This window comes from Corynebacterium sp. Marseille-Q2823, assembly GCF_903645345.1.
Classification (GTDB): domain Bacteria; phylum Actinomycetota; class Actinomycetes; order Mycobacteriales; family Mycobacteriaceae; genus Corynebacterium; species Corynebacterium hiratae.
In genome coordinates this window covers 1-115343 of record NZ_CAHJXS010000011.1, presented here as the reverse complement: position 1 = coordinate 115343, position 115343 = coordinate 1, and the positions used below count along the sequence as shown (strand labels likewise).

Here is a 115343-nt window from a genome sequence, read left to right as displayed (position 1 = left end):
AAATAAGGAACGTAATGAAGCGTCTTAGCTCTCTCCTCGCCGCCGGCGCGCTCTGCGCTGCCGCGCTTATCAGCCCCGTTGCGGGTGCGGCCACCATCACCCCGCAGCAGGTTGCGGGTGACACGCCGCTGTCCACCATCTCGGACTTGAACGTCACCCCGGAGGTGCAGAGCCAGAAGTGGTACGAGCACTTCAAAGATGACGCCCGCGTTCTCAAGCTGGAGGCTACGTCACCGGCCATGAACGGCCGCGCGATTCCGCTGGCTGTTATCCCTGCTAAGAACCCGGACCGCCCGACCTTGTACCTGCTCAACGGCGCCGGTTCCGCGGAGCAGGACTCCGATTGGCTGTACATGTCCGATGCCGTGGACTTCTACGCGGACAAGGACGTCAACGTTGTCGTTCCGCAGGCAGGTGCTTTCTCCTACTACACCGACTGGCTGGAGGAGCCCAACGGCAAGTACCTCAAGGGCCCACAGAAGTGGGAGACCTTCCTGACCAAGGAGCTGCCTGGCCCGCTGGAGTCTCGCCTGAACGCAAGCAACAAGCGCGCCATTGCCGGCATGTCCATGTCCGCAACGTCTTCCCTGCTGCTGGCGCAGCACAACCAGGGCTTCTATGACGCGGTTGGCTCCTTCGCCGGCTGCGCCGCAACCGCCTACCCCACGGAGTACCAGTTCCTGCGCCTCACCGTGAACCGCGGCGGCGGAGAACCGGAACAGATGTGGGGCCCGATGGGCGGTGACTACAACCGCTACAACGATGCCCTGATGAACTCCGAGAAACTGCGCGGCACCAAGCTGTACATTTCCTCCGCATCGGGCTTCGCGGGTGAGCAGGATACCCCGTCCTACTACATGAACAAGGGCTACAGCCCGCTGGCCGCCTACGCGGGTTCGGCACAGCTGCAGGTTGAGGGCGGCATCATCGAGGCCGCGGTCAACCACTGCACCCATATGCTCAAGGCCAAGCTGGATAAGCAGAACATTCCAGCCACCTACAACTTCCGCAACGTGGGCACGCACTCCTGGCCGGGCTGGCGCGAGGACCTGGTGAAGTCCTGGCCCACCTTTGAGGAAGCTTTCAACTCCTAAAAAGTGAGCGGAGCGTGTCGCCCCACGGTCTGGCGCGGCGTGCTCGCTCCCCTGGCTTCGGATAACCCAGACAGGGCGGTAGGATAGCGGCATTATGAAGCTGCTTTCTACCGCCCTTTCGCATATCTCCGCCGCTCGCGACCGCGCTGCACTTACTCGGGATAGCTACACGAGGGTGGATTTCAACCTCGGCTTCGAGGTCACCCACTATGACTTGGACCTGACCTACCGCGTGGAACCCAACATGCTGCAGGGCGAAGCCATCCTCCACATTCGCGCGCTGGAGGACTTTGACAAACTCACGCTTGACCTCGGCGGCGCCATGGTGGCTCGCCGCATCACGGCGAAACACGCACCCCGCGTGGCCAAGTTTCGCCTGTCCGCCGGCAAACTGCGGCTGACCTTTGCCGACACCATCGTGGAGAACCAAGAGTTTGAGCTGCACATTCGCTATGGCGGCTCGCCGCGGCCACTGCGCACTCCGTGGGGTGAAATCGGCTGGGAGGAAACAGATTCCGGCTCCCTGGTGGCCAGCCAACCCAACGGTGCACCCAGCTGGTTCCCCTGCGATGACACCCCGTCGGAAAAGGCCACCTACGATATTCGCATCACCGCTGACGATCCTTTCGTGGTGATTTCCAACGGCAAGCTGGTCTCCCGCCGCAGCGCAGGCGGTTCCATGACGCGCTGGCACTACCGCGTCAAGCACCCTATGGCCACGTACCTCGCCACGGTGCAGATCGGCGAATACTCAGAGATTGACCTGGGCCGAGACGTCCGCGCTTGGGCGCCGGCTCGCCTGAAGCAGGTAGTCCTCGAAGAGTTCGCCCAACAGCAGGAAATGCTGGACTTCTATTCCTCGCTCTTCGGCCACTACCCTTTCCCCGACTACCAAGTGGTCATCACCGATGATGAGCTGGAGATCCCGCTGGAGGCCCAAGGCCTGTCCATTTTCGGATCCAACCACGTCAAGGGCGACCACCTCTTTGAGCGACTCATCGCCCACGAGCTGTCCCACCAGTGGTTCGGCAACTCCGTGGGCCTTAGTGAGTGGAAGGATATCTGGCTCAACGAAGGTTTTGCCTGCTACTGCGAGTGGCTGTGGTTCGAGCACGCGCATGGCCGTCCGGTGCATGAATCGGCGCGTTCGCACTATCAAGTGCTCGCACGCAAGAAGCAGGACATCGTGCTCGGTGATCCGGGCACGCGCGACATGTTCGATGACCGCGTCTACAAGCGCGGCGCGCTGACTGTTCACGCACTTCGCCGCCTCGTGGGCGATGAGGTCTTCTTCCGCACGGTCCGGGATTACCTCACCGCATCCCAGCACTCCGTGGTCACCCCGGAGGATCTCATCAGCCGTGTGAAGAAGGAAGCGGCAGATCCTGCTGCGGTCGATGCTTTGTTGGACGAGTGGCTCAACCACACCGCGCTGCCCAAGTTCCCGGTCTAGACTTGTTCACCATGCGCAGGATGCTTGTTACCGGCGGTGCCGGCTTTATTGGTGCAAACTTCGTGAGGCTCGTAGCCCAGCAACGGCCCGACGTAGACATCACCGTCTTGGACAAGCTCACCTACGCGGGCAACCGCGCCAACCTTGACGGCGTGGACGCCACCCTGGTGGTGGGGGACGTGGCGGATGAGAGGGTCGTCGACAAGCTCGTGGCCCAGACGGATGCCGTGGTGCACTTCGCCGCGGAATCCCACAATGATAATTCGCTGCGGGATCCTTCGCCCTTCCTCCACACCAACGTCATGGGAACCTTCGTGCTGTTGGAGGCCTGCCGCCGCCACGATGTGCGCTTCCATCACGTTTCCACCGATGAGGTTTTTGGTGACTTGGAGATTGGCGCCGATACCTACTTCACGGAGGAGACTCCCTATAACCCCTCTTCGCCCTATTCGGCCACGAAGGCCGGTTCGGATCACCTGGTGCGCGCGTGGGTGCGCAGTTTTGGGCTGCGGGCAACCATTTCGAATTGCTCCAATAATTACGGACCTTACCAGCACATTGAGAAGTTCATTCCGCGGCAAATCACCAACCTGCTTCTGGGCCAGCCCGCCAAGCTTTATGGCACGGGCGAGCAGGTGCGGGATTGGATTCACGTGGATGATCACAACGAGGCGGTGCTTGCCATCCTGGACCGCGGGCGCATCGGTGAGACCTATAACATCGGTGCCGACCAGGAGGATACGAATAACCGCCAGGTCATCGAGATGATCTGTGAGCTGTTGGGTGCTACTGACGACGGCCGCGCGAACTACATCCACGTGGCGGACCGCCCGGGCCATGATCAGCGCTACGCCATGGATGCCAGCAAACTGCGCCGCGAGCTGGGCTGGAGCCCGCGCTACACGGATCTGCGCGAGGGCTTGGCTGCCACCATTGAGTGGTACCGCGCCCACGAGGACTGGTGGCGCCCAGGCAAGGAAGAAGTCGAAGCCAACTACGCGAAGCAAGGACAGTAAATTTCCATGAAGGTGCAGTCAACGGCCATTGAGGGCCTGCTCATTGTGGAGCTCGACGTCCACGGGGATAACCGCGGCTGGTTCAAGGAGAACTGGCAGCGTGAGAAGATGGTGGCGGCAGGTTTGCCGGACTTCCAACCGGTGCAGAATAATGTCTCCTTCAATGCGGAGAAGGGGGTTACGCGCGGGCTGCACGCGGAGCCCTGGGACAAGCTCGTCTCCGTGGCTTCCGGCCGGGCCTTCGGTGCGTGGTGCGATCTGCGCGAGGGCTCTGCCACCTTCGGGCAGCTGGTGACCCACGAGCTGCGCGAAGACGTGGCGGTCTTCGTGCCGCGCGGCGTGGCCAACGGTTTCCAGGCGCTGGAGGCCTGCGCCTACTCCTACCTGGTCAATGACCACTGGTCCCCGGATGCGGACTACACCTGCGTCAACCTCAACATGGTGGACTGGCCGCTGGAGCCGACGGAGATCTCCGACAAAGACAAGGCACACCCCGCGCTTGCCGACGTCTCCCCCATGCCCCCGCGCCGCATCCTGGTCACCGGCGCCAACGGGCAGCTGGGCCGCGCTTTAAAGAAATTCCTGCCCACCGCTGGTCTGGGCGCGGTGGAGTTCTGTGGGCACGAGGATTTCGATATCACCAACCCGCCTGCCCGCCCGTGGAAGCAGTATTCCGCCATCATCAACTGCGCGGCTTATAACGATGTCAACGGTGCGGAGGACGATCGCGCCGCGGCCTGGGCTGTCAACGCTTCCGCCCCGGCGAAGCTCGCGCGCATTGCGGCGGAGAATAACCTGACCTTGGTGCACGTCTCCAGTGATTACATCTTCGATGGCTCTAACGAGGTCCACTCCGAGGATGAAATGCCTTCCCCGCTGTCGGCCTATGGGGCATCGAAAGCCGCGGGCGATACCGCCGCCCAGACCGCCCCGCGCCACTATGTCATCCGTACCTCGTGGGTCTTCGGCGATGGAGCCAACTTCATGGCCACGATGCGCTCGCTGGCGGCTAAGGGGTTCAAGCCCTCCGTCATCCATGATCAGCGCGGGCGCCCCACTTTCGCCGAGGACCTGGCCAAGGGCATCATCCACTTGCTCAAGACCGAAGCCGAGTACGGCGTGTACAACATCTCCAACTCCGGTGATGCGGTGGGACGCGATGAAATCGCCATGGCCGTCTTCACCGGCGTGGGCCAAGATCCCGCCAGTGTCACGCCGGTCAGCACCGAGCAGTACCGCGAGATCGCCGGGCCTGAAGCTCCCCGCCCGAAGGAGTCCACCTTCGACCTGTCCAAGATTGAAGCCACCGGCTTTAAGCCGATGAATTGGCGGGCCGCTTTAGCGCTTTACCTGGGCCTTTACCCGGCATAACACTTAACATAACACTTAGCTTCCCAGGTGTTATGTTGAGTGGGAAGTTAAGTGTTATGTTCGCCAGCCCGCGCCGCCACACCCCGGCGCGGGACCCCTCCGTTAAGCTTGAAGCCCATGAAGGGCATCATCCTCGCTGGCGGTTCAGGGACCCGCCTCTACCCCATCACCAAGGGCATCTCGAAGCAGCTCATGCCCATCTATGACAAGCCGATGGTCTACTACCCTCTGACCACCCTGATCCAGGCCGGCATACGCGAGATCCTCATCATCACCACCCCAGAAGACCAGGCCGCCTTCCAACGCCTGCTTGGCGACGGCTCCCAACTAGGCCTCATGCTGCACTACGCGGTCCAACCCCGGCCCGAAGGTTTGGCCCAGGCCTTCCTCATTGCGGAGGACTTCATCGCCGAGGATGACGTGGCCCTCGTTTTGGGTGACAACATCTTTGACGGCCACGGCTTCTCCACGGCGCTGAATGAGTGCAGCCACCCGGGCGGCGGCATCATCTTTGCCTACGAGGTCTCCGATCCGCAGCGCTATGGTGTTGTCGAGTTTGATGAGTCTGGCCAAGCCCTGTCCATCGAGGAAAAGCCCGCCGCGCCCAAATCCAACCACGCCGTGGTGGGCTTGTATTTCTATGACAATTCCGTGGTGGAGATTGCCAAGTCCATTACGCCCAGCGCACGCGGGGAGTTAGAAATCACCACCGTCAACGAGGAATACCTGCGCCGCGGGCAGCTGCGCGTCAAACGCATGCAGCGCGGTGATGTCTGGCTGGACACCGGCACAGTGGACTCCATGAGCGAGGCCTCGGCCTACGTGGAGGTAATGCAGAAGCGCACCGGCACCGTCATCGGCTCGCCGGAGGTTGCCGCCTTCGAGGAGGGCTTCATCGATGCCGCCGCACTCACCGAGCTGGCCGAGCCCCTCCTGAAGTCCGGCTATGGCCGCTATCTCCTGGCCGCTGCCCAAGAGAGTTGAGGCCGAGGTGCATTTCGATCAAATAAGGACCGAAAACCCACGGGATCTGGGACCTAATTTGATCGATCCGTACTTGCCAAAGCGTCCCCACGCAGTATCAGAAGCCAGCATCACCCAAACGGGCCTAGACGCGTTAAGGTAATCGCATGCCTACTTCATCCTCTCGCCCCACCAGCGATCCCAAGAAATCAGCGCTATCCACCATCAGCCCCGTGGCGTGGGGCCTGTTGGTGCTCGTTGTCATTCTGGCCGTCATCATCGGCTTCCTTCTGGCAGAGCGCAATTCTTCCGGCGATGCCGGGACTCAAGCGGCGCAGGAGACTTCGACGAGCGCGGCGCCCACCGAAGACTTGGCAAAGGATGCCGACAAGGCCACGCCCGGCACGAAGTTCTCCGACGGGAAGGGGGACCCGATGGTATTCGGCCCCGGCGGTGACACCAAGAGCGGCGATATCACGGTGGTGCACCGCAAGAAGGAGGATGATCCTTTCGCCGTGGGAGCGGTGGATGCACCCGTGGTGATTTCGGAGTTCTCCGATTTCGAGTGCCCGTTCTGCTCCCGCCATGCCAATGTCACTGAGCCAGACCTCCTCAAGAAGTACGTGGAGAAGGGCCTGGTGCGCATCGAGTGGAATGACTTCCCCGTCAACGGCCCTGCCGCCGTCGAGGCTGCTAAGGCCGGGCGCGCGGCCGCGGCACAGGGCAAGTTCCAGGAGTTCAAGCACGAGCTCTACTCCGCTAGCAAGGACATCAGCGGCCACCCGGAATTCGGCATCGAGGACTTCATGAAGTTCGCCGAGAAGGCCGGCGTTGCGGACTTGGATAAGTTCCGCCAGCAGGCCACGGATGATACCTACACCGAGGTCATCGAGAAGGCCACCAGCTACGCCTCCCAGATTGGTATTACGGGCACCCCGGCCTTCGTGGTGGGGGATCAGTTCATTGGTGGAGCGCAGCCACCGGAAGTCTTTGAGCAGACCATCCGGGAACAGCTAGGGAAGGCGGCCAATGGATAAGCCGCCACTCATCGTGTGGATCTTCATCGCGCTCGTGGTTCTGACCGCGTTCTTAGGCGGCTATGCAGTGGGGGTGAGCGTATGAGTATCGGAGTTTTTGGCGCCGTCATCGCCGGTGTGCTGACTCTGATCAGCCCCTGCTCAGCGCTGTTGGTGCCAGCCTTCTTTGCCTATGCCTTTGAGTCGCAGCGCCAGCTGCTGCTGAAAACCCTGGTCTTTTTCTTAGGCCTGTGCACCACGCTCGTTCCCATCGGCATGGGTCTGGCTGCAATCCTCGCACAATACCGCGGCCAGGTCATCACGGTGGCGGGCTGGATCATCATCGCGCTGGGGATCTTTACCGCCTTGGGCGGCGGTTTCCGCATCCCCGGTATGGATGCCCTGTCCGGTAAAGCACGGGGCAAGGTGTTTCTGCTCGGCGCGGTGTATGGCTTCGCGGGCTTTTGCGCGGGCCCACTCTTAGGTGCTGTGCTCACCACTGCAGCCGCATCAGGCAGCGCACTCTACGGCGGGATCATCATGGTGGCGTATGCCGCGGGCATGGCCGCACCGCTCTTTGTTCTGGCGGCGCTGTGGGAGCGCCTCAATGTGGGCTCGTGGTCCTGGCTGCGCGGGCGCGAGGTGGTCCTCGGCCCCGTGCGCACGAACACCTTGTCCATTGTGTCGGGCGCGTTCTTCGTGCTCATCGGCGCGCTATTCATTGCCAGCTATGGCACCGCGACCTTGCCCGCGGTCTTGAGTACGGATGCGCAGTTCGCGGTGCAAGAAAAAGCCCGCGCTGTGAGCGCGGGCGTCGCTGACGCGTGGGTATGGTTCGGGCTCTCACTTGCCGCCACGGTGGTGGCAGGCATCAAGGCTGCCCGCACCCCGGCCTAGTAGCCGCGTGCGATGTATTCGTCGATACGCGCAGCCTCAGCACCAATGGTGGTCTCGTCGCCGTGCCCCGGCAGGACGCGGGTCTCCGGCGGAAGGTTCAGCACTCGGTTGCGCAGGGACTCGATGATGACGTCGAAGTCGGAGTACTTGCGGCCGGTGCCACCGGGCCCGCCATTGAAAAGGGTATCTCCCGACAGAAGCGTGGCTTCGTCCGCGATGTAGAGCACCACGCACCCTGGCGAGTGACCAGGCGTGTGGAAGACCACGAAGTCACTATCGCCCACGGTGAATAGCTGGTTATCCTCCAGCGGAACGAAGGTCGCACCCTCGTGCGTTTCCTCCCACAGCGGGCGGTCATCCGGGTGGAGGTACACGGACACGCCGAAGTGCTCAGCCACCTGGGGCGCGAGCTCGCAGTGGTCGTTGTGCGCGTGGGTGAGGATAACGCCCTTAACGGTGCGCTTTCCTACCTCGTCGATGACGCGCTCGGCGTCGTGGGAAGGATCGACGATGTAGCACTCGGCGTCGCTTGACGCGCCGCCTGCGGCCAGGATGTAGACGTTATTGTCCACGTCCCACTCACCGCCATCCAGGCGGAACTTTCCTGAGGTTACAAACTGTTCGATAATCATTTACAGCTCCACTACGGATCGAAGTACCTTGCCAGCCTTCATGGTAGCGAAGGCCTCCTCCACGTCGTCGAGGCCAATGCGCTCGGACACGAAGTCCTGCAGCGGGAAGCGGCCCTGCAGGGAGAGGTCAACGTACATGGGGAAGTCGCGCTCCGGCAGGCAGTCGCCATACCAGGAGGACTTGAGGGAACCGCCGCGGCCGAAGAAGTCGATGGCTGGGACGTCGAAGCGGCTGGTGAGGTTCGGGACGCCCACCATGACCATGCGGCCGGCCAGGTCGCGGGAGTAGAAGGCCTGGCGGGTGGTGGCTGGGATGCCCACGGCATCGATAGCCACGTCGGTACCGAAACCATCGGTGAGCTCGCGGACCGCCTCGATGACCTCGTCCTCGGACTTGTCCTTCGCCGCGATGGTATGGGTCGCACCGAACTGCTTGGCCAGCTCCAGCTTGTCCGGATCCAGGTCCACGGCGATGACCTTCGAGGCACCCGCCAGCACCGCGCCGGCGATGGCTGCCATGCCGACACCACCGCAGCCGAAGACCGCGACGGACTCGCCGCGCTGGACATCCGCGGTGTTGACCGCAGCGCCCAGGCCGGCCATCACGCCACAGCCCAACAGGCCCGCGGCGGCCGGGTCTGCCTCCGGATTGACCTTGGTGCACTGGCCTTCATGAACCAGGGTCTTCTCGGCAAAGGAGCCGATGCCGAGTGCCGGGGTGAGCTCGGTGCCGGCATCCTTATCCCCGTCGGCAAGCGTCATCTTCGCGGAGGCGTTGTGGGTGTTGAAGCAGTACTTCGGCTCACCCTTCTTACAAGCGCGGCACTCGCCGCACACCGCGCGCCAGTTCAGGACCACGAAGTCCCCGACCTCAACGTGAGTGACAGCATCGCCCACACGCTCCACGACGCCCGCCGCCTCATGCCCAAGCAAGAACGGGAAGGCATCCTCGATATCTCCATCGCGGTAAGCCAGGTCGGTGTGGCACACGCCGCAGGCCTGAATCTTGACCACGACGTCGTGCTCACCCGGAGCGGGCACAACAATGTTCACGGTCTCGACGGGCTCGCCCTTCGCGCGCGCAATCACGCCGCGGACAACCTCCGAGCCTTGCTGGGAGTTATTTTCATTTAGGTTTTCATTAACAGTCATGTCCGCGAGGGTACGCGAAAGGCCCAGGCAACGTTGCCCGGGCCTTAAAGTCATAAGAACGCGTTTCTAGAAGCTCGCGAGATGGTTGGCCACAAACTCGTGACCACGAGCATTGATATGCAGCGGTAGGTTGCCCGGGCCGGCAGAGAAGTCCACCAGACCTGCCCACAGCCGCTTATCGGCATCGGCACACATACCGCGATCCCAGGTCATCGGCTTCATATCCACGAACTCGGTGCCGGTCGCGTGCGCTAGGTCCACCTGCATCCACTGCGTGACGTTTTCATAGCGCTGCACCATCGGCAGGGCCGTAGCATCGGCTGGCTTCGGACCAAAGTGGAGGAGGCAGTAGCGGTCACCGGAGCCGATGGTCGGATAACCCACGATCTGAATGCGGGCATTGGGGGCCGCCGCACGAATCTTGTTGATAATCGGCGCATTTGCGCCAACAAAGCGGGCGCGCATGTCGGCGTCGGAAAGCTGGGCATTGTTATACGTATCGTTAAAGCCGCCCGCATAGAGCACGCGCTGGGTGTCCGGGCTGAGCGCACCGCGGCGGATGGCATCATCGACCTGCGCGTTCATCTGCGGACCCTGAGACATCGAGACCGCACCGGAGCAGGAGAAATCCGCCACCGGCATGCCCAGCTTGGACGCGACGCGCTTGGCGTAGTTATTGCCGGAGGGACAGTCGAGACTCGGGTTGCGGTTAGAGGAGCCAAAGCGCGAGGAGAGGTAAACATCCAGCTGCGGATCCGCCAAAACGGAATCACCAAAGGCGACGAGGTTTCGCTCGCCGGCGGCGGCCTGCGGAGCCTGGGACAGGCCTACTGCCACGAGGAGGGAGGCGCAGAGGGCAGTGATGCGCTGAGTAAACTTCACGTGACTGATGTCCTTTCAAGAAAAGGGTATGTTCTTAACCGAAACCATATTAAACTAAGCTAGCAGTTAATCTTGTGTAACAATAGCAACAACTGTAACAATTTGCCGTTTTAAAAACAGGCGCGTTAGCCGCCTCCCCCGTAACCTTCTACCTCTTCCCTACGATGAGAACTCTATGAAGCTTTCTGATCTCACCTTCCATGCCGCCGCTCTCGCGCGTTTTGTCCCCGCCCTCTTTCGCGCCGGCCTTATTAGCCCCGCTGGCGGCCCACGGGCAGTACTCTCCACCGCGCCGGTTCTCGCCCGCTACCGCTTCACCACCGCCCGCGAGGTGGAGCAGGCATACCTGACCTGCCCAGAACGCCTAGCGCTTATCGACGACGACGGGGCCCTCACCTACCGCCAGCTGCGCGAACAATCCCAGACCTTCGCGCGCTGGTTGCTCTCCCTGGGCCTCGACGAGATCCGTCTCGGCGTCATGGCCCGCAACGGCCGCGGCATTATCACCCCGCTGGCCGCCAAAGGTTATGCCGGAGCGCATATCTTCCTGCTCAACGTTGGCTCCTCCCCTGAGCAGCTCGCCGGATGCATTGAGGAAAACCGCATCAACGTGCTCGTTATCGACGATGAATTCGTTGACCGCCTTGCCCCCGCAGACAGCGCTAGCCCCAGCCCCGTTGCTGGCTTGCAGGTCGTGATTGGTCATGAGTCCGGCGAGGAGATCCCAGCTGAGCTGGCCGAGACCCCGACCCTGCGCCAGATCGTGGTGAACCCGCGGGACGTCGAGAAGCAGAAGCTTCCCACCTGGCCCAAGCACGGGCATATCGTGCTCATGTCCTCCGGCACCACCGGCATCCCCAAGGGCATTATGCGCCCAGAGCCCACGCTGCCTGTGGTGGTTGCCTCCATCGTGGATGCGGTGCCGTGGCGTGGGGACCAAAAGGTGCAAATGACCGCCTCCATCTTCCACACGTGGGGCTGGGCCTGCCTCAACATCGCGCTGGGCCTGCGCAACACCATTGTCACCCGCCGCGTCTTTGACCCGGCGGCCGCGCTCGATGACATCCAGCGCTACCAACTTGATGGCCTGCTCTCCTCCCCCGTTTTCTTCCGCCAGATGGTGCAGGCCGACCCAGATTCGGCCTATGACACCTCCAGCCTGAAGTTCATTGCTTCCGCAGGACATGCGCTGACCCCGGAGATCGTCAAAGAAACCCACGAGCGCTTCGGCCCGATTCTCTGCAACGTCTATGGCTCCACGGAGCTGGCGCTGGCATCGACGGCCACCATGGAAGAGGTGGCTAAGGACCCGACTATCGGCGGCAAGATTGCCTCTGGCACGAAGCTGCGCATCCTCGATGAGGATGGCAAAGAAGTCCCGCGCGGCGAGGTCGGCGAAATCTATCTGACCAACTCCACCGCACTCATTGGCTATACCAACCCGAAGATTCCGCTCAACAAGGTTGATGGCCTCATCTCCATCGGGGACTTGGGTTATATCGACCCCGAGGGCTACCTGCACGTGGTGGGCCGCGCCGATGACATGATCATCGTCGGCGGCGAGAACGTGCACCCGCAGTCGGTGACGGAGGTGCTTGAAACCATGCCGGGCATCGCGGAAGTGCATGCCGGCGGTGTGGAGGATGAAACCACCTTCCAGCGCATCGCCGTGTGGGCCGTGACCACGCGCGATTCCTTGGGCAACACCGTGACTGCCGACGCCATCCGCACCTGGGTCCGCGAGAACCTCGCCGACCATTCCGTGCCGCGCGATGTCCACTTCCTGGACAAGCTGCCGCGCAATGCCACGGGCAAGGTGGTGCCGCGCCTGCTGAGCAATACCGACTAGCCGGCTTCTTCACTCCAGATTTCCCGGCTGAAATAGGGCCCTCCGAGCCACAACTGCCCGAGTTGCCAAAACCTTCGCTCCTCACCGCAGGGAGCAACGTTGTTTTTGGCAACTCGGGCAGTTTTTATATCTGGGATTTGGCCCCGCCGGCCCATCCCTTGAGATGGGCCGAATCAGGTTAGTTGCTGCGCTTGACGGTGGCCGCAACCTCGCCCGGTTGGACATGCCCCTCGCGAGCGATGTCGACTCCGGCGACTTGCTTGGCCGTCGGGCACACCACCGGGGTGATGAGGTTGACGCCGCGCTCGCGCAGCTTCTGCGCCTCCACCGCGATGATCGGCGTGCCGGCGGTGACCGTATCGCCCTTCTTGGCCAGGGCCGTGAAACCTTCGCCCTTGAGCTCCACAGTGTCGATGCCGATGTGGATAAGCAGGTCTAGGCCATCCGCGGTCTGCATGCCGAAGGCATGGCCCGTCTTGAAGACCATGGTGATGGTGCCATCTACCGGAGCGCAGACGTCGAAGGCATCGACGGCGTCTGGCATGACTGCGAAACCTTCGCCCACCATGCCCTGTGCAAAGGACGCATCCGGGACCTGGGAGAGCTCGACGACGTCTCCGGCGAACGGGGCACGCACGTCGACGTCGGCGGCATCACCGCCAGCGGTATCACCGCTGACGCTCTGAGCGGAAGCGGCGCTGGCCGGCGCGCTGGCTCCAGCCGCGCTCGCAGCACCCGCCGTGGCCAACGCCGGAGAACCGTGACGCAGCTGGTGACTGACCTCGTCATACATGAATTGTACGGCCGGGCCCACGATGACCTGGACGCTCTTCTCCGAGGGGTGGATGACGCCGGAGACGGCGGCGCGCTTGATTACGGAGTCGTCGACAAGCGCGCGATCCTTGACGCCCACGCGCAGGCGCGTGGTGCAGTAGTCCAGGGAGTCAATGTTGTCCTTGCCGCCGAGGCCTTCGATGATGCGCGCGGCATCGGCTGCGGTCTTGTCATCACCGCTGACGGAATCCGCCGCGTCGTCGGTCTCATCCTCGCCGCGGCCCGGCGTCTTCAGGTTCAGCCAGCCGATGAGGAAGTAGAAGATGACGAAGTAGAGGAAGAAGAAGCCTACGCCCATGACCAGCAGCATGTACCACTTGTTGGCCAGCGGGTTCTGGGAGGAGAGCAGCATATCCACGAAACCGGCGGAGAAACCGAAGCCGGCGGTCCACTCCATGGCGGAGGCGATGAAGACGGACAGGCCCATCAGCAGCGCGTGCACCACGTAGAGCAGCGGGGCGACGAACATGAAGGAGAACTCCAACGGCTCGGTCACGCCGGTGAAGAAGGAGGCCAGGGCACCAGCGGCCATGAGGGAGCCGACGACCTTGCGCTTGCTCTTATCCGCGCGCAGGTACATGGCGAGTGCCGCACCCGGCAGACCGAACATCATGACCGGGAAGAAGCCCGCCTGGTAGCGGCCCACGACGCCCTCGACCGTGCACTGGCCGTTGGCCCAAATACCCGGGCAATCAGCGGCAGAGGTCGCGGCCGCGGCGGCGTCGATGGTGGCCTGGCCGGCCTGGAAGTTACCGATGTCGTTGATACCGATGACGTCGAACCAGAAGACGGAATTCAGCGCGTGGTGCAGGCCGGTCGGGATGAGCAGGCGGTTAGCCACGCCGTAGATGCCGGCACCCGCCGCGCCCAGCCCCTGGATGGACGTACCGAAGTTGAACAGCGCGTTGTAGATGAACGGCCACACAAAGTAGAGGATGCCGGAGACAACCATGGCGAAGATCGCGGTAAGGATCGGCACCAATCGGCGGCCAGAGAAGAAGGCGAGGAAGTCCGGCAGCTTGGTGCCGTGGAAACGGTTATATACCCAGGCCGCCATGATGCCGGCGAGGATGCCGAAGAGGACGTTGCCGCCGCCCACAGCATTCCAGCCCTCCGCGGCCCATTCCAGCGCCTCATCGCCGGTCAGCGCGGTGGGATCTTCGATACCACGGTAGCCGGCCACGGCCTCCGGGCCCAGAAGTTTCATGAACGTGGCAAAGGCCAAGAAACCAGACAGTGCCGCGGCACCGTTGGAATCCTTGGCCAGGCCGAAGGAAATGGCGATGGCGAAGATCCAGCCCAGGTTAGCCAGCACCGCATCACCGGAGCTGATGAGCAGCTGCGCGGCGAGGTTATCCGGGCCGGCGGCGCTGGAGATCCAGTAACCAACACCGCAGAGGATCGCCGCGACGGGCAGCACCGCCACGGCGCCCATGAGCGCTTTTCCGAGCCGCTGCAGCGGCCCCATGACATCGACTTTCATGCGAGGAGTCCTTTCACACTAGTAAGGAATTAGATGGAGATTTTAGGAAAAGAGTGGGCGGTGAGGACGATGTTGGTCGGCGAAAATGTAGTACTCGCGGTCCTCCAACTGGGAAGCAGCGGATTCATCCACAATCACCGTGGCGTGCTGGTGCAACTGCAGGATTGAGGCCGGGCAGTGCGCAGACAGCGGGCCTTCCACCATGTTGCGCACAGCATTGGCCTTATTGCTACCGGTAGCCAGCAAGAGCAGGCGACGCGCCTCGCTGATCGTTCCCAGTCCTTGGGTTACGGCAAAGCGCGGCACCTCGTCCACGGTGTCAAAGAAACGGGAGTTATCGTTCACGGTCTGCGGGTGAAGAGTAGTGACGTGGGTGCGCGACGTCAGGGAGCTGGAAGGCTCGTTAAAGCCGACGTGTCCGTTGGCGCCGATGCCCAGCAGTTGGATATCCACGCCGCCAGCATCACGGATGGCCTTGTCATAGGTGGCCGCGGCGGCTGCCGGGTCGTCCGCGTCACCAGCGGGGCTTTTCACCAGGTCGTCGTTGAAATCCACGTGGCTGGTGAATTCGCGGCGAATGGTGGAGTAATAAGACTGCTCGTGGGTGCGCTCCAGCCCGATGTATTCATCGAGCAGGAATGCGCGGCTGCGGGCAAAGCTCACCTCGCCGCGCTCATGGCGCGTAATGAGCTCCTTGTACATCGCTACCGGGGTCGAGCCCGTGGCCAGGCCCAGGGTGGACCCGGCGTTGGCGTAGTGCGCGAAAATGTTCGCGGCTTCCACGGCCACTTCGGCCGGCGTGGAGCGGATGAGGATTTCCATGAGATGCCTTCCTGTGTGTTTAAGAGAGTGGGATGTCCGCGCCGTCGACGATGACGCGCACCGGTTCCAGCTGGGCATTGAGACCCACCAGATTGGCACGAGCGTCAACAGCGATTCGGCCGAGATCTTTGCATCCCAGCACATCCGCTGCCGTGGTGGAGGTAAAACGCACCGCCTCGCCCAGACCATGGCGCGCGGCGAAGCTGGCGAATTGCTGAGACAAAGTAGAGGTGCCGCCCGCGATAGCACCGCTGGGCACGCGCGCGACTCCCCCGCTCACGGTGACAGGCAGCGAACCCAGCTCATAGTCACCATCGGCCATGCCGGCCGCCGCCATGGCATCAGTGATGGCGAAGGCGCGGTGACTGTGAGCCATGTCCACGGCGCCGTCGACAAGATGCACACCATCTGCAATGAGCTCGACGGACACATCCCCCGCCTTCGCCGCGGTGAGCAAGGCCGCTACCGGGCCCGGCGCGCGGTGGTGAATAGAAGGCATGCCATTAAAGAGGTGCGTTCCAGTCACGGTCAGGCCGAGCTCCTTAGCCTTGGCGATAACGCTCAGCGTGGTGTCGTAATCGGCCTCGGTGTGGCCCAGGCTGGCGATGATGCCATGCTCCGCGCAGACTTCGAGCAGCTTGTCGACGTTCTCCGTTTCCGGCGCAAAGGTAATCGAACGCAGGTGGCCGCGAGCCGCGGCAATGACTGCACGGAAGAAGTCCGGGTCGCCCGGCACGATGCGCGAAGGGTCCTGCGCGCCGCACTTGGCCGCCGCGATGAAGGGGCCTTCCATGTGGATGCCGGCGATCTCGCCTTCCTCAGCCAGCTGGGCCAAAAGCCCGGCCCGCGCGCACAGCTCTTCTTGCGTGCCGGAGACCAAGCTGGCCAACAGCGTTGTGGTGCCGTGCGCGCGGTGGAAGCGGGCTGCGGCCAGGCACTGCTCGTAGTCGCCGTTAGGGAATCCCCCGCCGTTGCCTCCGTGGTTGTGCAGGTCCACGAAACCGGGCACCCACAGCAGCGCATCTGGTTCCCCGGCGCGCCAGGCAGCCTCGGCTGCGGGGACGTCGCCAAGCACTATGCCCTCAATGTTCTCCCCGAACGTGACGGCTCCGGCGCGCAGCTCGAAGTTCTCATCAATGTAGAGGCCCTCGACGTGGCCTTTCGCCTTTGTCTGCATAACTCATTCGATTCTGTTTGTACAGGCTGGCGTGGCACCGCCCGGTTGACACTTCATTTGAAATTTATCAGGGCTGCCGATTTTTGTGAACCACGCCTCCTGCAAAGAGGCGTGTGAGCACAGGTAGCTTTTTGCGTGTTCGGTACACCGCATGGGATGGCGAAAGACCCCGCGAACTACCAGCCACGGGTGGCCACTCGGTCCCAGAGCGCGTTGCTCGCCAGCTCACCGGCACCCGCCGGTGAAGCGCCAACGAACACGTCTCGTGCATCAGGATCATCAGCAAGAATGTAGCGGAACCACGCGGTGGCATAGCCGTCCCCGAACTCTAAAACGTCCTTGTGGTCCGCGCCCAGGCGGCGGGCAATGATTGCCGGACCACCGGCTGATTGAAAGCTCTCCTCTAGGTCTGACCACGGGCTGACAAGCCAGCGGTCTGAACGGCCATCGCTCGTCATCAAGAACAACGGTGCCTCGACGTCCGCGGTGGTGTAGTCCCAGTCATTGGACTGTGCCACTTTGTGGGAGGCCGGGCTCGCCGCATACACAGCTGCTACCTCCGTGTGGGCCGCAGCGTTGATGGCGCCCGCGCCACCCTGTGAGTGTCCGAAAATGCCAACCCGTGATCGATCCACGCGAGAATCCAGTTCCGGCAAGCGCTCGATTAGGTGCACGACATTCTCCCCGGTTCCGGTTTGGGGAGTCTCATCGCCGACAACCACGAAGCCCCAACTTGCCAGGTGTTCCGCCACAGGCAGGTAGCTACTCAGCGGCGTGTTCGTGCCATTAGCCATGACCACCGCCGGAAATGGTCCCGCACCCGTCGGTGCCGCAACGGTCACGTCGCCGTCGCGCCGCACGTCGACCTCGTGTGGCCCCTCGCCCGCAAACGACGCTTCCAGCGGGCCACCTGTCTCAGCGCTGTATCCGGGAGCTACGCCGTCATCACCGGTCACGCTGTCTGCATCGACCCACTGCATGAATCCCACAAACCCGACAAACGCCACCACAATCACGGTCACCACGGCAATCATGCCAACCACAAGCTTTTTCATGCTCTATATTGTGTTTCCCACGAGAGCGAAGGTCACTAGCGCTAGCACTACTTTTTCCTATACACCGTGCATGACCTGCCTCCGCTTGAAGTGGAGGCAGGCAGGTCTAAGGGTGTACCAAAGTAATGCCGCAATTCATCGGGCAGATCGCTTCCTGCCCCAACTGCGCCCTTGCGATATGAGACACACATCATTATCTTGCTGAATATAACCGGCATCACATATGGGAGAAAGAATGGTTATCTCCGAATCGCTTTCCGAAGTAGTCACAGTAGGACGTTCAGGTCCGCCCTGCGGTCAGGTCAACAAAACAGTTGCAGCCTAAATGCATCCCCCTAAAAACAGTGGTGGCGAAGGGCTTTTATCTATCTATACCTTGACGGCCACATATTTTTTATTGTCAGTGTGCGGGTCAATGACCAGCCTCTCGATTTCACTCCACTTCGCCGAACTCAACAAGGGCGAACTGTTAGTGGCAAGCATTTTTATCTCTGGTACTTGCGCTCAAGTTTTTGCAGTCCCCTTTCTGGCCCCACTCTTCAACAAATTCAACAGCTATCACATTGCGCTTGCTGCACTTTTCTTAGATCTTCTGGGCTTGTTATCAATGGCGGCCTATCCAGAGCCATTGATCCTCATTCTTGGAAACCTCGTCACTGCATGCTTAAGCGGCCTGTCAATTCCATCCATTTTCACCATCGCTGATTCTCAGGTCGACGAAGGACAGCAGGCGAAAGCCTTCTCCCTCTTAGATACAGCCCGACTTGGCGGCGGATTCCTAGGCCCGCCTCTAGGTGGATTACTACTGGACCAAAGAAACCTGCAGACAGCGCTCTTCGTCGAAGCCTGCGCCGTTGGGGTCTCGCTCCTTGCTTTTTATTTCCTTTATAAATCCTCGCCCCAGAAAACACTGCTTCATCCAGAAACCAAAGACTCTTCACCGAGTTTTCTCCAAAAGGTCCTCGAAGCGCCTTCTCTTTTGCTGAAGAATAGAAGCGCTCGATCCGCGTTAACCAGCATTTGGGGAGCAATTATCTGCACCTCGATTTTCAACGTTTCGCTTGTCTTCTATGCAACAAAGACCCTCCACGTAAGCGGTACGTTATATGCCATCATTGCCCAAGCATTTATCGTGGGCCGCATCTTTGGCGCTCGGCTTTCAGCTCGCCTTCACTCACAGAACGCCGAGAAGATCCTGACCGGGGCAGGATTCGCTATGGGGTGCTTCATAGCTTTACCTGGACTATTTCCCTCACTGTGGCTCTGCATTCCATGTTTCCTCCTTGGCGGAGTCTGCAATGCCGCTCAGGTAGCCGCACTACGCATAGTCGTTGTCGGATCCGTATCTGATGAAGTGAAGCCCAAAGCGCTTTCTACGATGGGTTCAATTAACAGCTCCGCAATGCTTATTGGATACATCATCGGAGCACCTGTTGTAAGTGCCATTGGCCCAGCTGCGGCCCTTGTCGTATCAGGGTTTGGCACCTCTATTCTCACTGTGGGGCCAACACTGAAGACCACCATCTACGGTGCCTCCGGTAGCCAAGACAACGACAGCAAATAGCATTTAATTCTGCAGTAAATCTACTTCGTCAGTTATCTGGAGATTTAGCAAAAATGTAGCCATGACAACCGGCACGCCACGGAGCGCAACTAACCCCTACCCCACAACGGTAGAGTTGACGCCATTTAACCCACCTGCCCCCACAAACTGACACGGAGCTATCCTCATGGCCCACTTTTCTGCACGTCAGCTCAAGCGCTTCATGGGCTTCTGGCCGCCCTTCTTAGGCGCTGGCATCAAGATCCAAGAATTCGCTGATGATGGCACACGCGTCATTGTCAGCCACACGCCAAACATGCTGACCAAGAACGCCATGGGCGTTGCCTTCGGCGGCACGCTCTCCGCCATGACGGATCCCTTCTTCATGCTTGCCTCCATGCACCGTCTGGGCAAGGAGTACCGCATCTGGGATGTCGCTGGTGAGATTAAATACCTGAAACCCGGCCGCGGCACGGTCACCGCCGATATGCGCATCCCCGAGGAGACCTACGCGCTCATCGAAGAAAAGACGGCCAACGGCGAGAAGTACCTGCATTGGTTCGACGTGGACATTCTTGATGAGGAAGGCGATGTCGTCGCCCATGTGCGCCGCCAGGTGTACTACCGGCGCAAGCAGAAGTAAGCGCTACGTCAGTTCACTGAAGGCTTACTCCGGCATACTCAACACGGGTCTTATCCGCAATCCCAGACAAAGTAGACCCGATCGAAATTGCGCGCAGCGAGGTCATCGGGATGAATGTAAAAGTTTCCAACCCCGGCGTCGCCCCATTCGCAAGGGCCATCCTGGTCTATTGTCGCGAGCGTAATTCGGGGATCAGCCGGATCCATAAGGATCGGGTTCCAAAAAACTGCGTATCCACCGAGCGAGGATCCGTTTGCATCCCCACCGCCAATGGGTTCTAGGTACTCATCGGCGTGAGGATCGACAGTAAAACCCTGTTGTTCTGCGCGCGCGACTGCCGCGGCAAATGCGTCTTTCGTCGATCCTTGGCCATCACGGGTGGGTTGCTCGAAAGTCGTCTCCCCTCCGATTACCCAACGCGAAACAAGGCTTCCTTCATACGTGTGAATATCCACGTAATCCTGGCCTCTCCTTAGCAAGGTGTAGGGACCTTTCGGGTCGAAAATAGTTCGGCCGAACTCGTGGGTGGTGTAATTAACTTCCTGGTCGAATCGAACTCCATCGATCGTGACGGGATCGAATGGCTTGGGAGCTGGATGCTGCTCGATTGAATCCAGGATCTCTTCCTCGGGCATCTCGCCCACATGCGGTGCCGAAAGGTCTTCGAAATACCTGGCGAACGGGGTGGGTTCTTGGCGCGAATCCTGCTGGTCCGGCACCGTCAGAAAGACGCCCCAAGAATCAGTATCAGGCACGAATAACTGAAGAAGCCCAGTCGTGGGGAACCCCGGAAGCTGCTCGAGCTCAGAGAAATTGAACTGGGCAATGAAGAACATGGGCCGGCCATCGTAATACGGGTAGGGCGCGTGCTCCGGAAGGTAGGGGGTGCCGCATACCTTCGAAGTGGTGGGTGAATCGGGGCGTGAGCTTTCCTTAAGCGCAAGAGCAGGGCGAGTGGGGATGTTGTCGAAAGAGTACTTCAGGGCATAAGCGGTATCGAAGACGGTCACGCTAGCAACTGTAAGGGAAACCACTAATCCCCTGCTTATATTCAGGAGGCAAAAAGCGCCCTTCCTCTAACGTGAAGGCTAGAGAAAGGGCACTATGTATATCAGTGTATGGAGCCGCCTGCGAGAATCGAACTCGCGACCTTCTCATTACGAGCGAAGTCAAACCCCCAGGTGACAGTTCCGCCCCTCCCTCATTACTGGGAAAGACCAGGTCGCTCAGCGATGATGTTCGCGTTACTTTTCTAGCGCTCACCGTAGTTTGTAGCCAAATTGTAGCCACGCAGCCACAGTATTGACAGCCTGATTTTCTGCGTGTTTTCCTGGAAAGGGCGGGGAACCCACGTCACTTTTGGGTAATAGCATGAAGCCCCAATCCTTGTTACCAGGATTGGGGCTTCACTCATGTTTAGGGCAAGAGGGCTAGCACTCCTCGTGCAAGGCCTCGTAAAGCTCTTGCAGGTTTACCTCCGCAGGGTCGAGGTTGTCCCACTCCTGGGCGTGCTCGGCCACGTAGTCCGCCAGCTCCTCTACCGACAGGCTCATTACGTGTCGGTATCCCCAGTACTCCGAGGACGCCCAGAGGGCAGCAGCCCAGGTGTCCCAGTTCGTGTAGCCGTAGTAGCTCACTGGTCCTCGCCCTCCTCCTCGTCGTAGCGCACGGACTCGGCAACCAGGCAAGCAGAATCTCCCAGAGCTTGGAAGAAGTCAGCCACGCGCTCGCGCCCCTCCGGTGCTATCTCCTCCACGAGGAAGGTCAGGGCTTCAAGGGTGGAGCTGTCGAGTTCGAAACCGTAGCCACCGAGCTGGCGGTTCAGTTCCTGGGTTAGTTCGTTGCCGTTCATTGCGTCTCCTGTCTGTGCTGGTGAAACGATGTTTCTATCCCCAGGAAAACAGGCATAACCCAGTAGGCACAATTGTGGACATACCCGCGAAAACCCCGCTCGGGGGTATAGGCCAAGGGAAACACGGGAAGGTATCTCCGAGCGTCTGAGGCCCTTCTCCGGTACTTTCACCTTCGGAGACGACGAGAGGCCACGGGAGACCCCACGGAAACGGTCGCCTAGGTCACATTCGTCCTTGTAGCGGCCCTAAACATAGCAAGACCCCCTCTAACGACGTTTAAACCGTTAGAGGGGGTCTTAACCTAACAAGGAGGTGTGCAGTGCCAGGGCGACGCAGGTAAACCCTCGCGCTTTTCGCGGTCATGGGGGCCTTACTTCCGCTACTCCAAGGAGATCACTTTGACCAAAAATGAGTAGGCGGTGCGCTTGACGCGGCCCTGGCACTGGTGGACTAAAGCAACGTCACGTCCACGTGGCCGTCTTCGCTGTTGCGGATAGCCTGGGCGACTGGTGCGCCCGTCGAGGCCTGGGCGAAACCGCCAGCTTCGGCAACTTCCAAGAGGTCGCCCGCCATGTGCGGCCCCTTAGCCGGGACACGGAAACAACGACCGGCCCCGCGCTGCACGGTAAGGTCGCCGCCCTTGTCCACGTCATGGCCAGCCAGGCCAAAAGCCACAGCGCCCGGGGTCGCTACCTTGACAGCCAGCTGAGGAGTTTTCGCGGTCGCGTGCAGGCCGTTCGCTGCCACGATTTCGACCAGCTGGCCAAGCTTAATGTCCTCGGTAGCAGTCGCGGTAACTGCCTGTCCTGGGGTGAAAAGCTCGTCTAGAAACGGAGTGAAGTTCAACATCGTTTAGCCTCCTTTAGCCCTGCACGCCCAGACCAACGAGGCGAACCACGTTGCGAGGGCGCTGGATAGTGATTACCGGTTCGATATAGGACTGGCACCAGGTGGCGCGAATTGACGGGTCGCGCCAGGTCTCGACGTGCAAGCCGCCCTTGGTAATGAGCTTGCCGAAGTTGCGGGCGTCGAGCAGGTAGCCAGTGCCTTCAGGCAGCTTGTCGCAACCGTAGATAGTCAGTCCCCACTGCTCCTCCAAGTTGTTCTGGTCATAGAGCAAGGTCAACGCGTCTGCAGAATCCCAGTCCAGCAAGAGAACGTTCGCATTAGCAGCCAGGCCGTGCTTGCGCAGGAGGCCACGGGCGGCAACGATGGACGCCCACGGGCGCTTTTCGGCAGGCGTCGGGTTCGCGCCGTCGAGAACCACGCCGTGGAAGGAGTTCGCACCAATCGACAGGCCGCCGTTCTCCTCGTCGGTCACCTGGGCCAGGGCCTCGACCATCATGGTGTTCAGCGTGTCGTTAATCGAGGTGCCCAGCAGCGCCAGGCCATCCTCAATCAAGGAGGTGTCGCCCGCGTCGATGGCCTCGTCGGAGACGCGGAACTTGCCGCCGATGTCTGACGTGTGTGCCTTCTTCAAATCACCCGGGGTAAAGCGCACCATAGGGTATTCGGAGTGCTCGGAGCGCACGCCAACGCCCTCGACCTTCATGTCCTCGGCGCTGACCTGCGTGTACTGGGCAACACCCGTCGGCACGGAGACTTCTGGGAACACCAAGCCCGGAATAGAGTTAGTCGCGTAGCTCTCCAGCACGTCGGCTAGATGGTCAGTGTCGTCGAAAAGCGCACGCGCCACGGTCTTGTCGGTTTCCCTCGAACCCAAAACCGCAGAGCGCGAACGATGGAAATCAGTCGTAGCCATTAAAGCTCCTTTGCATCTATCAGCCACCTGCCGCCCTCAAATGAGGCAGGCAGACAGCCACGGTTAATACGTCGCCGAACAGCCCCCGGGGTAATCCCCAAACATCGCGCAGCCTGCTCGGTCGTCAATTTCGAGTCCACCAGCTGCTGCTTTTCCAGGACAAGCACGTCACGTGACGAGACAGGACGCCGCGACAACTCCACCAAGTCCGCCACTAAAGCACGCGCCGCCAGGGAGGACGGCTGCGGGCTACGGCGCAGGTGCTCCACTAAGCAGGCCACCGAGTCCGGCGGTAGCACCACCGACCCCGGCTGCAGGGCAAGCGCCCTCACTCTTGGTGTTCCTGGTGGTAGCGCGTTTCAGCCTCCGAGAGGCTACGGTGGCGGTCCCAAACGAACTTCTTGACCTCCTCGGGGTCGAGACCGAAGTGGTCAGCCAAGCTGCGCAACTGGTTCGCGGACTGGACCGCCAGCGTCCTCAAAATCCAGAAGTCCGTCAGCTCCATGCGGGCCAGCAGCTTGATTGTGGCGTCCAGGTCAGATTCGCCGTTGCGGTTCGTCTTCTGGGTAGCGCCGACACCGCCTAGGTCCACTCGGACCTTCTTCGGGTCGTAGCCGTCAACGGCACACACCAGGGCCGTGCGGGCCAGGGGGACCAAATTAGCCATGTTTGGGTGACTCATTTTGTGAATCCTTTCAAAGATAAAAATTTTGTTAGTAGGAGTCTTGGGGTCGTTCCGGCGGCGCGCTAGACCAGTCGATACCCCGCCGGTGCTGAACGGTGCCAATATCGACGCCACACCACACACCGGTGCGCTCGGCGGCGGTGAGCTGCTCGGCGGTGAACTTGCATGAGCGCTTGTGCTGACACTGGGCGCAGATATTCCGGCAGACCTTCATGCGGTATTCGTACTGGCGTTTAGGCTCGCCGTGAAAGCGAGAATCGAACCAGGGGGAATATCCGACACACAACATCGGCGGCTTCTCGTCCCGGGGCACGCGCTTTAAATCTCCAGGGCGTCGGTTAACACGCGCACCAGACGACGGGCTGCAGGGGGATGCAGCCGATAGGAGCAGCCGCCAAACTTGAGGTAGAACGCCTGCTCGCGGGACCCGTTGCGAGTCCGGCTGTTAGCTCGCAGGGTGAAGTCCACCAGGTGCGGAGATTCACCCATCACCTGGGCCTTGCCCACATTGGTGTGGAAACTGGTTGTGGGGCGACTGTCTGGCATTTCGCTTGGTTTCATGAGTGCTCCTTGCACACTGCTGTGGTGGTTTAAGTTCTTGGAAATCAAAACACGCCGCCAATATCCCCAGGAAGGAATTACTACGCCCCGTTAATCACCCGCCTGGGGGATTCAGCCAGGGCAGAGCGCCACGGGCACTTTTCTGGGGGGCACCGGGGGCTTCGGAGAGGCCCGGGAAGGTATCTCGAAGGTATCTCCGAGCGCCTGGAAGGGCGTCGCCGGGCGTCGGTACCGGAGAAGGGGTTCAAACAGCCTCGAAAATGCCTTCCGAGGGTCCGAGTTCTCCACCAGAGTTTCAGGCAACAAATGATTTTCGACCGAAACAGGGAGAGAGAACTCGACTATCAGAGCCGAGGGGGGAGTCGAGGAAATATACCCCCTCAACTTTTCTGGCATCCCCCCACTGCCAGCGACGACGCGAGAGCCAGCGGACCGCCAGCGCCCGAGCCTCGACCTCGCCAGCCGACCGGAGACCCGGACTGAGTGGACCTGGACTGACCCTCCCCCTAAAAGGGGGGTCAGTCCAGTCCACCAGTCCGGTCCGGTCTAGGCGGGTCGGCTCTGGGGTCAGTGGACTGGTGGACTGGTCCATATGGACTGGTAGTCCAGTCCGGTAGTCCGGTCCATTTCGGAGACTAGGCGGACTGGTGGACTGGACCCCCCGGACTACCAGTCCAGTCCGGTAGTCCGGTCCATTTCGGAGACTAGGCGGACTGGTGGACTGGACCCCCCGGACTACCAGTCCAGTCCGGTAGTCCACCCTGTTCTCGCGCTACGCGGGGGACATTCTTTAGCTCTCTCGGCGGTGCACACGGGAATTCATGATTGCCTGTTTCCAGCGCCATCTTCAGCTGTGTCGCCACATCAGCGCCACACCTCGCTACCTTCCTAACCTTGTTGCGAGACCAGGAGAAGCTCTCGTCCTGCTCTCGTTCGTAGGCCAGCAGGTCTTCGATGCGATTGTCCCAAGTCTCCTTGCGCTCGTCGTACTCGGCCCGTTTCTTGCGTTCGACTTCGAGTTGTTCCTGGGCGGCTCGGGCCAGTCGTTCCTGTGTCAGCTCCTCCTCGGACGCGATGGAGTAGCGCCGATTCTCGTACTTCAGCGGCGTCTCAGCCAGCGCGGCATCTCGTCCCGTGACATGCAACAGGCGCACGCTATCCGGCTGGCCAGGCGATACCGGGCGCAGTACCCAGTTAGCGTCCGACCAGCCCATCAGGCGGCTGTCCCCTCGGGCGCGTGTCCCCTCGTGTCCCGTGTGATGAACGACCATTAGAGCACCGATGTTCGCCTTCCGCTTCAGCTCGGTCAATCGGTCCAAGAACGGCCCGGTCTCGGTATTCTCGTCCACGCCCATAGCCGTGAATACCGGCGACAACACATCCAGGAACAACACGTCTACGTCCTTCAGGGCCTCTGCCCAGGCGTCCAGCTTGGCGTCACTCATAAGGTCGAAGCTTCCAGCCTGGCCAACCAACGGGTACAGCTCGACGCGGTCAGGGTTCTGAATCTCCTGGTCGTGTAGCCAGTTCTGCAAGATACGGTAGGACAGCTCGGTATCCACCAGCGCAACGTGCTCCACCTGGGCAACGTCGAACCGGTCGAGGTATTTTCCACCATCAGCCAGGCACCGGATTAGGTTTCCGACCAGCGTAGACTTGCCCGCCTTCGGCGGCGCGGCGAACAGCACCTTTCCGCCTTCGGGCCAGAGCTGGTCCACGACGTATTGTTCTTCGCCCAGGTCACGCTCCAGCAGCTCGGCCAGCGTCAGGCGCGGCACCTCTGCGAAATTCACAGGGTTCTTACGCTCCCGGAATCGGCGGCTAGCCTCTTCGCGCACCTGCAGGCGCTCCATCTCCCGGGCTATCTCGCGCTCCAGGTGATCGGTTCCCATCGGCTCCGCCTGGGCGGCAGAACTCAATGTGGCTTGGACCTCACCGCTGGTTAGCCCAACCTCCTGTCCAACTGCTAGCCATTCTTGCTCCATGTCGAGGCCTTGGCGTCGAGCTTCGCAGATATAATGGAAGAGAGTGTTATTTCGGGTGCCAACCTGCGCCTCGTCCTTAAACCTGTCGAGCAGGCCTGCCCGAAGAGACGCCCGAAAGATACCTTCCGTGGCCTTCCCGCTGTCTTTCGTGGTTTCTCCGGTATTGGTGCCCCGGCAAAGGTCGAGAAGCCAGCCGGGAGCCACGGAGATACCACGGAGCGCAGGCAGCTCGTCCAAGGTGCGGGGGTCCACCGGCTTGCCGTCAACGTCCAGCTTGTAGGGCTTTCCGTTCGGGTGTATCGAACCTGGCAGCACGACGTAGCCCTTCGCGCCGCGCAGGTCCACACCAGGCAGCGCCCCGGTCTGGGTGGTCTTATAGGTTGACCACTCCTCTTCGGAGCCAGGCAGCGTAAACCAGTGGTGCTCACCGCCGTTACCGGTGTAGCACTTGAAGGTTTCCGGCAGGTCGTAGCCTTTCACAGACTCGAAGCCGTCGTCTCCCCCGTGGTCCACTCCGTCCACGTCGAGCACGACCTGGTTCGCCCCAGGGTGACCGCCGATGTTGGCGTTAGGGTGTTGCCCCCACCAGTCCCGAACCTGCGCCTCATCGCAGGTCGCGTTCTTTTGCCAAGCTCCAATAAGTGGAGTTTTATCCTTAGGTTTTAGTGGGAAAACCGCGACTCCCTGGCTGGCGTACCAAAGGGCCAGCTCCAGCATAGAACGAGGTTGTTTCGGGTTGTTCTCACTGGTAGAATCGGGTTTAGGGATTTTTGGCATTTCAAGCTCCTTAATCAAAGGACGCCCCACCTAGGGAACAGGTGGGGCGTTCATTTATATGAATGGTTGATTAACCCATCAACGAGGGGGCGCGGGGAGAAATTGCTTTAAAAGCCTCAACAACTTCCTGTATCTTTCGCCGGTCAGGCAGCCACCGCTCGGACTCCTCTTCAACCAAGCGCACCTGGTCTAAACCGATATAGTTAACATCCTCGAAGAGCAAATACAGGCAGTCGATTAGCTCCTGGGTAAAGATCCACCTCAGACCCGCGTCAGTTATCGCTCGGAACCGGTCGCTGGTGTGGTCATAGCTCACGAATACTCCACACCCCTCTAGTCGGCCCTGCGCCCAACGAGCGGCCTTTACCGGGTGTTCAGGCGAAGGTGCGAACACCATGTCCGTGTTCGAACTTTCGCGCCTCATAGCCTCGGCCACCCGTTCGTAGACACCCCAACAGTCGTCAACGTTAGATTCAGTCATCTTCAGTACGTCCTCCTCTAACGTTCACTCACGCACAGTGCTTTTAGAGCTTCCACGACCTCAGTTACCCGAGAGATGTTCGGATTGAACGGTCGCTTTTCGTCTCCGTCCAGGTAGTAGCTCATACACAGCAGTTTGTAGCAGCAGATGACCAGCTCCTCTTCGTTCAGCCAGTATTGGCCACCTGCATGTAGCTTGACGAGAAATCGGCTGTTCTCCAGGTCGTAGATCAACCAGCCATTCGTCGCAGACTCCAAATTGTCAGCACAGCGCATTGCAACTTCCATCGGGCGTTCGGGCGCCTCAACCTGCAGGTACAGGCCGTCTTCTGGCCAGGGTTCCTTGGAGAATCGCACGACAATTTCGGCGATGAATTCCGCCACCCCTGTAGCTGCTTGTCCAGCAGTGGTACCGCATGTTTTAATGGTCATGGAATATCCTTTCGGTTAGAGCCTCGCCCTTGTGGCGGGGCTTTAGTCGTATTTGGAGACAATCAGTAGAAGAGTCGCCCGCAACTCTTGCTGGTGGCGTCCTCCGCCTGGTAGTCACGTCCAATCGCTGGCACCTAGGCCACCTCGTATTCGCTGGTGCAAGTGTGAGCGTTTTCCTCTTCCCAGGCGACCACGTCCGAGACTCGGTACATGATTCGTCGGCCAAGTTTGAGAAATTTAGGCCCGGTGCCCTTGTAGCGACGGTTTGCCCATGCGCCAGGCGTGGTGCCGGGATAACGAGCAACCAAATCTTGAACGGTAAGCAAATCGTTCATCAGTCCTCCTAGATGATCAGAGAGCGCTTCACTTTTCTAGCGCTCACTCTCAATCAAACCACGCCCGTGAGCGCTTGGCAAATTAAGCGCGCACTATACGAAAAGGCGGTGTACTGGTGAAAAGCAGGAATGTGTGCCATACTTGACGGCATGATTAGTGACCCAACCACATCGTTGGTGCAGGTGGCCGGTCCCCTCTATGGCCCCTCCCGCGTCGTTATTGAAACTAAGGGGGGAGCCTTCCAGGAGGAAAGCCGTCGGGCCTTCACCGCCGCTCTAAAAGCTGGTGAAGAAGCTGAAATGCCCATATCTTATTATGGCCCCGCTTCACCCTACGAGTTCCGCGCCGTCCTCGAACCGCAGGGCGGGCGTTATGTCACCACCGCTTTGGAAGTCCGCCCGTTACCGGGGCGCGGACCGATTCAGCAGGCAGACCTCGTACACATTCCCCTTAGCGCTCTGAGTTCTTGGCTACGGACGTTTATCACCTACAAGGGTGAACCCTTCCCTGAACACGAATTGCCCAAGTGGTACGCCGAGATAAAGAATGACCCAGCGGGCAACTTGGAGCACCTGGGTACGGCTTACCGGTGGCTCCGCATTATCCAGCCCCCCGCTACCACCGCACTAGCAGAAGCTCTCGACCTGTCACCTGCCTCCGTCCGGCGCTGGCTCACGAAAGCGGTTGCAGCGGGCTACCTCACCGACGAAGAGCGAGTGCGCTAATGGCGTCTATCAGTCAATACGAGTTAACCAACGGCTCGAAGAAGTGGCAGGTCCAATACCGCACACCAGACCGTAAACTGACCCGGAAACGTGGCTTCAAGACCAAGCGCGACGCACAACGGTTCGCAGACCAACTTGAAGCTTCTAAGCTCGACGGTACGTTTATCCACCCTGCTGCTGGTCGAACCCCTGTTTCCGAGGTCTACCAGCTCTGGCTGCCAAGCCAGTCTGTACTGGCCCATCGAACTCAAGCTACGAACACATCTGCCTGGAACGTCCACGTTAAACCCCGCTGGGGGTCCTGGCCGGTCTCGCGTATCACCACACCCGAGGTCAGAAAGTGGGTGTCAGAACTCCAGGACCAGGGAAAGAAGCGAGACACTATCCAGCGAGCGCTCCATATTCTGCGCTCGGTGCTCGACACTGCCGTGGAGGGGCGGCTTATCCCCACCAACCCGGTAGTTAATGTGAAGGTTAAGAGGGACGTTGTTTCAGAACGCCAATTTCTCACCCCTGTGCAGGTCTCCCACTTAGCCGAAGCTATGCCTAAGGGGCAATATCAGACCTTGATTTACACGCTGGCTTATTGTGGACTCCGAATTTCCGAACTAGCAGCCCTGGACGTTGCGGACTGGCTCCCACATAACAATCGGCTAAGCGTTACGAAGGCAGTTAAAGGTCCCAGTATTATCGGCCCGACTAAGACCTACGAGACGCGCCAAGTTCCCGTACCCGAGTTCCTAGCCAAACAGCTCGGAGAACTAGTAGCCAGCCGTTCTAACAACGCCCCGTTATTCACGTCTCCAGGAGGAGCGCGACTGCAGACCAACAACTACCGGAAACGAGTGTTTATTCCTGGCCTAGAAAAGGCACAAGCCGAATACGGCTTGCCAGAGATTCGCCCCCACGCTCTACGCCACACTTGCGCCAGCATGGCAATTGCCTCTGGTGCGTCCGTAAAAGCTGTGCAACGCCTCCTGGGCCACGAAAGCGCAGCCGTGACGCTCGATGTTTACTCCGACCTGTTTCCCGATGCGCTCGACGATGTCGCCCAATCGCTTCAAGCTCTCTACGTATGTAGCCAAAATGTAGCCACAGAGAGCGAAGCGGCATAAAACTCAATAATCCCCCGTAACCATTTGCACTAGTCACGGGGGATTTTATGTGGAGCCGCCTGCGAGAATCGAACTCGCGACCTTCTCATTACGAGTGAGATGCTCTACCGACTGAGCTAAGGCGGCACGGTGCCGTGTGTATATGCACCGCGTGAGAGTTTAGCCTAGGCCGGGGCTGAGAAAGAAATCGGGCTGCTTGATGTGGGGTACGTGTAGCACATGCTGCAGGTTAGCGCGCACCGCAGGCCAGGCGCAGGCGGCCCACCATGCCGTCGAAAGCCACCTGCGGGGTGACGTTCTGCGGCAGCTGCTCGCGGCAGGTGCGGATGGCGGACTGGGCGGCCAGCAAGCCATCTTCGCTCACGCGCTGGGCAAGTTCACCGGCTAGGCCCGCGAAGTCCGGGTGGGTCATCTCCACCTCAGCGCCGACTTTCAGCATGAGCGCATCACGGTAAATACCGGCGAGATCCACCAAGGCGATGTCGAGGCCGTCGGCGATGCGTCGTTTAGCGCGCTTCTTGTGGAGCTCCTCCATATCCTTCAGGGCACTGCGGGCGTCGCGCTGCGCCTTCGTCGCGCCCTTGCCCTTGGCGCCAACGCCGAAGGATTGCTCAATCTTGGAGCGCTCCGCCTCCTCCGCCGCCGCGTGGGAATCCTTGGCTTCCTTCTCAATGAACTTCAGCAGCGCGGTAACGGATTGAAAGGCCTGGGAGCCGTGGAAGACATCCTCAGCCAGGTTGATGGCCATGGCGCGGCGCTTCTGCGCGGCGGGCTCGTTGACCAGGTGTCGCGCGCGGCCCACATGACGCAGGGTGGTCACGGCGGCCAGGCGCGCGTCATCTTCACTAGCCCCCTCGGCGACGAGCTGCTTGACCACACCCTCCACACTCGGCGCCGGTATATACAGGTGACGGCAGCGCGAGCGCAGCGTGACCGAGAAGTCCTCCGGATCCTCCGAGGGCGCCACCATGATGATGACGGTGCGCTCCGGGGGCTCCTCCACGGTTTTGAGCAACGCGTTGGCGGCCTCGTTGCGCAGGCGGTCGGCCTTGTTGAAGATGACCACGCGCCACGGCGCCACACTCGGCAGGCTGGCCGCGCGCCCAATGACCTCGCGGGCCTCGCCGACCGTAATGAACTGCTCCTGCGGGTCCACGTAGACCAAGTCGGTGTGCTCCTGCTTAGCCAAGACGCTCTGGCAGGAGGGACAGCGCCCGCATCCGGGGTTGCCGTTCTCGTCGGCAGACGTGCACATGAGCGCCGCGGCGAAACACTGCGCCGCCAGCGAGCGCCCGGCACCGGGAGGACCGGTAAAGAGCCAGGAATGGCTCATCGCCCGCGGGTCACCTTCGCCCCGTGCCGCGCGGGCAGCACTGAGGATGGTGTGGGCGACGGAGGGGGCGTCGGCAAGCCTTTCTGCAACGCTTGATGTATTCACTCGCCCTAGCCTACTGGGATAACTAAAGTGAGTAACCATGAATAGACTGATGCGTGGCGCCCGCTGGTTATGGGGTACTCAATGGCCGATGTACGCCGCGCTCGTCCTTGGCTCCAACATCATCGGTGCCATTGCGATCATGACCTTCGTGGTCTTCTTTCTCCCCATGCCGGAGATCTCCGACTTCATCGCCCACACGCCCCACCTGTGGACCTACGGCACGCTGTTCGTGACCTTTGCGGTCATCATCGGCATAGCGGTAACACTTCGGTTGTTCAGGCCGGTGTTGGACTGGCAGCGCAGCCCCGATGACCATGATCCCAACATGGTGCGCAACCTGGTCCTGCGCATCCCGCTCTACCAGGCCGGTGTGGCCGCGGGCGTGTGGCTGCTGGGTATCATCTTGGCGGTGGTGTTGGCGGGCCAGCACTCGGCGCGGCTGGCCGTCGTAGTCGGTGTTTCTGCTGCATTGGCCGGCGGCCTCATCGTGCTGTTGACGTACTTGCAGGCGGAGCGCCTCGTACGCCCCGTGGCTGCGGAGGCCGTGGCCCGGCGTTTCGAGGATTCCACCTTGGAGCCGCCGATTAAGTACCGGCTGCTTTCCACCTGGATGATGACCTCCGGCATCCCGCTCATCGGCATCATCTTGGTGCACCTGGGCCAGAAGATGGGGATGTTCACCGCCGATACCGCCGATATCATCCCTGCCATCATCGCACTGAGCATCACGGCGCTGGGTACGGGGCTTATCGGCACCATGTTCGCTATGATGAGTGTGGTGGATCCGATCCTGGAGCTGCAGGACGCCATCAACCGCGTGCGCCGCGGCGAGAACGACGTCCAAGTGGACATCTACGACGGCTCCGAGCTCGGTGTTCTCCAGGCCGGTTTCAACGAGATGATGCGCGGCCTGCGTGAGCGCCAGCGCGTGCGCGATATCTTCGGCCGCTATGTCGGCACTGAGGTGGCACAGCGCGCCCTGGAGGAACGCCCGGAGCTGGGCGGTGAGGACCGCAAGGTGGCAGTGCTGTTTATCGACGTCATCGGCTCCACCACCTTCGCCGTCAACCACACCCCGGAGGAGGTCGTGGAGGAGCTCAACAAGTTCTTCGAGCACGTCGTTGAGGTGGTGCACCGCAACAAGGGCATCATCAACAAGTTCCAGGGTGACGCCGCCCTGGCTGTCTTCGGTGCCCCGCTGACGGTCTACGACGCTAATTCCATGGCCCTGCAGGCCGCTCGCGAGCTGCGCCAGGAACTGCGCGGGCTGCGGCTGCAGGCAGGCATCGGCGTGGCCGCGGGCCACGTGGTGGCTGGCCACATTGGTGGTGCGGATCGCTTTGAGTACACCGTCATTGGTGACGCCGTCAATGAGGCCGCACGTCTTACTGAGCTGGCCAAGGACACCCCGGGCCAGGTGCTCACCAACTCTGCCACGCTGCGCGGCGCTAACGAGGCTGAGCAAGCGCGCTGGACGCTGATGAAGTCTATCGAGCTGCGCGGGCGTCGCCGCATGACGCAGCTGGCCCGCCCGATTCGCCCGACCTTGGCGGAGCGTGCCCTCGGATAAATAAGTCTTTGTGATTCTGGTAGCTTCGGGGCCATGCTCCAACAGCCATATCAGCCCCATCCGCCACGTCAGAATTCGAGTCCTCGCCTCCTCGTCCCCGATGTCGCCCGCGGCATGGCCCTGCTGGGCATTGCGCTGGCTAACATCACCACCGCGTGGATCATGAACGACGGCGATGGCCCCGATGCTTATTTCGGCGGCGTGGAAACACTCGCGGACAAAATCTACGTGGTCTTTGCCGCCATGTTCATCCACGTGCGCGGCCTGCCGATGTTCTCCACGCTTCTCGGTTTTGGCGTAGGACTTATCGCGATGAGCTTGTGGCGGCGAGGTTTCCCGCTTCGCCGCGCGCGGGCGGTGATTGCGAAACGCTATGGGTTCTTGGCTCTGTTCGGAGCACTTCACTGCCTTTTCCTGTTTATGGGCGACATCATGATGCTGTATGGAGCCATAGGCATACTCCTCGCGCTGCTGCTCCCTGTGACCGACAAAACCCTCATGCGCGTGGCCTATGCACTCTTCGGACTCCAAGTACTCGCCGGCATTGGCATTGGCGTGGCCGCAGTATTCATCGACACCTCAAATTTCAACATCGGCGGTGTCCCTTCACCAGAAAGCTACTTGGGGCTCGTGGGCGAGCAAGCTCTTGCGCTCCTCGCCCACGCTGTGTCCTTCCCCTTTACCGGTGTCATCGCCCTGCCGCTCATGCTCGTGGGCTTCGTGTGGGCACGCCGCGGCACCCTGGGCGGGGGTCATCGGCGTGAGCTATGGGCATGGACCCTGGTGACCTTAGCGATCATCCTTTTCCTCGGGCTGCCCTGGGGCTTGTCGACGATTGGGGTGCTGGACTCAGCACTGGCGGAACCCCTTAACGCGGCGAATAGCTTCATCGGCATGCTCACCGGACCGGGCATCGTGGCGGCGGCCACGCTCGCTTTGGAGCCGTTCCAGCGCCGTGGCGCGCGGCCGTGGTTCCTGTGGCCACTGATTGCGCTGGGCAAGCGTTCCATGACCGGCTATGTGCTGCAGTCCGTGTTCTTCCTGGCGCTGGTCTACCCCTTCACGCTCAACATTGGACCGGAGTTCAGCGCGGCAGGGCAAGGCGCACTAGCGGCCGGCGTGTGGCTGGCCACGCTTCTCATCGCCTGCGCGCTCGAGGCCGCAGGCAAGCCTGGGCCCTTCGAGTGGGTGCACCGCCGCTTGTCCTACGGAAAGACAATGCGCCCTGAATTAGGTGCGACGTCTAACCCCGTCCCTTCCGCGCCAGCCCATCCACCAGCAGCACCAGGCCTACCGTCTGCGCCGCCGACTGCGCAGCATCCAAGGCCCGGCCACGCAGGCCCGCAACCTGGCGCTGCTCAGCCGGGTTCAGGACCGTCAGCGCCTCAGAGGCCAGAAGCAAGTTAGCGCCGTGGCTCAGCCCCTGTGTGGCTTGGTCGGCACGGAGCTTCTCATCACCGGCTAGCGCGGAGAGCGCGGCCGCCGGAATTCCGGCAACAGCCGTGGCGGGGCGCTCGCTGCGAGTCCGAGCTAGCGCGATGCCAGCTGCCCACGCCCCGGCGCGCAGGCCCCAGCCCAGCGCATCGTTGCGTGCACCGCGCAGCGCCCACGCGAAGGAGGCGTACTGAACGCTGATACACGTCACGCCGAACGTCGTTGGTGCACCGCGCTTGGCGGCTTGGCCAAGCGAAGCAGCGATGAGCCCCACGCGGGTCTCCGGTGCGCAGTCCGGTCGCAGGGCCAACAGTACGGGTACAGCGGCCGTCGTGGCCACACCGAGCGTGCGCCACTTATACAGGCGTGACCAGACTGCAGTCTCCCCCGCGGCAAGCGCGCCGAGGGTGACGTGATCGCGGCCAGTAAAGGTCGGGCCCACCGCGCGCAGGAGGGCCTCGGTGCCCTCCTGGGTGCGGGCCACCATGTCGCGGGCGAAGCTCTCGAACGTGAGCATGACCTATCTACTTCCTGCGCGAGCCGGCCTTGACCACGTTCTTGGTACCCGGCGAAGGTTTCTTCGTGGCCTTCTTGCTCGACTTTTTCGTAGCCTTCTTCGTCGATTTTTTAGTCGACTTCTTAGTGCTCTTCTTCGTCGACTTCTTCGCCCCACCGTTCGCGGCATCCTTAGCACGGCGCTCGGAGAGGAGCTCGTTCGCGCGGGCGTCGGTAAGCTGCTCGGGATCGTCACCGCGGCGCAGCGAGGCATTCGTGGTGCCGTCGGTGACGTACGGGCCAAAGCGGCCGTCCTTGACCGTCATCGGCTTGCCGGAGACGTCGTTGTCACCCAGCTGCTTAATCGGCGGCTGCGCGGCCGCACGGCCGCGGCGCTTCGGCTCCGCGTAGATGCGGCGCGCCTCATCCAGCGTGATGGAGAAGATCTGCTCTTCCTTGGCCAAGGAACGGGAATCCTTGCCCTTCTTTAGGTACGGGCCATAGCGGCCATTCTGCGCGGTGATGACCTCACCGTCCGAGGGGTCCACGCCCACCTCACGCGGCAGGCTCAGCAGCTTGAGCGCCTCCTCCAGCGTGACGCTGGCCGGCTCCATCGAGGCAAAGAGCGAAGCCGTGCCCGGCTTCAGCTTCTCCTCGACATACTCAGCAATGCGCTTTTCCTTCTGCTTCGCCGCGGTCTTGGTCTCCCAGTTCTTGGCGCGCTTGCCCTCGGCGGCGCGCTGGGCGTCCTCCGCGGCGCGCTCCTCCTTGACGATCTCCTCGGCTTCGGCCTCGGCCTTCTCGCGCTCGTCGTCACGCACCTGCTCGGTCACGTACGGCCCGAAGCGGCCCTCCTTGGCCACGATGGTGCGTCCGTTCTCCGGGTTCTGACCCAGCTCGCGGCCACCCTGCGGGGTGGCAAAGAGCTTCTCCGCCAAAGCCTCGTTGAGCTCATCTGGGGTGACAGTTTCGGAGAGGTTAGCGCGCTGGTACTCCACCGTGCCATCCTCGTTGGTACCCACGGCGCGCTCAATATACGGCCCGTAACGGCCCACACGCACGAAGACATCGCGCCCCTCAGCGTCGGTGTAAAGACGCAGCGAGTTAACCTGGCGGGCATCGATAGCCTCCAGGTTGATGTCCACCAAGGACTTCAGGCCGCCGTGGCGGGCAATGGATGCGGCCTTCCGCTCGCCGGCCTCCGTATTGCCGAAATAGAAGTTATTCAGCCAGTCCGTACCGTTCTCCGAACCGGCCGCAATGGCATCGAGTTCGTCCTCCATGGAGGAGGTGAAGTCATAGTCCACCAGCTCGGTGAAGTTATTTTCCAGCAGGCCCACCACCGCGAAGGCAACCCACGAAGGTACCAGCGCGTTGCCGCGGGAGAGCACGTAGCCGCGGTCCTGGATGGTCTTGATGATGGAGGCGTACGTCGACGGGCGCCCGATGCCCAGGTCTTCCATCTTCTTAACCAAGCTGGCCTCGGTGTAGCGCGCCGGCGGGTTGGTGGAGTGGCCGTCGGCAGTAACCGCGGACGTTGTCAGCGTGTCGCCCTCGTTGAGGTGCGGCAGGCGCGACTCTTCCTTCGACCCCTTCGCCGCCACGTCCTCGTAGGCCTTGAGGAAGCCCGGGAAGGTAATCGTGCGGCCGGTGGCGGAGAAGTCGGCGTCGTGGCCGCCGGCGTTGACGGTCGCAGTCACCTTCATCGAGGTTCCCTTGGCATCGGCCATCTGGGAGGCGACGGTGCGCTTCCAAATCAGCTCGTAGAGCTTGTACTCCTCGGCGTCGAGCTGCCCGGCCAGCTGGCCCGGGGTGGCAAAACGCTCACCGGCGGGACGGATGGCCTCGTGGGCCTCCTGGGAGTTCTTCACCTTACGGTCGTAAGTGCGCGGCCCGTCGGCCACAAACTCGGCGCCGAAAATGGACGTCGCCGCCTCACGTGCCGCGTCCAGGCCCTGCTTGGACAGGGAGGTCGAGTCGGTACGCATATAGGTAATGTGACCGTTCTCGTAGAGGCGCTGCGCAATGCGCATCGTGCGCTCCGAGGTGTAGTGCAGGCGCCGACCCGCCTCCTGCTGCAGGGTCGAGGTCATAAACGGCGCGGAAGGCTTGCGCGAATAGGGCTTGTGCTCAACGCTGGCCACGGTCATGGTGGAGCCCTCCAGCGCGCTGGCCAGCTCCTCCGCCTGGGCCTGCTTGACGACGACCACCTCGTCGCTCTTCAGCTGACCCCTATCGTTGAAGTCGCGGCCCGCGGCCACGCGCTTGCCGTCGAGGGCGCTCAGGCGCGCGTCGAAGTCCGGCGTGGACGTCAGCGTTGCCGTGAGATCCCAGTACTCGGCGGGGATGAACGCCATGCGCTCGCGCTCGCGCTCGACGATGACGCGGGTGGCCACGGACTGCACGCGGCCAGCCGATAGCCGCGGCATGACCTTCTTCCACAGCACCGGGGAAACCTCGTAGCCGTAGAGGCGGTCCAGGATGCGGCGGGTTTCCTGGGCGTCGATGAGGTTTTCATCGAGCTCACGGGTGTTTTCCGCGGCCTCCAGGATGGCGGACTTGGTGATCTCGTTGAAGACCATGCGGCGCACCGGCACCTTGGGCTTGAGTACTTCCAGCAGGTGCCAGGCAATGGCCTCGCCCTCGCGGTCGGGGTCTGTTGCGAGGTAGAGCTGATCGCACTGCTTCAGCTTGGCCTTGAGGTCAGCGACCTTCTTCTTCTTGTCCTGGCTGATGACGTAGAGCGGGGTGAAGTTATCCTCCGGGTTCACACCGAGGCGCGCCCAGGATTCCTTCTTATATTTGGCGGGGACGTCGGCAGCGCCGCGGGGAAGGTCCCGGATGTGGCCGACGGAGGCCTCAACAATGTACTTATCGCCGAGGTAAGGCTGAATCTTCTTCGCCTTGGTTGCTGACTCGACGATGACCAGGGTCTTCCCCGGGCCGGTAGCTTCTGCCACTTCGACTTCATCCCTTCCGATGGCTAGTCCTCTGCTGGGCAATTGCCCCTAGAGTACACAGATAGAGGTTCACTCTAGTTATTCAGGCCAGTACACGTCCACACAACAGGGGGTCTATACTGGCCGTCCGAGGATTCGCCTCACAGTACACAACCGGGAGACAGCGTGATTGCGTCTATTACTGCATGGTTCGAGGTCATCATGGCCACACAGTGGATTTATCCGCTGGTGGGCTCGCTGATTTTCCTCGACTGCTTCTTCCCCGTTTTGCCTTCAGAGGTTCCCCTCAACATGGTGGGCGCCTGGTCTGGTTCCCAAGGATTCCCCCACCTCCCCACCATGTTTTTCGTCGCCATGGTTGCCGCCATTTTGGGGGATAACTTGTGCTTCCTCCTAGGAACCCGGCTCATTGCCCTTATTAATAGAGCCCAAAAGGGCACGAAGGCTTATGACGCCTTGACGTGGGTCAAGCGCAACATTCGACGCAGTGGCGGCGCAGCCATCATCATTGCGCGTTTCATCCCCTCGGCCCGGCTCTTCATGACGATTCTGCTGGGTTCCATGCGCTACCCGTGGGTACTGTTTTTCTTCTTCGACACCATCGGCGTCCTGCTGTGGGTGGCACAGGCTCTAGCCATTGGTTATCTCGGCGGCGTGGCCTTCTCCGGCTCGCCGGCAATAGCCATGCTCATTTCCATCATCGCCGCCGTCATCATCGGCTACGGCCTGCAGAAGGGACAGAATAAGCTGCTGGAGTGGTGGGATACCCGACGCGGCTATGCCGAATCCCCCTAAACCACCTCGACGTTGGTGGCCTGCTGGCCTTTAGCGTCTTCCCCAATCTCAAAGGAGACGCGCTGGTTATCTTCGAGGGTGCGGAAGCCGGTTCCTTGGATTTCGGTGTAGTGCACGAAGATGTCGCCGGAGCCGTCCTCCTGCTCAATGAAGCCGTAGCCTTTTTCGGCGTTGAAGAACTTGACGGTACCGTATGCCATGATGAGTTGTCCTTTGCGGAAATAAAGTAGTGCAAACTAGTGCACTAGTGTGCCACGTTTGGACACCTGCAGCAGATTAGTGGAGGCAAGCGTGAGTGAGAACCCTCTGGGTGAGGAGCTCGTCGAGCACCTCGTTGAGCGTTTCCCCGAGTCCGAGCTAACACACTCCACTACCCTGCCCGCCCAGCCAGCGAGCTATGCCGAGTGGCCAGAGTGGGTCCTGCCGGAGTTGCGGGCGGCGTTGGAGGAGCAAGGCGTCGCCAAGCTCTATGCCCACCAGGTCGCCGTGGCACAGGCCGCGTGGGAGGGGCGCGACGTGGTGGTCTCCACCGGCACGAGTTCCGGAAAGTCCCTGGGCTACCGTTTGCCCATCCTGTCCCGCCTGGCGCAGGACCCGACCGCGTGCGCGCTCTACATCACGCCAACGAAGGCGCTGGGTTCGGACCAGCTGCGCACGGTGCTCGAGCTCACGCAGGGCATCGCTGCGCTTCACGACGTCCACCCCGCCCCCTACGACGGTGATACCCCCACCGAAGCGCGCGCCGGCATCCGCGATCAGGCGCGGTTCATCTTTTCCAACCCGGACATGATTCATTCTTCTCTGCTGGGCGCACACCAGCGGTGGGCGCGGGTGCTGCGGCACTTGAAGTTCATCGTGATTGATGAGGCGCACGCCTACCGCGGGGTTTTCGGGGCGAACGTGGCGCTCGTGGTGCGGCGTTTGCTGCGGCTGTGCGCGCACTATGGCTCGCGGCCGGTGGTGATTGCGGCTTCGGCGACCATGCGGGATCCCGCCCGGCATGCTGCACGGCTGACGGGGCGCGAGTTTCTCCCCGTAACCGAGGATGGCGCGCCGACGGGTGCGCGGACGGTAGCACTGTGGGAGCCGGGCTTTATGGAGGGCATCGAAGGGCAGAACGGTGCTCCTGTGCGCCGCGCCGCCACGACGGAGGCTGCCTGGATGATGGCCGCACTGGTGGCGCAGGGCGCGCGGACCTTGACCTTTGTGCGCTCGCGGCGCGCGGCAGAGACCACCGCGCTGCGGGCAGCAGAAGAGCTCTCCGGGAGGCTGGGCCGGCCGGATTTTGCGCGCCGGATTGCCGCCTACCGCGCGGGATATCTGGCCGAGGACCGCCGCGCGCTGGAGCAGGCGCTGGACGATGGCTCCCTGCTCGGCGTGGCCACCACCTCGGCTTTGGAGCTGGGCATCGACGTCGGCGGGTTGGATGCCGTGGTCACTGCTGGGTTCCCGGGTACGGTTGCTAGCTTCTGGCAGCAGGCCGGGCGCGCGGGCCGCCGTGGTCAGGGTTCGCTGGTGGTCCTGGTGGCCCGCGATGAACCGATGGACACCTACCTGGTTCACCACCCGGAAGCGCTTTTAGGCCGGCCGGTGGAGGCCAGCGTGTTCAACCCCGCTAACCCGTATATCCTGGGCGGGCACGTCTACTGCGCAGCGGTAGAGAAGCCGTTGTCTGATGCCGACGTGGCCGCCTTCCACGCCGAAGACGTGGTTCATGACCTAGCCCAGCAAGGCTTGCTGCGCCGACGCCCGCAGGGCTGGTTTGCCGCTCCCCTGCCCGCTGGCTCCAGTGAGCTCACCCCGGAGACCGCGCACACGGCCGTCTCGCTGCGCGGTGGGTCGGGCGAGGAAGTCATGATTGTGGATGCTTCCGACGGCCGGTTCCTGGGCACCATCGATTCCGCACGCGCGGTGAGCCAGGTACATCCCGGCGCGGTGTACCTGCACCGCGGTGAAAGCTTTGTCATCGAGGAACTGCACCTAGGCGACGCCGATGACACAGCACCGCCGAGCCAGGCGTAGCCCTCGCCGTACCGAAGACGCCGGACTACACCACGCAGCCGAAGTCCACGACGGACATCCGGATCCTGAGCGAGGCCGATGACCTGGTGAACGCCCCGGCCTGTGGGCAGCCTGAGGTCGAAGTCACGATAAGGTCACCAGCTACCAAGTGCGGCTTCCGATGGCTCCGTGGGCGAGGATATCCCCCTTGACCTGCCGGAGCAGCGCCTGGTGACCCGGGCGGTGGCCTACACCATCGATCCGCTGGCACTCGCAGCGATGGGAGTCACCGCCGGGCGCACGCCCGGCACCCTCCATGCGGCCGAACACGCCGCCATTGGGCTGCTGCCGCTCATTGCCACCTGCGACCGCTGGGATATTGGCGGCGTGTCCACCGCACAGCACGCCGATACGGGCTTGCCCACGGTCTTCGTCTACGACGGCCACCCCGGCGGCGCCGGCTTCGCCGAGGAAGGCTTCCGGCGTTTCCCCGAGTGGATCGAAGCCACCTTCAACGCCGTGCGCTCCTGCCCTTGCGAGTCCGGGTGTCCGTCGTGCGTGCAGTCCCCCAAGTGCGGCAACGGCAATAACCCTCTGGACAAGGCTGGCGCTGTGGCGCTGCTTGGCGCGCTGGTGACCATGACCTCTTAGACCGGACCGGCACGGGCGATGGCGCTGCGCCCGCGCAGCCGGGCAGTCCCCTCCACGTCGCGTCCCTCGACGACGCAGGAGCCGAGTTCCGCACCATTGAGCGCGGCAATCTCTGTGGCTTTCGTGCAGGCGTCCCTGCCCTTGGCCGCCTCCCACGCCCCCGATACCGCAGCGAGGTCCGCCGCCACCTGCGCTTCGTGCCGCGCCACAACGAGTGAGGCAATGGCCGCGACCGCCAACAACAAAGAAGCTACCGCGGCGATGATCCCGGCGGCAACGACGGTGGCATAGCCCTCCTCCCCCGCCAGGATCCTTCCCCAGCTGCGCTGATGACGACTCATGGCTGCGCCCCCGCGGCCCCACCGGCTGCCATCTCCGCGGGAAACACCGCCTGCGCACGCATGGTTCCCAGAGGTGCGGGCACGGCGGCCTCAGCGGTCATGAGGCCGGAGCCTTCGCTCACGGTGACCGCCACTCCCTCGCGGTGAAAGTCCACGCCGATGGCAGCGGAACGAGCTGCAGCGCCCGCGGCATCAACGGCAGCGAGGTGGGCCGACAACGTGGCGATGCCACCCACGATTCCCGCCGCAACGATGACGAGTGCGGACAGCGACAGAGCCGCCTCGATGGTGACGGAGCCGGCGTCATCCAGCGCGCGCATTAGCCCGGGGTGTTAGACAGCGCGTCGGTGATGATGGACGTAATGGCGCTGGTTACTTCACCGCCATTGACCACGGCATAGAGCACTGCGGCGAGGGCTGCTGCCGCGAGCGAACCCATGGCGTACTCAATCGTGGACATACCATCATCATTAGCTAATAGTGACTGGTAGTTTACCTTTTTCTGCATGATATACCTAGCTTTCTTTTCCTGTGCTTGTGTCGGTTGTGCGTTCTGAAAATGGTTGATTGTTCTGCCTTAGAAGAGTTGCTGGCCCAAGCTGATAAGGACAGGTATCAACCCAAGGACCAGGAAGGCGGGAAGGAAACACACCGCCAGCGGTGCTGCGATGAACACGCCAGCGCGCTCCGCCCGCGCGGTAGCTTGCGCCGCGGCTTCGGCACGCAGCTGCGCCACCAACCGGTGGCACCCAGTTGCCATGGCTGCGCCCGATTCACCAGACAGCTGCGTAAGCCGCACCAGTTCTTCCAAATGCGGCTGGCTGGCCAACGCCGACCACGCAGTGTTCATGGGAACCCCTACCCCAATGAGTGCTGCCGCCTCCGACCACTGCGACGAGGCTTCGGCGACGGCCACCACGGCGCTTCGCGTGGAGAGTCCGGCCTCCAGGCATGCGGCGAAGAGCTCTAGGTCGCTGGCGGCATCGAGCGGACTATAGTCCGCAGAAGGACCATCGCGCGGCGTCTTCGGGCGCGGCGTGCGCGAGCCCGACTGGGCTATCCGCCCAGCTGGTGCGGAAGCGGTAACAGCGAGTGCCGCGGCCATTAATGCAGTGGAGATATAGGTCAAGACCATCACTGCGCCGCCTTCCGCAGAATGAGGCGCGACCAGGCACAGCCGGCGCAGACGAGTGCCACGCCGACGTCGAGACGCACGCCCCCTACGCCACCGCCCAACAAGAACCCAGGGAATCCGCGCCCGTCGCCCCCCCCATGCGGATGCCCGCCTCCGGCAGGCACGCCAGGACCATCGCGGTGGCCTGCGGACCCTGCAAGGAGGCGGCGGTCTCACCGGCATGGCGCCGCGCGGTATCCAGCTGGCTTTGGGCCTGCTCAATGAGGTTCGCCAGCGCCACACCATGGCGCCCAGACAGGGTGAGCAGCGCAGCAAAACGCTTCACCTCCGGTGCCGTGAGGGCCACCGCGGGTGAGCCCCCTTGCACCGCGAGTCCCGCCGCTGTACTCAACGCGTCACGGAGACTCTCCGGGGTGGAGTCAGGAAGGGCATCTGCACCCCGACGCAGCGCGCCCGCCGTTGTCGAGCCCGCCCGCAGCTCAGCGGCAATAGAACCAAAATAGGAGGCGAGTGCCTCCGCGCCATGACGCTCGCGCCGGGCTGCTGCCAGATCATTGGCAAACCACAGCGCACAAGCCACAATGCAGCCCACCGCCACCACAACAGTGGGCCTGCCGAAGAAGACACAGCACCCGACCCCGAGAAACACCGCCGCAGGCGCCAGCGAACGCGACTTCGGCGATTCCAACCGCGCCACCGAAGCAGGCTGCGAGAACAAACACGCCGCTGCAAGGAACAGCCACATCATGGTTCCACCCCCAGCCGCGAGCACAGCTGCGCAAACCCGGGAAGCGGACCCTCTTCGGCCGTCCACACCAGCTGAGGTGTAACCGGGTTTCCCTCCAACACGCCGAGATGCGCGAGACGCCGCCCCTGTGGCGTGCGCTCCATCCCGAGGACCACGTGCACGGCGGCCGCTAGCTGCGAGTGCAGTGCTACACGGTCGAGCCCGCCGAGAGCTGCGAGGGCCTCCATGCGGGCGGGCACTTCGTCAACAGAGTTAGCGTGCACGGTGCCCGCGCCACCATCGTGTCCTGTGTTGAGTGCAGCCAACAACTCCACCACTTCCGCGCCGCGGATCTCACCGACCACGATGCGGTCTGGGCGCATGCGCAGCGCTTGGCGCAGCAGGAGCGACATGGAAATCTCGCCGCGTCCTTCTGCATTGGCCCGGCGCGATACCAAGGTCACCACGTGCGGGTGATTCGGGGAAAGCTCCGGGGTGTCCTCGATGATGAGCAAGCGCTCGGTGACGGGCACGCACCCCAACAAGGCAGCGAGCAACGTCGTCTTGCCGGAGCCCGTCCCTCCCGTAACCAGGAAGGATGCCCGGCGCTCAACCACGGCGCGCAGGACGTGCTCCAGGCTGGAATCAATGCTGCCATTGGCTATTAACTCCTCCAGGCTGGTTTGCGCCTGGCGCAACACACGAAGGCTGATGCAGGTTCCGCTTGCTGAAGGAGGCGCAAGCAACGCGTGAAGTCGGATCCTCGTGCCATCGGGGCGGGTCAAACGTCCATCGGCAAAAGGTTGCGCATCATCCAGCCGCACGCCCGCCACCGCCGCCAGCCGGGTGGCCAGCTGGCGCACCTCGGCGTCGTCGGCAAAGCCGATATCGCGCGGCTGCAGGCCCTGCCCGCAATCGACGAAACAGGAATCGGGACCATTGACAACAACATCGGTCAGCCCCGGCAGCGATAGGACCGGTTCCAATAATCCTAAGCCCACGGAATCGTGGCGCAAGCGTTGCAGAAGGTCGAGTACATCGACATCGCTGATGACTCCGGCTTCCTGCCGAATGCGTCGAGCCAAGGCAGGTGCATCGTGGGCCAGCTGCGGCTCGGCGGCCACGATGGTGCGCATGGTATCGATCAGGTTCATGCCACGGCCTCCCACATCTGGCGCGCGGCACGCGTAAGGGCTCGGGGCAGCTGGCGCGGCAGCCCACTGGTTTCCACCGTGCGGGTCAGACCACGGATCGTCGGCAACTCAGCGATGGGGTCTGCATGAGTCACCGTGGCGATGTCGCTGGTGTCCAGACCCGCCCACTGGCGGTTGCGCACGACGACGGAGCATTCCTGCGGCCGGGCGCGAAGTTCTGCTACCAGCTGCGCGCAGGCGGCGGCCGCACGTACCTCAGCGGCGGTCAGCACCACCACGTGATCCGCCGCATCGGGGATATCCCACGGCGGGCAGTCCACCACCACGGTCCCCGGGTATAAACACGCAGCTTGCATAATGGCCGCGCGCCGGGCACTACTCATTTGAACCACCTCTGCGCTGGCGGACCGCGCAGCTGAGAGCACGGCGATGCCATCTGCGGTGGTGGGCAAAGCACGGACAAGGTCTGCTGCATCAACCGAACCGGTCCCTGCAGCAAGATCCGGCCACCGCGCCCCAGGCTTGTTCTCAATGCCGGTGAGCAAGTCGAGGCCGCCGGAATACGGGCTCGCATCAACGAGGAGATCCGCGCCTGCCTCGCGGGCCAGCGCCACCGCCACGGTCGAGGTACCTAAGCCCCCAGCGGAGCCGGTCACCGCCAGGGTTAAACCTGTGGACACGGTGGTCTCAGGAGTAGCGTCCGCAGCTAATGCGCCCAGGAGCTCTTTTGATTGGGCTGGAACGATGAAGGCGGCAGTCGCGCGGCAGCAGAGTGCGGCTTCATAATCGATCGGCCCCGGATCCAAGGCCAGGAAATACACCCGCGGATGCCCCGCCACGAGCCGGGCCGTCAGTGCATCGGCCAAGACGGCATCCGCCTTGGGCAAGTGCCGGGAGAAGTCCCGCGGGTCCTCCACGGTGCTTATTTCCGCAGTACTGGCGGCGGCTGCGGATGCTGCCTCGGCTCGCAGCGTGGAATCCCCAACAGCGATAACTAGGTGAAACGTGCTCATGCCTGAAGCATGCGCGAGCACCCCAACCGCGCGCTAGGACTTCCTCACCACCTGTGAATAACTTCGCCATTATGGCGTCTTTTGCCCCTGTTTTGCTGACGTTTAAACAAAATTACCGGGGCTCAAGTACCGAAAATTCACAGGGAACCCGTGTTTCCACGACCACTAGAACCCGCCCTTAAGGATCAAAAGCAAATACCCCCGAGCCACGCTCGAGGGTATCGCAATAAGTGCGGTAAAGAATAGCTTGGTTAGCCATAAGACTCGGGTAGTGAATCTGGGACTCGGCCCGAGGGGCGCTTGCTTTTAGCCTGCGGCTATGGCGTTCAGCGCCTCACTTAAGAGTATCGTTGGCGCTTCAATTCTGTCAATGACCTCTCATGGCTTGTCTCAATTTTCAAAAGTGGTGTACGACAGTCACCAAAATGACTCTCCCCTAATGCAGCCGCAATGCCCCTCGAAAGCCGGGCCTTCGGCGAACGATCTTCCAAGAAAGCCTCCAACCCCACGGCTTCGATCTTTTTTCGCGCATGGAAAACCGAACTAGCTAGCAGATCCGCCACCTGTAGGGCCGGACAAGTCCGAGAATCCAGACTAACTGCCGTTGCAAACCGCTTATTTCCAAAACGATTGTTGAGAGAGTTCACTAGAGTGTCTCCGTAGGAAACCCCAACTGGGACATCAATGTGGTCAAGCATCACCACCCCAACTTCACGGCGAGTAACCAGCCCCCGCAACAGCCGATCTGTCGCAAACAAATGCCCCTGCCACTGTTCCCGACTACTCCACGGATCAAAATGCCGCTTGTCCAAAACAAAAGCACCGAACGAGCACCCCGCGCTTATAGCTGTTTGAAAAATATCGAGCAAAATCGGCCCAGAGCGCTTAGTAACTTTCGAAAACTTAACCTCGTCAGCCTTTGTGAAATTGTTTTGTTCACGACATGCCTTAATCTCCCGCGAGAGGAAATCAGGATCCTTCGTGCGCACAGCCGCAACAACGAAATGCTTCCCTAAAGTACCTTTACTTCCAGCTTCATCGACAAAGTAGACGGCACTTTCTACAGTCAGCGGCAAACTCACCTGAGGAGGAACGGAACCTCCTTGGCGAGCGGAAGAACTTGCTTGATAGCTTGTCACAGCTGAGATTATATCGCCGCACATGGACATTAAATACGGCTTAAGTTAAAGGCTACAACGAACCCGGTATGCGAAAAAGGTGATGGCCCGCGCCTCGGGGGGGGTGTGCGCGGGCCATCGGTAACCCGGCATCGGGGGGGTGCGCCGGGGCAGGCCGCACTGTATATCGGGGCCTTGCACATCACATTATGACATGCGAGGGAACAGATGACAACAGCGAGCGACAACATTCCTTGAGATCCCTAACACCGTGCCGACGCACTCCCGGTTCTGCCTGCTAAGAGGCTACGATGAGCAGGGTAACTCGCACAATGACGGCAGGCCTTCCTCGATGACCGGTACCCCTTTTCCCACTGACGGCGCCACCCGCGCGGCCGCGTTCTTCGACTTGGACAAAACGATCATTGCCACATCCTCGGCCTATGCCTTCGGCCGCGAGTTCATGCACAACGGCCTCATCAGCCACGCCGAGGCCCTCCAGCTGTCCTTAGCCAAAGCAAGTTACATGCTGGCTGGACACAGCAGTGAACACATGGACACCACCCGCGATCAGCTCGCCGCCATGGCCGCCGGCTGGTCCGTCAAGGAAGTCCACGACATCGCGGTAGAGACCATGCACACCGTGGTCACCCCCGCCATTTATGCGGAGGCACGCGCGCTTATCGACGCCCACCGCGCCGCCGGCCACGAGGTGGTGATCATCTCGGCGTCGGCAAGCGTGCTGGTCGAGCCCATCGCACAGGAACTGGGCATCGAACACGTTGTGGCCACCGAGCTCGCCGAGGAAGACGGCCGCTTCACCGGGGAGATCCTGTTTTATTGCAAAGGCGCCGCAAAAGCCGAAGCCTTGGCACGCATTGCTCAGGAGCTCAACGTCGACCCCGACGCATCCTTTGCCTACTCCGATTCCGCCACAGACATCCCGATGCTGGAGCAGGTTGGCCACCCCGTTGCCGTGAACCCGGACCGCCTGTTAAAGAAGCACGCCATCGCCCACGACTGGGAAATCCGCACGTTTAAGCATCCCGTTCCGCTCTTCACCGCGCCCAGCGCCCGCGAGTTCGGTATTGGCTCGGCGGTCGTGGTCGGCATCGCTGCCCTCGTGGTCGGTGGTGTTTTCTTTGCGCGGCAGCAGCTGCGAGATTAGGCCGCTTGCGCGATGCCGTCGGCTTCGCGGGCACCGGCCTCCCAGGCGTCGAGAAGCAGCGTAATGAGCACCGCCGGATCCTTGTCGTAGGCATCCAGTGCCGCGCGGTAGTCCGCGCGATGACGGTTGAGGTAGGTCTCGGGCACGGCGAATCCCCGCGGATCGAAGCCGGAATGGATGGCGGCGGTGCGCGCGGCGACGAGCGCCACGGCGGTGCTGCGCGCACCGAACAATGAGCGCGCAGCAATCTCCGCGTGCAGCACCACCGGCAACAAACGGTCGAAATCCACGCCGGCCCCGCGCGTGATGAGCTGTGCCAACGCCTGCGCCACCGCTGGGTCCTGATCGGGATGACCCGCACCGCCCGCCGCGACATCGATACTGGCCAAGACCTGCAGCGGTGCCCGCGCGAAGGTGCGCACCGTCGCCGCCTGCTTCTCCGGAGCGAGCAAAGAATAGGCACTGACCGCGGGCGGGATACCGTCAGCCTCGAGCGGCGCGCCGTCGATCGCCGCGGCCGCCCGCGCACCGCGCAACAGCGACTCGGAAGAAATAACGTCAAACTTGCGCAAGCCCGCGGGACGGCGGTGTACGCGCGCAATCGCTGCGGCAGCGGAACCGGCTTTGTCCTCCACCCCAGAAAGGGCCATCAGCGGGGTCAGCGGGTCAGAATGCGGCATACCCATTACAATAACGCCGTACCCACTTTGCGGGCCGCACCACATGAACTCTGGAAAGTTCATTACTATGGCCGATATAGATTGCGACAAAACAGTAGGAGTTTTTAACCGTGAGCAACGACGGACTATTCACTGACGGGTCCAACAAGTTCGCCCCGAAGGTAGACAGCATTCCCTTGAGCGATGCGGATACCTCCCGCCGTGGCGAAGCATCCATCGGCCAGCTCGTATCCAACGCCACCGAGCAGATGTCCCAGCTGGTTCGCTCTGAGGTTGAGCTAGCCAAGACCGAGCTCGCTGCTTCTGCCAAGAAGGGCGGCATCGGCGCGGGCATGTTCGGTGTGGCCGGCACCGTGGCTCTGTATAGCTCCTTCTTCTTTTTCTTCTTCCTGGCGGAGCTGCTGGCCGTATGGCTCGACCGCTGGGCTGCCTTCCTGATTGTCTTCCTCATTATGGTCGTCTTGGCCGCCGTCGTGGCCTTCATCGGTTTCAAGCAGGTCAAGCAGGTCAAGGCCCCGGAGAAGACCATCCAGTCCACGAAGGAACTCAAGAAGCTGGTTCCGGGTAAGGCTGAGAAGTCCATCGAGCGTGGTCTCTACACCTAAACCTTTAAGGCCCTTTTCAATCTCCCGCCCCGAGCACATGCGTTCGGGGCGGATTTCTTCTGTGCACCCTTCCCACGAAAGGCCCGCCCCTATGAATCCCCTACCGCCCTCCGTAGTGGAGCTTGACGGCCCCTTTGAGCACGAGTTCCTGCACACGCGCGGCATCCGCCTGCACGCCGTCACCGCCGGCAACCCGGATGACCCGCTGGTGCTTTACTCCATGGTTCTTTCGGCGGGTGGTTCGACTTCCGGAATGTCATTGCCCCGCTTGCCGACGCCGGCTTCCACGTCGCCGCCTCGACATGCGCGGCTTTGGCATGTCTGACAAACCGCCGCTCGAACCCGGCCAGGATATCCGCGTGGCGGTTGGCGATGTCAGCGGTGCCATCCGCGCATTAGGCCACGATGATGCCTACCTGGTTGGCGCGGATACCGGTGGTGCGGTGGCCTGGGCGCTGGCTACCGAGCGGCCCGAGCGGGTACGCGGGCTGGTTTCTGTTTCGGCAGCACACCCAACCGATTTGCGCCGCGCCATCGCCGCACGCCCCTGGGATTTCGGGTGGGTTCTCCTACGCGCGGCGTTGTGCCGCCTGGGAAAGATCGGCGCCCCCAGCCTCCTACTGCGGGAAGATACCTATCACCGGGAGATGGATCTCGATGCTCTCGGATCCTTCAGCGGCGCCGAGCGCGCGGAGGCCCTGCGCTTGCGCGTGGCCTCCTCACGTATTGGAAACGTCCGCCGCGGAATCATCTGGAACCACCGACTGCGCACCGCCGTGGTTCCGCTGAGTTGGCTCGAGCTCAGCGTGCAGTGTCCGACGCTGTTCATTCATGCCGATCAGATGTTGTGGCGGCCGGTAGCCCGGCGCGCGGCGCGACGCTGCCGTGGGGGCTTTACCGCCACCACCACCCCCGGCGCCAAGAACCTCCCCTACCTTGAGAACCCTCACGGTTTTACCCAGACCATCACTCAGTGGCTGCGAGATAGGTAACATTCACTCCCCCTTCGTGTCCCACCCCTCTCAGGGGGATGGGACTTTTTTCATTCTCCAACAAAACCGCAGGTCAGGAACAAATACCTACCGATCTATAGCTTTCATTGCAGGACATATTTTTCGATTCCTTGTATATGAGGCGCGCCACGCGGTAGCTTCATAACAAACCAACACCACAGGTTTTCTACATCTTTCGCACCACGGAGGTCTAAGACCCACATGACGCTCAAGAAGACACTTGCTGCTCTCTCTGTCGCTACCCTGCCGCTCACCCTCGCGGCCTGCGGTGGCGATAACTCCGGTTCGGACTCTGCTTCCGGCTCCGCATCCGGTGACGGAATCGTCACCGTCAACGGCTCCGAGCCGCAGAACCCGCTCATCCCGGCCAACACCAACGAAACCGGTGGCGGACGCATCGTCGATTCCATCTACGCCGGCTTGGTCTACTACGACGGCGACGGCGAAGCCCAGAACGAGCTGGCTGAATCCATCGAGCCGAACGATGACAACACCGAGTTCACCGTCAAGCTCAAGGAGTCTAAGTTCTCCGACGGCTCCCCGGTCACCGCGAAGAACTTCGTGGACGCCTGGAACTACGCCGTGGCCAATGACCAGCTCAACGCTTCCTTCTTTGCCAACATCAAGGGCTTCGAGGAAGGCGTGAAGGAGATGGAAGGCCTCAAGGTCGTCGACGACCTCACCTTCACCATCGCACTGAACAGCCCGGAGCAGGACTTCCCGGCACAGCTGGGCTACTCCGCGTTCTACCCGCTGCACGAGTCTGCCCTGGAGGACATGGATGCCTTCGGCCAGAACCCGATTGGTAACGGTCCCTACAAGCTGACCGAGTGGAACCACAACCAGGACGCGACCGTCGTCCCGAATGAGGAGTACAAGGGTGGCCAGACCCCGCAGAACGACGGCATCAAGTTCGTCTTCTACGCTGGCCAGGACGCTGCCTACGCCGACCTGCTGGCAGGCAACCTGGACGTCCTCGACGCCATCCCGGACGCCGCTTTCGACGTCTACGAGACCGACCTCGGTGACCGCGCTGTGAACCAGCCGACCGCCGTGTTCCAGTCCTTCACCTTGGGTGAGAACCTCGAGCACTACTCCGGCGAAGAAGGCGTCCTGCGCCGCCAGGCCATCTCCCACGCCATCAACCGCGAGGAGATCACGGACACCATCTTCAAGGGCACCCGCACCCCGGCCAAGGACTTCACCTCCCCGGTTATGCCGGGCTACTCCGAGGACATCAAGGGCAACGAGGTCCTGAAGTATGACCCGGAGAAGGCCAAGGAACTGTGGGCTGAGGCCGACAAGATCAACAAGTGGGACAACCCGACCCTCGAAATTGCCTACAACTCCGACGGTGGCCACAAGAGCTGGGTGGATGCAACCACCAACTCCATCAAGAACACCCTCGGCATCGAGGCTGTTGGCGCTCCATACCCGGACTTCAAGTCCCTGCGCGATGAGGTGACCAACCGCACCATCAAGACCGCCTTCCGCACCGGCTGGCAGGCAGATTACCCGAGCCAGGCCAACTTCCTTGCTCCGCTGTACAAGACCAATGGTTCGTCCAACGACGGTGACTACACCAACCCAGAGTTTGACAAGCTTCTCGACGAAGCCCTGACCTCCACCTCCGAGGAAGACGCAATCAAGAAGTACACCGCGGCCCAGGAAATCCTGTTCAAGGAACTGCCGGCCATCCCGCTGTGGTACTCCAACGCCACCGGCGGCTACTCCGAGAACGTCGACAACGTCGTCTTCTCCTGGAAGTCCCAGCCGGTGTACTACAACATCACCAAGAAGTAACACCACCTTTGCTACTTCGCACGACCCCCGCAACCTCCGTGAGGCGGGGGTCGCCCCACGTTTTCACCCCCGAAGTGTGATTAGAAACGCGCTATAGATTTCCCGGAGCGTGGGATCACACATTAGAATTCTCGTAAGCTTTGACCTGCGTCCCAAAAATCGGAGAACGCTGGCAAGTACCTGCCCCACAACGAGTAAAGGACCACACTATGCTGCGCTATATCGGGCGCCGAGTGCTCCAGATGATTCCGGTGTTCTTCGGAGCCACCCTGCTCATCTACGCGCTCGTCTTCTTGATGCCCGGCGATCCAGTCGAAGCCCTTGGCGGTGACCGCGGCCTCACCGAGGCTGCCCGCGCCCGCATTGAGGCTGAATACAACCTCGACAAGCCGTTCATCATTCAGTATCTGCTCTATATCAAGGGCATCTTCATGTTGGACTTCGGCACGACCTTCTCCGGCGTGCCCGTGACCCAGGTGATGGCTAATGCCTTCCCGGTTACCGTGAAGCTCACCGTCATGGCGATCATTTTTGAATCCGTCTTCGGCATCCTCTTCGGCGTCTTCGCCGGTATGCGCCGCGGCGGCTTCTTCGATTCCACCGTGTTGGTCATCTCCCTGCTCGTCATCGCCGTGCCCTCCTTCGTTATCGGCTTCGTCTTCCAGTACCTCGTAGGCATTAAGTGGGGCGTCCTGCCGGTTACCGTCGGCGCTAACGCCACGGTGAAGTCCCTTCTCATGCCGGCCATGGTGCTCGGCGCGCTCTCCCTGGCCTACGTCATCCGCCTGACCCGCCAGTCCGTGGCTGAGAACCTGCGCGCCGACTACGTGCGCACCGCCCGCGCCAAGGGCCTGTCCAACGGCGCGGTGACCCGCCGTCACGTGCTGCGCAACTCGCTGATTCCCGTGGCCACCTTCATCGGCGCCGATATCGGCGCACTCATGACCGGCGCCATCGTGACCGAGGGCATCTTCGGCATCAACGGCGTCGGCGGCACCATGTACCAGGCCATTCTGCGCGGTGAGCCGACCACCATCGTCTCCTTCACCACGGTGTTGGTGATCATCTACATCATCGCCAACCTGCTCGTTGACCTCCTGTACGCCGTACTTGATCCGAGGATTCGCTATGCCTAATTTCGAGAAAACCACTCCCTACCCGGGCCAAGAGCACTTCGTCTCGGAAACCGATGAAACGGGTCTCGGCGCGGTCGACGCCGTCAAGGATGAGTCCGCTCCCTCCTCTCAGTGGGGCGAAGCGTGGCGCTACCTGCGCCGCCGCCCACTGTTCTGGGTCGCTGCCGTGATGATTCTCGTGGCAGTCCTCCTGGCTATCGCACCGGGTCTATTTACTAGCACCGACCCGCGCCTGTGCGAACTATCCAGGTCCCTCGCCCCCGCCGAGCCAGGCCACCCCTTCGGCTTCAACCGCCAGGGTTGTGACATCTATGCCCGCGTGATCTACGGTGCGCGTGCTTCGGTCGCCGTCGGCATCCTCACCACGCTGCTCGTCGTGGTGCTTGGTTCAATGATCGGCGCTATCGCCGGCTTCTTCGGCGGCTGGATCGACTCCGTCCTGTCCCGCATCACCGACATCTTCTTCGCCATCCCGCTGGTGCTCGCCGCCATCGTGGTTATGCAGATGTTCAAGGAGCACCGCACCATCATCACGGTGGTCTTGGTTCTTGGCCTCTTCGGCTGGGTCTCTATCGCCCGCATCACGCGCGGCGCGGTAGTCTCCATCAAGAATGAGGAATTCGTACAATCCGCGCGCTCCATCGGTGCGTCGAGCTGGCGCATCCTGTTCAGCCACATCCTGCCGAACGCGGCCGCGCCCATCATCTCCTACGCCACCGTGGCGCTGGGCACCTACATCGTCGCCGAGGCCACCTTGTCCTTCCTGGGCATCGGCTTGCCGCCGACGTTCGTGTCTTGGGGCGGAGACATCTCCGACGCGCAGGCCTCCCTGCGTGTTGCCCCGGCAGTCCTGTTCTACCCGGCGGGCGCTTTGGGCCTGACCGCGTTGAGCTTCATCATGATGGGTGACGTCGTCCGCGATGCACTCGATCCGAAGGCGAGGAAGCGTTAATGACTAACCCACTTCTTGAAATGAAGGACGTTCGTATCTCCTTCACCACGTCGACCGGCGTGGTCGAGGCAGTGCGTGGCGTCAATATGACCATCTACCCGGGCCAGTCCGTGGCCATCGTGGGCGAGTCCGGTTCCGGTAAGTCGACCACGGCGATGTCCATCCTGGGCCTGCTGCCGGGCACCGGCAAGGTCACCGGCGGCCAGATCCTCTTTGAGGGCGAGGACATTACTCACTACAACAACAAGCAATTCGAATCGCTGCGAGGCGACAAGATTGGCTTGGTCCCGCAGGATCCGATGTCCAACCTCAACCCGGTGTGGCGCATCGGCACCCAGGTCGAGGAGTCTCTCAAGGCCAACCACGTGGTGGAGGGCTCCAAGCACCACGAACGCGTGGTGGAGCTTCTGGAGGAAGCCGGGCTTCCCGACGCCGAACGGCGCGCCAAGCAGTACCCCCACGAGTTCTCTGGTGGTATGCGCCAGCGCGCGCTCATCGCAATCGGCCTGGCCGCCCGCCCGAAGCTACTCATCGCCGACGAGCCCACCTCCGCGCTGGATGTAACTGTTCAGAAGACCATCCTGGACCACCTGGAGCATCTCACCGAGGAGCTGGGCAACGCCGTTCTCTTCATTACCCACGACCTTGGTCTGGCGGCCGAGCGCGCCGAACACCTCATCGTGATGCACCGCGGCCGCATCGTTGAGTCGGGCCCGTCGCGCGAGATCCTGCGTTCCCCGCAGCACCCTTACACCCGCCGCCTTGTCAAGGCCGCCCCTTCCCTCGCCTCCTCCCGCATCCGCGCGGCCAAGGAAGCTGGCGTGGAGGCCAAGGAACTCAAGTCGGGCGAGGCTATCGGCACCGCCGTCGAACCTGGCTCCACCGCTGCAGATTCCGCTGAAGGTTCATCTTCCGCGGCTCAGGCCCCGGTCATCTCGGTTCGCAACCTCACCAAGGAATTCGACATCCGCGGACAGCGTGGCGGCAAGAAGCTCCTCAAGGCTGTCGACGATGTCTCCTTCGACATCCGCCGCGGCACCACCCTGGCGCTGGTGGGCGAGTCCGGCTCCGGCAAGTCTACGGTGGCAAACATGGTGTTGGGCCTTTTGGAGCCGACCTCCGGCACCATCGAATTCGAAGGCCGTGATACCTCGAAGCTATCGAAGCAGGAACTCTTCAAGCTCCGCCGCAAAATGCAGGTGGTCTTCCAGAACCCTTATGGCTCACTGGATCCGATGTACTCCATTTACAAGTGCATCGAGGAACCCATGGCGCTGCACAAGGTGGGCTCGCGCAAGGAACGCGAGGCCCGCGTGGCCGAGCTTCTCGACATGGTCTCCATGCCTCGCTCCGCCATGCGCCGCTACCCCAACGAGCTCTCCGGCGGCCAGCGCCAGCGCATCGCCATCGCCCGCGCGCTCGCGCTGCGCCCAGAGGTCATCGTCCTCGATGAGGCCGTTTCCGCCCTGGACGTGCTGGTGCAGAACCAGATCATCCAGCTCCTCGCGGAGCTGCAGTCTGAGCTCAGCCTGTCCTATCTCTTCATTACCCACGACCTCGCAGTGGTCCGCCAGACTGCCGACGACGTAGTTGTGATGAAGAAGGGCCAGGCCGTCGAGCAGGGCACCGCCGACGATATCTTCGACAACGCCCAGCAGGAGTACACCCGCAACCTCATCAACTCGGTTCCGGGTATGCACCTCGATATCGGCACGGATATCTAGCTCAAGCGCGCCGACTACCCGTCAACCTTGCTGTGGTTGGCGGGTTCGGCATTGACGGGCCTTTATACCAGCGATAGCGGGCCGCGAAAGACGATGGTCTTTATATGCAATTACTGGACCCAAGACTGTTGAAAAACAACCAGCAATTCCATAAAGTGTACGGTGAGCCATATCACTTCTATGGACTCTAAAGGATCTCTAACACAAGGAATTCTGATGAAGAAAATCACCCTTTTAGCTTTCAGTTTGCCGCTCACCACATCTGGCGCGGGACCTTCTGCTGCCGCCACCAACGTGCAACCGTTCAAAATCTGCGAATACGAGAATGGATCACAATGCACCGGATGGTATCCAAATCCGGACACATGCCGAGACATCTTCAATAAGCCAGGCGTTACTGATTACCAGCTTCGCGCCTGCCTTGCTTGGAGTGGGCACGGGAGTCGGGGATAGGAACGCATAATGTCCACTTCCATCGTGATAATTCTTTTGGCTGTCCTACTCATCTCCCTCCCCGCAGGAATGATGCACCACCGCATTAACAAACGAACACATAGCCATGATCCCGAAGTTCGTCAGGCTGCTGTGGACTTTCAACGAGACGTCAGCAGAGGGCAAATGGGCTTTTAATTCACTCGCCCGCCCTCGCCGAAGACCTATTCCAGAAACCTATGAGACGCAGGAGCCGGTTGGGGTGGCGTCGACAAGCTGCGTAACGTCACCCACGTGGCCGCGCACCTCGTCCGCGGTGAGTGCATAGCCCGTATCGGAATCCTCCACGGAAGCACCAAACACAACGCCGAGCACCTGGCCCTCCGGGTTGATCATCGGGCCGCCGGAATTGCCCTGCCGGATGCTGCCGCGCACCGTGTAGGCATCGCGCTCCACACGGCCCGTGGAATAGATATCCGGCCCCGCGATGGTGAGGCGATCCCGCACTCGCGCCGGTTCTGCAGTAAAGGGCCCCGACTGCGGGAAGCCCAAGACGATGGCATCATCCCCCGTCACAGCCGCTTGCTCCGCCCACGGCAAAGGCTCCAAGCCCAACCCGGGGCTATGCAGCACCGCAATGTCCACATCCGAGTTGTAGTACACCACGTGCGCCTCCTTGAGCCCGAGCACAGTATCGAGGTGAACCTTATCCGTGCCGGCCACGACGTGGGCGTTCGTGATGACGTAGTCCGGTTCCGTAACAAAGCCCGAGCCCATCAGCCGGCGCGAGCACGCCTCCGCATCACCCAGCACGTGGATTACGGAAGGTCGCACGCGTTCCGCCAGCTCAGGGTCCTCGATGTTCACTGCGGGAGCATCCACCTCCACATCGGCACCGGAGCGCTCCCACGGAGATACCAGCGGCGGCAGCCCAGACTCGTTGAGCAGTGCTGCGATACCGTTCGGCAGCGCCGCTAGGCGCGAGGGTGCCGCTGCATTGAGCGCGCTGAGCACGTGCGACTCACGCAGCGCCTGCCCCGGCCGGCCACCCAGGTTGGATGCCAAAGGCAGGGAAACCAACCAAATCACCACGATGGCCGCCACCGCCTGGAATACCGCACCAATTGAGGAGTCCACGCGCTGCCCCGAGCGGGTGCGCATCCGGTCCCGCAACGCCATGCCAAGCGACGTCCCCACCAGCTGCCCTAAGCCCACCAGCAGAATGAGCACGCCGACAGCCAACAAGAAGCGCACGGCGGCTTGGTCCGCCAAGCCCATCGCCAGCGGGGCAACCACAGTTCCCAGCACCAGCCCCGCAATGATTCCCACGGCGGCGAGGACCGCTGCCAAGGCGCCCTGCCGCCAACCCACGCGAACAGCGAGGAGCACGGCAACCACGATCAGGATGTCAACAGCAAGAGACACAGAGGGAATGCTTTCTTAAGGGCTAAAAGGGGCAGAAACTAACCTATCTTCTCATTATTCAAGGAGCGGTTGAGTGATTCACGCAGATCGTGAACTATTTTCTTATCCCATTCCACGCTCCAGCCCGCATGGTCCATCAGCCCGGACAGCACTCCCGCGGTAAAGCCCCACACCAGGTAGCCCCGCGTCCGAAACGCCGGCCCCTTCCAGCGGCCAAATCCCACCATCATGCGATTCGTGGGATCCGCCAGCTCCCGCAAAGGGACGGTGAAGACATCATCGGTTTCCGCGGGGCTCGCCGGCCACACGTCACCCGGTTTATGCCAATACGCCAGGACCGGGCTCACGGTGTTGCCGGTAGCTGGGATATCCAGCTTGCTCCACTGCTCAAGGGGCGTGACGGTGGAGCGGTCGAGGCCGGTTTCTTCTTCGGCTTCGCGCAGGGCGGCGTCGACAAGCGAGGCGTCCTCCTCGTCCTTGCGCCCACCGGGGAAAGCAATCTGCCCGGAGTGCGAGCGCATCGAGGGCGAGCGGTGCGTGAGCAGCACCTCACCATCCTCAAAACTCTCGCCCTTCAAGAGCACCAACACTGCCGATTCACGCCGACGCTTGGCAGCCGGGACATGCCGAATGAGGCGTTCTTGGACCTTGTCTGTATCAACCCCGAGCGCCGGGCGCAGCCACTCCGGGGCGTGAGCAGGAAACAGGCGGCTCACTGAAGAACCTCCTCGACGGCCGCCTCCAATTCTTCGGCGGAGCTAAACGGTTTGATGAACTTCTCTTCCACCTTGCCATCGCGCACCACGAGGGTGATGGGGATGACGCCCGGCAGCCCGAGCTCACCGGCGAAGGTGCCGTCATCATCCTGATAGCTGGGGATGTCGACCTGCAGGTCACTCAAAAGCGCAGCACCGTTGGCGGCGTTCGCATCCGCATGCACGCCGACGACATTCCACGTCGAGTGTGAGCGCGCGAGATCTTCGAAGAAGGGCAGCTCCGTACGGCACGGCTCGCACCACCATGCCCACAACGTGACGATCTGAACGTTCTTGGCCGCCGCGGTACCGGCCGCTCCTAAGCAGGGAAGGTCCACCCCAGCAATGGGCCCTTCGGGGCACTTGGGACGCTTGGCTACCTCTTGCTCCTGCGCCTCGGGGACGGGGACCTCCGGCTCATCATCCTCAAGGAGATTCACCACGCCGACGAACGCGAGTGCCGCCAGCGCAACAATGGCTGCGATGCTCACCTTCACGTATCCGGGCCACCGAGAATATTGGCTCATTGCTCCACCTTAACCCCGCGACGGGCACCATGGGGCGAGGACGCAGGCCGTGCACTTCGGCTTCCGGGCGGTGCACACGCGCCGCCCATGGAGGATGAGGCGGTGAGAGAATACGGTTTGTTCCTCTTCGGGCACGCGCTTGGCGACGTCCCTCTCAATCGCCCGCGGCGTCTTCGCCTCGGTCAGACCGAGCCGCTGGCTCAGGCGCGTGACATGGGTATCCACGGTGATTCCCGGCAGCCCAAAGGCATTTCCCCGCACCACCAGCGCGGTCTTGCGGCCGACGCCGGGCAGCGAGGTGAGCTCGTCGATGCCGCGTGGTACCTGCCCGTCGAAGTCCGCGACGAGCTTTTCACCGATGCCCAACAGGTGGCCGGCCTTCATGCGCTGAAAGCCGAGCGGGCGGAGAATGCGCTCAAGGTCAGCGCGGTCCGCGGCGGCATAATCTGGCGCGGAGGGGTAAGCAGCGAACAGCTCCGGGGTGACCTGGTTGACACGGGCATCCGTGCACTGCGCGGAGAGAACCGTCGCTACGAGTAGCTCAAGGGGGTTGGTGAAGTCTAGTTCACAGTCGGCATCAGGGTATTCGTCCGCGAGGGCAGTACGGATATGGGCAACACGCGCTTCCTCGGTATCATCGTCATGCTGTGCAAAAAGGTCAGGGGACATAGAGGTAACTCTAGTGACGGCAGTTAGAATGGAAAGCATGATTTCGCTCGTTGTTCTCGTCCCGCTGTGCCTCGCACTCTTTGCCATCCTCATGGAGAAGCTAGAAGCGACGGCCTTCGAGGATTAACCAAGGCGTGTGACTATTTTTCCCGTTGGTGGAAATAGTGACTAATTGCACTGTATGATGTTGTGCAGTGCCTCGTGGCGCACTGGAGACTAGGTGCGTCAAAATAGACCAAACCAGCTTGCGTCCAAGTGTTTTCCTCGCTGCGCAGGCTTTAAGGAGTAACAGTGGAAGGCGTACAGGACATCCTCTCCCGCGCTGGCATTTTCCAGGGCGTCGATCCGGTAGCAGTACAGAACCTCATCGAGCAAATGGAAACCGTCCGTTTCCCGCGCGGCACCACCATTTTCGAGGAAGGAGAGCCGGGCGACCGCCTCTACATCATCACCTCGGGAAAGATTAAGCTTGCCCGCCACGCCCCGGATGGCCGTGAGAACCTGCTGACCGTGATGGGCCCGTCCGATATGTTCGGTGAGCTTTCTATCTTCGATCCGGGCCCGCGCACCTCGTCTGCTGTGTGCGTCACCGAGGTCACCGCCGCCACGATGAACTCCGAAATGCTCAAGCAGTGGGTGGCCGATCATCCGGCGATTGCGCAGCAGCTGCTGCGCGTGCTGGCCCGCCGTCTGCGTCGCACCAACGCCAACCTGGCGGACCTCATCTTTACCGATGTTCCGGGCCGCGTGGCCAAGACCCTGCTGCAGCTGGCTAACCGCTTCGGCTCGCAAGAGGGCGGTGCACTGCGCGTGAACCACGACCTCACTCAGGAAGAGATCGCCCAGCTCGTCGGCGCGTCTCGCGAGACCGTCAACAAGGCGCTGGCCACCTTCGCCCACCGCGGATGGATTCGCTTGGAAGGCAAGTCGGTGCTCATCGTCGATACCGAGCACTTGGCTCGCCGCGCGCGCTAAGCCTTAAAGGCCGAGCCTGCATATGCCGCCTCCGGGCGGCTGTGGCCCAATGCAAAATCCCCCGAGAATTTCTCGGGGGATTTTCCTATGCGGTGATTCAGTTCTGAGCCGCGAGGTACTTCAGCGCAGTGCGCGTGGACTGCTCGGCGGCGTGGCGAAGGACCGGGTCGACGTCGTCGTACATCTCATCGACGAGGGTCTTAACGTCAACATCCTCACCAAGGCGCCCGCGGACCTCTTTAATCTGATCCAAGCGGTGGTGGCGGCGGTCAATGTACTTGCGGGCAACCGCGGAGGTGTCCTCCAAGTCCGGGCCGTGCCCCGGGAAGAGTGCTACATCCTTGCCGCGCTCTTCGAGAAGGTCCAGCGTCTTCAGGTAGGCGCCCAAGTCACCATCGGTCTCAGACAGGAGCACGGTGTGACGGCCAGCGATGGTATCACCGGTCAGAATTCCCTCCAGGGTGGAGTTCTTAGCCTCTTCGGACCATACGAAGAAGCAGGTGGAATCCGCAGTGTGGCCCGGGGTATGAACCACCTCAAGCTGCGGGGTGATGCCGTCGACGGTGATCACTTCGCCGTCGACAAGCGCCTCCGCGCCGTTGCAGTAGTTCGGATCGAACGCGCGAATCGGAGCGCCGGTGAGCTGGCGCAGACGCTGAGCGCCCGAGGCGTGATCATCGTGGCGGTGAGTGAGAAGGATCAGTGCTACCTCGCCCGCCTTCGCGGTCACAACGTTGAGATGCCCCTCATCCTCTGGGCCTGGATCGACCACAATGGCGCGAGAATCTTCTCCGGCGCGGATAATCCACGTATTGGTACCCTCCAAGGCGGTGTAGCTGGGATTATCGCACAGCACGACACCGACGGACTGGCTCACGGGACGCAATTGGCTATATGCAGGATGCTCCATGGTTCTAACCCTATCCGATTACTCAGCGATTTCTACGATAACTTCGATCTCAACGGGGGAATCCTTCGGAAGGACCGCTACCCCCACTGCAGAACGCGCGTGAACACCGGCATCACCAAAGACCTCCCCGAGGAAGTTCGAGGCACCGTTGATAACCGCGGCCTGATCCGTAAAGGATGGAGCCGAGGCGACGAAGCCGACCACCTTCACCACGCGGGTGACACGGTCGAGGCCCACGAGGCCATCGATGGCAGCCAACGCGTTTAGCGCGGCCGTGCGCGCCAGCTCCTGCGCCTTCTCGAGGTCCACTTCTGCGCCAACCTTGCCGGTAGCAGGCAATTCGCCGCCCACAACGGGCAGCTGACCGGAAGTCCATACCTGGTTTCCTACCTGGATGGCCGGGATATAGGACGCGAGAGGGGCCGCGACAGAAGGAAGCTCCACGCCGAGTTCTTCCAGGCGTGCGAGGGCGCCCATTAGGACTCCTCCAGAGGGCGCTTGAAATAGGCGACGACATTCTCCGGGTTCATGCCCGGGGTGATAGTGACGAGCTCCCAGCCGTCCTCACCCCAGGAATCGAGGATTTGTTTCGTCGCGTGTGTAAGAACCGGCGCGGTTGCATATTCCCATTTAGTCATGGGCCCAATGCTACTAAATACCGATGAGTTCGCCACCCTCAGCAAGGTAATGCGCCCAGCTGGTGATGTGCGGATTTTTACGCAGAAGGGCGCGGCGCTGGCGCTCCGTGAGGCCGCCCCACACACCAAACTCCACGCGGTTATCAAGGGCATCCGCGCGACACTCGTTCAGCACCGGGCAGTGGCGGCAAATCACCGCGGCCTTACGCTGCTCTGCCCCTCGCACGAAAAGCGCATCGGGGTCACCGTTGCGGCACTTGGCTTGGGTAACCCACTCACCACGCTCGGAGGTTAACGAGGCATTCTTTACCATTGCGGACCGTCCTGCACCTTTGACACTGACTGCCATGGCTAGGTAACTCCTTCCAAGTTCCCCCCGTCGTAGTGGAAGATCGTGAATAACCCTCAACCCGACGGAATATTATGTACCATTGGTAAGTCTATTCACAGACCGGTATACCTGTCTAACAGGTCACACTTTAGGGGGGTCTCCCGGTTGTCGCCCTAAAGCACTAGTGTGTGGAGGGTGACTGTCATCAAATCCCTGGGAAAGCTCGTCCTGTCCACAGCACTGGTCGGCATCCTCATCGCGCTGGCCATCGCCCCTGTCGCCGGCGTCAGTGGCGTTGCCGTTGCTAGGACGAACGAAACGATGCAATCGGACATCCAGGATCTCACCAGCGGGGATACCCCCGGCGTGAGCACCATCTTGGATGCCAAGGGCAACCCCCTTGCCTACATCTACGAACAGCGCCGCCATCCCGTACAGCCGGATGAGATCTCCGACGCTATGAAGCAGGCAGTTGTGGCCATCGAGGACCGCCGCTTCTATGAGCACGAAGGCGTCGATCTGCAGGGCAACGTCCGCGCTTTGTGGACCAACCTGGCAGCGGGCGGCGTCTCCCAGGGCGCGTCCACGCTGGATCAGCAGTACGTGAAGAACTATCTCCTCCTCGTCAACGCCACCACGGATGAAGAACGCCAAGCCGCAACCGAGCAATCCATAGCCCGCAAGCTGCGCGAGATGCGCATGGCGACGGATATCGACGCCAAGCTTTCCAAGGATGAGATCCTCACCAACTACCTCAACCTCGTACCCTTTGGCAACCACTCCTACGGCATCGAGGCCGCTGCCCGCACCTACTTCGGCTCCGATGCCGCGCACCTCACCGTGCCGCAGGCAGCGATGCTCGCCGGCATGGTGCAGTCCTCGGAGTATCTCAACCCCTATACCAACGAGGAAGGCGTGCTCGAGCGCCGCAATGTGGTGCTCCAAGCTATGGTCGACACCGGCTCTCTATCCCAGGAGGACGCCGATGCCTATGCCCAAGAACCCCTTGGGGTGTTGGATAGCCCCGCCACGCTGCCCAATGGCTGCATCGGCGCGGGAGATCGCGGTTTCTTCTGCGACTACGTGATGGACTACCTCGCCGATAAGGGCATAGACCGCGAGCATCTAGCGCGCGGTGGCCTGACCGTGAAAACCACCCTTGACCCCGACGTCCAGGACCAAGCTCTCAACGCAGTACGCAGCCACACCGCCCCGGATACCGAGGGCGTGGCGGAAGTCATGAACGTGATCAAGCCGGGCACTGATTCCCGCAAGGTCCTCGCCATGGTGTCCTCGCGCACCTACGGGCTCGACCTGGCCAACAACGAAACCCTCCTGCCCCAGCCCAATTCGCTGGTGGGCAACGGCGCCGGCTCGGTGTTCAAGCTCTTTACCGCCGCGGCCGCCTTGGAATCGGGCTATGGCATCAAAGACAAACTGGCAGTGCCCAAGCGCTACGAGGCCGAAGGCCTAGGCTTCGGCGGCGCTGAGAACTGCCCACCCAACAAGTACTGCGTGGAGAACGCCGGCAGCTACGCCTCCACGATGACTATGCAGGACACTCTCGCCTACTCCCCCAACACCCCCTTCATCCAGCTCACTGAGCAGCTTGGCGTCGAGCGCATCGTCGACATCGCCGTGAAGCTCGGCCTGCGCTCCTACGAGGAGCCCGGCAGCTACGACGGCGAATCCTCCATCGCCGACCACATTAAGGACTCCAACCTGGGCTCCTTCACGCTCGGCCCGACGGCGGTGAACGCGCTCGAGCTTTCCAATGTGGGCGCGACGGTGGCGTCGGAAGGCATGTGGTGCGAGCCGAACCCCATCGAGGAGGTCACGGACTCCCACGGTAACGAGGTGTACCTCAAGCACACCCCGTGCGAGCGCGCAGTGGGCAAGGAAGTTGCGAAGGCGCTGGAAAATAACATGACCGCCGATACCGAAAAGGGCACGGCCGCCGACTCGGCACGCGCTGCCGGTTTCAACGGCCAGGCCGCCGCCAAGACCGGTACCACGGAGTCCAACCAGTCCTCGGCATTCCTCGGCTTCAACTCTGAGGTTGCTGCCGCGCCGTATATCTACAATGACGGCACCACCACGAGCCCGCTGTGCACTGGGCCCGTGCGCCAGTGCGCCAACGGCAACCTCTTCGGTGGCAAGGAGCCCGCATCAACGTTCTACACCATGGCCGCGCGCGTTCCCGATGCACTGAAGGGAACGGTGCCGGACTACGACCGCGCTTATGATTCGGGCACGGTATCGCCGCTTATCGACGGACTGAAGGGCAAGTCCGAAAGCCAAGCCCGCTCCGCTCTGGAGAAGGCTGGCTACGTGGTCAAAACCACCGAGGTTCCCGCGCCCGGCGTGGGCTACGGCAAGGTGGTTCGTGTCATCACTGGTGCATCCGGCACTAAGAAGGGTGCGGAGGTAACGCTGCAGCTTTCCGACGGCTCCGCTGGCGACTCAACGAACTCCGCCGCCTCAGACTCCAGCTATTACACCCCATCAGCGCCGAGCGGCAACGGCGGTGGCGCGGACAATGGCCAGCCGGCTACTCAGTCCGACCCGCTGTTCTCCCAAGAGGACGTCGACCGCCTGACGAACGACGTGCGGGACTTCTTCGGGCTTTAGCGCTTAGCGCGCTAAAGCGTAAAAACGGACTAAAGCGTAACAAGGAGCTAAAGCTTAAAACGAGCTACAGCGTGGGTGCTAGCGCTCCTGCGCTAGCACCCTAGTTGAGGGCGGCCTTGACCGCGGTGGACAGGCGCTTACCGTCGGCGCGGCCGGCAGCCTTAGCGGTGGCCACCTTCATGACGTTACCCATCTGTTTGATGGTCACCGGCTCGCCGGAGTCCTTCTCAACCTCGGCGATGGATTCGGTGACGAGGGAGTTCAAGGCGTCGTCGTCAAGCTGCTCTGGCTGATAGGCCTCGAAGAAGGGAACGTCGGCAAGCTCTTCCTCTGCCAACTCTGGGCGGCCATTTTCCGCGTAGACCTCTGCAGACTCGCGGCGCTTCTTAATCTCACGGGCGATGACCTTGAGAATGTCCTCATCGGTGATCTCATGGCGGGAACCAGTAGTTTCCTCCGCCTGGATGGCAGACAGCAGAGAACGGATGGCGCTCGTACGGGCCTTGTCCTTAGCCTTCATCGAGGTCTTGAGGTCAGCACGGATAGTTTCTTTCAACTCACTCATGCCCTTCAATCTACGCCTGCCGGCCAGGTAGTGTGGTGAAGGTGAAGATTTTCCCTGTTCTTGGCGGACTCGCCGCCGCTGGTCTGGGCACTGCCGCGTGGGCGCACTCAGAGCTCACCAAGTTTGAGCTCAAGGAGTACACCCTGCCGCTTCTGGAGCCCGGTACGCTGCGCGAGGAGTCCGAGTTCCGCATCCTGCACGTGTCCGACCTCCACATGATCCCGGGCCAGCGAGCCAAAATCGAGTGGGTCTCAGGCCTCGATGCCCTTGACCCGCACTTGGTGATCAACACCGGTGACAATCTCTCCGACAAGCGCGCTGTCCCCGAGGTTCTCCGCGCCCTGGGCCCGCTGCTGAGCCGCCCGGGGATGTTCTGTTTTGGCACCAACGACTACTGGGCGCCGCGTATCCCGAACCCCTTCAACTACCTGATTGGGAAGAAGAACGAACCCTCCTACGTGAACCTGCCGTGGAAGGGCATGCGCGCGGCCTTCGTGGAGCACGGCTGGCACGACGCCAACCAGGCCCGCGTGGAGTTCAAGGTAGGCGACGTCCGCCTCGCTGCTGCCGGCGTGGACGACCCACACCACGACTTGGATGACTACTCCGAAATCGCCGGCACCCCGAACGAGGATGCCGACCTCTCCTTAGCACTACTGCATTCCCCGGAACCTCGCGTCCTGGAGAAGTTCGCCGCCGACGGCTACCAGCTGTCCCTGTCCGGACATACGCACGGCGGCCAGCTCTGCCTGCCTTTCAAGGTAGCGGGCTCGCGCTCCATCGTGACCAATTGCGGCATCGACCGCGTTCGCGCGGAGGGCCTGCACCGATTCGGAGAGATGTACATGCATGTCTCCAACGGGCTAGGTACCTCCAAGTTCGTTCCTTTCCGCGTCTTCTGCCGCCCGTCCGCCACGTTGCTGCGTATCACAGAGAAGGCCGCCTAGGATTACCCCCTCCACGCTGCCGTTTTGTCCTTTCAGGCTGGGGTGCGTTACAGTATTCCGGTACCGCTTAGAGCGAGACACCGGGATATGGCGCAGCTTGGTAGCGCGCTTCGTTCGGGACGAAGAGGTCGCAGGTTCAAATCCTGTTATCCCGACCATTAAACCCGCAGGAAACTGCGGGTTCTTTTCGTTTTCACCGGGCGGCGGGCAGGGCGTCCGCCCTCCTAGAAGCTGGAGGAGCCACCCGAACCGGAAAAGCCCGAGCTAAACCCACTGTTGACGCCGCCGCTGCTACCGGAAGAGCTATCGCGGGCGGCCGTCGCGTCGCTGTCCCAGGTGCTCACAACGTAGAAGGGCACGTAGCCGTGGTAGCCAGAGCCGGCGAAGAAGTGGGAGTCATAGATATGCGTGCGTACGGGGCGTTCCTCGGCCTCGTTCTCCTTCTGCAGCTGTGCTTGCAGGTGCTCCGAGAGCAGCGCGGTCCGGTCCAAGAGCTCCAAGTAGCGCTCCATGAACTGCGGGTGGTTCGGCTCCTTGGACAGGGCCACGGCGGCGTCTTCCAGCTCCTTGGCGTGGCGCTCAAGCTCCGAGTCGATGTCCGCAGCCAGGTAACCCGCCTGGGCGAGGTCCTTGCCCAGCTCGTAGAGTTCATAGCGGCGTGTGTCGGGATCAGCGTTCTCGATGCGGTGTAGCTTTTCGATGTTGGCCTCGGCGGTCTCTACACGTTCGCAGAGCAAACGCGCACGAGCAATGAGCACGGAGCGTGAGCGGAACTGCTCGTCCGGCGCGTCGGCCGGAATCGACATGAGGGAACCCACCTTGTCATCGATGGCCAGGAAGTCATCGCGCAGGCCCTCCCAGTCCTCGCGCAGGCGCTCATCCACTAGACCCGATTGCAGCGAGTGCGCCCGGATATCGATCTCCCGCAGGCGCTGCGCCACATCGGTATAGGTCTGCGACACATAATCCCAATCCTCGCGCGCCTGCTGCGCGTTCTTCTGACGGCTGCGGCGAGTACCGCCAACGATGCCTGCACCCGCGCCACCAACGCTCAGGCCCGCTACCCCCAGACCAATGGCCGCCCCAACGCGGTTATTTTGAGCACTCTCAAACTGGGTATCCGCAGCACGGTCCACGTCGATCGCTGCCGCCGCACCCGCAAAGAGACCAGCAGGAATGTTGTCATCCCGCACGCCCGGCTTAATGGTTTCGATGGACTGCTCGAGATGACTATCATTCTTGCGCAGCTTCATCTGCTCGGCCACATCCTCACCCGCAAAGACGAAGGCCTGGCGCGGATCGAGGCCGACGCCGACGAAGACTTGGCCATCGGCAAACTTATCCTTGCCGATGAGCTCAGGGTGATTATCGCGCAGGTACTCCTCCACGGAGTCATTGACGTTTTCTTTGTTCTTGGCAAAGACCATGTAGTGCAGCCCCTGGACCACGTCGGGGGCGGCGATCCGGGAGACGTCGCCAAGCATGCGCTCTTCCTCCTCCGGAGTGAGCACATCGTCGGGGTCCATGATGTCGGCCTGGACCTCGCGCTGCGCTGGCTGCATGAGAAAATCGGCACGCTCCGGCGCATCGAAGACCGCCAAGCTCGCGCCCGCACCAATACCTCCGAGCAGCAGACCTCCCGCCACTGCTGCACCGACGATGGCGCCGACCGACGTTATTTTGGGACCACGGCTGGCGGCAAAAGGTTTGATATCGCGAGAGTCGGTCACGGTGATTCTCCAATTCTTCGGCTTAAGGGACATTTCGTGTGGATAAACCGATACGGATTCCTGGGGCAGCCTGGGATAATACGGTGATCTTGATTTTGAATCGGTTCCAACGGCCCGATCTGTGAAATCAACACCGGATAGTCCTAGGTCTGTGATAAGGGGACTGCTGCTGGTGCGGTAAGGCCAATTCCTATGGCTAATAGGAATCGGCCGTCGTGTGACATGTGCGGCCACGGACTGGTTAAAACGGCAAAACCGCGGCAGGAACCCAACGCTGGCTATGTCCTAAATGCAACGTTTCATCGATTAATACCCGCGCACACACCAGCGAGATTCGGCACTTCAAAATCTTTATTGACTGGATTCTTTCCGGCGAATCCGCAGACCATTTAGCCAAACGCCTTGGGGTAACAAGGCGGACTTTAACCCGGTGGTTCAAGCTGCTGTGGTTTATCACCGTGCCCACGACTACTGACCCCTATCGCGTTTATGACCAGGTCTTTATCGACGGCACCTACTTCCACAAAAAATGCCTGCTGGTAGCCTGCACCGAAACACACGTCATCGCCTGGCACTGGTGCCTGCGTGAAAGCTCCTACGAGTACCTGAAACTGCTCGACAAAATCGCGCAACCACTCATCGTCACCACCGACGGGGCAGGCGGAGCACTCAAGGCACTGCGCATTAAATGGCCAGCTGTTGCCATCCCGCGCTGCCTAGTCCACGTCCAACGCAACACTTTTGCTGATATCAGCCGCAACCCGATTCACCCAGCGCATAAAGCAATCCGGAAACTGGGCTACATGCTTGTCCAAGTACGCAATCCCGACGATGCTGCGCGGTTTACAGCTGCAGTCCACCACACCCGCATTACCTTTGCTGATTGGCTTAAAGAGCGAACCTACCGCAGTGCTATACCAGCAGGCCAAGTACCGAAATGGGTCAGCCCCAACCAGAAATGGTGGTACACCCACCGCAACGCCCGCAGGGCTCTAAAACGGCTAGAAAAGCTCATCCACGCCGGACAATTATTTACCTTCCTTGACCCGCCTGAAGGTGTCACACAGGATTTAAAAGCCACCACGAACCTGCTGGAAGGTGGCATCAACAAACAGCTCAAAGACCTAGCAGGAAACCATCGTGGCATGTTCGATGAGCATCAGCGCATCACCATGGACTGGTGGCTCTACACCCACACCGAAGACCCGGTAGCGCCACTGGAGTTAGCCAAGCAACAAGACTTCGGACGCCAAGGGGAAAAAAAGCAGCACGCGCAGCCTGGGCAAAAGAAGAACTCACACGACGTGGCCACCCAGACGGACGACCAGCCACATTCGACACCGGCATCGACAACGAATGGAACCCCAGCTTAGGAATAAGAAAAGGCTGGGCCGGACGCTCCTAAATCCACACGAAATGTCCCTTAATGCGACACGCCGCAAATCCACACGAAATGTCCCTTAAGCCAATTCTTCAGCGTTCAGTGCCGCCAATTTTACCCCCGAAAATTGGAAACGACGCGGTGCCCCTACAGCAGCCGCGTCGCCCCTATTCCCTATCACTCACAACGGATTGGAGAAACCGTTTGCCTACCCCCTAAGTAGGCTTTGTGAGCGATTCTCACTCTAGCACTATTTCCCCTCGCAACGGTAGATAAATCTTCAAAAACTCTGTAACGCTTCTCCCTGCTCAGTCGATGCTTCACAGGCAGGCCTTTGAGCTAGGCTTTTCCATTTTCTTCGTGCCTAGCGGGTGCCCCCACGAGAACGAAAGCCGCGATCGAAATTACCCCCAAAATAGCCAGCGCGGTCCACAGCTGTGGGGACTGTCCCCCATTGCCTGCCACGGTGATGGCGGAGGTTGCCCACTGCATGGGAAAGAGGTGCACGAGCGCACTCATCGCGGCGTTGAGATCGGTTCCCGTCGAGGCCGCTTTCCACGCCCATCCCACGACGCCCACCTGGGCTACGCCAAGCACGCTGCCTAGGCCCCAACCAGCGAGCCCCAGTCCGCGCACGAGTGCGTACACAATGCTTGCCGACGCCACCCCGGCCCCCGCCGCCGCGAGCCCCGCCCACGCCACGGCCGCGGCGGTTCCACCGGTAGCAAGAAGTGCCACGAGCAGGCCCACCACAACTCCGATCAGCACCGCGCCGCCCAGCAGCGCGAGGATACGACGCTCCACGCGCGTCAGCAGCGCTCCGATAACCCCGCCGCCCAAGACGGCGATAGCCGCGAGGAGCATGGCCACGATGGGGCTCAGCAGCTGGGAAGGCGCGCTATCGTCCTCAGCTGGTCCGGCCACGGTGGGCAAGGCACGCTGCGCGCCCTGCACCTTGGACCGGTTCTGCTGCGCCATGCCGTCGACCTTCTCTGCGCCGGCAACGAGCTTGTCCACACCTTGCAGGGCCTCATCGACCTTGGAGTTGAGCTCACCAATACCGGCATTGAGCTGCTTTGCGCCCTCCGTGGCTTGGTAGACGCCATCGTGGTAGGCGTAGCCGCTCACGGCCAGCTGGTTGGAGAGCTCGCGCGAGCCATCCTTCAGCTGCGTCAGTTGATCCTGAATGGACTGGTCAAACTGGAAGTTCTCCACTTGGCTGCGCAGATCACCGAGCTGCGAGCGGATGTTCTTTGCCTCCGCCGAGTTGTTTCCTTCCAAGTCCTTGAGGGTGCCGTCGATGGCCTGCAGGATCTGTCCGCGGACCACGCCTAGGCCGATGACTTGGTCGACGGCGCCGCCGACGCCGTCGGCCAGCTCGGTAGCACCGTTGCCCAGCTGGGCGGTGCCGGATTGCAACTGGACGAGACCGTCGTACAGCTCCTGCGAGCCGCCGGCCAGCTTGTCCACACCGCCACCCAGTTCGCCGGCTCCATCCTTCAGCTCACCGGTGCCGTCGGCAAGCTGCTGCGCGCCGTTCGCCAGGAATCCCGCCTGGGCATTGGCTTCGCTGAGGGCCCGGGCGACGTCGTAAAGCTCAGCGGGATCGATGGTGCCATCGCTGGGCGCACCCGCCTGCTCCTGGGACCAGGCTTCGGCTGGCTGCCACTCGGACACGGTGGCAACCACCGCGCCGATAACGAGCGGCACGATGAGCACGAGGGCGAGAAGGAGTGCGCGGGTGCCAACCTTCCGGTTAGCGTCAGCAGGAGTAGCTAGGCGTGAGGTCATGTAAAAGAAACTATCGCCCACGCTGGGCAAAAGCGGTCAGGCGCGCGGAAAAGCCCCGCCCGGAATGAACCCGGCGGGGCTTCTAAGGTGACGGATTAACTCATGTGGGTGACGGATTAACGCCCCTGCATTAATCCCTACTTCTTCTCAGCGAAGAGCTCGCGCACGCGCTTGCCCAGTTGCGGGGAGACTGCATCCCAGTAGGCGTAGACGCGCTCCTCGGTCTCCGGGGACACACCGGCCATAGCGTTGGTGATGTTGTCCGCCAGGCGCTCCTTGGCGCCATCGTCGTAGACATTCTCGTACAGGTCGGTGGCCTGGACGGTGTCATTGTCCTCAGCGTGGTGGATATAAGGCGCACGCACCAGGTCGATGCCTGCCGGGTCCGGGTTCACGTAGAGATCCGGAGCGGTGGTGGTCTCCTGCTCCTTGAAGCGCAGGTTCTCATCGCCATCCAGGTAGCCGCCGCCCTTAGCGTGACGGTTCGGGGAGTAGACCGGATCCTCCGGGGCGTTGAACAGGTACTGCATCGGACCCTCGTGCTCATAGGTGTTGACCTGGTTGAGCGGCTGGTTCACCGGCAGCTGCTTGTAGTTCGGTCCGATACGGTAGCGCTGCTGGTCGGAGTACGCGAAGACGCGTGCCTGCAGCATCTTGTCCGGAGACAGCCCAATGCCCGGGACAATGTTGGACGGATCCAGGGCAACCTGCTCAATCTGCGCGAAGAAGTTGCGCGGGTTGCGGTTGAGTACGAAGTATCCGACATCGACCAGCGGGTAATCCTTCTTGGACCAGGTCTTGGTGAGGTCGAAGGGGTTGAAGCGGTACTCTTCAGCCTCCGCCACCGGCATGATCTGGACCTTGACGTCCCAGACCGGGAAGTTGCCTTCCTCGATGGCGTTGTAGAGGTCCTCGCGGTGGTAGTCCGCGTTCTTGCCAGCCATCTCCGTGGCTTCGGCGTCGGTGAAGTTCTCCACGCCCTGGCGGGTCTTGAAGTGGTACTTCACCCAGAAGGCATCGCCGGACTCGTTGACCCACTGGAAGGTGTGGGAGCCGTAGCCGTTCTGGTGGCGGGTGGTCTTCGGGGTACCGCGATCACCCATGAGGTAGGTCACCTGGTGGGTGGTCTCCGGGTTGCGGGTCCAGAAATCCCACTGCATGTCAGCATCACGCAGGCCGTTGGCACCCAGACGCTTCTGGGAGTGGATAAAGTCCGGGAACTTAATGCCGTCACGGATGAAGAAGACCGGGGTGTTATTACCCACGATGTCGTAGTTGCCGTCCTCGGTGTAGAAGCGCAGCGCGAAGCCGTGGACGTCACGCCAGGTATCCGGGGAGCCCTGCTCGCCGGCAACGGTGGAGAAACGGCCCATCATCGGGGTCACGGTGCCCTTCTGGAAGAGCTTTGCCTTGGTGTAGGCGGAGACATCCTCGGTAACGTGCAGCTCACCAAAAGCGCCGTGGCCCTTAGCGTGCGGGGTGCGCTCCGGCACGCGCTCACGGTTGAAGTGCGCCAGCTTCTCAATCAGGTGGATGTCATTGAGCACCACTGGGCCGTTCTGACCCACGGTGATGCTGGTGTTTTCAGTAGCAATTGGCTGACCGGAGGGGCGGGTTGTGTTCGGGCCGCCCGGGGCGCGCTGCCCCTTGTCTAGAACCTTGTCTGCCGCGGACTCATTTGAAGCGTTAGTCATGGGGTTAATGCCTCCTAGATCGGTTGATAATTTGCTTTACATTATCAATCACGGACCTTTCATAGACTACCCATAAAAAATGACCTGCGCAACAGTTTTTAAGGTTGCCAGAGGTCATAGCCTTAACACCGAGGTGCCCAAATCCCACCTCCCCCGACTGGTAAGTTATGGGAGGTGAAACGACACTCCGAGCGCGACGATGCGCGCGTCACCGACCTCGCCCTCAAGGCAGGCCGTGGCGATCGCGCAGCGCTCACGGAGTTCATTAAGTCCACCCAAGATGATGTCTGGCGCCTGCTCGCCCACCTCGGTGGCCCGGACATCGCGGATGACCTCACCCAAGAGACCTACCTGCGCGTCATCGGCGCACTCCCCCGCTTCGCCGCCCGCTCCTCAGCGCGCACGTGGCTGCTCTCTCTTGCCCGCCGCGTGTGGGTGGACAACATCCGCCACGATATGGCCCGCCCGCGCAAGTCCGCCACCGAGTACGAGGATGCCGCCGCCCTCGCAGCAACTCCCGAAAACGCCGGAACGTGGAGCGAGTGGATCGACGCCCGCGCGCTTATCGACGCCCTCCCAGAAGACCGCCGCGAAGCCCTCATCCTGACTCAAGTGCTGGGCTATACCTACGAGGAGGCCGCGAAGATCGCCGGGGTTCGTGTTGGCACTATCCGCTCTCGCGTGGCCCGGGCCCGCAAGGACTTAATCAACCAACGCGGATAATCGTTATCGAGCCGTTACAAATCGGCTTGGCCGGCCATAGAACCTGCATCTACATGCGCCAAACGGCAAATTCTGACACCCCCGCCACTGCCTATCCTTAAGGAAACCGCAGCCCCAGCTGGAAAACACCGATAGACCACGCCTAATCTTTTCCGAGGCACACGTGATAAATCGATAGTCGAACCGGGCCCGCGAGGCTTTCCCGATTGCCCGCACCACACCTTGGGTAGTGATGGCATTCCCCCGGCGCGTGTGAGATTGAGAGACCTCTTTACTTTATGTGGAAACGCGCAGTGGCCATTTCCATGGCCTTCATTGGTGTCGTCGTCGGCGCCGGCTTTGCCTCCGGACAGGAAGCACTACAGTACTTCGTGGCTTTCGGAAACATGGGCCTGTGGGGCGTGCTCCTCGCCTCCGCCCTCATGATTATTACTGGCGTGGCAATTTTGCAGCTCGGATCCTACTTCCAGGCCGACGAGCACACCGCAGTCTATGACAGCATCAGTGGACCTATCGTCTCCCGGATCCTGGACTGGGGCACACTGGCCACGTTGTTCTCCATCGGCTTCGTCATGTTCGCCGGTGGTGGCTCCACCATCAGCCAGCAATTCGAGGGTGTGCCCATCTGGGTGGGCGGCGCTATTATGCTCGTGCTCGTCCTGCTGGTAGGCCTCCTCGATGTGGATAAGGTCAGTAACGTCATCGGCGCGATTACGCCGTTCATCATTATCTTCGTGGTCCTGGCCACCGGCTACACCATCATCGTGACCGACGTGGATTGGTCCCAAGCCAATGAGTTTGCTGTCAACAACGTCGAGAGTCCGCTCAGCAACTGGTGGCTGGCTGCGCTGAACTACACCGGCCTCAACGTCATGTGCGCGGTCTCGATGTCCATCGTCATCGGCGGCAACATCCTGGATAACCGCGCCGTCGGTGTTGGCGGCCTCATCGGTGGCTTCTTCTATCTGCTTCTGCTTGCCCTCCTCGTGGTTTCCCTCTACATGGTGGCGCCGGAAGTCTACAAGCAGGACCTGCCGGTGCTGACGCTGATCAACCACGTGAGCCCGGCTCTGGGTTACTTCATGACCTTCATCATCTACGGCATGGTCTTCAACACCGCCATCGGCATGTTCTACGCCATGGGCAAGCGCCTGACCCGCAAGAAGCCGAAGCTCTTCTACCCCGTCTACGCGGGCGCCTGTGTCGTGGGCTTCATCCTCTCCTTCATTGGCTTCAAGCAGCTGGTTTCCAGCGTTTACCCGATTCTGGGCTGGATTGGCCTGCTCATGATTGCCGTCATGGTCATCACCTGGATTACCCAGCGCGACAAGATCACCTCCGAGTCTGACCGCCGCGTGCGCGCCCGCACCTTGGTTAAGCGCCGCCTTGACCCGCGCGAGCACTTCACCAAGAAGAACGAGCGCGAGCTGCGCAAGCTGGCAGCGGCCTCCAACATGGAAACTGAAGAGTTCGTCTCGACCGTTGCCGATGAGATCCACGAGGAGCTCGAGGCCGACGATGAGATTGAATACGACCGCGAGGACCCGGAACCCTCTGTGACCTTCGTGGAGCACACGAAGCCCGAGGTGCCGAAGGACTAGCCCTTCCGCACACCCCCTTTCCCATTACTCACAAAAAGTCCGCCCCCAGATATCACTCTGGGGGCGGACTTTTCTTATTTATGCGGGTTCTAAAACTCGCTGCAGCTTTGCTTTAGACCAGCAGCTCCGCAATCTGAATGGTGTTGAGCGCGGCGCCCTTGCGCAGGTTATCGCCGGAGACTACGAAGACAAGGCCCTTGTTGTCCTCGACCGTCTGGTCTTGGCGGATGCGACCGACCAAGGAGAGGTCGATGCCGGCTGCCGCCAGCGGGGTCGGCACATCGACGACCTTGACGCCCGGTGCGGACGACAGCACCTCGCGGGCCTGTTCCGGGGTAATCGGCTTCTCAAACTCCGCGTGCACCACCATGGTGTGGCCGGTGAACACCGGGATACGTACGCACGTGCCGGAGACCTTCAGCTCCGGGATGCCCAGGATCTTGCGGGACTCGTTGCGCAGCTTCTGCTCCTCGTCGGTTTCTTCCGTGCCATCATCGACGAGGTTGCCTGCCAGCGGCAGCGCGTTGTACGCAATCGGGGCAACATAGGGACCCAGATCCTCCTCGGAGACCTCGAGCGCCGAGCCATCGTGGACGAGCTCAACGTTGCGGTCGCCGATGGACGCTACTTGCTTAACCAGGGTTTCCACACCTGCCAGGCCTGAGCCGGAAACGGCCTGGTAGGAGGCGACGCGCATGGTGGTGAGACCGGCGGCGTCGTGAAGCGCCTTCGTGACCGGCATGATCGCCATGGTCGTGCAGTTCGGGTTGGCGATGATGCCCTTCGGGGTGTTTCCCTTTTCCTGCGGGTTCACTTCCGAGACAATCAGCGGCACGTCCGGGTCCTTGCGCCATGCGGAGGAATTATCCACCACGATGGCACCGGCCTCAGCGAAGAGCGGAGCGTATTCCTTCGAAGTGCCACCGCCGGCGGAAAACACGGCGACGTCGATTCCAGCGAGGCTTTCGACGGTCTGCTCCGCTAAGTCTTCCACGACAACCTTGTCCTCGCGGAAGGTGAGCTCCTGGCCCGCCGAGCGGGCGGAGGCAAAGAATCGAACCGTATCGGCCGGGAAGTTGCGCTCCTCCAAGAGGGTGCGCATCACGCGGCCGACCTGGCCGGTGGCACCAACTACTGCAACAGTGGTCATGACCTTTACTCCTTAATTTTTAGCGTCCGGTACCAGCATAAACGGTGGCCTCTTCCTCGCCACCGAGCTGGAACTTGTCGTGCAAAGCGATGGCAGCCTTATCGAGATCGGCCTCGCGGGTCAGCACGGAAATGCGGATCTCAGAGGTGGAGATGAGCTCCATGTTGACCCCTGCGTCACGCAATGCCTCCGTGAAGTCCGCGGTGACACCGGGGTGGGACTTCATGCCGGCACCGACCAGGGAAACCTTGCCCACCTGGTCGTCGTACAGCACGTTGGCCCAGTGGCCGTCTTCCTTGAGCTTGGCCAGAATCTCCATTGCCTTCGGCCCATCCGAGCGCGGGCAGGTGAAGGTGATGTCGGTCGTGCCGGACTCCAGGGAGGAGACGTTCTGGAGGACCATGTCGATGTTGATCTCGGCGTCCGCGATAGCGCGGAAGACCTTGGCGGCCTCACCCGGGCGGTCCGGGATTCCCAGGACGGTGACCTTGGCCTCGGAGCGGTCGGTTGCGATGCCGGTTAGTACTGCTTCTTCCACGGGGATATCCTCCATTGAACCGGCAATCAGCGTGCCGGGGTCGTTTGAATAAGACGAGCGAACTCGAAGGGGAACGTTGAACGCGCGGGCGTATTCGACGCTGCGCAGGACCAGAATCTTGGAGCCCACGGCCGCCAACTCCAGCATCTCTTCGAAGGAGAGCTGCTCGAGCTTCTGGGCGTTGTGAACGATGCGGGGATCAGCGGTGTAGACGCCGTCGACATCGGAGTAAATCTCACACACATCGGCCTTGAGCGCTGCCGCCAGCGCCACCGCGGTGGTGTCCGATCCGCCACGGCCGAGGGTGGTGACGTCGCGCGATTCCTTGTTGACGCCTTGGAAACCCGCGACGATGCAGATTTTGCCTGCATCCAGCGCCTCGGTCAGGCGGCCCGGGGTGACGTCGACAATGCGGGCGTTACCATGACGCTCAGTGGTGAGCACACCAGCTTGGGAGCCGGTGAAGGATTGAGCCTGCGCACCGAGGGACTCCACTGCCATGGCAACGAGCGCATTGGAGATGCGCTCGCCGGCGGTCAGCAGCATGTCCATCTCGCGCTGCGGCGGGACGGGGTTGACCTGGGCGGCGAGGTCTAGGAGCTCATCGGTGGGATCCCCCATGGCGGAGCACACGACAACCACGTCGTTGCCCTGTTTCTTCGTCGCCACAATGCGCTCCGCCACCGCGCGAATGCGCTCTGCGCTTTCGAGGGAGGATCCCCCGTATTTCTGTACGACTAGGGCCACTGACGGTCCCACCTTTCCTGTTTGTGAGGGCCATTACCTGTTCACCGCCCAATACCTATAGACCGGCAGTCAACTCCTTTAGACTACCGCCCTTTGGCTACCATCGAAACACGTACTGGATATTAATTCCAGGTAAGGTGGAAACGATGCTTTCAAACCTGGTTGCCGTTGCTTTCGCACTGGCCTCGGCACTAGTCGTGGCCTGGGGCACTGTCATACGCCACCGCATCGTGTTGGACGCCAGCTCCAGGACCGTCATGCGCACCGCAATTCGCACTCCCCTGTGGTGGATTGGCACCGGAGCCGCCGTCGTTGCCTATGCCTTGCAGCTCATCGCACTCCACTTCGGCACGCTGCTCATCGTGCAGCCCATCCTCGTCCTGTCCCTGATGTTCACGCTGCCGCTCGCCGCGTGGTATTCCCGGCGGCCGATGCCGGCGCGGGAGGTCTTCTGGTGCCTAGCGCTGACCATCGCGGTGGGCATCATGGTGGTCTACGGGCGCCCCACCGCAGGCTTGACGACGCCCAGCTGGTCCCAGTGGTGGCCCGCCTTCGCCCTCGGCGCGCTGACACTCGCCGCACTCTTTGTGGCGGCCTATAACCGGCCGGAGGAATCCGCACTCGCGCTCGGCAGTGCCTGCGGCATCCTCTACGGCTACGTGGCGCTCGTAGCGAAAGCGGTGGTTGACGTCCTCTCCCACCAAGGCATCGCAGCATTGCTAGCGAGCTGGGAGCTGTACGTGCTCATCGGGCTGGCGGCTGCCGGCACGGTGATCCAGCAGTATTCCTTCCACGCCGGCGCTCTTGCGCATTCGCTTCCCGCGATGACCATCATGGAACCCATCGTGGCTTTCGGCCTGGGTTACTGGGTCCTGGGCGAGAAATTCCAGGTCGAGAGCATCGCGGGCTGGTGCATGATGGGGGCTTCGCTCATCATCATGATCGCCGCCACGATCGTCCTGTCACGCATTCCGGTCAACCCGGGAAGCACGCGGCTCGCGGAACAAAGCCCGCACTAGATCGCCCACTCAAAGACCACCAGCATGTAGGCGGAGAACCACGCCGACCACAGGACCCATGCGCCACAGGCAGCCCACAGCATGCGTGGACGCCACGCTGTGGCGGCGCGCACAACCCACGGCAGCACCAGAATGATCGCGGGCAGGAGAAGTCGCGGGCGCGAGTGCATAATGCCGTCGGAAAGCAGCACATTCGCACATAACGCAGCGCTAAACCACCAGGCGACCGGGTTAACCTTCCCCCAGGCCGCGATGAGCAACACGGGGGCACCGAGGATCACCAGCACGGTGAGCAGGTAGCCCACATCGTTGTTCTCCGTCAAGGTTTCCCACACGAACCGCACGGTGGCAACGCCCCCGTCGAAGGTGGAGTTCCAGTGTTCGGTTTGGATGCCGAAGTAACCGCCGGCCTCCGCCAAGTAACGCTGTGTCCACAGCAAGTACCCCGGCAGCGGGAGCGACGCCACGATCAGACTGAGCCACGCCTGCCAGGAACGCCGCCCGTAAAGGAGCACCCACAGGCCAAAAACTGCCAGGAAGTCCACAGAGGTCAGCCGGACAAAGGACAAGGCGATGCCGAAAGCTGCAGCGCTCCACCAATCGCGTTCATCCAGCGCCACGAGCCCCCACACCACAAGGGCCCCGAAGAGGGCTTCCGTATAGGGCATGGAAAACACAATGGACATCGGAGCGCTGCTGACCACGATGGCCGCGGCGCATTGCCCACGGCGCCCTGCCCCCAGGCGCTGCGCTAGGACCATGACTCCAGCAGCCATCACCGCGGTAAAAAGAGTATTCACAAGGAGGGCAGCTACCTCAAGGCTGATCCCGGTCCACCCCAGAACCCGCAACAGTATGGGAAAACCCGGAAAGAAAGCCATAGTGATTTCATGGACCGGCCCATCCGTATGGATGTCCGCATCGAAATAACCTACGCGCGCAATCTCCAGGTAGTACTTAGAGTCCCAGGCCGTGAGCTGATCCCACAGCTCCTGCTCGTTAACGGCTGCGATGCCGCTCAGCACAGCGATGCGCACTGCAGTGCCCACTACCGCGACCAGCACGGCCATCGGCAGCAGCGAAAGTACCCCTGGCGTACCTTCAGGGGTCGGGGCAGCATCCGGTTCCTTGCCCGGCGCGGTCTTCTTCCCAGGTTCCGGAGCAGTCGTCATGGTGTTTTCTTCAGGCACGCAACACATCCTAGCCACCCGCGACCCCATCCCAGTATGTGAAACCAGTTGCCGCAGAGTGGGAAGCGTTGTATTGTGGCTCACATGACTTTGCGGCACACTCTTCTCCTTAGTAGCCGCGGCGGGATTTAGGTTTGTAACTCTACGGCCAGCGCCCCGTCGCGGAGCGTGGTGATGCCAACACACACCACAGCTGGCCGTCCCCACAATTCACTACATCGTTGCTCATCACAGCAACGCAGCGAAACAAACGCCTCAGGCCACACACAAGGAAGAGAACAAACACCATGTCCCCCAACGATTCTTTCATCTCCGCTCCCCGCGAAATCACCACCCCGGCCGGCCCGCGCAACGAGAACCAGCCCGCCTGGAATAAGCAGCGCGGCTCCTCGATGCCGGTCCACCGCTACCAGAGCTTCGCCCAGGAGGTCGAGCCCGTCACGCTGCCGGACCGCACGTGGCCGGATAAGAAGATTACTGTGGCCCCGCAGTGGTGTGCGGTGGATCTGCGCGATGGTAACCAGGCCCTGATTGATCCGATGTCCCCGCAGCGCAAGCACCGCATGTTCGACCTGCTGGTAGCCATGGGTTACAAGGAGATCGAAGTGGGCTTCCCCTCTGCCTCCCAAACGGACTTCGACTTTGTCCGCGAGATTATTGAGGGCAATAAGATCCCCGAAGACGTCACCATTCAGGTTTTGGTGCAGGCCCGCGAGCACCTGATTCGGCGCACCTTCGAGGCGTGCCAGGGCGCGAAGAACGTCATCGTGCACTTCTACAACTCCACCTCGAAACTGCAGCGCCGCGTGGTATTCCGCAAGGACCGCCCGGCCATCAAGAAGCTGGCCACGGATGCCGCAGAGCTCATCAAGGGCATTGCCAAGGATTACCCGGATACCAATTGGCGCTGGGAGTACTCGCCGGAATCCTTCACGGGAACCGAGCTGGACTTCGCCGTCGAGGTCTGCGATGCCGTCGTCGACATCATGGAGGCCACCCCGGACAACCCCATGATCATCAACCTGCCGTCCACGGTGGAGATGATTAGCCCGAACGTGTACGCCGACCAGATCGAATGGATGCACCGCAACTTTGCCAAGCGTGACTCCATCATCCTGTCACTGCACCCCCATAACGATCGCGGCGAAGGCATTGCCGCCGCCGAGCTGGGTTACATGGCCGGCGCAGATCGCATCGAGGGCTGCCTGTTTGGCAACGGTGAGCGAACCGGCAACGTAGACATCGTCACGCTGGGTCTGAATATGCTCACCCAGGGCGTGGACCCGCAGATCGATTTCTCCGATCTGCCCAAGATCCGCGAGACGGTGGAGTACTGCAACCAGCTGCGCGTACCGGAGCGCCACCCCTACGGCGGCGAGCTGGTGTTCACGGCCTTCTCCGGCTCCCACCAGGATGCCATCAACAAGGGCCTGGATGCCCTGGCCCAGGAGGTACGCCCCGGCGCCAACAACACCGAGGTGTCGTGGGAGGAACTGCAGGAAACCACCTGGGAAGTTCCCTACCTGCCCATCGACCCGAAGGATGTCGGCCGCGATTACCAAGCAGTCATCCGCGTCAACTCGCAGTCCGGCAAGGGCGGCGTAGCCTACATCATGAAGACCGACCATGGCATCAACATGCCGCGCGCCATGCAGGCGGAGTTCTCCTCCGTCGTGCAGGCCGTGACCGACGCCGAAGGTGGCGAGGTCAACTCCAAGAACATGTGGGACATCTTCGCCAACGAATTCCTGGAGCGCACCTCCCCGCTGGAGCTGGTCTCCTTCCAGGTGGACAACTCCACCACAGAGGGCGAGGACGCCAAGGTAACCGCGACCATCGTCTTCAACGGTGAGAAGCGCGTTGTCTCCGGCATCGGCAATGGCCCCATCGCCGCATACGCCAATGCGCTGGAGGACGTCGGAATTGATTTCGAGGTCATCGACTACTCCCAGCAATCCCGTACTGCTGGCGACGACGCCGAGGCCGCCTGCTACATCGCCGCCGAGGTTAACGGCGCCCAGGTATGGGGCGCGGGCATCGCTGGCTCGACGACGCGCGCATCCATCAACGCGATTACGTCCGCAGTCAACCGCGCAGACTAAGCCAGGCAAAGCCAGACTTAACAACAGTGCAGCTAGGGAGGGAGGAGCACGTTCCTCCCTAGCTTCCAGCATCCGAGCTTTAAGCTATGCGCAAAAATTCCTCGTCACCATATCCCGCTGAATGCGCTTTCTTGTAGGCCAGAACTCAGAGCGATATAGTTAAGCAGCATAACTGCACTGCAATAAAGATTTTTCAAACATTTCGTGCGGCTAGTCAGCGCTTCAGTCTGGGCTTCGGCATTCCCAATGCTCACGGCAGACCCGCCCAGCCGTATGCACCCGACGTGGTCTACTCAGCGAAGGCGAGCAATATGACGGTCACTAACTATGTGGTTCCCCACCACGGGTTTGGCACACCGCGTCGCCTGACGGTTGACACCGTAAACCCGGAGATGTTCCTGCAGTTGCTTTCGCTAACTGAAAGCAGTCATCTCCCCGTCACTTTGAGTGGACATTCAAGTACAGGATTTCGCGTCCATCACGGCGAAGACATCGTGGGCGAGATCCCTGCCTCCCAAACTGCTGATTACACGGAACTGGACTGGATCATTGATGCGGGACTAAACCCACAAGCCACCGCGGAGATCGCACTCCGCGAGGATGCGGCGGAAGAAACCATTCCTGCTTTCGAGGTCCTCCTCCCCGAGCCTGGCCTGTGCGTTCCGCTCAATATTCCCCCGGCTCAGCGGTGGGGCATGCTCAGCGGCCAGCGCGCTTTGCGCATCACCGAGTTTGCAGTCCCGTCCAGTTCCCTACCGACGCACCCTGCGCACCTCCTTGTGCGTTTGACCAACAACCGGCACTTTTTCCGACGCTCCATCGAGGTTCACCTTGATGACGAACTCGTCGCCACGATTCCGCGGGAGCGGGCTCCCTGGCTGAGCGATACCATCGCAGGATTCAATCACGAGGGTCTCATCGCAGTCGCCCGCGCATATTTCATATCGGATGGACAACCAACCCTCACCGTCTATTCCGAAGAAGGCACGCCGGAAAGCCACTTCGCCGTGGGAACCGCCGGAATCATCGCTGCCGCCGCGGGCGCAGCGGCCGTGAAGGTCACCAACAGTGGCAAGGCACACGCAGCCAGCCTGCCGGCTGGCGGAATTGAGGCTACCGGCGCAGCGAAGACCGCCGGTACTGCTGCCACGCAGAGTGCACAAGCCCTGTCCCTCAACTCTGCCGGGGCGGCTGCCGTGACCGGAACAAAGATCGCTGCAGCTAGCACTGGGCTCAAGGTAGCTTGTGCTGCTGGCGTAGCCGTCGTGGTCGGCGGGGCTGCCAACTTCGCATCTTCCGGGAATTCCTCCGGTTCACACCACCATAACCTCGCCGAATCGGCTTTTGAGGAAAACACTCTCGCTGTATCCACGTCACACTCTGCCGACGCCGACGCTGCTGCTATTGAGGACAAGGCCTCCGACGTCGCGGACACTACGGACATTGTGGCTGCAGACGCCCACCTCCCCGAGGAGCGGGATGATACGGACGCTACGCAAGCGCTTAGCCCGACTGGTTTTTCCGAGCCCACAGAGCCTACTGAGCTGACCGAACCAGCAGAACCCACGGAGCTCGCTGAGCCCACGGAACGTACCCCACTGCCTGCTGCCGAGGAGGCTGCTACTTCACCGCAGGCGGATCACCTGCCGCATACAGCACCGACAACAGCAGCACCTCGGACCACCGAACCCACAGCGGAGGAGCTCGACGCTCCGGAGGCTCGCCGCACTGAGGCGTTCACCGCTCCCAGCTCCAGCCCTAGGAGCACCGTAAAAAGCACGGAATCAACCACTTCACGTGAGGTCAGTCGCTCCGCAGAGCCGCCGACCACCACGCGCCCGCTGAGCACTACTTCGCGGCCGCGCACAACGCCGCCGATCCACGTACCCCGTCCCACCCCACAAACTCAGGCGACCCCGTCGCCGACTGTGGTGACGACTACGCCGAAGCCACCAGCTGAACCCACGCGCTCCACGTCAAAGGCTGCTCCCACCACCACTCCGGTGGGCGAAGATCGAACCGCACCTCACGACGAACCAACTGCCCCGAGCACGCCGCCGGCCACTACCCCTGTGACCACGCGCGTCAGCACACCACCCACGGCGGCTCCGGCGCCCTCGACTACTTCTGCTCCGGCAACTCCAACGCCCACCACCAAGCCCAAACCAACTAGCAAGCCCAAGCCCACCACGAAGCCCACGCCGACCGCTAAGCCCACGCCAACTAGCAAGCCCAAGCCGACCACTCAACCTCAGCCCACCAGAAAGCCCGAGCCGACTAAAGAGCCCGAGCCCAGCCGCGAGCCTGACCCCACTCCCGAGCAATCCAACCGTGGCGGCTGGGTCATCATCATCGACTTTGGCTAGTCCGCAGCGCGCTTACCTTCACCGCGATTCAGTGGAGACAACCCCCTTCACGTGTGCCCTTTCCAGCTTCCTCGCAGTTGGGTACTAAACTGTGAACAATGACTACGACACCCGGCCCCACCGAGCCTGCAGCGCAGCCCAGCGCTGCAGAGACGCCGGCCGCGGCGTCACCACACACCGGCGCCCCTAAGCCGGGCCCGCGCCCCCACCAGGCAGATACGAAGCAGACCGCTAGGGAGCACAAGGCCTCTGCCCGCGAGGAAGCTCTCGCCGCCTTTCCCTACGTGGCGCTGACCATCCAAACCACCGGAATCCACCCTTCGACCGGCCGCCTGCTCACCGTGGATGCGTTGACTCTTAACGCCGCTGGGGAGATCGGCCAGGAATTCCACGCCGTCATCAACCCAGGCGCAGACCCCGGACCGCGGCACCTCCACGGGTTAAGCGTCGAAGAAATCCAGGCTGGGCAGTCTTTCTCCATGCTGCTCAAGCCCCTGGACCGGCTCATTGATGGCCGCACCCTCATCGTCCACGACACCCCTTATACCTGGGGATTCATCGTCTCCGAAGCGCGCCGTGCAATGACCGCCGCTGCCCGCCAGAACCGCGCGCGCAATCGCAACCGGGGCAAGGGCCGACGCCGCCGCTTCAAGGTGGGACACGTCCCCACCCCAGTCGCCATCGTGGATACTCTCGCCACCGCCCGCCGCCAAAGCGTGTGGGGCACCGACATCCGCTTGGCGGCCGTCGCGCGTGACACCGGCCTTTCCGCACCCGACCCCACGGCCAGCGTCGAACGTGCGCAGAGGACAGAAAAAGATACCTCCCGCGAAGCAACCCGCCTGCTCGTGGCTCTTTATCGCGCGCAAGCTTCAGGCCCACTGAGCAGTGCCACACCGGATGACCTGCGAGCGGATCGTTTCGGGCTGCAGCGCTCCCACGTCCGCGTCGACGCTGCTGAAGCGCCCCGCCAGCACCACAACCCCGGTCCGTATGTGCCCGGCAAGGAGCTCATCCGCGGCATGGAGATCGTCGTAGCCCCGGAAATCACCGAGGACCCCGATACCATCATCGCCGCCCTAGCCCGCGAGGAGCTCAACTACTCTGAAAAGCTCACCCGAGAAACGTCCCTGGTGGTCTGCAACATCACCACCAACCTCGTGGGCAAGCCCATGCACGCTCACCGCAAGGACATCCCCCTGATGTCCGACACCGCTTTCCTCGCGGCCCTCGAGCGCATCGAGGAACCCACGGAGCCAGAAGAGCAGTCCGCATCTGGTGGGGCGGGCAACTCAGGGAAGCGCCAGGGCGAGGGACGCTCCGGTGGGCAGTCCAACCGCAACCGCTCCACGAACAAGAATCGACGCCGCTCCCGCCGTAAATCTTCCGGTAATCATCAGCCCGCTAAACAAGGGCACAACGATAAGAAGAACCAGAACCCTTCAACCGAGGGCTCCGCAGGCGACAAGCCTGCTCACTCGGGCTCGGCTAATAACCAAGGTTCGCAGGGCTCTGGCAACAACAATCGAAACAAAGGCGGAAACCACGGGCGTAGGCGTCGCCGCCGCGGTGGGCGCGGCCGCCGCGGTAATGGCAACCAGCAGGGCCAACAAAACTCGGGACACAACCGCTCCCGCAACACCGATAACTAGCGTCCCCCGACTACCCTGGGGAACATGAATTTTAACTTCCGAAGCGCGTTCTCCTCCGCGCGCACTGCGGTTGCCACCACCGCTGCGACGCTGGCTACCACTGCCTCGCGCGCCACGGGCCGCGGCGCCGGCGGCATGATTGGCGGGCTCATCGCCAACGCCATCGACCCCACCATCATGCAGAACCTAGCCAAGCAGCGCCCAGCCATCCTGGTGACCGGAACCAACGGTAAGTCCACCACCACGCGCATGCTCGCCGCCGCTGTGCGCACCGAGCACTCCGTGGCCACCAATGATGGCGGCGACAACATGGACGCCGGAATCATCTCCGCGCTTCTAGCAGGCAAGGACGCGAGCCACTTAGTGCTGGAAGTGGACGAGCTCCACGTTCCCCACGTCGCGGATAACCTCAACCCCACCGCGCTGGTGTTGTTGAACCTCTCACGCGACCAACTGGACCGCGTGGGCGAAATTAACAAGATCGAGCGGGCCCTGCGCGACGCAGTCGAGGCGCACCCCGACATGCTCATCATCGCCAACTGCGATGACGTGCTCATGACCTCCGTGGCCTATGACGCGAAGAACGTCATCTGGGTTTCCGCCGGTGCCGGCTGGATGGGTGAATCCGTCACTTGCCCGCGCACCGGAGGACACATCGTGCGCGAGGGCGAGGACTGGCACGCGGTCAAGCCGCTTGCCGACGGCCGCGAATTCCGCCGCCCCACACCCACCTGGGCAGTAACAAAGGAAGGACTGGTGAGCCCGAAGGGCGTCGACAAGCTCCAGCTGGCCCTGCCGGGGCAGGCCAACCGCGGCAATGCCGCCCAAGCCGTCGCCGCTGCGGTCGAAGCTTTCGGCGTGGACCGCCACAAGGCCATTGCCGCTGCCGAAGGCGTCGATGATGTGGCCGGGCGCTATTCCACCGTCACGCTAGGAAACCGCACTATCCGCCTGCTCCTGGCGAAGAACCCCGCCGGCTGGCAGGAGGCACTGTCCATGGTGGACCGCGAGGCCGATGGCCTGGTCATCGCCACCAACGGCCACGTGGCCGACGGTATTGATATGTCCTGGCTGTGGGACGTGCGCTTCGAGGACTTCGACGATCTGCCAGTCAAGGCTGCGGGTGAGCGCGGCACCGACCTCGCGGTGCGTTTGGTCTATGCGGATATCTCGCACGAGCTCATCCCGGATCCCCTCACCGCCATTCAGTCCTGCCCGGAGGGCCGCATCGAGGTGCTGGCCAACTACACCGCCTTCCGTGATCTGAAGAAGGCCCTCACCGCCGCAGCAGCAAAGGAGCATTCGAATGACTAGCCTGCAGATTGGCCTCATCCTCCCCGATATCCTGGGCACCTACGGCGATGACGGTAACGCCCTCGTGCTGCGCCAACGCGCCCGCATGCGCGGACTCGAGGCAGAGATCGTGCCCATCAAGCTGGGTGAGCCGGTGCCGGAGTCCCTCGACGTCTACACCCTGGGCGGTGGCGAGGACACCGCACAGATTCTCGCCGCGGAGCACCTCATTGCTGACGGTGGCTTGACCCGCGCGGCGGCCGCGAAGCGCCCGATTCTGGCGATTTGCGCAGGCCTACAGGTACTCGGCGAGTCCTTCCGTGCGTCCGGCCGCGTGGTGGATGGCGTGGGGCTTATCGACGCCACCACGGCCTCCATGGCCGAGCGCGCCATCGGTGAGGTAGCCACCGAACCCACCAAGGCCGGCATCACCGCTGAGCTCACCGAGCCGCTCACCGGTTTTGAGAACCACATGGGTGCAACCATCCTGGGGCCTGCCGCCCAACCGCTGGGAACCCTCACGCGTGGAACCGGCAATGCGGATACCGCCGCCATTCTGGACCTCTCTGACAGGACCGTCCAGCGCGGTGCCGAGGGCGCGGTGCAGGGCAGCGTTATCGCTACCTACATGCACGGCCCCGTCTTGGCGCGCAACCCGCAGCTGGCGGACCTGCTGCTGGCCAAGGCCATGGGCGTCGCGCTCAGCGAACTTGAGCCGTTGAACATCCCCGCCATTGACCAGCTGCGCACCGAGCGCTTTAACGCCTCGGAGCCGCCGCGCTCGCAGCGCTAGATATCAATAGAAGTAACTACCGGGCCTGACCCCCGTTTAGTGGACACGCTGGAACTGGTCCAGACTGGACCGAAGAAAGCAAAGACACTATACCGAAAAACACTTACTCCGATGAATTCAAAGCCGACGCGATCCGGCTCTACGAGACCACCGAGGGAGCCTCGTATTCCTCGATCTCGGAAGACCTCGGGATCACCCGCGGCACGCTGAAGACCTAGGTCCACAAGGCCCGTCGGGACCGAGGGTAGATCCCCTCGACGTCCCCCGCTGCGGTGACACCGACCCATCGCCCGCAGCAGGTGGCAATCGTCACGGTTATCTCTCTTTTTCAGATTCCTGTCCTCGAGATCAGAAAAAGACGGGGACCTGTCATAGGTCAGTGAGCATCTGCTGCATCTGGGCGATCTAGGCCTCCTGGTCGTTGATAATTTGTTCGGCCAGGGTGATCGCATGGGGATTCTGCCCATCAGCAACCTCATCACAGGCCATGTCGACCGCGCCTTCGTGGTGGGCGGTCATCTGCTCCAGGTAGAGGCAGGCAGCCTCGGTGCCCTGGGCTTCCTCAAAGGCTGTCATGTCCTCCTGGCTCATCATCCCCGCTCATGCCACCCATTTCCCCGTGATCTATTCCACCCATCTCGTCCATGGCCCCCATGCCCCCGGAGTCGGTGACCGGCTGCTGGCCCCAGGCCTCGAGCATGGCGTTCATCCGGTCAATCTCCGGCCCCTGGGCGTCAATAAACCCCTGGGCAAACTCCACGACCTGGGCGAGGATACCCTCCTTGGCCAGGAGCATCTCACTCATCTCCACGGCCCGCTGGTGATGGGGGATCATCATCTGGGCAAACATGATGTCCGCGTCGTTGTGATCGGCGGAGATCTCCCCGTCCGCCTCAGTTGTCGCCTTGGTGGTCTCGGTCGTCTCAGCGGTAGTCGTCGTAGTGCTGGTGGCCGAGGTGGTGGCGTCGGTGTTGCCTGACTCGGTGCCCTCACCGCAGGCGGCCAGCGCCAGGGTGGAGGCTACGGCGAGAGCGGAAAGAACAAGGGTGCGTTTCGTGGTGGAGCCTTTCAGGGCCATATGGGGGGGCAGTGGAGAGAAGTGGTGGATCAGTGGACGGCGGTGGATGCCGGAGTAGGCGTGGTGTGTTCCTCCTTCGACTCGGCCGAAGCCAGGTGAGCCGGATCCAGATCAATGCGGCGCAACAGCTGGGCGTTCAGGGCCACCACGATGGTCGAGGCAGACATCAAGATCGCGCCCACGGCCGGGGACAGCACGAACCCGATCGAGGCGAGCACTCCGGCGGCCAACGGCACGGCGAGGATGTTGTAGCCAGAGGCCCAGATCAGGTTCTGGATCATCTTGCGGTAGCTGGCCTGGGACAGCTCAATCATCGACAGCACTGCCCGCGGGTCATCACTGGCTAGAACGACCCCGGCAGATTCCATGGCCACATCCGTGCCGGCACCGATGGCGATACCGACCTCCGCGCGGGTCAGAGCAGGGGCGTCATTAACACCGTCACCGACCATGGCCACGCTCAAACCCCGGTCCTGCAGCTGCGTGACCTTGGTGTCTTTGTCTTGGGGCAGGACCTCGGCGAAGACCTCATCAATGCCTAGGTCCTGACCGACGGCGTGGGCCACCTGCTGGGCGTCGCCGGTGATCATCGCGACCTTTACCCCGCGGTCCTGCAGGGCTTTCACGGCGGCGCGGGATTCGGGGCGGATCTTGTCCTCGACGGCCACCGCACCGATGATCTGACCGTCGCGGACAATATGGAGCACACCGGCCCCACGCCTGGTCCAGGCGCTGGTGGTGTCGGTGAGCTCGGCCGGGGTGGTGAGGTTGAACTCGCGCAGCATGTTCGGCCCGCCCACGAGGATCTCAGCGCCATCGACAGTGGCCCGGACCCCCCGGCCGGAGGCGGCGCTGAAACCAGTTGCACGCATTTGCCGACGGGAGGCCTCGGGATGGGCGGCCGCGGCTGCCACGATGGCGCGGGCCACGGGGTGCTCGCTGTCGGCCTCCGCGGCGGCGGCCAGGGCCAGCAGCTCGCCCTCGGTGACGCCGACAGCTGCCGCGACACCGGTGACCGCGTGCGCACCCTCGGTCAGGGTGCCGGTTTTGTCGAAGAGCACCACGTCGATGGTGCGCATCCGCTCGAGCGCCATCCGGTCCTTGATGAGCACCCCGGATTTCGCGGCCCGCTCGCTGGAGATCGCAATGACCAGCGGAATCGCCAGGCCCAGGGCGTGCGGACAGGCGATGACCAGCACCGTGACCGTGCGCACCACGACATCGTCCGGGCTGCCGATGATGGTCCACACCACCGCGGTGATCAGAGCGGAGATCAGCGCGAACCAGAACAACAACGCCGCCGCCCGATCCGCCAGGGCCTGGGCCCGGGAGGAGGACTCCTGGGCGTCGGCAACCATGCGTTGGATCCCGGCCAGGGCGGTGTCCCCACCGGTAGCCTCCACCCGGATGCGGACGGTGTTGTCGGTGGCCACGGTACCGGCGACCACCTTGTCACCGGTGTCGCGGAAGACGGGACGGGATTCGCCGGTGATCATCGCCTCATCGAATTCGGCGGCTCCGTCGAGGATGGTTCCGTCGGCCGGCACCCGGGCACCGGCCCTCACCAGCACGACGTCGTCGACGACCAGCTCGGAGATGGCTACGGTGCGGGTGGTCCCGTCGATGACTTTCTCGGCCTCATCCGGCAGCAGGGCAGCCAGCGCGTCAAGCGCGGAGGACGCGGCCCCGAGAGCGCGCATCTCCAGCCAGTGGCCCAGGAGCATGATGGTCACCAGCAGGGCCAGCTCCCACCAGAAGTCCAGGTCAAAACCGCCGAGCCCCAGAGTGGTGACCCAGGAGGCGACAAACGCCACGGTGATGGCCATGGCGATCAGGAGCATCATCCCGGGTTGGCGGGATTTCAGTTCTTTCCATCCGCCCTTGAGGAAAGGCGTTCCGCCGTAGACGAAGATGATCGTGCCTAGCACCGGGGGGATCCAGGTGGATCCGGGGAATGCCGGGAGGTGGTAGCCGAGCAGGTGGGCGACCATGGGACTGAAAATAGCGACGGGAATGGACAGAATCAGCGACCACCAGAAGCGGTCCCGAAACATTGCGGGGCTGTGTCCGGCGTGTTCGCCGTGACCATGAACGTGGTGGTCTTCGTCCAGGGCGGAGTGCGGGTGATCGTGGGGCATTGCCTGGCCGTGGGTGTCGGAATCTGCGTGGTGTTCGTGGCTGGCATGATCCGGGTGGTGGGTGTGGTCTGTTTCCGGAGCGGGGTGATCACCATGGTGATCACCCGAATGGTGGGGAGTGCTCATGACGTTCCTTTCGCTCAACCCGGTCGGGGTCGAGATGATGGGTAAAACTGATCAGGATAAGACGGTGTAGCCGGCCTCCTCGATGGCCCGGCGAACCATCTCCGGAGGTACGACACCGGTGACCGTGACGGTGGAAACACCACCAGTAGCGAGATCAATCTGGACGTCGTCAACCTGGGGGAGAGCCTGAAGGGCCTGGGTCACGCTTTTCGCGCAGTGCCCGCAGGTCAGGCCGGTGACCTGGTAGCTAGGGGAGGACCCTCCTGCTGACGAGTCGCTGGCGGCAGGGATGGAGGCGGTGTCGGCACGTGAGGCAGGTCCGCAACAGCTGCAGCCGTGGGAGGCCATCGGCAAGAGGCGGGGCGGGGAGGTGATCATGGGAAAGCTCCTTCGGTTCGGTGGGGTGCGGCGATGCCGCTCTCTAGCATATACCCCCCGGGGGTATAATTTCAGCATACCCCAGGGGGGTATATTTTCAATGGGTCGAGGGCGCGGCCCGCAGGCGGGGCAGGGTGTGGGCACCGAGCAGCCTCCTCACTGGCGGGAGGGGGACAGCGGGAGGCGGAGGGCAAAGACCGCTCCGCGACCGGGGCCGGGGGAGGTGGCGGTGAGAGTGCCACCGTGGGCCTCGATCAATGCCTGGGAGATGGTCAGACCGATACCGGCCCCGCCGTTGTCCCGGCTGCGGGCGGCATCCCCCCGGTAGAAGCGTTCGAAGATGTGTCCGAGCTGGTCAGGTGGGATGCCCTCGCCGTCATCGGCGACGTGGATGAGCGCGGTGGACGCCCCCTGTCGGTGGACGCTGATCCGGACCTGCCCGCCGGCCGGGGTGTGCCGTAGCGCGTTCGACAGGAGATTGCTCATCACCTGGCCGAACCGTTGCCGGTCCACGAGCACCCGGGCGGTGTCCGTAATGGTCTCGACCTGTAAATCGACGCCTTTGTCAGCATAAGCTTCCCCCGCGGCAGCAGCGGCGGTATGGAGCAGATCCCCGAGCCCTTCCTCCGCCAGGTCCAAATCGATCCGGTGTTCCTGGGCCCGGGAGACATCGTCAATGTCTTCCATCAACCGGGTCAGGCGCGTGAGTTGGTCAGCCATGATCGTGTGGGTGGCATTATTCCAGTCCACGACCCCGTCCTGGAGACCATCGAGGTAGACCGTGAGCACCGATAAGGGGGTGCCCATTTCGTGGGCCAGATCAGAGAGCATCTGGCGGCGGACCTGTTCGGTGTGTTCCAGCCGGTCGGCCATGGTGTTGAAGGCATGCGCCAGGGTGGTGACCTCGGGGCCTGCTTTTCCGGCGGGTACGCGGATACGGGAGTTGCCGGCCGTCAGGCTGGTAGCGGCGCGGGTGAGATCCTGCAGGGGGGTGCGCAGACGACGCGATAACCACAGGCTGGCCAGCAGGGCGCTGATCAAGGCGGTGGGCAGGGCGACGGCCAGGGTGATCAGGTTGGCACCCCGGTAGGCCTGCTCGGCATGGAACAGCTCCAGCGAGGGGTCCTCCTGGCCGGTCATCAACATATGATCATGGAACAGGGTCGGACCCACCATCGTGGCCACGGCCGCGGCCACCAGCAGGCTAATCACCACGACCAACACCTGGGCGGCCAGGAAGCGGAAGGTCAGGCCGGGTCCGTGATTCATGGTTGCCCCACCCGGTAGCCCACGCCACGCACGGTGTCGATAAACCCCCGGCCCCGGGTGTCGGTGCCGAGCTTGCGACGCAAGTTGCCGATGTGGACATCGACGATGCGTTCATCACCGACCCAGGTGGTGTCCCAGACCTCGGTGACCAGGTCGTGGCGGGTCAGCACCTGGCCGGGGCGCAGGGCCAGGGCAACCAGCAGCTCGAACTCCGTCCGGGTGAGCTCCACGGTCGTCTCCCCCACCCGCACCTGATGGGCGACGGGGTCAAGGATGAGGTCACCAACGATCAAGGGGGTGGTCACCTGCGGTGGGGTGGTGCTGGTGCGCGGGCGGCGCAGCACCGCATGCACCCGGGTCACCAGTTCCCGGATGCTAAAAGGTTTGGTGATGTAGTCATCCGCCCCCAGGGTCAAACCGCTGATCTTGTCGTCCTCGCTGCCACGCGCGGTGAGCATGAGGATGTAGCAGTCCGAGAAGGTGCGGATCCGTCGGCACACCTCCAGGCCGTCGAGTTCGGGCAGCCCTAGATCCAGCACCACAACATCGGGGGAAAAGCGACGGGCCTCGTCCACGGCCTGGGTGCCGGTGTGCGCCTGGCGAGTATCGAAGCCGGCCCGGATGAGGTAGGAGGCCACCATCTGAGCCAGGGGTTGTTCATCATCGACGACCAGCACCCGCCCCGAGGGCGTGGCGGTGGTCGGTGTGTGGTCAGCCATAGACCCCAGTATGCCGGGGAATACCATCCTCGCTCAGTAGCCGGCGGGGAATCTTCATCAAATCTTCAAACATAACCCTTCGACCGCCGTCACCCCTGTGCCCCACCCCGGGCCGGCGGCATCGCCTCCCCTGGTCGGTTCAGCAGGCGCCACCAGGGATTTCACTGCAAGCACCGCATACCCGGGGCGGGTAGAAGGACATCGCCCACGGCTGTGGGGTGGTGTCCCGGTGGTGACCCAGCTCACCGAATTCGCCCTCTTTTCGCCCTGCTATAAGGCTGTGAGCAGGGTTTTTGATTTCTAGTCCGTCAGGCACCCGTGCTAGATAAAGGTATGACATCGACCTTGGGGCGGTGTCTTCTCACGGTCCTACCCACGATCCAAGGAGATTGACGTGAAACGAGCAGCGATTGCAGTCGCCGCCCTTGCTCTCGCCCTCACGGGGTGTTCGGCCGCCGACCCGGAACCCACCGGCGACGGGACGGTGTCCCAGGATACATTCCTGACTACCCATGGCCTGGCCGCCATGGACGCGGTGGAGATCATTGATCACCTCGACCGGCAGAAGGTCACTGAGCTTCCCACGGATCTGATCGCCTCAGTGCGTACCGATGAACTGCTGCTCTCGAGCGATGACCAGGAAGTCGTGGTCGATCTTCCCGACAATCAGACGTATGTCTCGATCGCACCCTATCTCACCTCCACCCACGACTGCTTCTACCACAGCCTCACGACCTGCCTGGGGGAACTCAACAATGAGGATATCCAGGTCACGATCACCGATGAGGCGACCGGTGAGGTCCTGGTGGACGAGGCAACAACCACCTTCGACAACGGGTTTATTGGCTTCTGGCTTCCCGATGATGCCACCGGCCTGATTGAGGTCAGCTACCAGGGGCGTACCGGCACCGCGGAGTTTTCCACCGCCGACGACGGTGCCACCTGCGTCACAGACCTGCGCCTGACGTGATGGCTCAGCAGGGTCCTCACCTGCGCCTGTCTCCCGTGTCGCTGAAATCTAGCACCAAGGAAGGTGAAGTCATGATGAACGCGTTTTCCCGACGACAGTTTCTGCTCGGTGGGCTCGTCCTCGCCGGCACCGGGGCCGTGGCCGCCTGCACCAGCGACCCCGGACCCGCTGCCTCGACACCGTCCCTCCTCTCGCCCATCCCCCAGTGCTCGGTGCCGACGCCGACGCGACGCCCTCTCAGATGGCGGTATCAGCCAGACGTGGGATACGTCTCTGACACCGTGCCGAGGAGCGACGTCCTCAGGTCGATATCACCAATGAACTGCCTGAGAGCACCTCCATCCACTGGCATGGCATCGCACTCCACAACGCAGCCGACGGTGTGCCCGGCATGACCCAGGACCCCATTGAACCTGGCGAGTCTTTCTCCTATGTTTTTGAAGTCCCCCACGGTGGCACCTACTTCTACCATTCCCACTCCGGCCTGCAGCTTGATCGCGGCCTCCACGCCCCACTGATCGTCCGTGACCCGCAAGACACTGAGGACCAGGACGTCGAGTGGACCATCGTGCTCGACGACTGGGTCGATGGCATTCAGGGCACTCCCGACGATGAGCTCGACAAGCTCACCGGAATGGGTTCGGGCGACCATAACGGGAAGAAGGGGATGGGAGGTCACGGCCATATGATGCACGGCACCCCGGACCGGGTACTGGGCGGGGATGCCGGCGATGTGATGTATCCGCACTACCTCATCAACGGACGTATCCCCCGTGCTCACCGGACCTTCGAGGCTCGCCCGGGCGACAAGGCCCGCCTGCGGTTTATCAACTCCGGCGGTGACACCATCTTCAAGGTGGCCCTCGGTGGTCACCGCATGACCGTCACCCACACCGACGGCTTCCCCGTCCAGCCCCGGGAGACCGAATCGATCTACCTGTCGATGGGCGAGCGTGTCGACGTCGAGGTCATCCTCGGCGACGGCATCTTCCCGCTCACGGCTTTGGCGGTGGGTAAGGACGACCGCGCCTTCGCCGTCATCCGCACCGCCGGCGGCCAGGCCCCCCACCCCGATGTCGACTTCCCCGAGTTGTCGTCCACCGGACTGCTTCTGTCCTCCCTGAAGCCAGCAGACCGTGCACTCCTGCCCGAGGAAACACCAGACCGAGAAGTCAGCATCGACCTGGGCGGGCAGATGATGCCGTATGAATGGAGCATTCTCACCGACGGCCAATCCTCCTCCGCGACCGTGCAGGAGGGCCAGCGCCTGCGGATGGTCATGCGCAACAGGACCATGATGCCCCATCCCATGCACATCCACGGCCACACGTGGGCGCTGCCCGGCAGCGGCGGGCTACGCAAGGACACCGTCCTTCTCCGCCACGGTGAAACCATGATCGCCGACCTAATCGCTGACAACCCCGGTGAGTGGGCATTTCACTGCCATAACGCCTATCACATGGAAACCGGGATGTTCAGCTCGCTTCGCTACGAGTAAGGGCCCGACCCCCGACGTGTCCACTTTCCGGGGGTCGGGCCCATGCCGGCCTAAACGCTATCGAACACTGCAACCAGCGTGGATTTCTGTGGATACCCACACTGGCGCCGTGCGGGTTGTCCACAGGGTGAGTGTGGACCGCAGTTGTTTTTCCACAACCGAAATCCCCATGAGTCCTACCGGCATGGAAGCTCTGGAGAAAAAGTTCAACGGTTAATTCTCTGTTTCCTGAAGCGTCGGTTTAAACAGTCAGGCGGCCGCTCAACGCACGCGAGAGCGTCAGCTCATCAACAAACTCAAGGTCGCCTCCCAGCGGCATGCCGGAGGCTAGGCGCGTGATCTTCAGTCCCGGGAAGTCTCGTAGCAGGCGCACGAGGTAGGCCGCGGTAGCCTCGCCCTCGGTGTTCGGATCAGTGGCAAGGATGACCTCAGTGATGTCCGGGGAGTCGTCGTAAAGCGGCTTCTCCGGGGTGGAGTCCGCGAGCTCTCGGTCCGGTAGCACGCCGCCGAGGCGCTGGAGTAGTTGCGAGATGTTGAGGTCCTTCGGGCCCACGTTCGCCAGCGGGTCGAGCGCGCCGCCGAGCACGTGATAGCGGCCATCGTATTCGCCGGTGCGCTCGATGACCTGAATGTCCTTGGGCTCTTCCACCACGCAGATGGTGGAGGCATCGCGCTGCGAATTGATGCAAATGCGGCAGACTTCTTCGCGGGAAATATTGCAGCAGATGCGGCAGAACGTCACCCCATCACGCACTGCTCCCAGCGCCTTCTGGAGGCGGTCAATCTCCTCTGGGTCCTGATGCAACACGTGGAAGGCGATGCGTTGCGCTGACTTCGGGCCAATACCCGGCAGGCGCGAGAACTCATCGATGAGATCCTGCAATGGTCCTTCAAACACGCAATGCTCCCCTCACTCAACAATCCCTCAGACCTCGACGGCCGGGGACACAACAAAAGGCCGCGCTGCTCTCCACGAAGAGAGCAACAACGGCCTTTAAGTCTAACGCGCGGCTTACTGGTTGCCGCCGAAGACATCCTGGAAGGACGGGCCATCGTAGTTCTGCTGAGACTGGCCCATGCCCTGGGACAGCGGCCCAATCTTCTCCTGGGCCAGGCGGCCAGCAGCAGCGTGGGCCTCCTTGAAGGCACCAACGATGAGGTCCTGGAGGGTATCGATGTCCTCCGGGTCGACCACGGACTTATCGATGGTAACGTTCTGCAGCTCAGCGCCGCCGGTCATGGTGACCTTCACCAAGCCGTTGCCGGCGGTGCCTTCAACGGTGGAGGCCAGGATCTCTTCCTGTGCCTTCTGCAGTTCTGCCTGGACGCGGGCTGCCTGCGCCAGGATCTCGTTCATGTCATTTGCCTGCTGCATCGGGTCGTTCTCAGTCATGCTAAAAATCCTTTCACACGATTATTTTCACTACGCGCCAAGTGTACAGATGCCACGCTAGAGCCGCCGCGCTCCCAACTCCTGTGCGAGGAGCTCCATGGCCACCTCCGTGGCGTTGCGGTGGTCCATCTCGCCGGCATTCTGCGCGGCCTCCATCATCTCGCGCTCCTCATCCGCGCGGGTGTACTCCGGCTGCGGAGCGGAAGCTTGCTGAGGCGCAGGTTGTTGCGGCGCGGCAGGCGCTTGGCCTGCGCTTTCCGACGCCCCATTCGCCCCCGCCGGCGGACCGTACTCCTCCGGTGGGGCTTCGAATTCGCCTTCCTCCGGGCCTGGCTCCGGCGGCAGTGGAACGCCGTTGCCAAACTTGGGAACTTTGGAAAACTCTTCATCCCGCTGGGCCGCTACTTGGCTCGCTTGCGCGATGCGTGATCGCCATTGGCTACCACGGGCCTCCCTCTTTGGGGGCACCATCGCCCCGCGCGGGGCGACGTCCGGACGTTGTGGTTCTGCCGACGGTCGCGGGTCTGCCGGCGGCTGCGACTCAGCTGCCTCACGCGGCTGCTCCGTCGTCGTTGCAGAAGACGGAGCCTGCTGCCCGATCCGGCGCGGCGCACCCCACGGGTCATCACTGGCATTGCTGGGTTCCTTCGCCTCGGACTCGCTGGGCTTGTCTCCTCTTTCAGATTCTGTTGCTGCCGCGGAAGCAGGCACAGTGTCGGAAGAGTGCGAATCAGTAGCGTTGTCCGGAGTCTCCGGACTCTCTGCCTCCTCGTCGGGCTCGGCGGCCTCGCGTGGTGGCTGGTTGGGGTTCCACTGGGTGCGCTGGGCTGGCTCAGCCACCGTGAAGCCGTGGGCCTTCGGGTCTGTGCCGATGACGCACGTGACCTTCAGGTTGCGGTTGAGCTCTTCCTTAAGGACGGTCACGATGACCTCGTTGGTGCCTGGCGAGTTGATGCGTTCCGCCAGCGCGCCGGTGGTGTGCCCAAGAACCAAGGTGTCATCACGCACGCCGAGGACACGGGCTTCGGCGAGCATGATTTCAGCGACCTTGTTCCGACGCCCAATCGTCGCCCGCAGGTCAGACCAACGCCCGCGAATTTCCGCGGCTGGGTCTTGAGGCTGCTCGGGCTCAGGCTGCTGTTCTTGTGGCTGTCCTTGAGCCTGTTCTTGCCGTTCTTGTTGTTCCGGCTGTTCCGGCTGTTCCGCTTCCTGCGGTTGTTCGTGCTGCTCCTGTTGCTGGTGTTCCGGTCGCTCTTGGTGCTGCTCAGGCTGCTCTGACTGCGGCTCAGGCTGCGCCTCCGGCTGTGCAGGGCGCTCCACCGGTGCCTGAGGCTGCGCAGCCTCAGGGGTTGGGGTCTGCTGCGTCTGCTGGGCTGTTTCTTGGGTCCTTTCGACCTGCTGTGGTTGCTGTTGTGGTTGCTGCTGCTGGGCCTCCTGTTTTGCAGCCTGGCGGCTGCGACGCTGCGCGATGATAGCTGCGGCGGCGGCAGCGGGATCCTGGGCGCTAGCGACCGCAGATTGCTGGCGTTGCGCAGGCGGAGTTCCCTGCCCAGCGGGAGCGGAAGTCTGCACGCCCGCCCCCTGCGGGGCAGCAGTGGGCAGCTGACCGGCAGTTGCCGCCGCAGGAGCTGAACCAACGATGAGGTGTGCGCAAAGGATTTCTAGGAGCAGGCGCGGGGACGTCGCGCCGCGCAGGGAGGACACGCGCTCGTTGACGGTTTCGGCCAGGTAGGCCAGCTGTGGGCCGGAGAAGCGCTGCGCCTGGGCGGTAAGCACTTCCCCGCGGTCAGTCGGCGCAGAGACTAACCCCTCCTCCAACGCTGAAGGGACGGCCTGCAGGATCATCAAATCCCGCAAACGATCCAAAAGGTCAATGGCAAAGCGGCGAGGGTCGTGGCCGGCCTCAATGACATCGTCGACAAGCCGGAAGAGCCCAGCCTTATCCTGGTTCGCCAGGGATTCAACCGTGTTATCCAGCAGGCCTACGTCCGTGACACCCAGAAGCGGGCGGGCCACGTCGTAGGTCAGCCCATCGGGGCCTGCGCCCGCCAACAGCTGGTCCAGGATGGACAAGGTATCGCGGGGCGAACCGCCGCCGGCCTGGATGACCATGGGGTACACGGTGTCATCCACGTGGACGTTCTCCGAGGCCACGGTGCGCTCCAGCAGCCCCTTCATCGCCGGTGGAGTTAGCAGGCGGAAGGGATAGTGGTGGGTACGCGAACGGATGGTGCCGATGATCTTCTCCGGCTCCGTCGTGGCAAAAATGAAGATCACGTGCTCCGGCGGCTCCTCGACAACCTTGAGCAAGGCGTTCGCGCCCGAGGCGGAAATCATGTGGGCCTCATCGATGATGAAGATGCGGTAGCGCGACTCCGCCGGCGCGTAGTAGGCGCGGTCACGCAACTCACGCATGTCCTCGACACCATTGTGAGAGGCGGCGTCGAGCTCCGTGACATCCAAGTTGCCCGGCCCACCCGGGGCCAGCGAGACACAGGAATCGCACACCCCGCACGGCGTTGACGTTGGCCCCTGCTCACAGTTCAGCGAGCGGGCCATGATGCGCGCCGACGACGTCTTTCCGCAGCCACGCGGGCCGGAAAAGAGGTACGCATGGTTAATGCGCCCTGCGTCGAGGGCAGCGGATAAAGGCGTGGTGACCTGCTCTTGGCCTACCACTTCCGCGAAGGTTGCTGGACGATATTTCCGGTATAGAGCCACGGTTAGTCAGTGTAGCGTCTCAACCCGACACGTCACTCCGAGCGCTGCCAATCCAGCAGATCGATGCCTTGCTCTGCCACCGCCTGCTGCAGCGCCGGCACGCCTTCCTCGACGGCGTAGGCATACTCGGCGTCGCTCAGCATCAGCAGTTGGCACACCAGCGTCAGGCGGCCCTCCTCCGCCACCTGCGGGGTCTGGCCGCCCCACAGGTACGGGGCGATGAGCATGCCATGACGCACGCTCAAGTGAGCGAAGCGCTCATCGTCTTCGGCAAAGAGCTTGGGCAAGAGCAGGCCCGGTTGCGCGGGCAACAAGCCTGCGGCTTCCGTGAGCAACGCTGCCGCAGCACTCACTGCGGCAGCCACCTCCACCTGCCCGGTGCGGGCGACGGTGAGGAGCTCACAGCGCACGTCGATGCTTTGCTCGGCGTGCGCTAGCCCGGTGTCGACGGCGGCAAACTCACACGTGACGGCGAGGGACTGATCCCCCTCCAGTGAGGCTAAGCCCAGGCGCTGCCCCTCGACGTTTTTAAACTCGAGGTCAGCCGGGATGATCTGGTCAAGCCAGTAGGCCGTCTCGTCGGAGTTGATTGCCTTATACCCCCAGCTTCTCTAGTGCGGCGAGCAGCACACAGGTGGCCACGCCATCCATGGCTGCCTCAACTTCTTCCTGCGGGGGCAGGGACGGAGCCAAGCGAATGTTGTGGTCCTTCTCGTCCTCGCCGTATGGGTACGCCGAACCAGCCTGGGTCAGGAGAATGCCGGCGTCACGGGCCAGCTCCCACACGCGGGTGGCGGTGCCCTCCATCACGTTGAGGGAGATGAAGTAGCCGCCCTTGGGGTGGGTCCAGTCCGCGATCTCATGGTGGGTGAGGTTCTTATCCAGGATGCGAAGAACCGCCTCGAACTTCGGCGCCAGCAGCGCAGCGTGGCGGCGCATAACCGCGCGCACGCCTTCGGCGGAACCGAAGAACTCGTAGTGCGCAAGCTGGTTGATCTTGTTCGGGCCAATGCCGCGGATACCGGCGTGCTCCAGGTACCACTCGAGGTTATCTTCGGAGGAACCGAAGAAGCTCACTCCGGAGCCAGCGAAGGTGATCTTCGACGACGAGGACATAGCCCAGAAGCGGTCCGGGTTTCCTTCCTGTTCCGCAATCTCCAAAATCGGCAGAACCTCCGGGAAGTCCTCGGTCAGTGTGTGCACGGCATAAGCGTTGTCCCACACGATGCGGAAGTCCGGTGCGCCGGTCTCCATCGCAGCGAGGCGGCGGGTCTTCTCTTCCGAGATGACGGCACCCGTGGGGTTGGAGAACATCGGCACAACCCACATGCCCTTAACCTGCGGGTCCTTGGCCAGCTCCTCGACTGCTTCGATGTCCGGGCCATCTTCTTCCATCGGCACCGAAATCAGCTCGAAGCCGAAGGACTCCGTGATGGCGAAGTGGCGGTCATATCCCGGGGTGGGGCAGATCCACTTGATGGTCTCTTCCTTGGACCACGGCTTCTCAGAGCTGTTGGTGCCGAAGGTGTAGGCCCACAGGATGAGGTCATACATGATGTTCAGGGAGGAAGAGTCCGCCGCAATGAGGAGCTCCGGATCCATGTTGGTGAGCTTGCCCCACAGATCGCGCAGCTCCTTGATGCCCTTCTGGTTGCCGTAGTTGCGCAGGTCATTACCCGCAGCATCGGTGTAGTGGCCGCGCCCCGGCAGAACGAGCAGATCGTTGGACAGATCAAGCTGCGCCTTGGACGGCTTACCGCGGGTCAAGTCAAGATCCAACCCCTCAGCCTTGAGGGCCTCGTAGTCCTTGCGCACCTGCGCGGCAAGCTCATCAAGCTCGGACTTTTCAAGATTAAGAAGAGACATCCGTCTTCCTTCCGGGACGTAGTGCGGACATATGGCAACCATACTAACGCCCCGTCACATCCCCCGTGTGAAAGCACACAAATAAAAAGGGGACCCCGCGCACCCGCCAGAGCCTCCTGACCCTTGCTGCATTCCTGCCCTGGGGGAGTTCAGAGGATGGACGCCACGCGGAATCCTGCGGTCTAGCCTAGCGCGCCTTGCTTGCCGACGCCAAACCGCTCCCCCACCACCCAGCTCCCCACTCCGCTTCCAAGCGCGCTTTCCGCCTCAAGCCACTACATCCTTAACTTTTTCGCCCTGACCTGGCGATTTTGCTTCATTAGGGGGCTCATGTAATGTTTTCCAGCGGAGGATTCGACTAGCGGCCTATGTCACACGCCTGGAACGCGTGCGGGAGTCACATCCCTCAGGGGTTCAAATCCCCTATCCTCCGCCACTGGGAAGTCCCCTGGATGTCATCATCCAGGGGACTTCTTCTTTATCCGAAGCCCCCGTTTCACCACGTATAGAACTCCGAAGCCCCCGTTTCACCACGTATAGAACTCCAAGATGTTTCCGTCTGGATCCGAAATGTAGGCGGAATAAGAACCCCATGGCATTTCCTTCGGTGAGGCAGAAGCCTCGCGATAGGAATCTGGAAGTTGACTCCAGTACTCGTCAACGTCCTCGACAGAAAACTGGATTACTGCTCCGCCGGGGGTTGCCGGACTAGTGTTAGTGGCTGAAGCAAAACCTGCAGAATCGAATACGCCAATTACGCTGTCATCAAACGACACTTCAAAATATCCTTCTCCAGCAGACAATGGCTTTACCTCGGAGTTCGGAAGTTGATGGTAAAACTCCCATGAGGCTTCGATATTGCGGGTCAAGATCGTCAAATGATCGAATCGCATGATTGGAATAACCTTTCTCGCTGGGCCAAAGATTTGTTGCGATTATTCCAAATCCCCTTTGCACATGTGCGGTGTTAGGAATCGAGGCTATTGGATTCTTCATGCGGTGGCTTGAAGCCTTCAAGCAAAGGACCCAAAGTAAAGGCACCATTTGCGGGGACTAGGATGGAAAACCCCAGGTGATTGCATGCGGAGTTTCGCATAAGGTGCCAGTACTTTGGTTCCTTTGCAGCTGACGGAGGCGCCTCATCGAACGCCCACAGCTGCACGCCCCTAATCGAACTCGGGAGCCGCGAAACCGTCTTCCTTGAGCCACTCCACATGCGGCGGGGTGTTCATGCCCCACTCGGTGCGGGCAAGCAAGAAGGCCTCGTCCACCTCGACCTCGTCATAGCCGCCATCGCGCAGGTACTGGCGGAAACCGTTGGGACCAGGTTCTTTGATCCACAGCCAGACGTAGTCTTCCAGGGTGTGGTCGCCCAAGATGTCTTCCATGCCTTCTGGCAGCAGCTCACGCCCGGCGCGCACGCGCTCCTCCAAGTCAGCGTCGAAGAAGTCGTAGAGATAATCCAGGCCGTCTTCCAGCTGGGCGTACTCATAGGCGTCCATTGATTCGCTCCTCTCGCCCTCATTCTTAGTCACGGATCAGCACTCCCCTCAACTGTGTTTCTTTGCGCCGAGGGACATCCGGTCGACGTCGGCAAGCACTTCGTCCACAATCATCGGGTTGAATTCCCTATCGCGGCGCAGGCGCAGCAACTCTTGTTGGGCACCGGCGAGGGCTGTTCGCCGCGCCGCGAGGGCCACCTCACGGGCCTCGATGGCCATACGCAGACGAGTCGTAGCGTCCTCGCCATCCTCATCCTCACCGAGGCGATCCTCAAACCATCGGGCGATATTCGCCGCAATGTCGGGGTCCAGTTCCTCATACTTCGCGCGCATCGCAGCGATACCGGCTTTGCGCGCGCGGGAGGTAATGGTCGCGCGCATTTTATCCGTGGCTGCCTGCGAATACGTAGTGAGGTCGAGCTGACGCATAAGCCACGGCAGCAACAAGCCGGGAATCACCATGGTCATGAGCAGCACCACGAGGGCGATAACGGTCAACTCGTTATAGAAGCTCAAACCACTTGGAACAGACAGAACCAGCGCAAGAGTCACCAAACCGCGCATGCCGGACCACGTCATAAGCAGCACTTCCTGCAGGCGCTGCGGCGCCAGGCGTGGCTTCCCGCGGCGCCTATTAATGAGATAGAAGGCGTACATCCACACCAAGCGCACGAGGAAGGCAACAACGGACAGGATGACGCCGATGATGACCGCATGCCAGAGGTCCGCACCCGCGGCGTCGATGGCGCTGAACACGGTCAAGCCAATGAGGCCGAAAGCCACACCCGTGAAAAGTAGCTCGACGGTCTCCCAGAATGACTGGCCGGAGAGGCGGTCCTCCGCCTGAATCGGCGCGCGGGAGTGCAGTTCCACCGCGGCAATCACCACCGCGATGACACCGGAGGCACCGAGCTCCTCCGCGGCGATATACACGGCAAAAGGAATCACCCACGTCAAGGCGTTGCGAGCGATAACCTCGTGAACCGCGCCGACGAACCACGAAGACACGCGCCCCACGACGAGCCCGAGAATGGTGGCCACCGCCGCGGAGTAGAGGAAACTCGTCACCGCTTCCCCGGCATGCATCTCACCCGAGCTCGTCACGGCTTCCAGGGCGAGGTGGAAGGCCACAATAGACGCGGCATCATTGAACAGGCCTTCGATCTGCAGCACGGAAATGATGCGCCGCGGAATACCGGCAGGTTCTGCCACGGCCTCGACGGCCACCGGATCTGGCGGGGCAATCGCGGCACCGATAAGGATGGCGGCAGCGAGCCCCAAGCCCGGCATGAATGCGCGAGCGGTGAATCCCACCGCCAGGGTCGTAGCTACCACGAGCAGCACGGACAGCGCCAGGATGGTCATCCACTGTTCACGAATGACGCCCCACGATGTTCTCCTTGCCAGCGCCCACAACAATGGCGGCAAGAAGATGGGAAGAATGAGGTCAGCGGGCACGGAGAATTCAAATGTGCCATTCGAGAAAGTGGCGTACACCGAAACCGCCACCGCCGTAAGAATAGTCAAAAGCGCCGGCCAGGGAAGTCCTATTTTGTCCCCTACCGCCTTGACGATGACGGTCAACAGCATCAGGCCAATAAGGACAAGCAAAACTTCCATGCTGAGCTTCTCTCTCCGTTAAATTTTTTGTTCTCAGACTACCGCTGTACAGCCGGCGAGGGAGAGGAGTTACACAGCACCGTCCCAAACGAAGGCCTCTCGCGGCAGCTTCTCCGGCTGAAACTGATGGCGCAGTTCCTCTACTGAGGAAGCCTCATATCCCAAGGAACGAGCCAAGAGCTTGACGACGTCCCCCGCATCCCTACCGTGCCCATCGAGCAGCTGACGCAGGGTCACCGCCCCATCGCGCTTGGACAAACGCACACCCTCAGCGTTGAGCACGAGCGGCACGTGGACGAACTCCGGCTCCGGATAGCCCAGCTTGTGCGCCAGGTAGGCCTGGCGCGGGGCCGAAGACAGTAGATCATCACCGCGCACGATCTGATCGACGCCTTGGAAGGCATCATCAACAACAACCGCCAGGTTATAGGCCCAGTCCATGCCCTGGTTCGGATCCGCCGGGGGCTGGCCGCCACGGCGCAGGATGAAGTCATCCACCTCCCCGGTGTACTCGCCGGCGAGGGCATCGTGGATGGTGAAGGAGGAGGCGTCGGCGCGCAGGCGTATGGCGGGCACGCGGTTTTGGGCGGCGAGTTCGGCACGCTTGGCGGCCCGCTGATCGTCGCTAAGCGCGCGGCAGGTACCCGGGTACTGTCCTGGGATGGCGTGTGGGGCACGGGAGGCTTCCTGGATGTCCTTGCGCGAGCAATAGCACTCATAGGTGGGAAGCTGCGCGAGCGCCTCCTCATAAGCCGCGTAGCGATCCTGTTGGTAGATAACTTCCCCGTCCCAGTCCAAGCCGAGCGCGGCGAGGTCCTCCAGCTGGCGCTGCGCCGACTCCCGCGAGGAGCGCTGCGTGTCAATGTCCTCCACGCGCATAAGAAAGCGGCGCCCGCTGCTCCTGGCGTAGAGCCAAGCCAGCAACGCCGTGCGGAGGTTACCCAGATGCAGATCGCCGGACGGGCTCGGGGCATAGCGCCCGGCGGGGCTGAGAGAATCCATGCCCACCAGTCTACGAGGAGGCCCGCGCGCGTCGGAGTCCTCTACTAGAATCTCCCCCATGGCTTCTGACGCGACGTATCCCCTGCTTGATTCTGCCGACGCCGAGCGTATGCTCGCTTATGCGCGTGCCCAGGCGCCGGGGCTTTCTCTTCCCACCGTTGAGTCCGCCCACATTGACAAGCAGATCGACCGCGTGCTGTCCAACGACACGTTCCAAGGCTGTGCGGAGGATGCCGTCCCTGCCGCCCACTACTTGGAGGCGCGGGAGACACTTCGCGTGGCTGCTGGCACCATCGAGAACATCGACGATTCCCTCACCATTGCCTCGATTGGAGCGCTGACCGGGCAGCCGTCTCTCGTAGCTACTGGCTATACGCGTGTGGCCCGCGCATGGTTGGATAACGACAACACCGAAGAAGCAGAGAGATTTGCGGCCAAGGCAGCAGCGGCTGGTGACGACACCGCGCTGGGCGAGATCGCCGCAGCTCGCACCGCGGCCAGCCACAAGGATTTCTCCGAGTCCGCCCCCGCTAGCGAGAATGCATCAATCAGCCCCGACAGCACGACGTCGCTCTCGGATCTGCAGGAACTTCTAGATTTCGCAAAGAACGGCGATGCAAAGGCGCATGCGGCCGACTTCGTGGCTGTCAACGACGCTGTGACCGGAGGCAAATTCGACGGAGCGGGTGCCACGATGGCCGCAATCCTTCAAGCCATCCTCGAATCGGCCGTGGGCGCACTCTGGGCATCCAACTCTGCCGCCGACTGTGAACGCGTGGCTGCGCAGTCCTTCACCATCCTCTCCAACGCACGCAGCGACGAAGATTACCAGCAGCTCCCAGCGCCCATGCTGGCCCGCTTCTACAGCGATGCCGCACAACACTCCCCTGACGATGTAGAGCAGCGCGTGGCCTGCTTTGCCGCCGCTGCCCGCGAGTACCAACGTTGCGGCGACCTCGACGGTGAGCTGCACGCCCTCCTCAAGACCGTGGCCCTCGATGTTCGCCACCGCGATCCGGAGGAGGCCTACGACATCCTGGCCTCACGCTATGTGGACTCCACGAAGCTCAAGAGCCTCCCCGTAGCCGCCAAGTGGACCGTTCTGTATTCCGAGAGCCTGCGCACGCAGGCTCAGGACATGTTTAAATCCACCCAGGTGTTGCTCGACTTCTTGGAGAAGCACCCCGCGTCCCAGGCCACCACGTCTTCGGAGCAAAACGCCATGGCGGAGGTAGCTGAGCTTCTTGGGGATCGCTACACCGCCGCCAACGCGGCAGACCGCGCGCGCAACATGTATCACTTTGCGTTTAACCTGTTTGCCGCAGCGGGCAATTCCCGCGCGCTCGAGGAGCTGCGCAAGAAGGCCTAGGTTTGTGGCGTTTGTCCACCGAACCACTGCCGGTTCGCCGGCAACCACAGCAGAACGATGACTGCCGCGGAGACGATCGACGCGGGCATCACCGAACTCAGTGGAATGAGCAATACCACGATGGCGCTGATAGCGGTCAAGGCAATCCGCGCCGACTGCTGCGCGTGCAGCACATAGGTCGTGATGACACACACGAGAAGGACCAGCACGCCCAGCAGCACGCCGAGCTCCGTGGAGAGCTGGTCCGTACGGCTTACCGCGGCCGGGCTGTTCTCAAAGGCAACGAGCCGGCAGATGTTGTATACCGCGTAGCTCGTGATGAAGACCTCCAGCACCGCTGAGACCTTCAGCGGCCACGGTGCCCACTGCGCCTTCATATCGGCGGCACGGCGGGTCTGGCGAACAGAATCGCTGACCTGTCCAAAGCGATAGTCCGGCGTGATCCCGGCAGACGGGCCAAGCGGTGGTGTTCCTGGGGACTGCGGGCTGCCGAAAGTCATGACACGTCCTGCACAAAAACTCCGCGGCGGCTGAGCAGCCAGCGGATGGGATCCAGCACACGATAGGGCGCAATGCCGCTGCGCGCCAGCTGGCGGCCGGTCGGGGCCTCCCCTAAGGCGGAGACCACGAAGAAGCTGCCATCGCGCGGAGCTGCCGAATAGAGCTTGTTGATCAGATCGTTGGCGCCCAAGAAGCGCAACAGCGATTCAGCTTCGAGGTGAACCATCCAACGGTCCGAATCGCGGAAATTCCACCCGGTGTCGCGGCGGAAGGCAGCACCGCGGTTGGCCATGAGCTTCTTCCACCGCACGTCATCCACCTGCTCCAGCTTCTGCACGGTATCGAACTTGGAAATGGTCACCGCGAGCGGCGGCGGGGTCTCCGTATCGAGCAAATCCAGCAGGTTATCCAGGACCCGCAAAGAGTCCGCGCCCAGCTCACCAATGTTCGGGATCAGACCGTGGATAAAATCCTGAATCTGCTGCACGCGGAGCGGATCGAAGAGGAAAATCACCAAGTCCGCATGGGAGAAGAACGCGAGGTTCTCGCGGTCCGCTTCGTTTTCCGGAGGGTTCTCCAGGTCCTCGCCCGCCACGTCGCGGAAGACCAGGTAATTCATGCGCTCGTGGCCCTGCTCATCCGGCCACTTACCGAGTTCAAAAATCAGCGGATCGCGCTGGTAGGCGTCGGTAGCCACCGCACTTGGTGTGGGGTCCATGGCACGCATCTCCTCAAAGAGCGGCCGCTCATAGACCTCCGCGTAGCGCTCGCGCGTGGATTCATCCGCCGCTTGGACGGAGCGATTGTGCTTGTGCGCCAGCTGCTTGAGCTGCTTGATCATCACTGCGGTGTAGAGCGACTTACCGGAGTTACGCGCACCGGCCATGGCCACGCAATGCGTCACGGCGTCGGTCCATCCCTGCGGCAGCTCGCGGTTGGTGTACGGGCTCACCGTCACACCATCCTCGAGCGGTTTAAAGGTCCACGGGCAACGTGCCTGGCTCATTAGTTCCTCTCTTTCAGCATGGCGGTGACGCGATCGGTCAGTTCCGAAAGCTCCGTGTTGGCGCCGGTATCGAGCTGCTTGACGACGTCCCCGTCGATCACCGCGTACGCCACATGAGCTGGGGTTCCGTTGATGTGCGCAAGCTCCAACTCCTGGCGCCCGATGGCGCTCGTGATGAGCACGACGGTGGGCACCTGGGTGTCCAGCATGGAGGCCACGGGGGAATCGGTGACGTAGATGGCAAGAGAGGCTGTGGAAGCCACCGTCGGCCCACGCCACGGGCGCTGGCCGACGCGCTCCGCTCCGTTATCAATAACGCCCGCGATGAAGCGCGTGAGCTCGTCTACCTTATGGGTCTCGATGCTGTCCTGGCCGTCGGTGGCGCGGAAGTGCCGGAAGGCATCGGAAAGCGCATCGATGTATTTGGCGGCCGCCTCAACGATCTTTGGGGTGACGTTGACCTGCATGGAGGCGGAGCCATCGACGACCACGGTAACGGCATCGAGGCCAGCGACGTCCAGCTCCGCGCGGCGCATCTTGGAGCGCACCTCGCGGGCGGAGTCGGTAATTCCGGCGCCCTCAGTGGTGCCGAATGCTTCCAGACGGTAGCTGCCGGATTCCGCGGTGACCTCGGCGAGGCGCTCAGCGGAGTCCTCGGCGGCGTCGATAAGCACGCGCGGGAACGTCACCGAGTCGCCCGCGTTGCTCACCGTCAGGCGCACCTCGCTGCGCAGGCCGAACGTCCCGCCCCGCTTGGGGCGCACGACGATGGTGGCGCGCTCAGGCAAGGAGTGCACCATGAGGGAGAGATCGTGGACGCGCACGGCGTCAACGCCCTCCCCCAGGATCGCCAGCTCCATCGAGGCGCCGCCGGTTCCCATCTCGAAGGCTTCGACGCGCAGGATGCCGTCTGAGCCGATGCGGCGGGACTCGCCGTCCCGCAGTGTGTATTTAGCCATGACGCTTCTTTCCTTCTCTTACCTTCCGTGGAATCCCGTGTTTCGCCCGTGCTCACCGAGAATGCTGGGAGGTACTCCTCGGTCTGACCACGCGGTGCGCTGTGCAAAGGGTGTTGGACCCGGTTGCTGCTGCATGGGGGCTGAGTGCTCCCCAAGCAAGCGCGCCGTAGCGTCCAGCAACATGGCGACGCGCCCCGTGGCATAGCGCTCGCAATGCTCCAGCGCGATGACTCCCGCAAAGTGCGTAGCGGTGAGGTATCCGATGCGCTCGAGCTCGCGGTTCTCCCAGGGCTGCAGAGCATCCTCTGCCAAGAGGTTGAAATCCCGCGGGAAGTAGAAAACCCAGGAGGCAACAATCGCGGACATCAGCAGCTTGTCCATCCCCTCACCCAAGGAGGATTTGTCGAGGTAGGCCAACTGGATTGAGCGACCACGGTTAATATCCAAGTGCTCGATCCACCAGCGCGGATCGAATTCCCTGAGCTTACGTTTTTCCTCCGCAGTAAGCCGAGGAGCGAAAGCATTCAACTCCCTTGAGCATGCATCGCAGCGCGAGACTTCCTCCGCTTCCACTTCAGTTTTTTCAATAGTTACTTCGCTAGGTTCAAAGGGATTCTCCATCTTCAAAGCCATATTCTGTGGACCCCTATTGTCTTTCGACAACCGCTCTAGCTCAGCTGTTTCGTGCTCTTCGAATGGAGACTGGTCGAGAATCAAATCGCGTTCTTGATTCGTCCACAGATTTTCATGGTCCGCAGGTGAATTCTGTAATTCACTCTCATATTGCCTTCGCATGGGATCAGGATGCCCTTGACTATTTTCGACAGACACTTGCTTAACCACCATTTTCTATCTCCGTTGAGTGTTGCCCGGAAACTTGAATCCCATTAGGCCAAAGGCTTCAGCGCCCTGTTCCCTGGAATTCGAGAAATGCGAGTTCTGTTGAAGGGCTTGGTTGCGGAATCCGTTTTCTCGCTGTGCCATCTTGACGACGACATCATTTAGCACTTCCGCGGCCAGACCTTGAGCATGCCGTTCTGATTTTTGTAGTGGAAATACTCCCGAAAAAAGGTCCACTGTGAGATTAACGATGTGTTCCAAATCAGAGCCACTCCACCTTCTTAGAGCATCAAAAGCAAGAAGGTTGAAATAGGGCGGGAAATAAAACGCCCAGGATGCCACGACCGCAGCCATTAGCCGTTTGTCTAAGCCACCAGACAAATCTCTCATATCCAAATACGCAAGCTGAATTGACCGACCAACGTTCGTACCAAGATGCTGAATCCACCAGTACGCATTGAAGTGCACTAAATTCTGGTACTCATCTCCGCTCAGCGATGGGACGAAGGCGTTTCCTCCATTGCTTACGGGGCGTGCGTTAGAAGCTACGTCTCTCCCATCAGTGTTTTGCACCTCCTGAGGATTAGCCGAACTATCTGCCGGGTTTTGCGCGATTTCTGAATCAACTGATGAGGCGCCTGCCTGAGCAAATGGGTTCTCCTGCGACGTGCTCGGCTCAGGCGCATCGAGGGGATTCGTCGGAATAGCCGCAGAGCCATGACCCGAGAGCGCAAAAGGTGAGGAGTCTGCAACAGGCGCTCCGAAATCAGCCGGATCCTTGCCCCAGGAATCATCAAAGCTCGGTGTGGTGGCCTGCTCGAGCGTGCTGCTGGCCGCAGCACCCAGCTCAGCCTGCTCCTCCTGTGGCTCCGGGGCCACAGCCTCAGCTTCTTCCGCAGCACGTGCTTCATAAGCGCTGACGTCTGGCAGGGCTTCATCAAGCGCAAACACGACTGGATTGCCGGGGATCGCTGTCTCCGCTAGACGCTGCTTCTCGCTGGGCGGTACCACTAGCATGGTGGATGTGCTCAGCGGGAACTCATTAATGGCAGCTGCCTTCTCAAACGTGGAGAACCCGAAACCGTCCTCTCCCACCTCGCGGGCGGTGGCGGCAATCCACAACGCAGCTTGGTTGTCGGGCGCTACGAGAATGACTAAGCCATTGCGAGAGTTCAACACCTTCGCCATGGCAGATACCAATGCGCGGTTGAAGGTTGGGTTCGGGTTTGGGCTCACCGCTTTGAACGGCGCGGGAAGCTTGTCCGGGTGGCGGAACTCCCCATCGAGGAATTCCTCCAGCAGCACATCCGAGTGCAGCGGGCCGCGCGCCGAGATCTCCTCCGGTATCTGCACCTTATCCACCTCATAGATGGAAAAGGGAGCTGGAACGTCAGGAGAAAACAGGACCGTCGCCGGTGCCGGTGGGGTTCCTGTGCGCGAAATCGACGTGTAGGTGAAGACGTTGCCGCCGCGGCCGGTCGCATCCAGCCCGGCAGGGACAGACACCATGGTGACCCACTTTTCAGCCTCAGGAGTCAACGCGAAAACCGCGGTACGGCGGACCAGCTCCGCGCGCTGCTGGGCGGAGGGAAAATCCGGGATCGTCGTGCCGTTGTTGAGCGATGTCGGTACGAAGGACACCAGCTCAGCCAGCTCCTCCTGGGTGATATCGCCGGCTTTCTGCCCTACTCCCCAGCCACCGGCGCGGCCGTTGGCGCGGGAGAATGATGCATAGCTAAAAGCGCCGCCCATACCTACTGGCCCCCTTGGTAGTACTGGTCCTGGCTGTAATCTAGACCGTAATTCTGCTGGTCATAGCTCTGCTGTTCATACTGTTGCTGACCGTAGTTCTGGTCATAGTGGGGAGTCTGATTCTGCATTGGTGGGTACAGCACCAGCCTGTAGGACACATCGCCTTCCACCACTACGGCTTTATCCAGTGCGCTCAGCGTGGGGGCGGGGTCGCTGTAGCTTTCGGAGAAACTGCTGAAGGCATCCTGCCCGCCGAAGCTATCGAAAGAACTATCAACGTGGCTGTCAAAGCCCTCAACCGCAAAGAGGCGGATAAAGCCCCCGCGCTGGACGTGCTCACCAATTGACACCGTGAAATCCGGATGCTGCCCACGCATCGGACCTAAACCATGAGCAACGTGCGTGGTGCTCTGCAGGTTGGTCTCCACGATGCCAAGCGCCTCGCCGTCTTCGGGGAAAAGCGGCAGACGGTCAGCACGGTAGACCACCTGGCAGGAGAACTGGCGCTTATCACCGTTACCCAAGCTCCAGAGGAACACCCGGACCTGGCCTTGGGAGTAATCGACCTCGAAGTCATACGTCACCGGGCGCAGACCCTCGTACTGAATCACACGTTCTTCTCCCTCGGTGCGCTTACCGGCGAAGACCGCATAGGGCCGCAGCCGCACGGTATCGCCGTGCTGATCCAGGTGCAGGCGGATGCCTCCCTGGAGGTCGTAGTCTTCCTCACGAATCTGATCGTGCTCGCGGTTGGTGGAGTACTCCACGGCGGTCGCGCCCTTCGGCCAGTCGAAAGTAACGAGCTGGCTATCCACGCGTTCAATCAGCCGGAACTGGTCATCCTCGATGGACTGCACGCGCTGCAACACCTTGGATTCACCGACCCAGGCATCAGCGTCGTTGAAGTTCACTGGGGTGATATAGACCTCGTACCAATCCGGCGGCCACGGCACCGTCGTGGTTTGGAAGGAGCCCGGCTCAGACACGCCGCGGGTCTCGCTGATAGCACTCGACAACGCACTTTCGACATACGTCTTCGGCACCGCCGACGTACGCAGATCCGCCTGCGGGGCGGTCGGCGTGAGATAGATCTTTACCTCACCGGTCTTGGGCGAATACCAGTCCACCTCAATGGAATCTTGGCCATAGTCACTGCGCCGCTCGCAGCGTGAAAGCTCCAGCTTTTCAAGCTCGCTAGCCAGCTTCACCGAACGCTGAACGGCAACCTCGTCCTGGCTCTGCTCGGTAGCGCCGTGAAACTCCGCTTGGCCCAGCAGGGAAATGACCACGGTCTGCCCGGCTTCCTGCACCGGAATGGTGGCCTTGCGCCCGCTGCTGTCCACGTCTTGTTCGAAGCGCGGTGACAGCTTTTCCTTCTCACTATCCCGGCACGCATAAACCATGGCGCTCGAGTGTCCCGGCAGCAGGTCCCAGGACACTTGGATAGCACCCTTGATAGTGGAAACCTGGACGTTGACCGGTGGGAAAACCACGCCGGTGTCTCCCATAAAGACCGGCTGGCTGTTGATGAGCTCACGAAGGTCCCGGCCCTTGT

The 115343-nt window shown here is 61.9% G+C and carries 99 protein-coding genes, 3 tRNA genes, 1 other RNA gene and 7 pseudogenes; 41 read left to right on the top strand and 69 right to left on the bottom strand.

Going from position 1 to position 115343, the window contains the following annotated elements; all coding sequences use genetic code 11:
• Positions 1–14 precede the first annotated feature (14 nt).
• The 7 genes from HWX44_RS11930 (at position 15) to HWX44_RS11900 (ending at position 7810) form a co-directional block, all read left to right on the top strand.
• Positions 15–1094: an alpha/beta hydrolase gene (locus tag HWX44_RS11930; RefSeq protein ID WP_070511289.1), complete on the top strand. Its 1080-nt coding sequence runs from the start codon at positions 15–17 to the stop codon at positions 1092–1094.
• A gap of 94 nt (positions 1095–1188) precedes the next feature.
• The gene (locus HWX44_RS11925) at positions 1189–2547 is read left to right on the top strand and encodes a M1 family metallopeptidase (protein WP_049157605.1); all 1359 of its coding nucleotides are present in this window, start codon (positions 1189–1191) and stop codon (positions 2545–2547) included.
• A 20-nt stretch (positions 2548–2567) separates the two neighbouring features.
• Complete coding sequence (rfbB, locus tag HWX44_RS11920) at positions 2568–3563, top strand: dTDP-glucose 4,6-dehydratase (RefSeq protein WP_175974872.1); 996 nt, start codon at positions 2568–2570, stop codon at positions 3561–3563.
• Between the two features lie 6 nt (positions 3564–3569).
• Positions 3570–4934, top strand: coding sequence for a sugar nucleotide-binding protein (locus HWX44_RS11915; protein ID WP_175974859.1), 1365 nt, complete (start codon positions 3570–3572; stop codon positions 4932–4934).
• Between the two features lie 117 nt (positions 4935–5051).
• A complete protein-coding gene (rfbA, locus tag HWX44_RS11910; RefSeq protein WP_175974857.1) occupies positions 5052–5918 on the top strand; it encodes a glucose-1-phosphate thymidylyltransferase RfbA in 867 nt (288 codons plus the stop codon).
• Between the two features lie 146 nt (positions 5919–6064).
• Positions 6065–6934 (top strand): DsbA family protein, encoded by an 870-nt coding sequence (locus HWX44_RS11905; protein ID WP_175974854.1) that lies wholly within the window; start codon positions 6065–6067, stop codon positions 6932–6934.
• Positions 6935–7015: 81 nt separating this feature from the next.
• A complete protein-coding gene (locus HWX44_RS11900; RefSeq protein ID WP_071406792.1) occupies positions 7016–7810 on the top strand; it encodes a cytochrome c biogenesis CcdA family protein in 795 nt (264 codons plus the stop codon).
• Here HWX44_RS11900 and HWX44_RS11895 read toward each other — a convergent pair.
• The 3 genes from HWX44_RS11895 to HWX44_RS11885 form a co-directional block, all read right to left on the bottom strand.
• Entirely contained in the window at positions 7807–8442 is a 636-nt protein-coding gene (locus tag HWX44_RS11895) for an MBL fold metallo-hydrolase (protein ID WP_175974852.1), read from the bottom strand. The genes HWX44_RS11900 and HWX44_RS11895 overlap by 4 nt on opposite strands.
• Complete coding sequence (locus tag HWX44_RS11890; protein WP_175974850.1) at positions 8443–9594, bottom strand: S-(hydroxymethyl)mycothiol dehydrogenase; 1152 nt, start codon at positions 9592–9594, stop codon at positions 8443–8445.
• A 66-nt stretch (positions 9595–9660) separates the two neighbouring features.
• Positions 9661–10476 carry a GDSL-type esterase/lipase family protein gene (locus HWX44_RS11885; RefSeq protein WP_070517148.1) on the bottom strand — a complete coding sequence of 272 codons (816 nt, stop codon included), beginning with the start codon at positions 10474–10476 and terminating at the stop codon, positions 9661–9663.
• A gap of 175 nt (positions 10477–10651) precedes the next feature.
• Here HWX44_RS11885 and HWX44_RS11880 point away from each other — a divergent pair, with 175 nt between their 5' ends.
• Positions 10652–12325 carry an acyl-CoA synthetase gene (locus tag HWX44_RS11880; protein ID WP_175974848.1) on the top strand — a complete coding sequence of 558 codons (1674 nt, stop codon included), beginning with the start codon at positions 10652–10654 and terminating at the stop codon, positions 12323–12325.
• A gap of 178 nt (positions 12326–12503) precedes the next feature.
• Here HWX44_RS11880 and nagE read toward each other — a convergent pair whose 3' ends face one another.
• The 4 genes from nagE to HWX44_RS11860 form a co-directional block, all read right to left on the bottom strand.
• Positions 12504–14642, bottom strand: coding sequence for an N-acetylglucosamine-specific PTS transporter subunit IIBC (gene nagE / locus HWX44_RS11875; protein ID WP_175974846.1), 2139 nt, complete (start codon positions 14640–14642; stop codon positions 12504–12506).
• 42 nt (positions 14643–14684) lie between these two features.
• Entirely contained in the window at positions 14685–15464 is a 780-nt protein-coding gene (gene nagB, locus HWX44_RS11870) for a glucosamine-6-phosphate deaminase (RefSeq protein WP_175974844.1), read from the bottom strand.
• Positions 15465–15483: 19 nt separating this feature from the next.
• Positions 15484–16641, bottom strand: coding sequence for an N-acetylglucosamine-6-phosphate deacetylase (locus HWX44_RS11865; protein ID WP_175974842.1), 1158 nt, complete (start codon positions 16639–16641; stop codon positions 15484–15486).
• A gap of 176 nt (positions 16642–16817) precedes the next feature.
• The gene (locus HWX44_RS11860; protein WP_175974840.1) at positions 16818–17696 is read right to left on the bottom strand and encodes a poly(ethylene terephthalate) hydrolase family protein; all 879 of its coding nucleotides are present in this window, start codon (positions 17694–17696) and stop codon (positions 16818–16820) included.
• Positions 17697–18021: 325 nt separating this feature from the next.
• On the opposite strand from HWX44_RS11860, the gene HWX44_RS11855 reads away from it, so the two are divergent.
• Entirely contained in the window at positions 18022–19260 is a 1239-nt protein-coding gene (locus HWX44_RS11855) for an MFS transporter (protein ID WP_175974838.1), read from the top strand.
• Positions 19261–19426: 166 nt separating this feature from the next.
• The gene (locus HWX44_RS11850) at positions 19427–19882 is read left to right on the top strand and encodes a DUF4442 domain-containing protein (RefSeq protein ID WP_175974836.1); all 456 of its coding nucleotides are present in this window, start codon (positions 19427–19429) and stop codon (positions 19880–19882) included.
• A gap of 50 nt (positions 19883–19932) precedes the next feature.
• Here the strand turns inward: HWX44_RS11850 and HWX44_RS11845 are convergent, their stop codons facing one another.
• The 13 genes from HWX44_RS11845 to HWX44_RS11785 all read right to left on the bottom strand — a co-directional run bounded on the left by HWX44_RS11845 (position 19933) and on the right by HWX44_RS11785 (position 28752).
• Entirely contained in the window at positions 19933–20892 is a 960-nt protein-coding gene (locus HWX44_RS11845; RefSeq protein ID WP_254868235.1) for a DUF1963 domain-containing protein, read from the bottom strand.
• A gap of 420 nt (positions 20893–21312) precedes the next feature.
• A complete protein-coding gene (locus tag HWX44_RS11840; protein ID WP_175974834.1) occupies positions 21313–21519 on the bottom strand; it encodes a hypothetical protein in 207 nt (68 codons plus the stop codon).
• Complete coding sequence (locus tag HWX44_RS11835) at positions 21516–21734, bottom strand: hypothetical protein (RefSeq protein WP_175974832.1); 219 nt, start codon at positions 21732–21734, stop codon at positions 21516–21518. The genes HWX44_RS11840 and HWX44_RS11835 overlap by 4 nt, the downstream gene beginning before the upstream one ends.
• A gap of 451 nt (positions 21735–22185) precedes the next feature.
• Positions 22186–22584 carry a hypothetical protein gene (locus tag HWX44_RS11830; protein WP_175974830.1) on the bottom strand — a complete coding sequence of 133 codons (399 nt, stop codon included), beginning with the start codon at positions 22582–22584 and terminating at the stop codon, positions 22186–22188.
• A gap of 13 nt (positions 22585–22597) precedes the next feature.
• Entirely contained in the window at positions 22598–23497 is a 900-nt protein-coding gene (locus HWX44_RS11825; protein WP_175974828.1) for a major capsid protein, read from the bottom strand.
• The gene (locus HWX44_RS11820; protein ID WP_175974826.1) at positions 23497–23829 is read right to left on the bottom strand and encodes a helix-turn-helix domain-containing protein; all 333 of its coding nucleotides are present in this window, start codon (positions 23827–23829) and stop codon (positions 23497–23499) included. The genes HWX44_RS11825 and HWX44_RS11820 overlap by 1 nt, the downstream gene beginning before the upstream one ends.
• Positions 23826–24179, bottom strand: coding sequence for a hypothetical protein (locus HWX44_RS11815; protein ID WP_175974824.1), 354 nt, complete (start codon positions 24177–24179; stop codon positions 23826–23828). The genes HWX44_RS11820 and HWX44_RS11815 overlap by 4 nt, the downstream gene beginning before the upstream one ends.
• 31 nt (positions 24180–24210) lie before the next feature.
• A complete protein-coding gene (locus tag HWX44_RS11810) occupies positions 24211–24471 on the bottom strand; it encodes a WhiB family transcriptional regulator (RefSeq protein ID WP_175974822.1) in 261 nt (86 codons plus the stop codon).
• Between the two features lie 29 nt (positions 24472–24500).
• Positions 24501–24743: a hypothetical protein gene (locus HWX44_RS11805; RefSeq protein ID WP_175974820.1), complete on the bottom strand. Its 243-nt coding sequence runs from the start codon at positions 24741–24743 to the stop codon at positions 24501–24503.
• Positions 24744–25447: 704 nt separating this feature from the next.
• Entirely contained in the window at positions 25448–27445 is a 1998-nt protein-coding gene (locus tag HWX44_RS11800; RefSeq protein ID WP_254868238.1) for a bifunctional DNA primase/polymerase, read from the bottom strand.
• Positions 27446–27575: 130 nt separating this feature from the next.
• Positions 27576–27986 carry a hypothetical protein gene (locus HWX44_RS11795; RefSeq protein WP_175974816.1) on the bottom strand — a complete coding sequence of 137 codons (411 nt, stop codon included), beginning with the start codon at positions 27984–27986 and terminating at the stop codon, positions 27576–27578.
• Positions 27987–28003: 17 nt separating this feature from the next.
• The gene (locus HWX44_RS11790) at positions 28004–28417 is read right to left on the bottom strand and encodes a hypothetical protein (protein WP_175974814.1); all 414 of its coding nucleotides are present in this window, start codon (positions 28415–28417) and stop codon (positions 28004–28006) included.
• A gap of 134 nt (positions 28418–28551) precedes the next feature.
• Complete coding sequence (locus tag HWX44_RS11785; protein ID WP_175974812.1) at positions 28552–28752, bottom strand: helix-turn-helix transcriptional regulator; 201 nt, start codon at positions 28750–28752, stop codon at positions 28552–28554.
• 150 nt (positions 28753–28902) lie between these two features.
• On the opposite strand from HWX44_RS11785, the gene HWX44_RS11780 reads away from it, so the two are divergent.
• Positions 28903–29478, top strand: a complete 576-nt coding sequence (locus tag HWX44_RS11780; protein WP_175974810.1) for a hypothetical protein — start codon at positions 28903–28905, stop codon at positions 29476–29478.
• Positions 29478–30593, top strand: coding sequence for a tyrosine-type recombinase/integrase (locus HWX44_RS11775; protein WP_175974808.1), 1116 nt, complete (start codon positions 29478–29480; stop codon positions 30591–30593). Before HWX44_RS11780 ends, HWX44_RS11775 begins: the two co-directional genes overlap by 1 nt.
• A gap of 50 nt (positions 30594–30643) precedes the next feature.
• Here HWX44_RS11775 and HWX44_RS11770 read toward each other — a convergent pair.
• Positions 30644–30719: transfer RNA gene (locus HWX44_RS11770), tRNA-Thr, on the bottom strand.
• A gap of 103 nt (positions 30720–30822) precedes the next feature.
• Positions 30823–32070: a DNA polymerase III subunit delta' gene (locus HWX44_RS11765; RefSeq protein WP_175974806.1), complete on the bottom strand. Its 1248-nt coding sequence runs from the start codon at positions 32068–32070 to the stop codon at positions 30823–30825.
• Here HWX44_RS11765 and HWX44_RS11760 point away from each other — a divergent pair.
• Together HWX44_RS11760 and HWX44_RS11755 are read left to right on the top strand one after the other, a co-directional pair.
• Complete coding sequence (locus tag HWX44_RS11760; RefSeq protein ID WP_175974804.1) at positions 32069–33601, top strand: adenylate/guanylate cyclase domain-containing protein; 1533 nt, start codon at positions 32069–32071, stop codon at positions 33599–33601. The two genes, HWX44_RS11765 and HWX44_RS11760, sit on opposite strands and share 2 nt — an antisense overlap.
• A 33-nt stretch (positions 33602–33634) precedes the next feature.
• Positions 33635–35008 (top strand): DUF418 domain-containing protein, encoded by a 1374-nt coding sequence (locus HWX44_RS11755; protein ID WP_175974802.1) that lies wholly within the window; start codon positions 33635–33637, stop codon positions 35006–35008.
• A 551-nt stretch (positions 35009–35559) separates the two neighbouring features.
• Here HWX44_RS11755 and topA read toward each other — a convergent pair.
• Complete coding sequence (gene topA, locus HWX44_RS11750) at positions 35560–38490, bottom strand: type I DNA topoisomerase (RefSeq protein WP_175974800.1); 2931 nt, start codon at positions 38488–38490, stop codon at positions 35560–35562.
• A 201-nt stretch (positions 38491–38691) separates the two neighbouring features.
• On the opposite strand from topA, the gene HWX44_RS11745 reads away from it, so the two are divergent.
• Complete coding sequence (locus HWX44_RS11745; RefSeq protein WP_158397573.1) at positions 38692–39285, top strand: DedA family protein; 594 nt, start codon at positions 38692–38694, stop codon at positions 39283–39285.
• On the opposite strand, the gene HWX44_RS11740 is transcribed toward HWX44_RS11745, so the two are convergent.
• Positions 39282–39485 carry a cold-shock protein gene (locus HWX44_RS11740; protein WP_010189920.1) on the bottom strand — a complete coding sequence of 68 codons (204 nt, stop codon included), beginning with the start codon at positions 39483–39485 and terminating at the stop codon, positions 39282–39284. The two genes, HWX44_RS11745 and HWX44_RS11740, sit on opposite strands and share 4 nt — an antisense overlap.
• A 91-nt stretch (positions 39486–39576) precedes the next feature.
• On the opposite strand from HWX44_RS11740, the pseudogene HWX44_RS11735 reads away from it, so the two are divergent.
• Positions 39577–41937, top strand: a pseudogene (locus tag HWX44_RS11735) (DEAD/DEAH box helicase).
• On the opposite strand, the gene HWX44_RS11730 reads toward HWX44_RS11735, so the two are convergent.
• The 8 genes from HWX44_RS11730 to HWX44_RS11695 all read right to left on the bottom strand — a co-directional run bounded on the left by HWX44_RS11730 (position 41934) and on the right by HWX44_RS11695 (position 47446).
• Positions 41934–42278, bottom strand: a complete 345-nt coding sequence (locus HWX44_RS11730; RefSeq protein ID WP_175974798.1) for an Rv3654c family TadE-like protein — start codon at positions 42276–42278, stop codon at positions 41934–41936. The pseudogene HWX44_RS11735 and the gene HWX44_RS11730 sit on opposite strands and share 4 nt — an antisense overlap.
• Complete coding sequence (locus HWX44_RS11725; protein WP_175974796.1) at positions 42275–42598, bottom strand: hypothetical protein; 324 nt, start codon at positions 42596–42598, stop codon at positions 42275–42277. Before HWX44_RS11725 ends, HWX44_RS11730 begins: the two co-directional genes overlap by 4 nt.
• On the bottom strand, positions 42598–42786 hold the full coding sequence (locus HWX44_RS11720; protein ID WP_010189925.1) for a DUF4244 domain-containing protein: 189 nt from the start codon (positions 42784–42786) through the stop codon (positions 42598–42600). The genes HWX44_RS11725 and HWX44_RS11720 overlap by 1 nt, the downstream gene beginning before the upstream one ends.
• A 69-nt stretch (positions 42787–42855) precedes the next feature.
• Complete coding sequence (locus tag HWX44_RS11715) at positions 42856–43383, bottom strand: type II secretion system F family protein (protein WP_444843291.1); 528 nt, start codon at positions 43381–43383, stop codon at positions 42856–42858.
• A gap of 115 nt (positions 43384–43498) precedes the next feature.
• On the bottom strand, positions 43499–44161 hold the full coding sequence (locus HWX44_RS11710; RefSeq protein WP_254868229.1) for a type II secretion system F family protein: 663 nt from the start codon (positions 44159–44161) through the stop codon (positions 43499–43501).
• Positions 44158–45294, bottom strand: a complete 1137-nt coding sequence (locus tag HWX44_RS11705) for a TadA family conjugal transfer-associated ATPase (RefSeq protein WP_175974791.1) — start codon at positions 45292–45294, stop codon at positions 44158–44160. The genes HWX44_RS11710 and HWX44_RS11705 overlap by 4 nt, the downstream gene beginning before the upstream one ends.
• Positions 45291–46307, bottom strand: a complete 1017-nt coding sequence (gene ssd / locus HWX44_RS11700) for a septum site-determining protein Ssd (RefSeq protein ID WP_175974789.1) — start codon at positions 46305–46307, stop codon at positions 45291–45293. The genes HWX44_RS11705 and ssd overlap by 4 nt, the downstream gene beginning before the upstream one ends.
• Before the next feature lie 338 nt (positions 46308–46645).
• Positions 46646–47446 (bottom strand): DUF3800 domain-containing protein, encoded by an 801-nt coding sequence (locus tag HWX44_RS11695; protein ID WP_175974787.1) that lies wholly within the window; start codon positions 47444–47446, stop codon positions 46646–46648.
• 331 nt (positions 47447–47777) lie between these two features.
• On the opposite strand from HWX44_RS11695, the gene HWX44_RS11690 reads away from it, so the two are divergent.
• A complete protein-coding gene (locus tag HWX44_RS11690; protein ID WP_049157872.1) occupies positions 47778–48593 on the top strand; it encodes an HAD family hydrolase in 816 nt (271 codons plus the stop codon).
• Here the strand turns inward: HWX44_RS11690 and HWX44_RS11685 are convergent.
• Positions 48590–49279 (bottom strand): oxidoreductase, encoded by a 690-nt coding sequence (locus tag HWX44_RS11685; protein WP_053089113.1) that lies wholly within the window; start codon positions 49277–49279, stop codon positions 48590–48592. The genes HWX44_RS11690 and HWX44_RS11685 overlap by 4 nt on opposite strands.
• A 104-nt stretch (positions 49280–49383) precedes the next feature.
• On the opposite strand from HWX44_RS11685, the gene HWX44_RS11680 reads away from it, so the two are divergent.
• The 7 genes and pseudogenes from HWX44_RS11680 (at position 49384) to HWX44_RS11650 (ending at position 57136) form a co-directional block, all read left to right on the top strand.
• Positions 49384–49878 (top strand): phage holin family protein, encoded by a 495-nt coding sequence (locus HWX44_RS11680; RefSeq protein ID WP_046647879.1) that lies wholly within the window; start codon positions 49384–49386, stop codon positions 49876–49878.
• Between the two features lie 91 nt (positions 49879–49969).
• Positions 49970–50870: pseudogene (locus HWX44_RS11675) on the top strand (alpha/beta fold hydrolase).
• Between the two features lie 222 nt (positions 50871–51092).
• Entirely contained in the window at positions 51093–52694 is a 1602-nt protein-coding gene (locus tag HWX44_RS11670) for a peptide ABC transporter substrate-binding protein (RefSeq protein ID WP_070701240.1), read from the top strand.
• 209 nt (positions 52695–52903) lie between these two features.
• Positions 52904–53830: an ABC transporter permease gene (locus tag HWX44_RS11665; RefSeq protein WP_010189948.1), complete on the top strand. Its 927-nt coding sequence runs from the start codon at positions 52904–52906 to the stop codon at positions 53828–53830.
• Positions 53823–54782 carry an ABC transporter permease gene (locus tag HWX44_RS11660; protein WP_175974785.1) on the top strand — a complete coding sequence of 320 codons (960 nt, stop codon included), beginning with the start codon at positions 53823–53825 and terminating at the stop codon, positions 54780–54782. Before HWX44_RS11665 ends, HWX44_RS11660 begins: the two co-directional genes overlap by 8 nt.
• Positions 54782–56506, top strand: a complete 1725-nt coding sequence (locus tag HWX44_RS11655; RefSeq protein WP_175974783.1) for a dipeptide ABC transporter ATP-binding protein — start codon at positions 54782–54784, stop codon at positions 56504–56506. Before HWX44_RS11660 ends, HWX44_RS11655 begins: the two co-directional genes overlap by 1 nt.
• 462 nt (positions 56507–56968) lie before the next feature.
• Complete coding sequence (locus HWX44_RS11650) at positions 56969–57136, top strand: hypothetical protein (RefSeq protein WP_158010554.1); 168 nt, start codon at positions 56969–56971, stop codon at positions 57134–57136.
• A gap of 39 nt (positions 57137–57175) precedes the next feature.
• Here the strand turns inward: HWX44_RS11650 and HWX44_RS11645 are convergent, their stop codons facing one another.
• The 4 genes from HWX44_RS11645 to nth are packed head-to-tail and all read right to left on the bottom strand — an operon-like array spanning position 57176 to position 60314.
• On the bottom strand, positions 57176–58363 hold the full coding sequence (locus tag HWX44_RS11645; protein WP_070509578.1) for a MarP family serine protease: 1188 nt from the start codon (positions 58361–58363) through the stop codon (positions 57176–57178).
• Between the two features lie 38 nt (positions 58364–58401).
• Positions 58402–59079, bottom strand: a complete 678-nt coding sequence (locus HWX44_RS11640; protein ID WP_175974781.1) for an NUDIX hydrolase — start codon at positions 59077–59079, stop codon at positions 58402–58404.
• On the bottom strand, positions 59076–59645 hold the full coding sequence (locus tag HWX44_RS11635; RefSeq protein WP_049157852.1) for a TlpA family protein disulfide reductase: 570 nt from the start codon (positions 59643–59645) through the stop codon (positions 59076–59078). The genes HWX44_RS11640 and HWX44_RS11635 overlap by 4 nt, the downstream gene beginning before the upstream one ends.
• A gap of 9 nt (positions 59646–59654) precedes the next feature.
• Positions 59655–60314 (bottom strand): endonuclease III, encoded by a 660-nt coding sequence (gene nth, locus HWX44_RS11630; protein WP_049157849.1) that lies wholly within the window; start codon positions 60312–60314, stop codon positions 59655–59657.
• 291 nt (positions 60315–60605) lie between these two features.
• Between nth and glxR the strand changes: the two genes are divergently transcribed.
• A complete protein-coding gene (glxR, locus tag HWX44_RS11625; RefSeq protein WP_046647888.1) occupies positions 60606–61289 on the top strand; it encodes a CRP-like cAMP-activated global transcriptional regulator GlxR in 684 nt (227 codons plus the stop codon).
• Positions 61290–61386: 97 nt separating this feature from the next.
• Here the strand turns inward: glxR and HWX44_RS11620 are convergent, their stop codons facing one another.
• The 4 genes from HWX44_RS11620 to HWX44_RS11605 are packed head-to-tail and all read right to left on the bottom strand — an operon-like array spanning position 61387 to position 63186.
• On the bottom strand, positions 61387–62199 hold the full coding sequence (locus tag HWX44_RS11620; RefSeq protein ID WP_070509573.1) for an MBL fold metallo-hydrolase: 813 nt from the start codon (positions 62197–62199) through the stop codon (positions 61387–61389).
• Between the two features lie 18 nt (positions 62200–62217).
• Positions 62218–62676: a RidA family protein gene (locus HWX44_RS11615; RefSeq protein WP_070701246.1), complete on the bottom strand. Its 459-nt coding sequence runs from the start codon at positions 62674–62676 to the stop codon at positions 62218–62220.
• Complete coding sequence (locus HWX44_RS11610; protein WP_010189965.1) at positions 62676–62837, bottom strand: DUF4177 domain-containing protein; 162 nt, start codon at positions 62835–62837, stop codon at positions 62676–62678. The genes HWX44_RS11615 and HWX44_RS11610 overlap by 1 nt, the downstream gene beginning before the upstream one ends.
• A gap of 13 nt (positions 62838–62850) precedes the next feature.
• Complete coding sequence (locus HWX44_RS11605; protein ID WP_175974779.1) at positions 62851–63186, bottom strand: WhiB family transcriptional regulator; 336 nt, start codon at positions 63184–63186, stop codon at positions 62851–62853.
• 177 nt (positions 63187–63363) lie between these two features.
• Here HWX44_RS11605 and HWX44_RS11600 point away from each other — a divergent pair, with 177 nt between their 5' ends.
• On the top strand, positions 63364–65799 hold the full coding sequence (locus HWX44_RS11600) for a transglycosylase domain-containing protein (protein WP_175974776.1): 2436 nt from the start codon (positions 63364–63366) through the stop codon (positions 65797–65799).
• A 100-nt stretch (positions 65800–65899) separates the two neighbouring features.
• On the opposite strand, the gene HWX44_RS11595 is transcribed toward HWX44_RS11600, so the two are convergent.
• On the bottom strand, positions 65900–66364 hold the full coding sequence (locus HWX44_RS11595) for a GatB/YqeY domain-containing protein (protein ID WP_175974774.1): 465 nt from the start codon (positions 66362–66364) through the stop codon (positions 65900–65902).
• A gap of 41 nt (positions 66365–66405) precedes the next feature.
• Here HWX44_RS11595 and HWX44_RS11590 point away from each other — a divergent pair, with 41 nt between their 5' ends.
• Both HWX44_RS11590 and HWX44_RS11585 read left to right on the top strand, forming a co-directional pair.
• On the top strand, positions 66406–67311 hold the full coding sequence (locus HWX44_RS11590; RefSeq protein ID WP_175974772.1) for a metallophosphoesterase: 906 nt from the start codon (positions 66406–66408) through the stop codon (positions 67309–67311).
• A gap of 81 nt (positions 67312–67392) precedes the next feature.
• Positions 67393–67469, top strand: a tRNA-Pro gene (locus tag HWX44_RS11585).
• A gap of 66 nt (positions 67470–67535) precedes the next feature.
• Here HWX44_RS11585 and HWX44_RS11580 read toward each other — a convergent pair.
• Entirely contained in the window at positions 67536–69041 is a 1506-nt protein-coding gene (locus HWX44_RS11580; RefSeq protein ID WP_175974770.1) for a hypothetical protein, read from the bottom strand.
• A gap of 192 nt (positions 69042–69233) precedes the next feature.
• Here HWX44_RS11580 and HWX44_RS11575 point away from each other — a divergent pair.
• A pseudogene (locus HWX44_RS11575) lies at positions 69234–70446 on the top strand (IS1249 family transposase).
• A 315-nt stretch (positions 70447–70761) separates the two neighbouring features.
• Here the strand turns inward: HWX44_RS11575 and HWX44_RS11570 are convergent.
• Entirely contained in the window at positions 70762–72213 is a 1452-nt protein-coding gene (locus tag HWX44_RS11570; protein ID WP_175974767.1) for a hypothetical protein, read from the bottom strand.
• Positions 72214–72350: 137 nt separating this feature from the next.
• Positions 72351–73907, bottom strand: a complete 1557-nt coding sequence (locus HWX44_RS11565; protein ID WP_070547180.1) for a catalase — start codon at positions 73905–73907, stop codon at positions 72351–72353.
• 174 nt (positions 73908–74081) lie between these two features.
• On the opposite strand from HWX44_RS11565, the gene HWX44_RS11560 reads away from it, so the two are divergent.
• Complete coding sequence (locus HWX44_RS11560; RefSeq protein ID WP_046647897.1) at positions 74082–74630, top strand: RNA polymerase sigma factor; 549 nt, start codon at positions 74082–74084, stop codon at positions 74628–74630.
• A gap of 278 nt (positions 74631–74908) precedes the next feature.
• Positions 74909–76231 carry a YkvI family membrane protein gene (locus HWX44_RS11555; RefSeq protein WP_144012813.1) on the top strand — a complete coding sequence of 441 codons (1323 nt, stop codon included), beginning with the start codon at positions 74909–74911 and terminating at the stop codon, positions 76229–76231.
• Between the two features lie 112 nt (positions 76232–76343).
• On the opposite strand, the gene HWX44_RS11550 is transcribed toward HWX44_RS11555, so the two are convergent.
• Together HWX44_RS11550 and HWX44_RS11545 are read right to left on the bottom strand one after the other, a co-directional pair.
• Complete coding sequence (locus HWX44_RS11550; protein WP_175974765.1) at positions 76344–77381, bottom strand: aspartate-semialdehyde dehydrogenase; 1038 nt, start codon at positions 77379–77381, stop codon at positions 76344–76346.
• A gap of 19 nt (positions 77382–77400) precedes the next feature.
• Positions 77401–78666 carry an aspartate kinase gene (locus HWX44_RS11545; protein ID WP_175974763.1) on the bottom strand — a complete coding sequence of 422 codons (1266 nt, stop codon included), beginning with the start codon at positions 78664–78666 and terminating at the stop codon, positions 77401–77403.
• Positions 78667–78812: 146 nt separating this feature from the next.
• Between HWX44_RS11545 and HWX44_RS11540 the strand changes: the two genes are divergently transcribed.
• On the top strand, positions 78813–79685 hold the full coding sequence (locus tag HWX44_RS11540) for a DMT family transporter (RefSeq protein WP_102234544.1): 873 nt from the start codon (positions 78813–78815) through the stop codon (positions 79683–79685).
• Here HWX44_RS11540 and HWX44_RS11535 read toward each other — a convergent pair.
• Positions 79682–80884 carry a mannosyltransferase family protein gene (locus tag HWX44_RS11535; RefSeq protein WP_144012911.1) on the bottom strand — a complete coding sequence of 401 codons (1203 nt, stop codon included), beginning with the start codon at positions 80882–80884 and terminating at the stop codon, positions 79682–79684. The two genes, HWX44_RS11540 and HWX44_RS11535, sit on opposite strands and share 4 nt — an antisense overlap.
• Before the next feature lie 278 nt (positions 80885–81162).
• Between HWX44_RS11535 and leuA the strand changes: the two genes are divergently transcribed.
• The 5 genes and pseudogenes from leuA to HWX44_RS11510 all read left to right on the top strand — a co-directional run bounded on the left by leuA (position 81163) and on the right by HWX44_RS11510 (position 89081).
• A complete protein-coding gene (leuA, locus tag HWX44_RS11530; protein WP_046648828.1) occupies positions 81163–82977 on the top strand; it encodes a 2-isopropylmalate synthase in 1815 nt (604 codons plus the stop codon).
• 311 nt (positions 82978–83288) lie between these two features.
• Complete coding sequence (locus HWX44_RS11525; RefSeq protein ID WP_175974761.1) at positions 83289–85343, top strand: hypothetical protein; 2055 nt, start codon at positions 83289–83291, stop codon at positions 85341–85343.
• 98 nt (positions 85344–85441) lie between these two features.
• Positions 85442–86608: pseudogene (locus HWX44_RS11520) on the top strand (DNA polymerase III subunit epsilon); the annotation flags it as partial.
• Between the two features lie 411 nt (positions 86609–87019).
• Positions 87020–88309 carry a Mur ligase family protein gene (locus tag HWX44_RS11515; RefSeq protein WP_070821061.1) on the top strand — a complete coding sequence of 430 codons (1290 nt, stop codon included), beginning with the start codon at positions 87020–87022 and terminating at the stop codon, positions 88307–88309.
• Positions 88302–89081, top strand: a complete 780-nt coding sequence (locus HWX44_RS11510; RefSeq protein WP_175974757.1) for a type 1 glutamine amidotransferase — start codon at positions 88302–88304, stop codon at positions 89079–89081. Before HWX44_RS11515 ends, HWX44_RS11510 begins: the two co-directional genes overlap by 8 nt.
• 405 nt (positions 89082–89486) lie before the next feature.
• Here the strand turns inward: HWX44_RS11510 and HWX44_RS11500 are convergent.
• The 5 genes and pseudogenes from HWX44_RS11500 to HWX44_RS11480 form a co-directional block, all read right to left on the bottom strand.
• Positions 89487–90159, bottom strand: a pseudogene (locus HWX44_RS11500) (DUF305 domain-containing protein).
• Between the two features lie 29 nt (positions 90160–90188).
• On the bottom strand, positions 90189–92423 hold the full coding sequence (locus HWX44_RS11495) for a copper-translocating P-type ATPase (protein WP_175974756.1): 2235 nt from the start codon (positions 92421–92423) through the stop codon (positions 90189–90191).
• A 51-nt stretch (positions 92424–92474) separates the two neighbouring features.
• Positions 92475–92801, bottom strand: a complete 327-nt coding sequence (locus HWX44_RS11490) for a heavy-metal-associated domain-containing protein (RefSeq protein ID WP_175974754.1) — start codon at positions 92799–92801, stop codon at positions 92475–92477.
• A gap of 156 nt (positions 92802–92957) precedes the next feature.
• Positions 92958–94070 carry a sensor histidine kinase gene (locus HWX44_RS11485; protein ID WP_175974752.1) on the bottom strand — a complete coding sequence of 371 codons (1113 nt, stop codon included), beginning with the start codon at positions 94068–94070 and terminating at the stop codon, positions 92958–92960.
• A complete protein-coding gene (locus tag HWX44_RS11480; RefSeq protein WP_175974750.1) occupies positions 94067–94789 on the bottom strand; it encodes a response regulator transcription factor in 723 nt (240 codons plus the stop codon). Before HWX44_RS11480 ends, HWX44_RS11485 begins: the two co-directional genes overlap by 4 nt.
• Before the next feature lie 394 nt (positions 94790–95183).
• On the opposite strand from HWX44_RS11480, the gene HWX44_RS11475 reads away from it, so the two are divergent.
• Together HWX44_RS11475 and HWX44_RS11470 are read left to right on the top strand one after the other, a co-directional pair.
• Positions 95184–95759 (top strand): CueP family metal-binding protein, encoded by a 576-nt coding sequence (locus tag HWX44_RS11475; protein ID WP_175974748.1) that lies wholly within the window; start codon positions 95184–95186, stop codon positions 95757–95759.
• Between the two features lie 71 nt (positions 95760–95830).
• Positions 95831–97257 (top strand): annotated as a pseudogene (locus tag HWX44_RS11470) (multicopper oxidase domain-containing protein).
• Between the two features lie 241 nt (positions 97258–97498).
• On the opposite strand, the gene recR reads toward HWX44_RS11470, so the two are convergent.
• From recR to ffs, 6 genes are all read right to left on the bottom strand, one after another.
• Positions 97499–98155: a recombination mediator RecR gene (recR, locus tag HWX44_RS11465; RefSeq protein WP_070731493.1), complete on the bottom strand. Its 657-nt coding sequence runs from the start codon at positions 98153–98155 to the stop codon at positions 97499–97501.
• A 114-nt stretch (positions 98156–98269) separates the two neighbouring features.
• Entirely contained in the window at positions 98270–98650 is a 381-nt protein-coding gene (locus tag HWX44_RS11460) for a YbaB/EbfC family nucleoid-associated protein (protein WP_046648833.1), read from the bottom strand.
• 57 nt (positions 98651–98707) lie between these two features.
• Positions 98708–101371, bottom strand: a complete 2664-nt coding sequence (locus tag HWX44_RS11455; protein WP_175974746.1) for a DNA polymerase III subunit gamma and tau — start codon at positions 101369–101371, stop codon at positions 98708–98710.
• A gap of 32 nt (positions 101372–101403) precedes the next feature.
• A complete protein-coding gene (locus HWX44_RS11450; RefSeq protein ID WP_232751585.1) occupies positions 101404–101781 on the bottom strand; it encodes a suppressor of fused domain protein in 378 nt (125 codons plus the stop codon).
• 184 nt (positions 101782–101965) lie between these two features.
• Positions 101966–103237: an aminotransferase class I/II-fold pyridoxal phosphate-dependent enzyme gene (locus tag HWX44_RS11445; protein ID WP_046648836.1), complete on the bottom strand. Its 1272-nt coding sequence runs from the start codon at positions 103235–103237 to the stop codon at positions 101966–101968.
• Positions 103238–103318: 81 nt separating this feature from the next.
• Positions 103319–103417: signal recognition particle sRNA small type (gene ffs, locus HWX44_RS11440), an RNA gene on the bottom strand.
• Positions 103418–103584: 167 nt separating this feature from the next.
• Here ffs and HWX44_RS11435 point away from each other — a divergent pair.
• Positions 103585–103673, top strand: a tRNA-Ser gene (locus tag HWX44_RS11435).
• A 91-nt stretch (positions 103674–103764) separates the two neighbouring features.
• Here HWX44_RS11435 and HWX44_RS11430 read toward each other — a convergent pair.
• The 4 genes from HWX44_RS11430 to gluQRS all read right to left on the bottom strand — a co-directional run bounded on the left by HWX44_RS11430 (position 103765) and on the right by gluQRS (position 107361).
• Positions 103765–104130: a VOC family protein gene (locus HWX44_RS11430; protein WP_175974744.1), complete on the bottom strand. Its 366-nt coding sequence runs from the start codon at positions 104128–104130 to the stop codon at positions 103765–103767.
• A gap of 273 nt (positions 104131–104403) precedes the next feature.
• Entirely contained in the window at positions 104404–104739 is a 336-nt protein-coding gene (locus HWX44_RS11425) for a hypothetical protein (RefSeq protein WP_175974864.1), read from the bottom strand.
• Positions 104740–104787: 48 nt separating this feature from the next.
• Positions 104788–106359, bottom strand: a complete 1572-nt coding sequence (locus HWX44_RS11420; RefSeq protein ID WP_049157810.1) for a cation:proton antiporter — start codon at positions 106357–106359, stop codon at positions 104788–104790.
• 69 nt (positions 106360–106428) lie between these two features.
• Positions 106429–107361: a tRNA glutamyl-Q(34) synthetase GluQRS gene (gluQRS, locus tag HWX44_RS11415; RefSeq protein ID WP_175974742.1), complete on the bottom strand. Its 933-nt coding sequence runs from the start codon at positions 107359–107361 to the stop codon at positions 106429–106431.
• Positions 107362–107419: 58 nt separating this feature from the next.
• Between gluQRS and HWX44_RS11410 the strand changes: the two genes are divergently transcribed.
• Positions 107420–108730, top strand: coding sequence for a hypothetical protein (locus HWX44_RS11410; RefSeq protein ID WP_175974740.1), 1311 nt, complete (start codon positions 107420–107422; stop codon positions 108728–108730).
• Here the strand turns inward: HWX44_RS11410 and HWX44_RS11405 are convergent.
• The 6 genes and pseudogenes from HWX44_RS11405 to HWX44_RS11380 form a co-directional block, all read right to left on the bottom strand.
• On the bottom strand, positions 108727–109230 hold the full coding sequence (locus tag HWX44_RS11405) for a hypothetical protein (protein ID WP_175974738.1): 504 nt from the start codon (positions 109228–109230) through the stop codon (positions 108727–108729). The two genes, HWX44_RS11410 and HWX44_RS11405, sit on opposite strands and share 4 nt — an antisense overlap.
• Complete coding sequence (locus tag HWX44_RS11400; protein WP_175974736.1) at positions 109227–110237, bottom strand: TRAFAC clade GTPase domain-containing protein; 1011 nt, start codon at positions 110235–110237, stop codon at positions 109227–109229. The genes HWX44_RS11405 and HWX44_RS11400 overlap by 4 nt, the downstream gene beginning before the upstream one ends.
• Entirely contained in the window at positions 110237–111196 is a 960-nt protein-coding gene (locus HWX44_RS11395) for a hypothetical protein (protein WP_175974734.1), read from the bottom strand. Before HWX44_RS11395 ends, HWX44_RS11400 begins: the two co-directional genes overlap by 1 nt.
• Before the next feature lie 18 nt (positions 111197–111214).
• A complete protein-coding gene (locus tag HWX44_RS11390; protein ID WP_254868214.1) occupies positions 111215–111724 on the bottom strand; it encodes a hypothetical protein in 510 nt (169 codons plus the stop codon).
• A 321-nt stretch (positions 111725–112045) separates the two neighbouring features.
• Positions 112046–113788, bottom strand: a complete 1743-nt coding sequence (locus HWX44_RS11385; protein WP_254868212.1) for a GAP1-N2 domain-containing protein — start codon at positions 113786–113788, stop codon at positions 112046–112048.
• A 2-nt stretch (positions 113789–113790) separates the two neighbouring features.
• Positions 113791–115343: pseudogene (locus HWX44_RS11380) on the bottom strand (hypothetical protein); the annotation flags it as partial.

Excerpts from the sequence above, each read along its gene's own strand:
- HWX44_RS11720 (WP_010189925.1), bottom strand. The coding sequence starts at position 42,786 with ATGCAGAAAAAGGTAAACTACCAGTCACTATTAGCTAATGATGATGGT.
- HWX44_RS11610 (WP_010189965.1), bottom strand. The coding sequence starts at position 62,837 with ATGACTAAATGGGAATATGCAACCGCGCCGGTTCTTACACACGCGACG.
- HWX44_RS11420 (WP_049157810.1), bottom strand. The coding sequence starts at position 106,359 with ATGGAAGTTTTGCTTGTCCTTATTGGCCTGATGCTGTTGACCGTCATC.
- HWX44_RS11825 (WP_175974828.1), bottom strand. The coding sequence starts at position 23,497 with ATGGCTACGACTGATTTCCATCGTTCGCGCTCTGCGGTTTTGGGTTCG.
- HWX44_RS11890 (WP_175974850.1), bottom strand. The coding sequence starts at position 9,594 with ATGACTGTTAATGAAAACCTAAATGAAAATAACTCCCAGCAAGGCTCG.
- HWX44_RS11405 (WP_175974738.1), bottom strand. The coding sequence starts at position 109,230 with ATGACTTTCGGCAGCCCGCAGTCCCCAGGAACACCACCGCTTGGCCCG.
- HWX44_RS11915 (WP_175974859.1), top strand. The coding sequence starts at position 3,570 with ATGAAGGTGCAGTCAACGGCCATTGAGGGCCTGCTCATTGTGGAGCTC.
- ssd (WP_175974789.1), bottom strand. The coding sequence starts at position 46,307 with ATGAGCACGTTTCACCTAGTTATCGCTGTTGGGGATTCCACGCTGCGA.
- HWX44_RS11760 (WP_175974804.1), top strand. The coding sequence starts at position 32,069 with ATGAATAGACTGATGCGTGGCGCCCGCTGGTTATGGGGTACTCAATGG.
- HWX44_RS11550 (WP_175974765.1), bottom strand. The coding sequence starts at position 77,381 with ATGACCACTGTTGCAGTAGTTGGTGCCACCGGCCAGGTCGGCCGCGTG.
- HWX44_RS11805 (WP_175974820.1), bottom strand. The coding sequence starts at position 24,743 with ATGAAACCAAGCGAAATGCCAGACAGTCGCCCCACAACCAGTTTCCAC.
- HWX44_RS11665 (WP_010189948.1), top strand. The coding sequence starts at position 52,904 with ATGCTGCGCTATATCGGGCGCCGAGTGCTCCAGATGATTCCGGTGTTC.
- HWX44_RS11790 (WP_175974814.1), bottom strand. The coding sequence starts at position 28,417 with ATGACCATTAAAACATGCGGTACCACTGCTGGACAAGCAGCTACAGGG.
- HWX44_RS11780 (WP_175974810.1), top strand. The coding sequence starts at position 28,903 with ATGATTAGTGACCCAACCACATCGTTGGTGCAGGTGGCCGGTCCCCTC.
- HWX44_RS11855 (WP_175974838.1), top strand. The coding sequence starts at position 18,022 with ATGCATCCCCCTAAAAACAGTGGTGGCGAAGGGCTTTTATCTATCTAT.
- HWX44_RS11395 (WP_175974734.1), bottom strand. The coding sequence starts at position 111,196 with ATGGCTAAATACACACTGCGGGACGGCGAGTCCCGCCGCATCGGCTCA.
- nagE (WP_175974846.1), bottom strand. The coding sequence starts at position 14,642 with ATGAAAGTCGATGTCATGGGGCCGCTGCAGCGGCTCGGAAAAGCGCTC.
- HWX44_RS11900 (WP_071406792.1), top strand. The coding sequence starts at position 7,016 with ATGAGTATCGGAGTTTTTGGCGCCGTCATCGCCGGTGTGCTGACTCTG.
- HWX44_RS11670 (WP_070701240.1), top strand. The coding sequence starts at position 51,093 with ATGACGCTCAAGAAGACACTTGCTGCTCTCTCTGTCGCTACCCTGCCG.
- HWX44_RS11865 (WP_175974842.1), bottom strand. The coding sequence starts at position 16,641 with ATGCAGACAAAGGCGAAAGGCCACGTCGAGGGCCTCTACATTGATGAG.
- HWX44_RS11570 (WP_175974767.1), bottom strand. The coding sequence starts at position 72,213 with ATGACCTCACGCCTAGCTACTCCTGCTGACGCTAACCGGAAGGTTGGC.
- HWX44_RS11515 (WP_070821061.1), top strand. The coding sequence starts at position 87,020 with ATGAATTTTAACTTCCGAAGCGCGTTCTCCTCCGCGCGCACTGCGGTT.
- HWX44_RS11755 (WP_175974802.1), top strand. The coding sequence starts at position 33,635 with ATGCTCCAACAGCCATATCAGCCCCATCCGCCACGTCAGAATTCGAGT.
- rfbB (WP_175974872.1), top strand. The coding sequence starts at position 2,568 with ATGCTTGTTACCGGCGGTGCCGGCTTTATTGGTGCAAACTTCGTGAGG.
- HWX44_RS11615 (WP_070701246.1), bottom strand. The coding sequence starts at position 62,676 with ATGGGCGCCCTCGCACGCCTGGAAGAACTCGGCGTGGAGCTTCCTTCT.
- HWX44_RS11740 (WP_010189920.1), bottom strand. The coding sequence starts at position 39,485 with ATGGCATACGGTACCGTCAAGTTCTTCAACGCCGAAAAAGGCTACGGC.
- HWX44_RS11425 (WP_175974864.1), bottom strand. The coding sequence starts at position 104,739 with ATGGACGCCTATGAGTACGCCCAGCTGGAAGACGGCCTGGATTATCTC.
- HWX44_RS11565 (WP_070547180.1), bottom strand. The coding sequence starts at position 73,907 with ATGACTAACGCTTCAAATGAGTCCGCGGCAGACAAGGTTCTAGACAAG.
- HWX44_RS11800 (WP_254868238.1), bottom strand. The coding sequence starts at position 27,445 with ATGCTGGAGCTGGCCCTTTGGTACGCCAGCCAGGGAGTCGCGGTTTTC.
- gluQRS (WP_175974742.1), bottom strand. The coding sequence starts at position 107,361 with ATGGATTCTCTCAGCCCCGCCGGGCGCTATGCCCCGAGCCCGTCCGGC.
- HWX44_RS11745 (WP_158397573.1), top strand. The coding sequence starts at position 38,692 with ATGGCCACACAGTGGATTTATCCGCTGGTGGGCTCGCTGATTTTCCTC.
- HWX44_RS11660 (WP_175974785.1), top strand. The coding sequence starts at position 53,823 with ATGCCTAATTTCGAGAAAACCACTCCCTACCCGGGCCAAGAGCACTTC.
- HWX44_RS11540 (WP_102234544.1), top strand. The coding sequence starts at position 78,813 with ATGCTTTCAAACCTGGTTGCCGTTGCTTTCGCACTGGCCTCGGCACTA.
- HWX44_RS11725 (WP_175974796.1), bottom strand. The coding sequence starts at position 42,598 with ATGCGCGCGCTGGATGACGCCGGCTCCGTCACCATCGAGGCGGCTCTG.
- HWX44_RS11830 (WP_175974830.1), bottom strand. The coding sequence starts at position 22,584 with ATGTTGAACTTCACTCCGTTTCTAGACGAGCTTTTCACCCCAGGACAG.
- HWX44_RS11510 (WP_175974757.1), top strand. The coding sequence starts at position 88,302 with ATGACTAGCCTGCAGATTGGCCTCATCCTCCCCGATATCCTGGGCACC.
- HWX44_RS11905 (WP_175974854.1), top strand. The coding sequence starts at position 6,065 with ATGCCTACTTCATCCTCTCGCCCCACCAGCGATCCCAAGAAATCAGCG.
- HWX44_RS11480 (WP_175974750.1), bottom strand. The coding sequence starts at position 94,789 with ATGGCTGACCACACACCGACCACCGCCACGCCCTCGGGGCGGGTGCTG.
- nth (WP_049157849.1), bottom strand. The coding sequence starts at position 60,314 with ATGTCCCCTGACCTTTTTGCACAGCATGACGATGATACCGAGGAAGCG.
- HWX44_RS11815 (WP_175974824.1), bottom strand. The coding sequence starts at position 24,179 with ATGAGTCACCCAAACATGGCTAATTTGGTCCCCCTGGCCCGCACGGCC.
- HWX44_RS11710 (WP_254868229.1), bottom strand. The coding sequence starts at position 44,161 with ATGATGTGGCTGTTCCTTGCAGCGGCGTGTTTGTTCTCGCAGCCTGCT.
- HWX44_RS11430 (WP_175974744.1), bottom strand. The coding sequence starts at position 104,130 with ATGCGATTCGATCATTTGACGATCTTGACCCGCAATATCGAAGCCTCA.
- HWX44_RS11410 (WP_175974740.1), top strand. The coding sequence starts at position 107,420 with ATGGCTTCTGACGCGACGTATCCCCTGCTTGATTCTGCCGACGCCGAG.
- HWX44_RS11685 (WP_053089113.1), bottom strand. The coding sequence starts at position 49,279 with ATGGGTATGCCGCATTCTGACCCGCTGACCCCGCTGATGGCCCTTTCT.
- rfbA (WP_175974857.1), top strand. The coding sequence starts at position 5,052 with ATGAAGGGCATCATCCTCGCTGGCGGTTCAGGGACCCGCCTCTACCCC.
- HWX44_RS11810 (WP_175974822.1), bottom strand. The coding sequence starts at position 24,471 with ATGTTGTGTGTCGGATATTCCCCCTGGTTCGATTCTCGCTTTCACGGC.
- HWX44_RS11775 (WP_175974808.1), top strand. The coding sequence starts at position 29,478 with ATGGCGTCTATCAGTCAATACGAGTTAACCAACGGCTCGAAGAAGTGG.
- HWX44_RS11925 (WP_049157605.1), top strand. The coding sequence starts at position 1,189 with ATGAAGCTGCTTTCTACCGCCCTTTCGCATATCTCCGCCGCTCGCGAC.
- HWX44_RS11785 (WP_175974812.1), bottom strand. The coding sequence starts at position 28,752 with ATGAACGATTTGCTTACCGTTCAAGATTTGGTTGCTCGTTATCCCGGC.
- HWX44_RS11850 (WP_175974836.1), top strand. The coding sequence starts at position 19,427 with ATGGCCCACTTTTCTGCACGTCAGCTCAAGCGCTTCATGGGCTTCTGG.
- HWX44_RS11690 (WP_049157872.1), top strand. The coding sequence starts at position 47,778 with ATGACCGGTACCCCTTTTCCCACTGACGGCGCCACCCGCGCGGCCGCG.
- HWX44_RS11490 (WP_175974754.1), bottom strand. The coding sequence starts at position 92,801 with ATGATCACCTCCCCGCCCCGCCTCTTGCCGATGGCCTCCCACGGCTGC.
- HWX44_RS11595 (WP_175974774.1), bottom strand. The coding sequence starts at position 66,364 with ATGAGTGAGTTGAAAGAAACTATCCGTGCTGACCTCAAGACCTCGATG.
- HWX44_RS11895 (WP_175974852.1), bottom strand. The coding sequence starts at position 8,442 with ATGATTATCGAACAGTTTGTAACCTCAGGAAAGTTCCGCCTGGATGGC.
- nagB (WP_175974844.1), bottom strand. The coding sequence starts at position 15,464 with ATGGAAATCCTCATCCGCTCCACGCCGGCCGAAGTGGCCGTGGAAGCC.
- HWX44_RS11930 (WP_070511289.1), top strand. The coding sequence starts at position 15 with ATGAAGCGTCTTAGCTCTCTCCTCGCCGCCGGCGCGCTCTGCGCTGCC.
- HWX44_RS11535 (WP_144012911.1), bottom strand. The coding sequence starts at position 80,884 with ATGTGTTGCGTGCCTGAAGAAAACACCATGACGACTGCTCCGGAACCT.
- HWX44_RS11795 (WP_175974816.1), bottom strand. The coding sequence starts at position 27,986 with ATGACTGAATCTAACGTTGACGACTGTTGGGGTGTCTACGAACGGGTG.
- HWX44_RS11605 (WP_175974779.1), bottom strand. The coding sequence starts at position 63,186 with ATGGCAGTCAGTGTCAAAGGTGCAGGACGGTCCGCAATGGTAAAGAAT.
- HWX44_RS11650 (WP_158010554.1), top strand. The coding sequence starts at position 56,969 with ATGTCCACTTCCATCGTGATAATTCTTTTGGCTGTCCTACTCATCTCC.
- HWX44_RS11385 (WP_254868212.1), bottom strand. The coding sequence starts at position 113,788 with ATGGGCGGCGCTTTTAGCTATGCATCATTCTCCCGCGCCAACGGCCGC.
- HWX44_RS11555 (WP_144012813.1), top strand. The coding sequence starts at position 74,909 with ATGTGGAAACGCGCAGTGGCCATTTCCATGGCCTTCATTGGTGTCGTC.
- HWX44_RS11445 (WP_046648836.1), bottom strand. The coding sequence starts at position 103,237 with ATGTCTCTTCTTAATCTTGAAAAGTCCGAGCTTGATGAGCTTGCCGCG.
- HWX44_RS11765 (WP_175974806.1), bottom strand. The coding sequence starts at position 32,070 with ATGGTTACTCACTTTAGTTATCCCAGTAGGCTAGGGCGAGTGAATACA.
- HWX44_RS11635 (WP_049157852.1), bottom strand. The coding sequence starts at position 59,645 with ATGAGCCAATATTCTCGGTGGCCCGGATACGTGAAGGTGAGCATCGCA.
- HWX44_RS11655 (WP_175974783.1), top strand. The coding sequence starts at position 54,782 with ATGACTAACCCACTTCTTGAAATGAAGGACGTTCGTATCTCCTTCACC.
- HWX44_RS11705 (WP_175974791.1), bottom strand. The coding sequence starts at position 45,294 with ATGAACCTGATCGATACCATGCGCACCATCGTGGCCGCCGAGCCGCAG.
- HWX44_RS11860 (WP_175974840.1), bottom strand. The coding sequence starts at position 17,696 with ATGAAAAAGCTTGTGGTTGGCATGATTGCCGTGGTGACCGTGATTGTG.
- HWX44_RS11620 (WP_070509573.1), bottom strand. The coding sequence starts at position 62,199 with ATGGAGCATCCTGCATATAGCCAATTGCGTCCCGTGAGCCAGTCCGTC.
- HWX44_RS11880 (WP_175974848.1), top strand. The coding sequence starts at position 10,652 with ATGAAGCTTTCTGATCTCACCTTCCATGCCGCCGCTCTCGCGCGTTTT.
- HWX44_RS11460 (WP_046648833.1), bottom strand. The coding sequence starts at position 98,650 with ATGACTGAGAACGACCCGATGCAGCAGGCAAATGACATGAACGAGATC.
- HWX44_RS11485 (WP_175974752.1), bottom strand. The coding sequence starts at position 94,070 with ATGAATCACGGACCCGGCCTGACCTTCCGCTTCCTGGCCGCCCAGGTG.
- leuA (WP_046648828.1), top strand. The coding sequence starts at position 81,163 with ATGTCCCCCAACGATTCTTTCATCTCCGCTCCCCGCGAAATCACCACC.
- HWX44_RS11525 (WP_175974761.1), top strand. The coding sequence starts at position 83,289 with ATGACGGTCACTAACTATGTGGTTCCCCACCACGGGTTTGGCACACCG.
- HWX44_RS11715 (WP_444843291.1), bottom strand. The coding sequence starts at position 43,383 with ATGGCCGCGGCACTCGCTGTTACCGCTTCCGCACCAGCTGGGCGGATA.
- HWX44_RS11495 (WP_175974756.1), bottom strand. The coding sequence starts at position 92,423 with ATGAGCACTCCCCACCATTCGGGTGATCACCATGGTGATCACCCCGCT.
- HWX44_RS11835 (WP_175974832.1), bottom strand. The coding sequence starts at position 21,734 with ATGAACGGCAACGAACTAACCCAGGAACTGAACCGCCAGCTCGGTGGC.
- HWX44_RS11730 (WP_175974798.1), bottom strand. The coding sequence starts at position 42,278 with ATGAGTCGTCATCAGCGCAGCTGGGGAAGGATCCTGGCGGGGGAGGAG.
- HWX44_RS11400 (WP_175974736.1), bottom strand. The coding sequence starts at position 110,237 with ATGAGCCAGGCACGTTGCCCGTGGACCTTTAAACCGCTCGAGGATGGT.